The organism is Herbiconiux sp. FW305-C-125 (assembly GCF_058783455.1).
The window spans coordinates 1-108,384 of record NZ_JBYSYO010000012.1 but is presented as its reverse complement, the minus strand read 5'-3'; the positions used below and the strand labels follow the sequence as shown (position 1 = coordinate 108,384).

118 protein-coding genes, 1 tRNA gene and 1 riboswitch (1 of these 120 only partly in view) are annotated in these 108,384 nt (G+C 70.8%); of the genes, 51 read left to right on the top strand and 68 right to left on the bottom strand.

Going from position 1 to position 108,384, the window contains the following annotated elements; all coding sequences use genetic code 11:
* Positions 1-202: the 3' end of a magnesium-translocating P-type ATPase gene (gene mgtA, locus AC3WLB_RS21435; RefSeq protein WP_492509527.1), read on the top strand. It extends 2,492 nt beyond the left edge of the window; 202 of the gene's 2,694 nt are visible here — the last part of the coding sequence; its start codon lies beyond the left edge, outside the window; it ends in the stop codon at positions 200-202.
* On the opposite strand, the gene AC3WLB_RS21430 is transcribed toward mgtA, so the two are convergent.
* Both AC3WLB_RS21430 and AC3WLB_RS21425 read right to left on the bottom strand, forming a co-directional pair.
* Positions 141-566, bottom strand: a complete 426-nt coding sequence (locus tag AC3WLB_RS21430) for a pyridoxamine 5'-phosphate oxidase family protein (RefSeq protein WP_492509525.1) — start codon at positions 564-566, stop codon at positions 141-143. The genes mgtA and AC3WLB_RS21430 overlap by 62 nt on opposite strands.
* Before the next feature lie 97 nt (positions 567-663).
* A complete protein-coding gene (locus AC3WLB_RS21425) occupies positions 664-1,191 on the bottom strand; it encodes a MarR family winged helix-turn-helix transcriptional regulator (RefSeq protein ID WP_492509523.1) in 528 nt (175 codons plus the stop codon).
* A 103-nt stretch (positions 1,192-1,294) separates the two neighbouring features.
* On the opposite strand from AC3WLB_RS21425, the gene AC3WLB_RS21420 reads away from it, so the two are divergent.
* Entirely contained in the window at positions 1,295-1,618 is a 324-nt protein-coding gene (locus AC3WLB_RS21420; protein ID WP_492509521.1) for a nuclear transport factor 2 family protein, read from the top strand.
* Positions 1,619-1,628: 10 nt separating this feature from the next.
* Here AC3WLB_RS21420 and AC3WLB_RS21415 read toward each other — a convergent pair whose 3' ends face one another.
* Positions 1,629-2,267, bottom strand: a complete 639-nt coding sequence (locus AC3WLB_RS21415) for a response regulator (RefSeq protein WP_492509519.1) — start codon at positions 2,265-2,267, stop codon at positions 1,629-1,631.
* Positions 2,264-3,985, bottom strand: a complete 1,722-nt coding sequence (locus AC3WLB_RS21410) for a sensor histidine kinase (protein ID WP_492509517.1) — start codon at positions 3,983-3,985, stop codon at positions 2,264-2,266. The genes AC3WLB_RS21415 and AC3WLB_RS21410 overlap by 4 nt, the downstream gene beginning before the upstream one ends.
* Positions 3,986-4,159: 174 nt before the next feature.
* On the opposite strand from AC3WLB_RS21410, the gene AC3WLB_RS21405 reads away from it, so the two are divergent.
* From AC3WLB_RS21405 to AC3WLB_RS21395, 3 genes are read left to right on the top strand one after another with little or no spacing between them, the layout of a single operon-like run.
* Entirely contained in the window at positions 4,160-5,008 is an 849-nt protein-coding gene (locus AC3WLB_RS21405) for a universal stress protein (RefSeq protein WP_492509515.1), read from the top strand.
* On the top strand, positions 5,005-5,682 hold the full coding sequence (locus tag AC3WLB_RS21400; RefSeq protein ID WP_492509513.1) for a BON domain-containing protein: 678 nt from the start codon (positions 5,005-5,007) through the stop codon (positions 5,680-5,682). The genes AC3WLB_RS21405 and AC3WLB_RS21400 overlap by 4 nt, the downstream gene beginning before the upstream one ends.
* Before the next feature lies 1 nt (position 5,683).
* Complete coding sequence (locus AC3WLB_RS21395) at positions 5,684-6,703, top strand: universal stress protein (protein WP_492509511.1); 1,020 nt, start codon at positions 5,684-5,686, stop codon at positions 6,701-6,703.
* Positions 6,704-6,744: 41 nt separating this feature from the next.
* Here the strand turns inward: AC3WLB_RS21395 and AC3WLB_RS21390 are convergent, their stop codons facing one another.
* The 5 genes from AC3WLB_RS21390 to AC3WLB_RS21370 are packed head-to-tail and all read right to left on the bottom strand — an operon-like array spanning position 6,745 to position 10,484.
* Positions 6,745-7,587: a universal stress protein gene (locus AC3WLB_RS21390; RefSeq protein WP_492509509.1), complete on the bottom strand. Its 843-nt coding sequence runs from the start codon at positions 7,585-7,587 to the stop codon at positions 6,745-6,747.
* A gap of 4 nt (positions 7,588-7,591) precedes the next feature.
* Complete coding sequence (locus tag AC3WLB_RS21385; RefSeq protein WP_492509507.1) at positions 7,592-8,032, bottom strand: hypothetical protein; 441 nt, start codon at positions 8,030-8,032, stop codon at positions 7,592-7,594.
* A 48-nt stretch (positions 8,033-8,080) separates the two neighbouring features.
* The gene (locus AC3WLB_RS21380) at positions 8,081-9,115 is read right to left on the bottom strand and encodes an NAD(P)-dependent alcohol dehydrogenase (RefSeq protein WP_492509505.1); all 1,035 of its coding nucleotides are present in this window, start codon (positions 9,113-9,115) and stop codon (positions 8,081-8,083) included.
* A complete protein-coding gene (locus AC3WLB_RS21375) occupies positions 9,112-9,588 on the bottom strand; it encodes a universal stress protein (RefSeq protein WP_492509503.1) in 477 nt (158 codons plus the stop codon). Before AC3WLB_RS21375 ends, AC3WLB_RS21380 begins: the two co-directional genes overlap by 4 nt.
* On the bottom strand, positions 9,585-10,484 hold the full coding sequence (locus tag AC3WLB_RS21370; protein WP_492509501.1) for a universal stress protein: 900 nt from the start codon (positions 10,482-10,484) through the stop codon (positions 9,585-9,587). The genes AC3WLB_RS21375 and AC3WLB_RS21370 overlap by 4 nt, the downstream gene beginning before the upstream one ends.
* Positions 10,485-10,640: 156 nt before the next feature.
* Between AC3WLB_RS21370 and AC3WLB_RS21365 the strand changes: the two genes are divergently transcribed.
* Positions 10,641-11,126 carry a pyridoxamine 5'-phosphate oxidase family protein gene (locus AC3WLB_RS21365; protein ID WP_492509499.1) on the top strand — a complete coding sequence of 162 codons (486 nt, stop codon included), beginning with the start codon at positions 10,641-10,643 and terminating at the stop codon, positions 11,124-11,126.
* On the opposite strand, the gene AC3WLB_RS21360 is transcribed toward AC3WLB_RS21365, so the two are convergent.
* From AC3WLB_RS21360 to AC3WLB_RS21330, 7 genes are all read right to left on the bottom strand, one after another.
* Entirely contained in the window at positions 11,075-12,334 is a 1,260-nt protein-coding gene (locus AC3WLB_RS21360) for a sensor histidine kinase (protein WP_492509497.1), read from the bottom strand. The two genes, AC3WLB_RS21365 and AC3WLB_RS21360, sit on opposite strands and share 52 nt — an antisense overlap.
* Positions 12,331-12,999 (bottom strand): response regulator transcription factor, encoded by a 669-nt coding sequence (locus AC3WLB_RS21355; RefSeq protein WP_492509495.1) that lies wholly within the window; start codon positions 12,997-12,999, stop codon positions 12,331-12,333. The genes AC3WLB_RS21360 and AC3WLB_RS21355 overlap by 4 nt, the downstream gene beginning before the upstream one ends.
* A gap of 35 nt (positions 13,000-13,034) precedes the next feature.
* Positions 13,035-13,787 carry an FAD:protein FMN transferase gene (locus AC3WLB_RS21350; protein ID WP_492509493.1) on the bottom strand — a complete coding sequence of 251 codons (753 nt, stop codon included), beginning with the start codon at positions 13,785-13,787 and terminating at the stop codon, positions 13,035-13,037.
* A 2-nt stretch (positions 13,788-13,789) separates the two neighbouring features.
* Positions 13,790-14,332 (bottom strand): FMN-binding protein, encoded by a 543-nt coding sequence (locus tag AC3WLB_RS21345; protein ID WP_492509491.1) that lies wholly within the window; start codon positions 14,330-14,332, stop codon positions 13,790-13,792.
* Positions 14,329-15,753, bottom strand: a complete 1,425-nt coding sequence (locus AC3WLB_RS21340) for a ferredoxin reductase family protein (RefSeq protein ID WP_492509489.1) — start codon at positions 15,751-15,753, stop codon at positions 14,329-14,331. The genes AC3WLB_RS21345 and AC3WLB_RS21340 overlap by 4 nt, the downstream gene beginning before the upstream one ends.
* A gap of 102 nt (positions 15,754-15,855) precedes the next feature.
* On the bottom strand, positions 15,856-18,105 hold the full coding sequence (locus AC3WLB_RS21335; RefSeq protein ID WP_492509487.1) for an LLM class flavin-dependent oxidoreductase: 2,250 nt from the start codon (positions 18,103-18,105) through the stop codon (positions 15,856-15,858).
* Between the two features lie 10 nt (positions 18,106-18,115).
* On the bottom strand, positions 18,116-18,667 hold the full coding sequence (locus tag AC3WLB_RS21330) for a TetR/AcrR family transcriptional regulator (RefSeq protein ID WP_034334072.1): 552 nt from the start codon (positions 18,665-18,667) through the stop codon (positions 18,116-18,118).
* A gap of 81 nt (positions 18,668-18,748) precedes the next feature.
* A riboswitch (TPP riboswitch) is annotated at positions 18,749-18,840 on the top strand.
* On the opposite strand from AC3WLB_RS21330, the gene thiM reads away from it, so the two are divergent.
* From thiM to AC3WLB_RS21310, 4 genes are all read left to right on the top strand, one after another.
* A complete protein-coding gene (gene thiM, locus AC3WLB_RS21325; RefSeq protein WP_492509484.1) occupies positions 18,832-19,641 on the top strand; it encodes a hydroxyethylthiazole kinase in 810 nt (269 codons plus the stop codon). (Overlaps the previous riboswitch by 9 nt.)
* Complete coding sequence (thiE, locus tag AC3WLB_RS21320; RefSeq protein WP_492509482.1) at positions 19,638-20,285, top strand: thiamine phosphate synthase; 648 nt, start codon at positions 19,638-19,640, stop codon at positions 20,283-20,285. Before thiM ends, thiE begins: the two co-directional genes overlap by 4 nt.
* Positions 20,282-21,814: a bifunctional hydroxymethylpyrimidine kinase/phosphomethylpyrimidine kinase gene (locus AC3WLB_RS21315; RefSeq protein WP_492509480.1), complete on the top strand. Its 1,533-nt coding sequence runs from the start codon at positions 20,282-20,284 to the stop codon at positions 21,812-21,814. Before thiE ends, AC3WLB_RS21315 begins: the two co-directional genes overlap by 4 nt.
* 20 nt (positions 21,815-21,834) lie before the next feature.
* Positions 21,835-22,233 (top strand): hypothetical protein, encoded by a 399-nt coding sequence (locus AC3WLB_RS21310; RefSeq protein ID WP_492509478.1) that lies wholly within the window; start codon positions 21,835-21,837, stop codon positions 22,231-22,233.
* Between the two features lie 234 nt (positions 22,234-22,467).
* Here the strand turns inward: AC3WLB_RS21310 and AC3WLB_RS21305 are convergent, their stop codons facing one another.
* The 8 genes from AC3WLB_RS21305 to AC3WLB_RS21270 all read right to left on the bottom strand — a co-directional run bounded on the left by AC3WLB_RS21305 (position 22,468) and on the right by AC3WLB_RS21270 (position 31,304).
* Positions 22,468-24,642, bottom strand: a complete 2,175-nt coding sequence (locus AC3WLB_RS21305) for a N,N-dimethylformamidase beta subunit family domain-containing protein (protein ID WP_492509476.1) — start codon at positions 24,640-24,642, stop codon at positions 22,468-22,470.
* Between the two features lie 37 nt (positions 24,643-24,679).
* On the bottom strand, positions 24,680-25,699 hold the full coding sequence (locus AC3WLB_RS21300; RefSeq protein WP_492509474.1) for a substrate-binding domain-containing protein: 1,020 nt from the start codon (positions 25,697-25,699) through the stop codon (positions 24,680-24,682).
* Positions 25,700-25,782: 83 nt separating this feature from the next.
* Positions 25,783-26,826 carry an ABC transporter permease gene (locus AC3WLB_RS21295; RefSeq protein WP_492509472.1) on the bottom strand — a complete coding sequence of 348 codons (1,044 nt, stop codon included), beginning with the start codon at positions 26,824-26,826 and terminating at the stop codon, positions 25,783-25,785.
* Positions 26,823-27,665, bottom strand: coding sequence for an ATP-binding cassette domain-containing protein (locus AC3WLB_RS21290; protein WP_492509470.1), 843 nt, complete (start codon positions 27,663-27,665; stop codon positions 26,823-26,825). Before AC3WLB_RS21290 ends, AC3WLB_RS21295 begins: the two co-directional genes overlap by 4 nt.
* Before the next feature lie 38 nt (positions 27,666-27,703).
* Positions 27,704-28,471, bottom strand: a complete 768-nt coding sequence (locus AC3WLB_RS21285) for an SDR family oxidoreductase (protein WP_492509468.1) — start codon at positions 28,469-28,471, stop codon at positions 27,704-27,706.
* Positions 28,472-28,505: 34 nt separating this feature from the next.
* Complete coding sequence (locus tag AC3WLB_RS21280) at positions 28,506-29,312, bottom strand: TIM barrel protein (RefSeq protein WP_492509466.1); 807 nt, start codon at positions 29,310-29,312, stop codon at positions 28,506-28,508.
* A gap of 34 nt (positions 29,313-29,346) precedes the next feature.
* The gene (locus AC3WLB_RS21275; RefSeq protein ID WP_492509593.1) at positions 29,347-30,804 is read right to left on the bottom strand and encodes an FGGY-family carbohydrate kinase; all 1,458 of its coding nucleotides are present in this window, start codon (positions 30,802-30,804) and stop codon (positions 29,347-29,349) included.
* Positions 30,805-30,806: 2 nt separating this feature from the next.
* On the bottom strand, positions 30,807-31,304 hold the full coding sequence (locus AC3WLB_RS21270; RefSeq protein WP_492509464.1) for a secondary thiamine-phosphate synthase enzyme YjbQ: 498 nt from the start codon (positions 31,302-31,304) through the stop codon (positions 30,807-30,809).
* Positions 31,305-31,511: 207 nt separating this feature from the next.
* On the opposite strand from AC3WLB_RS21270, the gene AC3WLB_RS21265 reads away from it, so the two are divergent.
* From AC3WLB_RS21265 to AC3WLB_RS21255, 3 genes are all read left to right on the top strand, one after another.
* Positions 31,512-32,297, top strand: coding sequence for a DeoR/GlpR family DNA-binding transcription regulator (locus AC3WLB_RS21265; protein ID WP_492509462.1), 786 nt, complete (start codon positions 31,512-31,514; stop codon positions 32,295-32,297).
* Positions 32,294-33,025: a triose-phosphate isomerase gene (locus tag AC3WLB_RS21260; RefSeq protein WP_492509460.1), complete on the top strand. Its 732-nt coding sequence runs from the start codon at positions 32,294-32,296 to the stop codon at positions 33,023-33,025. Before AC3WLB_RS21265 ends, AC3WLB_RS21260 begins: the two co-directional genes overlap by 4 nt.
* Before the next feature lie 72 nt (positions 33,026-33,097).
* On the top strand, positions 33,098-35,014 hold the full coding sequence (locus AC3WLB_RS21255; protein ID WP_492509458.1) for a potassium transporter Kup: 1,917 nt from the start codon (positions 33,098-33,100) through the stop codon (positions 35,012-35,014).
* A gap of 21 nt (positions 35,015-35,035) precedes the next feature.
* On the opposite strand, the gene AC3WLB_RS21250 is transcribed toward AC3WLB_RS21255, so the two are convergent.
* Both AC3WLB_RS21250 and AC3WLB_RS21245 read right to left on the bottom strand, forming a co-directional pair.
* Complete coding sequence (locus AC3WLB_RS21250; protein WP_492509456.1) at positions 35,036-35,428, bottom strand: VOC family protein; 393 nt, start codon at positions 35,426-35,428, stop codon at positions 35,036-35,038.
* Positions 35,425-35,712 carry an ArsR/SmtB family transcription factor gene (locus AC3WLB_RS21245; protein ID WP_492509454.1) on the bottom strand — a complete coding sequence of 96 codons (288 nt, stop codon included), beginning with the start codon at positions 35,710-35,712 and terminating at the stop codon, positions 35,425-35,427. The genes AC3WLB_RS21250 and AC3WLB_RS21245 overlap by 4 nt, the downstream gene beginning before the upstream one ends.
* Before the next feature lie 98 nt (positions 35,713-35,810).
* Here AC3WLB_RS21245 and AC3WLB_RS21240 point away from each other — a divergent pair, with 98 nt between their 5' ends.
* The 3 genes from AC3WLB_RS21240 to AC3WLB_RS21230 are packed head-to-tail and all read left to right on the top strand — an operon-like array spanning position 35,811 to position 39,807.
* A complete protein-coding gene (locus AC3WLB_RS21240) occupies positions 35,811-37,730 on the top strand; it encodes an alkyl/aryl-sulfatase (RefSeq protein ID WP_492509453.1) in 1,920 nt (639 codons plus the stop codon).
* Positions 37,731-37,789: 59 nt separating this feature from the next.
* A complete protein-coding gene (locus AC3WLB_RS21235) occupies positions 37,790-38,284 on the top strand; it encodes a DUF6790 family protein (protein ID WP_492509451.1) in 495 nt (164 codons plus the stop codon).
* A 23-nt stretch (positions 38,285-38,307) separates the two neighbouring features.
* Positions 38,308-39,807, top strand: coding sequence for an SDR family NAD(P)-dependent oxidoreductase (locus AC3WLB_RS21230; RefSeq protein WP_492509449.1), 1,500 nt, complete (start codon positions 38,308-38,310; stop codon positions 39,805-39,807).
* Positions 39,808-39,819: 12 nt separating this feature from the next.
* On the opposite strand, the gene AC3WLB_RS21225 is transcribed toward AC3WLB_RS21230, so the two are convergent.
* Positions 39,820-41,844, bottom strand: a complete 2,025-nt coding sequence (locus AC3WLB_RS21225; protein WP_492509447.1) for a DUF262 domain-containing protein — start codon at positions 41,842-41,844, stop codon at positions 39,820-39,822.
* Positions 41,845-41,976: 132 nt separating this feature from the next.
* Between AC3WLB_RS21225 and AC3WLB_RS21220 the strand changes: the two genes are divergently transcribed.
* On the top strand, positions 41,977-42,750 hold the full coding sequence (locus tag AC3WLB_RS21220) for a hypothetical protein (RefSeq protein WP_022897265.1): 774 nt from the start codon (positions 41,977-41,979) through the stop codon (positions 42,748-42,750).
* Between the two features lie 69 nt (positions 42,751-42,819).
* On the opposite strand, the gene gap is transcribed toward AC3WLB_RS21220, so the two are convergent.
* From gap to AC3WLB_RS21195, 5 genes are all read right to left on the bottom strand, one after another.
* On the bottom strand, positions 42,820-43,815 hold the full coding sequence (gene gap / locus AC3WLB_RS21215; RefSeq protein ID WP_492509444.1) for a type I glyceraldehyde-3-phosphate dehydrogenase: 996 nt from the start codon (positions 43,813-43,815) through the stop codon (positions 42,820-42,822).
* A gap of 116 nt (positions 43,816-43,931) precedes the next feature.
* On the bottom strand, positions 43,932-44,888 hold the full coding sequence (locus AC3WLB_RS21210; protein WP_492509442.1) for a GlxA family transcriptional regulator: 957 nt from the start codon (positions 44,886-44,888) through the stop codon (positions 43,932-43,934).
* A 97-nt stretch (positions 44,889-44,985) separates the two neighbouring features.
* Complete coding sequence (locus AC3WLB_RS21205; protein ID WP_022897271.1) at positions 44,986-45,816, bottom strand: ABC transporter permease; 831 nt, start codon at positions 45,814-45,816, stop codon at positions 44,986-44,988.
* A gap of 14 nt (positions 45,817-45,830) precedes the next feature.
* Positions 45,831-46,889 (bottom strand): aliphatic sulfonate ABC transporter substrate-binding protein, encoded by a 1,059-nt coding sequence (locus tag AC3WLB_RS21200; protein WP_022897272.1) that lies wholly within the window; start codon positions 46,887-46,889, stop codon positions 45,831-45,833.
* 73 nt (positions 46,890-46,962) lie between these two features.
* The gene (locus AC3WLB_RS21195) at positions 46,963-47,811 is read right to left on the bottom strand and encodes an ABC transporter ATP-binding protein (protein ID WP_492509440.1); all 849 of its coding nucleotides are present in this window, start codon (positions 47,809-47,811) and stop codon (positions 46,963-46,965) included.
* 108 nt (positions 47,812-47,919) lie between these two features.
* Between AC3WLB_RS21195 and AC3WLB_RS21190 the strand changes: the two genes are divergently transcribed.
* Together AC3WLB_RS21190 and AC3WLB_RS21185 are read left to right on the top strand one after the other, a co-directional pair.
* The gene (locus AC3WLB_RS21190) at positions 47,920-48,849 is read left to right on the top strand and encodes an aldo/keto reductase (RefSeq protein WP_492509438.1); all 930 of its coding nucleotides are present in this window, start codon (positions 47,920-47,922) and stop codon (positions 48,847-48,849) included.
* Between the two features lie 62 nt (positions 48,850-48,911).
* The gene (locus tag AC3WLB_RS21185; RefSeq protein ID WP_492509436.1) at positions 48,912-49,856 is read left to right on the top strand and encodes a cytochrome b/b6 domain-containing protein; all 945 of its coding nucleotides are present in this window, start codon (positions 48,912-48,914) and stop codon (positions 49,854-49,856) included.
* On the opposite strand, the gene AC3WLB_RS21180 is transcribed toward AC3WLB_RS21185, so the two are convergent.
* Complete coding sequence (locus tag AC3WLB_RS21180) at positions 49,853-51,526, bottom strand: ABC-F family ATP-binding cassette domain-containing protein (protein ID WP_492509434.1); 1,674 nt, start codon at positions 51,524-51,526, stop codon at positions 49,853-49,855. The genes AC3WLB_RS21185 and AC3WLB_RS21180 overlap by 4 nt on opposite strands.
* Positions 51,527-51,816: 290 nt before the next feature.
* Here AC3WLB_RS21180 and AC3WLB_RS21175 point away from each other — a divergent pair, with 290 nt between their 5' ends.
* Complete coding sequence (locus AC3WLB_RS21175) at positions 51,817-54,078, top strand: ATP-binding cassette domain-containing protein (RefSeq protein WP_492509432.1); 2,262 nt, start codon at positions 51,817-51,819, stop codon at positions 54,076-54,078.
* A 194-nt stretch (positions 54,079-54,272) separates the two neighbouring features.
* On the top strand, positions 54,273-54,410 hold the full coding sequence (locus AC3WLB_RS21170) for a hypothetical protein (protein ID WP_022896732.1): 138 nt from the start codon (positions 54,273-54,275) through the stop codon (positions 54,408-54,410).
* A gap of 169 nt (positions 54,411-54,579) precedes the next feature.
* On the opposite strand, the gene AC3WLB_RS21165 is transcribed toward AC3WLB_RS21170, so the two are convergent.
* Both AC3WLB_RS21165 and AC3WLB_RS21160 read right to left on the bottom strand, forming a co-directional pair.
* Positions 54,580-54,966, bottom strand: coding sequence for a hypothetical protein (locus tag AC3WLB_RS21165; protein ID WP_022896731.1), 387 nt, complete (start codon positions 54,964-54,966; stop codon positions 54,580-54,582).
* 22 nt (positions 54,967-54,988) lie between these two features.
* Entirely contained in the window at positions 54,989-55,432 is a 444-nt protein-coding gene (locus AC3WLB_RS21160; RefSeq protein WP_492509429.1) for a hypothetical protein, read from the bottom strand.
* Between the two features lie 146 nt (positions 55,433-55,578).
* Here AC3WLB_RS21160 and AC3WLB_RS21155 point away from each other — a divergent pair, with 146 nt between their 5' ends.
* The 5 genes from AC3WLB_RS21155 (at position 55,579) to AC3WLB_RS21135 (ending at position 59,900) form a co-directional block, all read left to right on the top strand.
* Positions 55,579-56,271, top strand: coding sequence for a hypothetical protein (locus tag AC3WLB_RS21155; RefSeq protein ID WP_022896729.1), 693 nt, complete (start codon positions 55,579-55,581; stop codon positions 56,269-56,271).
* Positions 56,272-56,427: 156 nt separating this feature from the next.
* The gene (locus AC3WLB_RS21150; protein WP_492509427.1) at positions 56,428-57,141 is read left to right on the top strand and encodes a 3-oxoacid CoA-transferase subunit A; all 714 of its coding nucleotides are present in this window, start codon (positions 56,428-56,430) and stop codon (positions 57,139-57,141) included.
* Positions 57,138-57,875, top strand: coding sequence for a 3-oxoacid CoA-transferase subunit B (locus tag AC3WLB_RS21145; RefSeq protein ID WP_492509425.1), 738 nt, complete (start codon positions 57,138-57,140; stop codon positions 57,873-57,875). The genes AC3WLB_RS21150 and AC3WLB_RS21145 overlap by 4 nt, the downstream gene beginning before the upstream one ends.
* Positions 57,872-59,044, top strand: a complete 1,173-nt coding sequence (locus AC3WLB_RS21140; RefSeq protein WP_022896726.1) for a thiolase family protein — start codon at positions 57,872-57,874, stop codon at positions 59,042-59,044. The genes AC3WLB_RS21145 and AC3WLB_RS21140 overlap by 4 nt, the downstream gene beginning before the upstream one ends.
* A gap of 31 nt (positions 59,045-59,075) precedes the next feature.
* On the top strand, positions 59,076-59,900 hold the full coding sequence (locus tag AC3WLB_RS21135; RefSeq protein WP_492509422.1) for an IclR family transcriptional regulator domain-containing protein: 825 nt from the start codon (positions 59,076-59,078) through the stop codon (positions 59,898-59,900).
* 35 nt (positions 59,901-59,935) lie between these two features.
* On the opposite strand, the gene AC3WLB_RS21130 is transcribed toward AC3WLB_RS21135, so the two are convergent.
* Genes AC3WLB_RS21130 through AC3WLB_RS21120 form a run of 3 tightly spaced genes read right to left on the bottom strand, consistent with a single transcriptional unit; the run spans position 59,936 to position 63,691 of the window.
* Positions 59,936-60,937 carry a 3-hydroxyacyl-CoA dehydrogenase gene (locus AC3WLB_RS21130; RefSeq protein WP_492509420.1) on the bottom strand — a complete coding sequence of 334 codons (1,002 nt, stop codon included), beginning with the start codon at positions 60,935-60,937 and terminating at the stop codon, positions 59,936-59,938.
* Positions 60,934-62,181 carry an iron-containing alcohol dehydrogenase gene (locus AC3WLB_RS21125; protein WP_492509418.1) on the bottom strand — a complete coding sequence of 416 codons (1,248 nt, stop codon included), beginning with the start codon at positions 62,179-62,181 and terminating at the stop codon, positions 60,934-60,936. Before AC3WLB_RS21125 ends, AC3WLB_RS21130 begins: the two co-directional genes overlap by 4 nt.
* Positions 62,182-62,185: 4 nt before the next feature.
* Positions 62,186-63,691 carry an NAD-dependent succinate-semialdehyde dehydrogenase gene (locus AC3WLB_RS21120; protein ID WP_492509416.1) on the bottom strand — a complete coding sequence of 502 codons (1,506 nt, stop codon included), beginning with the start codon at positions 63,689-63,691 and terminating at the stop codon, positions 62,186-62,188.
* Between the two features lie 119 nt (positions 63,692-63,810).
* On the opposite strand from AC3WLB_RS21120, the gene AC3WLB_RS21115 reads away from it, so the two are divergent.
* The 3 genes from AC3WLB_RS21115 (at position 63,811) to AC3WLB_RS21105 (ending at position 67,575) form a co-directional block, all read left to right on the top strand.
* A complete protein-coding gene (locus AC3WLB_RS21115; RefSeq protein WP_022896431.1) occupies positions 63,811-64,524 on the top strand; it encodes a GntR family transcriptional regulator in 714 nt (237 codons plus the stop codon).
* Between the two features lie 163 nt (positions 64,525-64,687).
* Entirely contained in the window at positions 64,688-66,412 is a 1,725-nt protein-coding gene (locus AC3WLB_RS21110) for a sigma-54-dependent Fis family transcriptional regulator (protein ID WP_492509414.1), read from the top strand.
* Between the two features lie 128 nt (positions 66,413-66,540).
* Positions 66,541-67,575, top strand: a complete 1,035-nt coding sequence (locus AC3WLB_RS21105; RefSeq protein ID WP_492509412.1) for a Gfo/Idh/MocA family protein — start codon at positions 66,541-66,543, stop codon at positions 67,573-67,575.
* Positions 67,576-67,581: 6 nt separating this feature from the next.
* Here AC3WLB_RS21105 and AC3WLB_RS21100 read toward each other — a convergent pair whose 3' ends face one another.
* From AC3WLB_RS21100 to AC3WLB_RS21085, 4 genes are all read right to left on the bottom strand, one after another.
* Positions 67,582-68,646, bottom strand: coding sequence for an ABC transporter permease (locus AC3WLB_RS21100; protein WP_492509410.1), 1,065 nt, complete (start codon positions 68,644-68,646; stop codon positions 67,582-67,584).
* On the bottom strand, positions 68,643-71,258 hold the full coding sequence (locus tag AC3WLB_RS21095; protein WP_492509408.1) for an ATP-binding cassette domain-containing protein: 2,616 nt from the start codon (positions 71,256-71,258) through the stop codon (positions 68,643-68,645). Before AC3WLB_RS21095 ends, AC3WLB_RS21100 begins: the two co-directional genes overlap by 4 nt.
* Before the next feature lie 229 nt (positions 71,259-71,487).
* Positions 71,488-72,210 carry an SDR family NAD(P)-dependent oxidoreductase gene (locus AC3WLB_RS21090; RefSeq protein WP_492509406.1) on the bottom strand — a complete coding sequence of 241 codons (723 nt, stop codon included), beginning with the start codon at positions 72,208-72,210 and terminating at the stop codon, positions 71,488-71,490.
* Entirely contained in the window at positions 72,207-73,361 is a 1,155-nt protein-coding gene (locus AC3WLB_RS21085) for an ABC transporter substrate-binding protein (RefSeq protein WP_022896437.1), read from the bottom strand. The genes AC3WLB_RS21090 and AC3WLB_RS21085 overlap by 4 nt, the downstream gene beginning before the upstream one ends.
* Positions 73,362-73,546: 185 nt before the next feature.
* Between AC3WLB_RS21085 and AC3WLB_RS21080 the strand changes: the two genes are divergently transcribed.
* The 3 genes from AC3WLB_RS21080 to AC3WLB_RS21070 are packed head-to-tail and all read left to right on the top strand — an operon-like array spanning position 73,547 to position 76,885.
* Positions 73,547-74,461 carry an alpha/beta hydrolase gene (locus tag AC3WLB_RS21080; protein WP_022896438.1) on the top strand — a complete coding sequence of 305 codons (915 nt, stop codon included), beginning with the start codon at positions 73,547-73,549 and terminating at the stop codon, positions 74,459-74,461.
* Between the two features lies 1 nt (position 74,462).
* The gene (locus AC3WLB_RS21075; RefSeq protein WP_492509404.1) at positions 74,463-76,115 is read left to right on the top strand and encodes a flavin-containing monooxygenase; all 1,653 of its coding nucleotides are present in this window, start codon (positions 74,463-74,465) and stop codon (positions 76,113-76,115) included.
* Positions 76,112-76,885, top strand: coding sequence for a glucose 1-dehydrogenase (locus AC3WLB_RS21070; protein ID WP_031282351.1), 774 nt, complete (start codon positions 76,112-76,114; stop codon positions 76,883-76,885). Before AC3WLB_RS21075 ends, AC3WLB_RS21070 begins: the two co-directional genes overlap by 4 nt.
* Positions 76,886-76,904: 19 nt before the next feature.
* Here AC3WLB_RS21070 and AC3WLB_RS21065 read toward each other — a convergent pair whose 3' ends face one another.
* Positions 76,905-77,852 carry a class I SAM-dependent methyltransferase gene (locus tag AC3WLB_RS21065; RefSeq protein WP_492509402.1) on the bottom strand — a complete coding sequence of 316 codons (948 nt, stop codon included), beginning with the start codon at positions 77,850-77,852 and terminating at the stop codon, positions 76,905-76,907.
* Between the two features lie 157 nt (positions 77,853-78,009).
* On the opposite strand from AC3WLB_RS21065, the gene AC3WLB_RS21060 reads away from it, so the two are divergent.
* On the top strand, positions 78,010-79,446 hold the full coding sequence (locus tag AC3WLB_RS21060; RefSeq protein WP_492509400.1) for an SPFH domain-containing protein: 1,437 nt from the start codon (positions 78,010-78,012) through the stop codon (positions 79,444-79,446).
* Positions 79,447-79,465: 19 nt separating this feature from the next.
* Positions 79,466-80,497, top strand: a complete 1,032-nt coding sequence (gene ligD, locus AC3WLB_RS21055) for a non-homologous end-joining DNA ligase (RefSeq protein ID WP_492509399.1) — start codon at positions 79,466-79,468, stop codon at positions 80,495-80,497.
* Between the two features lie 61 nt (positions 80,498-80,558).
* Here ligD and AC3WLB_RS21050 read toward each other — a convergent pair whose 3' ends face one another.
* Positions 80,559-81,620 (bottom strand): ATP-dependent DNA ligase, encoded by a 1,062-nt coding sequence (locus tag AC3WLB_RS21050; RefSeq protein ID WP_492509398.1) that lies wholly within the window; start codon positions 81,618-81,620, stop codon positions 80,559-80,561.
* A gap of 84 nt (positions 81,621-81,704) precedes the next feature.
* Here AC3WLB_RS21050 and AC3WLB_RS21045 point away from each other — a divergent pair, with 84 nt between their 5' ends.
* On the top strand, positions 81,705-82,196 hold the full coding sequence (locus AC3WLB_RS21045) for a MarR family transcriptional regulator (RefSeq protein ID WP_022896745.1): 492 nt from the start codon (positions 81,705-81,707) through the stop codon (positions 82,194-82,196).
* Positions 82,197-82,214: 18 nt separating this feature from the next.
* Here AC3WLB_RS21045 and AC3WLB_RS21040 read toward each other — a convergent pair whose 3' ends face one another.
* The 3 genes from AC3WLB_RS21040 to AC3WLB_RS21030 are packed head-to-tail and all read right to left on the bottom strand — an operon-like array spanning position 82,215 to position 83,213.
* Positions 82,215-82,598 carry a DUF3618 domain-containing protein gene (locus AC3WLB_RS21040; protein WP_492509395.1) on the bottom strand — a complete coding sequence of 128 codons (384 nt, stop codon included), beginning with the start codon at positions 82,596-82,598 and terminating at the stop codon, positions 82,215-82,217.
* Positions 82,598-82,987 (bottom strand): phage holin family protein, encoded by a 390-nt coding sequence (locus AC3WLB_RS21035; RefSeq protein ID WP_492509393.1) that lies wholly within the window; start codon positions 82,985-82,987, stop codon positions 82,598-82,600. Before AC3WLB_RS21035 ends, AC3WLB_RS21040 begins: the two co-directional genes overlap by 1 nt.
* The gene (locus AC3WLB_RS21030; protein ID WP_031282763.1) at positions 82,980-83,213 is read right to left on the bottom strand and encodes a hypothetical protein; all 234 of its coding nucleotides are present in this window, start codon (positions 83,211-83,213) and stop codon (positions 82,980-82,982) included. Before AC3WLB_RS21030 ends, AC3WLB_RS21035 begins: the two co-directional genes overlap by 8 nt.
* Positions 83,214-83,334: 121 nt before the next feature.
* On the opposite strand from AC3WLB_RS21030, the gene AC3WLB_RS21025 reads away from it, so the two are divergent.
* Positions 83,335-83,829: a cation:proton antiporter regulatory subunit gene (locus AC3WLB_RS21025; protein ID WP_492509391.1), complete on the top strand. Its 495-nt coding sequence runs from the start codon at positions 83,335-83,337 to the stop codon at positions 83,827-83,829.
* Between the two features lie 10 nt (positions 83,830-83,839).
* Positions 83,840-85,015 (top strand): cation:proton antiporter, encoded by a 1,176-nt coding sequence (locus AC3WLB_RS21020; RefSeq protein ID WP_492509389.1) that lies wholly within the window; start codon positions 83,840-83,842, stop codon positions 85,013-85,015.
* A gap of 22 nt (positions 85,016-85,037) precedes the next feature.
* Here the strand turns inward: AC3WLB_RS21020 and AC3WLB_RS21015 are convergent, their stop codons facing one another.
* Entirely contained in the window at positions 85,038-85,745 is a 708-nt protein-coding gene (locus tag AC3WLB_RS21015) for an NAD(P)H-hydrate epimerase (RefSeq protein WP_492509387.1), read from the bottom strand.
* 351 nt (positions 85,746-86,096) lie between these two features.
* On the opposite strand from AC3WLB_RS21015, the gene AC3WLB_RS21010 reads away from it, so the two are divergent.
* Positions 86,097-86,942: an aggregation-promoting factor C-terminal-like domain-containing protein gene (locus AC3WLB_RS21010; RefSeq protein ID WP_492509385.1), complete on the top strand. Its 846-nt coding sequence runs from the start codon at positions 86,097-86,099 to the stop codon at positions 86,940-86,942.
* A 134-nt stretch (positions 86,943-87,076) separates the two neighbouring features.
* Here the strand turns inward: AC3WLB_RS21010 and AC3WLB_RS21005 are convergent, their stop codons facing one another.
* On the bottom strand, positions 87,077-87,508 hold the full coding sequence (locus tag AC3WLB_RS21005; RefSeq protein WP_492509383.1) for a hypothetical protein: 432 nt from the start codon (positions 87,506-87,508) through the stop codon (positions 87,077-87,079).
* A gap of 132 nt (positions 87,509-87,640) precedes the next feature.
* Here AC3WLB_RS21005 and AC3WLB_RS21000 point away from each other — a divergent pair, with 132 nt between their 5' ends.
* Positions 87,641-87,823, top strand: coding sequence for a DUF2188 domain-containing protein (locus AC3WLB_RS21000; RefSeq protein WP_492509381.1), 183 nt, complete (start codon positions 87,641-87,643; stop codon positions 87,821-87,823).
* A 15-nt stretch (positions 87,824-87,838) separates the two neighbouring features.
* Here the strand turns inward: AC3WLB_RS21000 and AC3WLB_RS20995 are convergent, their stop codons facing one another.
* The 7 genes from AC3WLB_RS20995 to AC3WLB_RS20965 form a co-directional block, all read right to left on the bottom strand.
* On the bottom strand, positions 87,839-87,976 hold the full coding sequence (locus AC3WLB_RS20995; RefSeq protein WP_022896736.1) for a hypothetical protein: 138 nt from the start codon (positions 87,974-87,976) through the stop codon (positions 87,839-87,841).
* Positions 87,973-88,302 (bottom strand): ubiquitination-like system serine protease family protein, encoded by a 330-nt coding sequence (locus tag AC3WLB_RS20990; RefSeq protein WP_492509379.1) that lies wholly within the window; start codon positions 88,300-88,302, stop codon positions 87,973-87,975. The genes AC3WLB_RS20995 and AC3WLB_RS20990 overlap by 4 nt, the downstream gene beginning before the upstream one ends.
* A gap of 148 nt (positions 88,303-88,450) precedes the next feature.
* Positions 88,451-89,614, bottom strand: coding sequence for an MFS transporter (locus AC3WLB_RS20985; protein ID WP_492509377.1), 1,164 nt, complete (start codon positions 89,612-89,614; stop codon positions 88,451-88,453).
* Positions 89,615-89,875: 261 nt separating this feature from the next.
* Positions 89,876-90,088, bottom strand: coding sequence for a hypothetical protein (locus tag AC3WLB_RS20980; RefSeq protein ID WP_492509375.1), 213 nt, complete (start codon positions 90,086-90,088; stop codon positions 89,876-89,878).
* 491 nt (positions 90,089-90,579) lie between these two features.
* The gene (locus tag AC3WLB_RS20975; protein WP_492509373.1) at positions 90,580-90,870 is read right to left on the bottom strand and encodes a DUF4326 domain-containing protein; all 291 of its coding nucleotides are present in this window, start codon (positions 90,868-90,870) and stop codon (positions 90,580-90,582) included.
* Entirely contained in the window at positions 90,863-91,120 is a 258-nt protein-coding gene (locus AC3WLB_RS20970) for a hypothetical protein (RefSeq protein ID WP_492509371.1), read from the bottom strand. The genes AC3WLB_RS20975 and AC3WLB_RS20970 overlap by 8 nt, the downstream gene beginning before the upstream one ends.
* Positions 91,108-91,302 (bottom strand): hypothetical protein, encoded by a 195-nt coding sequence (locus AC3WLB_RS20965; protein ID WP_492509369.1) that lies wholly within the window; start codon positions 91,300-91,302, stop codon positions 91,108-91,110. The genes AC3WLB_RS20970 and AC3WLB_RS20965 overlap by 13 nt, the downstream gene beginning before the upstream one ends.
* Positions 91,303-91,320: 18 nt before the next feature.
* Between AC3WLB_RS20965 and AC3WLB_RS20960 the strand changes: the two genes are divergently transcribed.
* A complete protein-coding gene (locus AC3WLB_RS20960) occupies positions 91,321-91,824 on the top strand; it encodes a nitroreductase family deazaflavin-dependent oxidoreductase (protein WP_492509367.1) in 504 nt (167 codons plus the stop codon).
* Positions 91,811-93,013, top strand: coding sequence for a PP2C family protein-serine/threonine phosphatase (locus AC3WLB_RS20955; RefSeq protein WP_492509365.1), 1,203 nt, complete (start codon positions 91,811-91,813; stop codon positions 93,011-93,013). Before AC3WLB_RS20960 ends, AC3WLB_RS20955 begins: the two co-directional genes overlap by 14 nt.
* On the opposite strand, the gene AC3WLB_RS20950 is transcribed toward AC3WLB_RS20955, so the two are convergent.
* Positions 92,991-93,401, bottom strand: a complete 411-nt coding sequence (locus AC3WLB_RS20950; protein ID WP_492509363.1) for an ATP-binding protein — start codon at positions 93,399-93,401, stop codon at positions 92,991-92,993. The two genes, AC3WLB_RS20955 and AC3WLB_RS20950, sit on opposite strands and share 23 nt — an antisense overlap.
* Positions 93,394-93,726 (bottom strand): STAS domain-containing protein, encoded by a 333-nt coding sequence (locus AC3WLB_RS20945; protein WP_492509361.1) that lies wholly within the window; start codon positions 93,724-93,726, stop codon positions 93,394-93,396. Before AC3WLB_RS20945 ends, AC3WLB_RS20950 begins: the two co-directional genes overlap by 8 nt.
* Before the next feature lie 68 nt (positions 93,727-93,794).
* Here AC3WLB_RS20945 and AC3WLB_RS20940 point away from each other — a divergent pair, with 68 nt between their 5' ends.
* Together AC3WLB_RS20940 and AC3WLB_RS20935 are read left to right on the top strand one after the other, a co-directional pair.
* The gene (locus tag AC3WLB_RS20940; protein ID WP_022898564.1) at positions 93,795-94,010 is read left to right on the top strand and encodes a hypothetical protein; all 216 of its coding nucleotides are present in this window, start codon (positions 93,795-93,797) and stop codon (positions 94,008-94,010) included.
* Positions 94,007-94,558, top strand: a complete 552-nt coding sequence (locus AC3WLB_RS20935; RefSeq protein ID WP_492509359.1) for a CDP-alcohol phosphatidyltransferase family protein — start codon at positions 94,007-94,009, stop codon at positions 94,556-94,558. The genes AC3WLB_RS20940 and AC3WLB_RS20935 overlap by 4 nt, the downstream gene beginning before the upstream one ends.
* Here the strand turns inward: AC3WLB_RS20935 and AC3WLB_RS20930 are convergent, their stop codons facing one another.
* From AC3WLB_RS20930 to AC3WLB_RS20910, 5 genes are all read right to left on the bottom strand, one after another.
* Complete coding sequence (locus AC3WLB_RS20930; RefSeq protein ID WP_492509357.1) at positions 94,559-94,933, bottom strand: iron chaperone; 375 nt, start codon at positions 94,931-94,933, stop codon at positions 94,559-94,561. It lies immediately after the preceding gene.
* A 70-nt stretch (positions 94,934-95,003) separates the two neighbouring features.
* On the bottom strand, positions 95,004-96,182 hold the full coding sequence (locus AC3WLB_RS20925) for a sulfate/molybdate ABC transporter ATP-binding protein (protein WP_492509355.1): 1,179 nt from the start codon (positions 96,180-96,182) through the stop codon (positions 95,004-95,006).
* Positions 96,179-97,015 (bottom strand): ABC transporter permease, encoded by an 837-nt coding sequence (locus AC3WLB_RS20920; protein ID WP_492509353.1) that lies wholly within the window; start codon positions 97,013-97,015, stop codon positions 96,179-96,181. The genes AC3WLB_RS20925 and AC3WLB_RS20920 overlap by 4 nt, the downstream gene beginning before the upstream one ends.
* 26 nt (positions 97,016-97,041) lie before the next feature.
* Positions 97,042-97,881, bottom strand: coding sequence for a molybdate ABC transporter substrate-binding protein (gene modA / locus AC3WLB_RS20915; protein WP_492509351.1), 840 nt, complete (start codon positions 97,879-97,881; stop codon positions 97,042-97,044).
* Positions 97,878-98,282, bottom strand: a complete 405-nt coding sequence (locus tag AC3WLB_RS20910) for a TOBE domain-containing protein (protein WP_492509349.1) — start codon at positions 98,280-98,282, stop codon at positions 97,878-97,880. Before AC3WLB_RS20910 ends, modA begins: the two co-directional genes overlap by 4 nt.
* Positions 98,283-98,474: 192 nt before the next feature.
* Here AC3WLB_RS20910 and AC3WLB_RS20905 point away from each other — a divergent pair, with 192 nt between their 5' ends.
* Positions 98,475-99,524, top strand: a complete 1,050-nt coding sequence (locus AC3WLB_RS20905; protein WP_022897878.1) for a LacI family DNA-binding transcriptional regulator — start codon at positions 98,475-98,477, stop codon at positions 99,522-99,524.
* On the opposite strand, the gene AC3WLB_RS20900 is transcribed toward AC3WLB_RS20905, so the two are convergent.
* Positions 99,521-100,114 (bottom strand): hypothetical protein, encoded by a 594-nt coding sequence (locus AC3WLB_RS20900; protein WP_492509347.1) that lies wholly within the window; start codon positions 100,112-100,114, stop codon positions 99,521-99,523. The two genes, AC3WLB_RS20905 and AC3WLB_RS20900, sit on opposite strands and share 4 nt — an antisense overlap.
* Between AC3WLB_RS20900 and AC3WLB_RS20895 the strand changes: the two genes are divergently transcribed.
* From AC3WLB_RS20895 to AC3WLB_RS20875, 5 genes are read left to right on the top strand one after another with little or no spacing between them, the layout of a single operon-like run.
* Positions 100,096-100,872, top strand: coding sequence for an ADP-ribosylglycohydrolase family protein (locus AC3WLB_RS20895; RefSeq protein WP_492509345.1), 777 nt, complete (start codon positions 100,096-100,098; stop codon positions 100,870-100,872). The two genes, AC3WLB_RS20900 and AC3WLB_RS20895, sit on opposite strands and share 19 nt — an antisense overlap.
* Entirely contained in the window at positions 100,869-101,966 is a 1,098-nt protein-coding gene (locus AC3WLB_RS20890) for a nucleoside hydrolase (protein ID WP_492509343.1), read from the top strand. Before AC3WLB_RS20895 ends, AC3WLB_RS20890 begins: the two co-directional genes overlap by 4 nt.
* A gap of 3 nt (positions 101,967-101,969) precedes the next feature.
* Positions 101,970-103,316 carry an ABC transporter substrate-binding protein gene (locus AC3WLB_RS20885; RefSeq protein ID WP_492509341.1) on the top strand — a complete coding sequence of 449 codons (1,347 nt, stop codon included), beginning with the start codon at positions 101,970-101,972 and terminating at the stop codon, positions 103,314-103,316.
* A gap of 3 nt (positions 103,317-103,319) precedes the next feature.
* Positions 103,320-104,252: a carbohydrate ABC transporter permease gene (locus AC3WLB_RS20880; protein WP_492509339.1), complete on the top strand. Its 933-nt coding sequence runs from the start codon at positions 103,320-103,322 to the stop codon at positions 104,250-104,252.
* 2 nt (positions 104,253-104,254) lie between these two features.
* A complete protein-coding gene (locus tag AC3WLB_RS20875) occupies positions 104,255-105,091 on the top strand; it encodes a carbohydrate ABC transporter permease (protein ID WP_492509337.1) in 837 nt (278 codons plus the stop codon).
* Positions 105,092-105,113: 22 nt separating this feature from the next.
* Here AC3WLB_RS20875 and AC3WLB_RS20870 read toward each other — a convergent pair.
* A tRNA-Cys gene (locus tag AC3WLB_RS20870) sits at positions 105,114-105,184 on the bottom strand.
* 226 nt (positions 105,185-105,410) lie between these two features.
* Here AC3WLB_RS20870 and AC3WLB_RS20865 point away from each other — a divergent pair.
* A complete protein-coding gene (locus tag AC3WLB_RS20865; RefSeq protein WP_492509335.1) occupies positions 105,411-106,133 on the top strand; it encodes a hypothetical protein in 723 nt (240 codons plus the stop codon).
* Here AC3WLB_RS20865 and AC3WLB_RS20860 read toward each other — a convergent pair.
* Complete coding sequence (locus AC3WLB_RS20860) at positions 106,064-106,840, bottom strand: hypothetical protein (protein WP_492509333.1); 777 nt, start codon at positions 106,838-106,840, stop codon at positions 106,064-106,066. The two genes, AC3WLB_RS20865 and AC3WLB_RS20860, sit on opposite strands and share 70 nt — an antisense overlap.
* A 67-nt stretch (positions 106,841-106,907) precedes the next feature.
* Positions 106,908-107,363, bottom strand: coding sequence for a hypothetical protein (locus AC3WLB_RS20855; RefSeq protein WP_492509331.1), 456 nt, complete (start codon positions 107,361-107,363; stop codon positions 106,908-106,910).
* 168 nt (positions 107,364-107,531) lie between these two features.
* Between AC3WLB_RS20855 and AC3WLB_RS20850 the strand changes: the two genes are divergently transcribed.
* Complete coding sequence (locus AC3WLB_RS20850) at positions 107,532-107,990, top strand: hypothetical protein (RefSeq protein ID WP_492509329.1); 459 nt, start codon at positions 107,532-107,534, stop codon at positions 107,988-107,990.
* A 20-nt stretch (positions 107,991-108,010) separates the two neighbouring features.
* On the opposite strand, the gene AC3WLB_RS20845 is transcribed toward AC3WLB_RS20850, so the two are convergent.
* The gene (locus AC3WLB_RS20845; RefSeq protein WP_492509591.1) at positions 108,011-108,379 is read right to left on the bottom strand and encodes a RidA family protein; all 369 of its coding nucleotides are present in this window, start codon (positions 108,377-108,379) and stop codon (positions 108,011-108,013) included.
* Positions 108,380-108,384 lie beyond the last annotated feature (5 nt).

Below are 108,384 nucleotides of genomic sequence, written 5' to 3'. Positions count from 1 at the left end.
GTACCTCGTGGTGGTCGAGATCGCGAAGAACTGGTTCTTCAGCCGGCCCGCACAGCAGCGCACGCCACACCGCGTCGTCCGGGTGCGGGGCTACCGCCATCGCCTGAGCCGGCGGGCGGCCCGGTTCATCACCCGGGGCGTCAGTACCGCTCGGGTTCGGGACCGCGACGGAAGTGCCGCCCCGACAGCGACTCCGCGGTGATGCGCACGTATTCGTACTTGAGGGTCGGGATCCAGGGCGTCAGAGGTTCCGCGTCGGCCTCATCGATCTCGCTCCGGCGTTCGAGGCGCCGCGCGACCCCTTTGAGCACCACGCTCCAGGCGTCCTCGTCGGTGTAGCCGTCGATCTCGAAAGCGACCTTCTGCGCGATCACGAGCTCGAGCAGTTTCGTGCCCGGTGCCGTGCGGATCAGGATCGAATCCGACTCGGCCAGGTAGTTGACCGGGAAGATGTCGAACTCGCCGCCCACGGCGATCGCCAGCCGGCCCAGCTCGTGGGCTCGCAGGAATTCCCAGCATTCCGCGACGCCGAGTTCCCGGACGTCGCCCTCGCCTTCCCACATCATCGTCGTCCTTTCGGTCAGGAGGGCTCCGTTGCGCGCCTTCACTGGCACTCTCGCGGAGCGCCGAGGGGAAGAGTAGGGCATTTGGTCCCGTCCGGGATCAGACCGGGGGAAGGAGTCCTCGCTCCAGCATGCGCGCGGCGGAGGTGATCGCATCGTTCACGAACCGCTCGGTGAGCGCGGTGTAGCGCCGGATGTCCTCGGGCGTCCATTCGGCGAGCACCTCGGCGATCATCCGGTCGCCGAGGGCGTAGACGCCGCGCGCTGCCTCCTCGCCCGCGGTGGTGAGGCTGATCAGGGTCGCGCGGCGGTCGGCCGGATCGGTCGTGCGCTCGACGAGCCCGTCGCTCTCGAGCCGGCGCACGATCTTGCTGACGTGCGATGCGCCGGTGGCGAGCACCTCCGCCAGGGCGGTGGGCCGCATCGGCCCCCAGGCGAGCAGGTGGCGGAGCGTGGCATGGGACTGCTGGTCGATGCTCTCCCCGCTCTTGGCGAGGATCTCGCCCTGCAGCGCGGGGGAGTCCCAGAGCAGGATCAGCGCACTCAGGTTGGCGAGCAGGTCGGACCGGTAGGGGAAGTCGCCGGCGTGCAGCGATCGCTTGCCGCCCTGCTGCCCGCTCTCATCCATCTCGCGATTCTACTGACGCCGCCCCCAAATAGTGTCCGGGAAGACACCAATTCATGTTAGTGTCCTGTAGGACAGTAAAGATCTCACGAGAAAGCAGACGACCATGAACGCGATCACCCTTCCCAAGCCCGTCGGCGACTTCGTCGATGCCATCAATGCGCACGACCTCGAGGCCGTACTCGCCACCTTCACGGCCGACGCGATCGTGGGCGACGACGGTCACACGCACACCGACCCGGCCGCGGTGCGCGCCTGGGTGACGAACGACCTGATCGCGGCGAAGGTCGTCATCACGCCCACGTCGTACGAGAACGGGCGGATGATCGCCGACTCCGACGCCGAGGTCCCCGGCGGTCCGTGGGTCTTCGCCTACGACTTCGTTCTGACCGGCGATCGCATCAGTGGATTGACGATCGCCTTGGCATGACCCACTCCCGTCAGCGCTCGCCGCGACGACGCTCGGACTGGAACACGGCCGCCTGGGTGCGCCGCACGAGACCGAGTTTGCTGAGCATCGTGGACACGTAGTTCTTCACCGTCTTCTCGGCCAACGAGAGGCGCTCGCCGATCTCGCGATTCGTGAGCCCGTCACCGATCAGCGCGAGGATCTGCCGCTCCCGGAGGCTCAGGGACTCGAATCGCGGATCGCCGTCGGGGGCCGACCGCATCTGCTTCGACGCCCGCCGGGTGAGGGCCGGGTCGAGCAGGGTGCGCCCGGCCGCCACCGAACGGACCGCGTCGATGAGGCCGGCTCCCCGGACATCCTTAAGCACATAGCCGGACGCGCCGGCCACCACGGCGGCGAACAGCGCCTCGTCGTCGTCGTAGCCCGTGAGGATCAGGCAGCGCACGTCCGGGTGCTGCGAGCGGATGTCGCGACACAGGTCGATCCCGCTGCCGTCGGGCAGCCGCACGTCGAGCACCGCGACATCCGGCGCCGTGGCGCCGATCCGGCCCGAGGCCTGACTCACGGATGCGGCCTCGCCGACGATCTCGATGTCGGCCTCGGCGTCGAGCAGGTCGCCGATGCCGCGACGCACGATCTCGTGGTCGTCGACCAGGAAGACGCGGATCACGGGTTCTCCTTCTCGTCGAGGTCGGGGAAGGGCACCGTCCAGCGAATCGACGTGCCCCCCGGTTCGGATTCGATGTCGAGGGTGCCGCCGCGTCGCGCCGCCCGTTCTGCGATGTTCCTGAGGCCGCTCCGCCGACCGGCGGCGGGGATGCCCACGCCGTCGTCCCGGACGGTGAGCGTGACGGCACCGTCGGCTGCGGTCAGATCCAGACTCGCGCGGGTCGCCGAGGCGTGCCGCACGACGTTGCTCAGACACTCGCGGGCGACCGCGGCCACATCCGCCGCCAAACCGTCGGTGACGACCAGGTCGACAGGCCCCGAGAAACTGGTGGCGGCGGGCTGCGGGAGGCCGGTGCCGGCCTCTTTCGCGAGGTCGAGCAGGGTGTGCCGGATCGAGGCCTCGGAGTGCGCCGGGCGGGAGAGGGCGAAGATCACCGTCCTGATCTGGGCGATGCTGTCGTCGATGCGGTCGACCGCGGCGGCGAGCGTCTCCGCGGTCGACCCCGGGCCGGCACGCCCGATGAGGCCCTGCAGCTCGAGACCGGTGCCGAACAACTGCTGGATGACGTGGTCGTGCAGGTCGCGGGCGATCCGTCCGCGGTCCTCGAGCAGCAGCATCCGCTGTTGGTCCTCGCGCGCCGCTGCCAACTCGAGCGCCACGCTCGCGCGGCTGACGAAATCGTCGGCGATGTCGAGGTCGAATTCGCTGAAGCGCGTGGCTCCCGGTGCTCTGGCGACGACGGCCACGATGGCCGGGGACTCGCTGTCGTCGATCGGTACCGCCATCAGCGGCCCGGCCCGCGTACCGTCCAGGAGCGCGAACGGATCGGCCTCCGCCAGGGTGGTCTCGGGCACCGAACGAGCGCTGGGGGATTCGAGGACGGCGCCGACGATCGTGGTCGCCGCCGGGAACCGGGTTCCCTGGAGGGCATCGGCGTCGACTCCGCTCACGACGACGAGTCTCAGGTGCGAACCGTCCTCGTCGCGCTCGACGATGGCCACCCGGTCGGCCTCCGCGAGCTGCACGAGCCGCCCCGCGAGTTCCTCCAGGCCCGGCCGGCGACTGGTGGAGAGGATGGCCGCCGAGGTCTCGGCCGCGGCCGCCATCCACCGCTCCCGAGCCTGCGCCTGCGCGAAGAGACGCGCGTTCTCGATGGCGAACCCGGCGGTGGCGGCGAGCGAGATGACGAGCTGCTCGTCCTCGGCCGAGAACCGGCCGCCGCGCTGACCGGTGAGGTAGAGGTTGCCGAAGACCGCGTCGCGCACCCGGATCGGCACGCCCAGAAAGCTGTCCATCGGCGGATGCCCGGCCGGGAATCCGCTCGAGCGGGGGTCGCCGGCGATGTGCTCGAGGCGGATGGGGTGCGGCTCGTCGATGAGCGCCCCGAGCAGGCCGTGACCCTCCGGGAGGTGGCCGATCCGCTCCTCGTCGGCCGCGGACATGCCCACGGTGATGAACTGTTCGAGGCCGCCGTGCGGAGCGATGACCCCGATCGCCCCGTACTCCGCGTCGACGAGTTCGACGGCCGCTTCGACGATGCGCCGCAGCACGACCGGCAGATCGAGCTGCTCGACCACCGCACGGTTGGCCTGCAGCAGTGACCGGAGCCGGCCCTGCGTCTTCATCACGTCGGCCGCGCGCGTCACGAGGTCGCCGATCGCGCGGTCGAGTTCGGCGCGCGGGGCGTCAGGGAAGGTCAGAGGGTCGTCGCCCACCATCGATGTCCTCCGTCGCGGTGCCCTGCTCGTCTCCTCCGACACCCCACGGATCAGAGCTGTTGCCACTCTACTGCGCGGGTGCGGCCAGCTCCAGGGGACCTTCGGCCCTGCCGGACGCCCCCGGGTGCGGCATCGTCGGGTGAGACAGTGTGGATTCGGCCGAGGGAGCAGAGCATGAGCGCGATCGTCGTCGGAGTGGATGGGTCGACCATCGGTCGCGCCGCGCTGACGTGGGCGCTCGATCGTGCGGCCGAGCTGCACCACGAGCTCGAGCTGGTGCACGTCGTCGCCGACGAGTGGGGCACGGTCGGGCTCAGCGCGCGACGGGAGCTGCGCGCGATGGGGGAGACGACCCTGGCCGACGCCCTCGACTTCGCCCGGGCCGCCCAACCCACCGTCCCCGTCCGGGCCGAGATCGCCGAAGGGGTGCCCATGATGGTGCTCGCGGAGCTCTCGGCAGGCGCGGAGCTGATCGCGGTGGGAACGCACAAGGCCGGCTTCGTGCGCGGACAGGTCTTCGGCTCGCAATCCCTCCAGCTCGCGGCGACCTCACGCGCGCCGGTCGCGGTGATCCCGCAGGTGCCCTACCGCAGCCGCCGCGGCGGCATCGCCGTGGGCGTCGACGACTCCGTCGCATCCGGTCTCGCCGTCGAGTTCGCCGCCCGGGAGGCGGCCCGCACCGGCGAGCGTCTCACGCTCGTCCGGTGCATCGGCATGCGCAACCACGGGGCGGCCTCCGATGCCGTCATCGAACGGGCGATGGACGCGGCCGAGTGCATCCTCGGCACCCGCCCGCACGCCCGGATGGTGCAGCGACCGCCCGCCGAGGCTCTCGTCGAAGCGACGCGCATGATGTCGCTCGTCGTCATCGGGCGGCCGACCCGCAGCGGCGGCGGAGGGCGCGGACTCGGGCACGTGGCGCATGACGTGCTGATCAACATGGCCGGCCCGGTCGTCGTGGTGCCGGAGCTCGTCCACCACGCCGAAAGGCCCACCCACCGAACCGAAAGGACGGCACGATGAAGCTGTCAGAACTGTCCGAGCACAAGACCGACGCCCAGATCCGCGATGCGGTGACCGCCGAACTGCAGTGGACCCCCGATCTGGACCACACGACCATCGCGGTCGCCGTCCGTGACGGTGTGGTCGAGCTCTCGGGCCGGGTCGCGACGATGTCCGAACGCTACATCGCCGTGAAGGTCACGCAGCGGGTGACCGGCGTCACCACGGTGGTCGACGAGATCTCGGTCGAAGGCGAACCGGATGCGACCGACCTCGACGAGCGGATCGGTCAGCAGGTCAGCGCGACCCTGGCCTGGTACGAGACCTTGCCCGGCGTCGCGATCCGGGCCGAGGTGCACGACGCCGTCGTCACGTTGACCGGCACCGTGGAGTGGGCCTATCAGCGCAAGGCCGCCCAGCGGGCGATGCAGATGCTGCCGAAGGTGCGCGGCGTCGTCAACCAGATCGTGCTCACACCCAGACGGTTCCCGCCGGACACCGCCGACCGGATCCTGGAGGCGTTCCGGCGGCAATCGAGCCTCGCCGGCACCGCCATCACCGTGCACGCCGAGGACGGCAAGGTGATCCTGGGCGGCACGGTGAGCACGCTGGTGCAGAAGCACGACGCCGAACAGACCGCCTGGAAGCACCCCGGCGTGATGGAACTGCACAACGACATCCGAGTCGAGGACTGACATGCCGGCCCTGATCGTGTACGAATCGATGTTCGGCGCCACCCATGCCGTGGCGGAGGAGATCGCCGCAGGGCTCCGCGACCGGACCCCGGCAACGGTGGCTTCGGTGAACGATCTCGACCCGGAACACCTGCCCGAGGCCGACCTGATCGTGCTCGGGGCACCGACCCACGGGCACGGATTGAGCACGCCGGTCAGCCGCGGTGACGCCGCCCTGATCGGTCTCGACAGCTTTTCGGGGCTCCGGCTCGAGCACGACGACAACGCCATCGGCATGGCCGAGTGGCTCGAACGCGCCGTGCTGCCGGCGGATGCGGTCGTCGCCGTGTTCGACACGCGCATCCGGGGCCCGCGCCTGGTGGTCGGCTCCGCCGGGCATCACGTGGTGAGGCTCCTCCGCGCCGGCGGGCGGGAACCGGTCGTCGCGTCGGAGAGCTTCTATGTCATGGACAACCACCGCCTCGAGCCCGGCGAACGGCAGCGGGCCCGGGAGTGGGGGGCGGCTCTGGCCGCGGACCGCCCGGCGCCGCTCGCCGTCGCCGACGAAGGGGTGCCCGCATCCGCGGACAGCATCGTGGTGGGTCACGACGGTTCGCCCCAGGCCGACCGGGCGCTGGCGACCGCGCTCGACCTCGCGGCGGCGCTCGGCGCACCGGTCGTGGTCGTGCGCGCCTGGTCGATCGACACGGCTCCGCCGGGGTCGTTGTTCCAGGGCGGCTACGCCGTGCCGCTGCTGGAGGTCGACCGCCGCGTCCGTGACCTGCTGATCGAGGAGACGCGGTCGATTCGCGAGCGGCAGAGCGGAGTCGCGCTGACCTACCAGGGAGTGCTCGGCCAGCCCGCGGAGGTGCTGATGGCGGTGTCACGCCGGGCGCGGATGCTCGTGGTCGGCTCCCGTGGGCGGGGCGGATTCGCCTCGCTCCTGCTCGGTTCGGTCAGCGAGCAGTGCGTGCGCCACGCGGCCTGCCCCGTGCTGGTCGTACGGCCCTCGGGGAGCGACACCGATCACGACGGCGCCTGAGACGACCCGCCCCGTCCGGGCGCGGGCCAGCCGTCGACGCCTCAGGAGCGGACCACGATGGTCGGGGCGTCGAGGTCGCGCAGCACCGCATGACTGACGGAGCCGAGGAGGAAACGGCTCACGCCGCGGCTGCCGTGATTGCCCACGACGAGCTCGGCGGCGCCGCGGGCGGCCTGGCCGAGAGCGATGGCGGGTGGTTCGCTGATGAGCGAGCCACGGATGCTCAAGCCGGAGACCCTGCTCGCGGCCGCCACCGCGTCGTCGAGCACACCCTGGTGCACGTCCTCCAGCGAGTCCTCGAACCCGAGGTCGGGCGCGTAGGCCTCCTGCCACTCGGGCGGCGGGGCCCACGCGTGCACGAGGTGCAGTTCTTCGTGCAGCTCGAGGGCTTCGGCGATCGCCACCTCCACCAGCTCGGGCGTCGCCGGGGAGCCGTCGACGCCGACCACGACCCCCGAGCGCACGCCCACGAAGACGTTGCTCGGCACCACGGCCACCGTGCCGGGTGTCTGCGCGCCGGCGAGCCGGGTGGCCACCGACCAGCCGAAGCGGCCACGCCGCTCCGATCGCGGGGTCGCACCCACGACGAGCAGGGCGTCGGGCCCTGCAGCACGGAGGAGTTCGTCGACGACGGCGCCCCGCACGACGGCGGTGTCGATCCGGGCATCCGGCCGGCGCTCGCGCATCCGGTCGGCCGCGTCCATCACCGTGACCCGCGCCGAAGTGGTGGGCGACGCCGCGCTGAGATAGTCGCTGCCCGTCTCGTGGCCCGGCACGACGGAGACGAGGTGGACCGGGGTCGTGCCGGCACGTTTCAGCGCCCAGTCGAGCGCGACGCCCGCGGATTCGGATTCGTTCCATCCGACGACGATGCTGTCGAACATCTCGTCACCTGCTTTCTGTCGAGGCGCGGCGGCCCCGTGCGGGCCGCGCGATCGCCGGGGTGATGCCCAGGAGGGCGAGGACGAGCACGAGCTCGGCGATGCCCACCGTCAGGTACGCCGTCTGCAGCCACGAGTATTCGCGGATGATCGCGAGTTCGACGAAGATCCAGACGATCATGCCGAAGCCGGCGATCGCGGCGAGCAGCAGACCGATCTGCGAACGCAGCAGGAGGCCGACGGCGCCCGCGAGCTGCGTTCCGCCGACGATGATGCCGAGCACGAGCCCCGGCACGAGGAACGAGGTGAACGGGCTGCCGTCGAGGTACTCCGGGGGGACTCCGCCGCCGCCGAAGAAGATCGCCAGGGCGGCGCCGCCGAACGACGAGACGGCGCCGAAGGCGAGAAGGCCCACCAGGATGCGGCGGGTGACCGTGTCGCTGATCATGGCATCGCTCCTACTCCTGCTCCTGCTCGTGCTCGTGCTTGTGGCGCGTCAGGGGACGACGACGGCCCTGCCCCGGATGGAGCCTTCGTGCAGCCGGCGGTAGGCCTCCGGGGCGTCGTCGAGGCTGAAGCGCTCGACATGCACCCGGAGCTGCCCGTGCGCGGCGAGTTGGAGGACCTCGATCAGCTCGGCCCTGGTGCCCCAGTACGGGGCGCGGACGCGCGCTCCGAACGGCGTGGAGAAGAAACCGGTCGGCAGCACGCCGCCGCCGATCCCGACGATCTGGATGTCGCCGTCCGTCGCCACGACCGTGCGGGCGATCTCCAGGGTCGGTGCCGCGCCGACGAAGTCGAACACCGCGTCGGCTCCCCGGCCCTCGGTGAGGGAACGGATGCGCTCGGCCGCGTCGGCGTCGGAGGCCACGGTGTGATGGGCGCCGACCTCGGCGGCGAGGGCGAGCTTCTCGGGGTCGGTGTCGAGCGCGATGACCGTCGCTGCCGACACCGCGCGGAGGATCTGCACCGCGACGTGGCCGAGCCCGCCGACACCGATCACGACGGCGGTCGAGCCCGGGCGCAGGGAACCGAGGCTGGAAGCGATGGCATGGTAGGGCGTGAGGCCGGCGTCGGTCAGGGAGACGCTCTCGACCGGGTCGAGGTCGCCGAGCGGAACGAGATGCCGCGCATCGTCGACGATCAGGTACTCGGCCATCGCGCCAGGCGCCCCCAGGCCCGGAGGAGCGATGCCGAGCGCGGCGGCATTGCGGCAGTAGTTCTCGCGACCCTGCGCGCACTCGTGACAGCGGCCGCACCCCCACGGCCCGTAGACGGCGACGGCGTCGCCCACGGCGACCCCGGAGACGCCGTCGCCGAGCTTGTCGACGACCCCGGCCCCTTCGTGGCCGAGGGTGAGCGGAAGGCCGTAGACGTACTGATCCGCCGGCAGGCTCATCAGGAAGGAGTCGGAGTGGCAGAGGCCGGCCGCGGTGACCCGCAACCGCACCTGGCCCGGCCCCGGTTCGGGCGTCTCGATCTCGACCACCTCGGGGGGTGCGCCGATCGTGCGGTACTGCAACGCCCTCATCGCTCGGCTCCCCGCTCTTCGGCGGCCTGGTCGTGCACGACGAGCACCGGGCAGTGGGAGTGTTCGGCGCACTGGGCGCTGACGGAGCCCAGCAGGAGCCCGGCGAACCCGCCGTGACCGCGGCTGCCGACCACGAGCAGGTCGGCGTTCTTGCTCTCGTCGATCAGGACGAGGGCGGCCGAACCCTCCCGGGTGCCGGCCGAGAACCAGTCCGGCCGGGAGGCGCCGAACACGGCGGTGGCGACCTGACCGGCGATCTGCTCGGCGTCCCGGTCGGGGTAGTAGATGGCCGGTAGCGGTGTGTACGAGATGGGGTAGCTCCAGACGCAGATCGCGTCGACGCGCGACCCGAACTTCTCGGCGATTCCGACGGCGCGCCGGAGCGCCTCGATCGACGCCTCCGATCCGTCGACCCCGACGACGATCCGGTCGTATCCGGCCGAGCGGCCGGCGGTGGTGTCCTTTTCGGTCATGCGCTTGTCTCCTTTTCGGTCATGCTGCGCTGAAGGTCGAGGGTGACGTCGCGGACCCGGTCGCTGACCACGGCCACGGGCACGTCGAGGTTGAGGATCAACTCATGGCTGACCGAACCGAGCATGAAGCGGTTCATCGAGCTGCGGCTCCGGCAGCCGACGACCACCAGTTCCGGCAACGGCGAGAACTCCAGCAGCGCCCGCACGGTGTGCCCGTGAACCGTGACGGCGGCGATCTCGAGGCCGGGGTGGAACTTCGCGACGACGGCCTCGACGTCGCGGACGACCAGCTCGTGCTGGCTCGCGATCTCGTCGAGGACCTCCTGGTCGTAGACGAAGGCGTCCTGCCAGATCGCCGGCTCCTGCCAGGCGTGCACCAGGTGAAGCGGAACACCGCGGAGCTCGGCCTCGGCGGCCGCGAAGAGCGCCGCGCGCAGCGAGGTCTCCGATCCGTCGACACCCGCGACGACGCCTCGACGAGTGCCCGTGCCGAGGCGCGGGACGATGGCGACCGGCCCCAACGCCGATGCCGCCAGGCGAGAGCCGAGCGACCACGCGAAGCGCTGGCGCGGGAAGTCCCGGGTCTGCGTGCCGAGCACCACCAGCGTGGTCGGGTCGGTGGCGCGGCGCAGGGCATTGAGCCGGTCGCCGATGACGATCTCCCCGGTGACGCGATGCCCCGGCAGTTCGTGGCGGACGCGCGCCGCCTCGTCGGCCACCGCGGCCGCGGCGACGTCGAACTCCTCCGGTCCCACGGTCTTGCCGGGAATGAGGCTCGCGTCGTCGGCCACGGTCAGCAGCACGAACTCGGCCGTGCTGTCGGTGTGCCGGGCGCGCTCCACCGCCCAGTCGAGTGCGGCCCGGCTCTCCGCCGAACCGTCCCATGCGACGACCATCCGCTGATCCATGATGCCTCCGCTCCGTCCGGCCGATGGTGATTCCTTACTCAGCGTCCCGCCGTCCGGGCTTCGCCCCAGGGCCGAAAGTCCCACCGGCCCGTCGCAGGACCTTCGGCCCGCTGTGCGGCCGGTCGACCGGGCATCCTCGAAGCCATGACCGAGAACCCCTACCTCATGAAGGCCCGGCCGGAGCCCGCGGCGGGCACCGCCGAGGCGCTCGATGCTGCGGAGTGCTGGGCGCTGCTCGGGACGACCGGCATCGCCCGCCTCGCCGTCGTCGACGAACGGGGCGCCGACATCTTTCCGATCAACTACCTCGTGAAGGAGCGCTCGGTGTTCTTCCGCAGCGCCCCCGGTACGAAGATCATGAGCCTCACCGAGCATCCGGGGGTCGCGCTCGAGACCGACGGAACGGCGGCACGGAAGCGCTGGAGCGTGGTCGTTCGCGGGGAGGTGCGACGCCTCGAGGACGACGCCGAGATCGAGGCGTCAGGGGTGCAGGAGCTGCCGACGATGACCGACTCCGAGAAATGGAACTACTTCGAGATCCGGCCCCGCGCCGTCACCGGCATCCGCTTCCGCGCCGCTCAGGGGGCGAGGGGGAGCGTGCAGACGACCACTCCGCCCGGAGCGGTCTGATCGATGGTCACCGTGCCACGGTGGCGGCGGATGATCTCGGCGACGATGGCGAGACCCAGACCGTAGTGGCGCACGGCGCCCGCGCCGGTGGACTCGAGGGCGCGGCCGCTGGCGAAGCGCTCGAACGCGTTCGCCGCGATCTCCGGCGCGAAGCCCGGCCCGTCGTCGGTGACGCGCACCACCGCGCGGCCCGCATCCGCTGTCACCGAGATGTCGACGGTGGAACGGGCGTGGTCGAGCGCGTTCGACGCGAGCGCGACGACCAGTCGCAGGAGAGCCGCCCGCGAGCCCGACACGGTGACCGCTGAGGGGTCGCCCGATCGGGTGAGGGCGACACCACGGGAGTCCGCGTCCGGGCCGAGGAGCCCCGCCGATTCGTCGGCCACGGCGACCAGGTCGACGTCGACCGGTTCGGCGACGCTCCGCGGATCCGCCGCGATGAGCAGGTCGTCGAGGATCTCGGTGAGGGCACGCGCGTCGGCGACGATCTCGTCGACCGAGTCGCGCACATCCGCGGGGAGGCCGGCTGCGCCGCGCCGCCGCAGCAACTGGGCCCGCGTGCTCAGCAGGGTGAGCGGGGTGCGGAGCTCGTGGCTGGCGTCGGCCACGAACCGGCGCTGCAGTGCGAGCGCGTCGGCGAGCGGGCGGATCGCCCGCCGCGCCATCAGGTACGCGGCGACGAACGCGAGCACGGCGGCCACGGCGCCGGCGACCAGGAGCGCCGCGCCGAGCCGGGTGAGTTCTTCGGTGCTCTCGTGCAGATCGAGGGCCACCTGCACGACGCGGTCGTGGTTGCGATCGCCGGTGGCGGAGGTGGTGAGGAGCAGATAGCTCCGGCCGTCGACCGTGCGCTCCGATCGCTGGTCGCCGCCGCCTGCGGCCACCGACTGCAGCGCGGCCGGGTCGAGGAGCCCGGACGGCATGCCGGGAGCGGAGACGACCTGACCGCCGGTGTGCCCGTCGACGACGGTCAGGTAGATGCCGTCCGGAGCATCCTGAGGGGAGTCGATCTGGGTGGCGGCCACGAGGGCCCGCTCGTTCGACTCGGCCACGCTGTTGTTCACGATCGCGAAGACGATCCCGCCCACCAAGAGGATGAGGAGCAGCACGAGGGCGGTGAACTGCGCGGTGAGGCGCAACGCGGCGGGGCGCAGGTCGTCTTCGGTGTGGTTGCCGCCTCCGGTGCGCCGAACCCGCCGGCCGGTCACGACAGCGCCCCCAGGCGGTACCCGATCCCGCGGATCGTCGTAACCGTCTGGCGCCCGAGCTTCTTGCGCAGGTAGTGCACGTAGGTGTCGACGACGCCGGGATCGTCGGCGTCGGGGAAGACCTCGGCGAGGAGGTCCTCCCGCTCGAACACCTGGTTCGGGCGGCGGGCGAGCCGTTCGAGCAAAGCGGCCTCCCGCTCGGAGAGCATCACGTCCTGGCCCGCCCGGGTCGAAACCGTGCGGCTCGCGACGTCGAAGGTACCGCCGGGCACGGCCACCATCGGCACCGAAGTGCGATGCCGCCGCAGCAGCGCGCGCACGCGGGCGAGCAGTTCGTCGATGTCGAAGGGTTTGCCGAGGTAGTCCTCCGCGCCGCGGTCCAGTCCCTCGACCCGGTCGGCGGGATTGCTGAGGGCCGAGAGCACGAGTGCCGGGGTGAGGACGCCCCGGCTGCGCAGTCGCGTGAGCACGTCCAGCCCCTCGAGCACCGGCAGGCCGCGGTCGAGCACGATCGCGTCGAACTGCTGCGTCAGCCCCTCGTGCAGGGCTCGCTGGCCGTCGCGCGCCAGCACCGTGTCGTAGCCCTCGGCCGTCAGCAACTGGTCGAGCAGCTGCGCGAGGCGCACGTCGTCCTCGACGAGCAGGATGCGGGCGCGATCCGACATGCTCGAAGTATAGGGAGCGCCCGGCCCGGCCGGGGTCATGCGGGGGCGAGACCTGCGGCGGTCAGGCCGGGCGTGGCGGTCAGGCCGCCGCGATCGTCGACCAGGAGGGCATCCACGTCGAAACCGTCGAGGATCTCCTGGCAGCGGTCGGGCCCGGCAGCCAGGATCGCCGTGGCGAGCACGTCGGCGGTCAGGATGTCGTCGGCACACACCGACACCTGCCGGAAGACGCCGGCACCGGATGTGCCCGCGCGCCAGACGTGCTCGCCCCGCTCGGCAGTGCCCGAGGTCGCGAGCGCGCGGCGGCGCCCGGTGAGCTCGACCGCGCCGAGCAGCTCGCCGCGGTCGTCGGGGTCGACGATGCCCACCCGCCACGGGGCCGCCAGGAACGACCCCCGAATCAGGATGTCGCCGCCGGCGTTGAGCATCCAGTCGGTCTGAGCAGCCCGGTCGAGGATGCACCCGGCCGCGTCGATCGCCTTCGCCTTGACCGTACCGGCGAGGTCGACGACCCCGTCCGGGCGGTGCGGCGTGAAGGCACCGGCGGTGCGTCGTTCCCACTCGAGCGCCTCGGCGTACGCCTCCCGCAACTCCGGAGTCGTCCTGGTCAGCGCCAGGTCGCCGCGAGCCACCCGGCTGAGTTCCGAGTCGGGGCGATAGAGGCTGAACCGCCGGTCGAACTCGCGGAAGGCCTCCTCCACGGCGGCCAGCACGGTCGCGTTCGGGAGGGCATCCGCGAAACGCAGGCTGACCGTCGTTCCCATGGTGTCGAACACGTGCACGGCCACGGTCAGAGGCCTGCCTGGTCGAGCGCGGACTGCAGCGAGCTCAGGTAGCCCTCGCTCGTGTATGTGGCGCCCGAGACGCCCTGGATCTTCGCCGACTGCGCGGCGAGCACCTGCTGGCGGAGCATCGGGGCGGCCCGGTTGCTGATCGAGACCGAGCGCGAATCGCGGTCGGTGAGGTGCAGGGCGACGACGTCGGTGATCGTGCCGTCCTGCACCGTGATCTGCACCTGCACGTCGCCGAACCGGGTCGAGGCGGATGCGCCGGTGAAGGTGCCGGAGACCCCGGTCGGGGCCGGTGCCTGCGTCGACGGCGCGGTGGTGGGGGCGGTCGTCGGGGCGGTCGTCGGCGCCGGGGTGGACCCGGAGGACGACGAGGTGGCCGGTGATGATGCCGCCGGTGTGCCTACCGAGTCCGGCGACGCGGGCGCGGTGCCGGCCGACGCATCCGTCGCCGTGCCCACCTGGCCCTGGGTGCCGAGCTGCCAGCCGACCGCGATCACGGCCGCGGAGGAGAGGATGCTCAGGGCGAGCGCGCGGGCCCTCACCAGTCGAACCTCTCCACGTGGATCTGCGCCTCGGGGAGCCCGGCGGCCCGGGCGTCGCGGATGACGAGATCGGCCCAGGACTGTGGCCCGCAGACGTACAGGTCGGAGTTCAGCAGGTCGGGGAACGCCGTGGTGATCGTGACCCCGCGAGCGAGGGCCTCCGCCGACATCCAGGTGGCGAGGCCCCGCGGGCGGGCGCCGAGCATCGTGTAGACGGCGTTGCCGCGCATGCTGCGGAGCTCGCCGATCTCGTGCCACAGGTAGGTCTGCGCGGGATCGCTGCCGCGCAGGATCACGGTGGCCTCACCGGGCCGGAGCGCGGAGTGCTCGAGCAACGACCGCACCGGCGTGATGCCGATGCCCGCGGCGATGACCGCGACCTTCGGGGCGACCCGGTGACTGTCGGTGAACACGCCGTACGGCCCCTCGATCGATACGCGGGTGCCCGGCCTGACCCGGCTGATCGCTGCGCTGCCCGACCCCAGGTCGCGCACGGTGATGCGGGCCGAGGTCGCGGTGGGCACCGCGGAGAAGGAGATCGGATGCGCGTGCCACCAGGTCGCGCCGGTCCAGAACCGCCAGATCGCGTACTGTCCGCCGTGCGTCTGGAGCCGGTCGAGGCCTTTGCCGCGCAGGTGCAGCGACACCACTCCGGGCGCCACCGCTTCGACGCCTGCGACCCGGATGTCGTGGCGGGCGCTGCGGAAAGCCGGAACGAGGAACCGGAACACCGCGATCGACCCGAACGCGAGCACGTAAAGCGCGATCCAGTAGACACGCTGCACCGATCCGGCGGCGAGCACGCCGCCGGCGCTCAGCTGATGCGGCACCGCGGTGAGCACGGCGAGGTAGCTCAGCAGGTGGATGAGGTGCCACGCCTCGTACGAGAAGCGGCGGCGCACGGCGACGACCGAGGTGACCACGACCGCCACGAGCAGGGCCAGCGCGAGGTAGGCCAGAACCATGTCGGTTCCCCGGAACAGGCTGACCGTCTCGGCCACGACGGTGACGCCGTCGGTCATCGCGTACCCGATGGTGAGGAGCACTCCGTGCGCCAGGATGAGGTACAGGGCGGGCTTGCCGAGGCGGCGGTGGAACGCCATCGCGGTGTCCTGCCCGACGACGCGGTCGATCACCGGGATGCGGGCCGCGAGCACGAGCATCACGAGGATCAGGTCCGTTCCCACCAGCCCGGTCACGATGCCGGCGGCGGTGAGGCCGGAGGCGAGATCGGTCACTTGGCCGAGCCCGCCGTACGCCAGCCACAGGCTCACCGCGGCGGCGACCGAGGTCCAGCACAGGGCGACCATGAGGTCGGCTGCACGCATCCGGCGGCGGCCACGGATGCGTCGGGCGCGGTCCAGCGGGTCGGTCGCGCGGCGGTGCTCGGCGCGGGGCGCCGTGAGGGTGCGTTCGGTCATCGTCAGCTCGATTCGGGTGAGTCGATCGGGGTCTACCCTCTCAACGATCATCCGAATTTCTTCCAGCCTTCTTAGAAGGCGGGCGCGAATGGCCGGCGGAGCCTACCCCGTGACGGCGACCTCGGCCGCGATGGCGAAGTTGTCGCGGAACAGGCTCTGCGGGTCGACCCGCGACTTGATCGCGCGGAGGCGCTCCAGCGTGGCCGGCGGGTAGGCCTCCTCGATGCGCTCGGGGCGGAGCGACGTCTCGAAGCTCAGGTAGAGCCCCCGCGAGTGCGCCGCGATGTCGGCCCAGGCCGCCGCCAGTCGGCCCTCGTTCGAACCGAAGGTCGCGATCGAGAACGCCGCCGAGCGGTGCGCGAACGCCGTCGCGTCGTCGGGCACGTCGGCCACGGCCCCGCCCAGTGCACGCAGCGAGAAGAAGTGGGTGGCGCCGCTCGCGAGCACGCGGGCCATCGCCGCAGCGAGCTCGGGGGTGATGCGGTCGACGAGGGCCGACCGGGTCACCGGCTCGCCCGCGCCGCGCTGCGGACCGTGCTCGTTGTTCGCCATCACCTGCGCGTAGCTCGTCAACTGCACCGACTGCTGCAGCAGCGGCCCGAGCTGCGCGAACGGCTGGAGCCGTTCGATGACGGTGTCGGGGTCGGCGGAGTCGATCATGGTCATCACGATGGCCGCCGGTGGCTGCCCGGGCCGGGCACCCGACATGATGAGGAAGCTCGTGACGTCACGCGGCGCCGCCTGCACGGCCGCGCCCCACCCCTCGAGGAAGGCCGCCGGGTCGCTCGCCTCGATCACGAGCTGGGCCCAGCCCACTTCGCCCACCTCGTCGACCTCGAAGTCGAACGACGTGACGACGCCCATGTTCGCGCCGGCGCCGCGCACGGCCCAGAACAGGTCGGGGTCGGTCTCGGCGTCGACGCGCACCACCGAGCCGTCGGCGAGCACCATCTCGACCGCACGCACGTGGTCGATGGTGAGACCGTGCTCGCGGGCGAGCCAGCCGATGCCGCCCGCCGTGGCGAGCCCGCCCACCCCCACGCCGCCGTAGTCGCCCGAGCTGAGCGCCCAGCCGTGCTCGCCGAGCGCCGCCGCGACATCCGCCCAGATCGCGCCCGCGCCGATGCGCACCAGCCGTCGCGCGGGGTCGAGAACCTCGATCGCGTTGAGCCGGCGGAGGTCGATCACGATGCCGCCGTCGTTCGTGCTGCGCCCCGAGATGCCGTGCCCGCCGCTGCGGATGGCGAGCGGGACATCCGGATGCTCACGCGCGAAACCCACCGCCAGCGCCACCTGCTGGGCGTCGGCGGGTTGCAGCACGAGCCCCGGCCGGCCGCCGCGCATGTACGTGTTCGCGACATCCGGGTACTCGAAGTCGCCCGGCTCGATGGCGTGCACCCCTGCGGGGACGGCGTCGTAGGCGATGCCCGCGCGGCGCTGCGCGAGCGCCGCGACCGAGCGCGCCGGCCCGGCCGCGACCGCGAGCCCGCTCTGCGCCCGCTCGCGCTCGACGAGCTCGCGCACCAGCGGGGCGACCTCGGCGCCGAAGTACTGCAGGGCCTGGGGGTCGTCGGCCATGGCGATGAAGGTCGAGACGCCGTCGGCGAGCGTGTAGCCGGCGAGCTCCTCGGCCCAGGCGCGCGCATCCTTCGGTGACGGCCCGATGTTCAGCAGCCGCCGGATGCTCCGCGGGTCGCGGCCCGCGGCCTGGGCGGCCTCGTCGATGCGCTCGTTGCCCCGGGCGTACTCGCCCGGCTCGAGCCAGGGGAGCGAGGGGAGCCAGCCGTCGGCGGCACGGCCGATGAGCGCGAGCATCCGCGGTTTGCGGGCGCCGAGCCAGATCGGGATCTCATGGGCGGGGCGGGGGCCGCGCTTCGCGCCGTGCACCGAGTGGGTCGAGCCGTCGATGAACACACCGCCGCGCTGCGCGGTGTCCCAGCGCGCCCGGATGATGGCGATCGCCTCTCCCAGAGCGGTGACGGCCTGGCCGGGGGTGAGCTTCGGGGTGCCCATCGCCTCGATCGCGTCCCAGAACGCGCCGGCGCCGAGGCCGAGGTCGAGGCGGCCGCCGGAGAGGAGGTCGAGGCTCGCGGCCGCGCCGGCGAGCACCGCCGGAGGCCGCAGCGGCAGGTTCAGCACGTTCGGCGCGATGTGCACGCGTTCGGTGGCGGCGGCGACGTAGGACATGAGGGTCCAGGTGTCGAGGAACGACGGCTGGTAGGGGTGGTCTTGGAAGGTGACCAGATCGAGGCCGGACGCCTCCGCGAGCTGGGCGAGGCGCACAGGCGTCTGCGGATCACCCGCGGTGGGGGTGATGAAGGCGCCGAAGCGCAGGTCGTGTCCGTAGTCCATGGTGATCCTTTCAGGCGCGGATGCCCGCGATGAGAACGTCGAGAAGAACCGGCCGATCGGCCGGTGAGCCGAGGCGCACGGCGTGCTCGACGCCGCATACGAGCCGCTGCAGTTGCGCGGCCGAGAGGTCGGCGCGCACGGCGCCGGTGGCCTGGGCGCGGGCGAGGACGGTGCCGAAGCCGGCGTGCACCTGCGCTCGCGCCGCGGTGCACTCGCTGTGCACCGCGGGATCGGAGCGTTCGAGGTCGACGAGCACGGCCTGGAGGCCGGAGTCGGCGAGCTGCAGCGCGAGCGCGTCGTCGAGGAACCGGCGGAGCGCGACGAGCGGATCGGGCTCGCGTGCCGCGGCATCGGCCGCGTCGCCCAGGCGGCGGAGCGATTCGACGCTCAACGCCTCGACGAGCGCGCGCACGGTGGGGAAGTGCCGGTATACCGTGCCCACGCCGACGCCGGCCTCGCGCGCAACCTCGTTCAGCCGGAGGTCGGCCGCGTCGTGCCCCTTGGCGACTTCGAGGATGCGCTCGCGGCTGCGCACCGCGTCGGCCCGGACGGAAGGAGTCATGAAGAACACTGTACCCCTAAAACGGATTACTTATCCGTTTACGGCGGAGGACTCGGCGCCAGGTCGGCTAGCCTGGAGGCAACACGTGACACGGGGTGCCCTGCGGGGCTGAGAACACACCCGTCGAACCTGATCTAGTTCGTACTAGCGAAGGGATGTCGCGCATGACGCGCACGCCGGAACAGCTGACCCAATCCACCGTCGACGCCTGGCAGGCGGTGCGCGAGCAGGCACCGCTCGTGCAGTGCCTCACCAACGCCGTGGTGAGCAACTTCACCGCCAACGCCCTCCTCGCCCTGGGGGCCGCGCCCGCGATGGTCGACATCCCGGGCGAAGCGGGCCCCTTCGCCGCCGTCGCGTCGGGCGCGCTGATCAACCTCGGCACCCCGACCGCCGAACAGCGCACGGCGATGCGCGAGTGCGCGGCCGCCGCCGGTGCGGCCGGCACGCCGTGGGTGCTCGACCCGGTCGCGATCGGCGCGCTGCCGGTGCGCACGGCGCTCGCGGCCGAGCTCGTAGCGCTTCGCCCCGCGATCGTGCGGGGCAACGCCTCGGAGATCATCGCGCTCGACGGCGCGGGCGAGGGTGGCCGCGGGGTGGATGCCGTCGACACGGTCGAGGATGCGGTCGCCGCCGCCCGCCGCATCGCCCGCCGCACCGGGGGAGTGGTCGCGGTGTCCGGCGCGGTCGACGTCGTGACCGACGGCACCGACGAGGTGCGTCTGGCGAACGGAGACCCCCTGCTCACGCGGGTGACCGGCGGCGGCTGCGCCCTCGGCGCGGTGATGGCCGCTTTCGCCGGGGTCGGCGAGGACGGGCTCACGAGCGCGATCGCGGCCGTCACCGTCTACAACATCGCCGCCGAAGTCGCCGCCGGGCGTGCCACCGGCCCCGGCAGCTTCGTGCCCCTGTTCCTCGACACGCTCGCCGGCCTCGACGCCGCGACCCTGCGCATCCGGGCGGTCGTCTCGTGAACGCCGACCTGAGCCTCTACCTCGTCACCGACACGCGGATCGCGGGCGCGGCCGGGCACGACCTCGTCGACCTCGTGCAGGCCGCGACGGCGAACGGCGTGACGGCGGTGCAGGTGCGGGAGAAGGATGCGCCGGCGCGCCGGTTCCTCGACACGGTCGCGCGGCTGGCACGCGTGATCCCGGCGGACGTGGCGCTCATCGTCAACGACCGCGTCGACGTCTTCCTCGCCGCGCGCGCTGCGGGAGAGCGGGTGGCGGGCGTGCACGTCGGGCAGTCCGATCTGCCGGCTGCGGCGGTGCGCGAGCTGATCGGCGCGGCGGCGGTGCTCGGGCTGAGCGCGTCGACGCCGGAGCAGCTGGCGGCGGCCGCCGATTCGGGCGTGGTCGACTACGTCGGCATCGGCGCGCTGCACGCCACCGCCACCAAAGCGGATGCGCCGCCCCCGCTCGGGCTGACGGAGTTCGCTCGGCTGGCCGGCCTGAGCGCGCTGCCGGCGGTCGCGATCGGTGGGGTGACTGCGCCCGACCTTGCGCCGCTGCGGCGAGCGGGTGCGGCAGGTGCGGCGGTCGTCTCAGCGATCTGTGCGGCGCCCGACCCCGGCGGTGCGGCACGGCAGCTGCGCGCGACGTGGGACGCGGCATGAGCGGGGACCAGGTGGCGGCGGCGCGGGTGCCGCGGGTGCTGAGCATCGCGGGCACCGACCCGACGGGCGGAGCGGGCATCCAGGCCGACCTGAAGAGCATCGCCGCGAACGGCGGCTACGGCATGGCGGTCGTGACCGCTCTCGTCGCACAGAACACCCACGGCGTGCGGTCGGTGCACGTGCCGCCGGTCTCCTTCCTCGCCGAACAGCTCGACGCGGTCTCCGACGACGTCACGATCGACGCGGTGAAGATCGGCATGCTCGCGGGCGCCGAGGTGATCCATACGGTCGCCGGGTGGCTCGACCGGGTGCGGCCGCCCCTCGTGGTGCTCGACCCGGTGATGGTCGCCACGAGCGGCGACCGCCTGCTCGACGCCGACGCCGAGGAGGCCCTGCGCGGACTGCTCTCCCGCGCCGACCTGGTGACCCCGAACGTGCCCGAGCTGGCCATCCTGGCGGCTGAACCCACGGCGGAGAGGTGGGACGAGGTACTCGACCAGGCGGGCCGCGTCGCCTCCCGGTACGGCGTGCGGGTGCTAGCGAAGGGCGGCCACCTGCCGGGCGCGGCGGGGGAGCGGATGCCCGACGCCCTCGTCGAGGCCGACGGCGGCAGAGTGGTGGTGACCGAGTTCCCCGGCGTCCGCATCGACACCCGCAGCACGCACGGCACCGGATGCTCGCTCTCCTCCGCGATCGCGACCCGGGTCGCCGCCACGGGCGACTGGGCCCTGGCGGCGGCCGAGTCCAAGCGGTGGCTCACCGAGAGCATCCGGCACGCCGACGAGCTCGAGGTCGGCACCGGGCACGGCCCGGTGAACCACTTCGCCGGCCTCTGGCGGCGTGGCGGCACGACCACGGCGCCGACGGCGGCGGAGGTCGAGGCCGAGTGGTGGGGTGCTGTCGCGGGCATCCGCTCGGCCATCGACGCCCTGCCGTTCGTGCGCGGGCTCGGCGACGGCACCCTCGATCGCACCACCTTCCTCGACTACCTCGGGCAGGACGCCCTCTACCTCCGCGACTACGCCCGGGTGCTCGCCGGGGCCGCCCGGCTCGCCCCGAGCTCGGCCGAGCAGGCGTTCTGGGCCGGCTGCGCGCAGGGGGCGATCGCGGGCGAGTTGCAGTTGCACGAAGCGTGGCTGACGGATGAGGCGCTCCGCGCGACCCGGGCCGACTCGGTCACCACCGCGTACCTCGACCACCTGCTCGCCACCGCGACCCGGGGCGACCACCGGGTGCTGATCGCTGCGCTGCTGCCGTGCTTCTGGCTGTACCACGACGTGGGGCAGCGGTTGCATCCACGGTCGCATCCCGCGCATCCGTACCGGTCCTGGCTCGACACCTACGCCGACCCCGCCTTCGCCGCGTCGACCCGTCAGGCGATCGACGTCGTCACCACGGCTGCGGCCGCCGCCGACGAGCCGACGCGCGCGGCGATGCGCGCCGCGTTCCTGGTGTCGGCCGAGCACGAGCGGCGCTTCTTCGGCGAGCGGGGGCTGCCCGGCCGCACGGGAAAGGTGCGGGCGGAGTGACTTCAGGGGAAGGTGGGGGGATGAAGCAGATCACCTATGCCGGCGAATCCGTGATGACCTCCGACGAGATCGGGACCGTGCTGGTGGAACTGACCGCGGCACTGGCGAAGAAGGGTCTCGCCGAAGCCGTCGTCATCCCCATCTGCGACGACTCCGGCGGCGACCCGCGCACCGCCGAGCTCGTGATCGGGCAGGGCAACGACGTGCTCGCCGTGCCCGTGGACGCCGAGGCCGACGAACCGGACTTCGCCGCCGAGGTGACCACGCTGCGCGAGCAGCTCGCCGCACTGTCGACCCGCAACCGCACGATCGCCACCGCGGAACCGGGGGAGCCGGGCGAAACGGACGAGCCGCAGTTCGACTACGACCTCGACCTCGCGAACGTCGACGGCCTCGAGAGCGGCGCGACGCCGAAGTAGCCGGGGCGGCTCCGGCCTCAGGAGCTCGCGCGCTTCTCCCATCGTTCCGCCAAGCAGAACGATGCGGTTCCGCAGCGCGGACCCTGTCCCGGGATGCGCATCCTGCGTCTGACCCGGACCGATAATGGCTGCTCAGCGGCCGCGAAGGAGCCGTGCAGGCTGAGTGAGCTGGCGCTGCGACATCCGGAGCATATTCCAGTGGCAGCTGTTCGTGGTGGGCGTGGCCGAGCCGGGTCAGGCCCGAGGCCCCGCACCGCGGCGGAGCAGTTCGCCGAGGACGTTGCCGATCACCGTCGAGACCGAGTTGTCGTAGCCGTTGTGCGACAGCGCACCCGTGAAACAGATCGAGCCGACACTGAAAACCGCGCCGCCGCCCGCTCGCTCCAGCCACGTCATGTCCGACCGCACGTCCGCGCACTCCGAGCCGCCGAGGCCGGCGCGCGACGCCAGGACATCCTCACCGGCAAGGAGGTAGAAGTCGCTGTGCGGAGTCGACGAGGCCAGCACCACGGTCTCGGGCGGGCTGCCGCGTTCGGGGTCGAAGCGGTCGATCTCGTCGCCGGAGGACCCGTTCATGATGAGCCCGAACTCGCCGATCACCTCATCCGTCACCCCCTCGAACACGAACGCGTACTCCGGGGCGAGATCGGCCGACCGGCGGTACCCCGGCGCCTTCGAGTCCCAGCCCTGCGCCGTCATGCCGATTCCGGTGAGGGCGTTCGGCCACCGGCCGCGCTGGCGCCACATCCCGCCCGGCTCCCCGGTCGTGCTGTGGAACCCCTCGCCCGGGGCACCCTCGGACGGCCGGGTGCCCACCGGGCCACGCCGGATCTCCAGCAGGTGCGGCCGCGCCGCGTCCTGACTGGTCACCCAGTAGAAGCCGTTGCCGCCTAGGTACATGAGGGAGCCGCCGGCGTCGGCGTGTGCGTCGAAGGCGTCGAGCATCCGTGCGCTCACGTACTCGGGGTGACTGCCGGTGATGACGACGTCGTACCCGGCGAGGAGGGCCGCGCCGTCCCGGTGCAGATCGTGGTCGGTCAGCACGTCGAAGCGGTACCCCTTCTCCATCAGCCAGTCGACGAGGTACAGGTCGGCGCTGAGGTGCCGGGGCGCATCCTGCAGCCAGGCCCGGTAGTCGGGGCGGAGGTTCGGGATGGGCCGCAGGTGGGTGGAGTACGAGCAGGTGCTGCCGTCGGAATGCACGTCGTACATGCTGAGCCCCCACTCCGGATGCTCGGCGAGCTCGAGATCGCGGTGACCGGGGTGGATGGGGTGGTCGCTCATCTGGTCGCCCTCGAAGTCGAGCCGGGTGACCATGCGCTCGTTCCCGTACGCGATGTAGGTGAAGGTGGGCAGGAGCACGGCGATCTGGGAGCGCGGGCCGCCCTGCGGCGGGCGCACCACGAACGGCACGTGGTCGAGGAGGTCACCCGCGCGGAGCTCCAGCGCGTAGACACCGGATTTGAGCCCGTCCGGCACGGTGAGACGCAGACTCGGCGGCCAGCCGGCGTCGTCGAGGTCGTCGTCGTGGAAGTGGATCGCGGCGTACTGGTCGGGGACCTTCGTGAAGTCCACCTCCTCGCGGCGCCAGGTCGACCCGGTGGCGGCCCGCAGAGGCGCGTTGACCACGAGCCCGTGGCGTTCCTGCCCTGACACGTCGATGCAGAGCGCGGTGCCCGGCTCCCGCTCGAACCGCCAGTCCCCGACGACCGCGCGCGATCCACCCGGTGACCGTCGGGCGATCACGGGATGCTCGATCTTGCCGTTGAAGACGCCGGCGGGCACCCACTGCGCACCGCTTCTCGCGCAGCTCGTGGCGCCGAAGACCGCCGAGACGGCGGGGGAGCCGAGCGGGATCGGGCCACCGGCGGCAGCACCGGACCAGCACTCCCGCCTCTCGCGAACCTCGGTGCACCGGGCGGCGACTCCGCCGTCGTCCGCGACCTCGAGCTCCAGCCGGTACCAGCTGCCGCGCCGCCACGGCACGGCGATCGACGCGACCTCGCCGCCACCGCCCCGCACGCTGACGGCGGCGTCGTCGTCGATCACGACCGTGAGCACGGCCGATCCGTCGGCCGCGAGGAGGGCGAGGACGCCCTGCTCGCGACCCGCGGCCGGCGCGGTCGGCTGCAGGATCACGGAGAGGTCGAGCCCGGCCGGTGAGTGGCTGCCGATGCTCGGCACGACGATGCACGATCCGAGGTGCACGTCGCGCAGGCCCCCCGGCACCGTGTGCCGCGCGACACCCGGGACCGGGAGGATGCGGCGGCCCGGCCCCTGCGGGTTGTCATCGCCGTGGCGCAGACGCACCAGACCGACCTCCACCTCGTCGGCGCTCGCGCTGATCATCAGATCCACGTCTTCGCCGGGTTCGGCGGAGAGGGTGTTCAGGTATCCGGTCAGAGTCATGCGCTTCTCCTTCGAGGTGGTGTCGGTCAGGCGAGGGTCACGCGCACTCGGTCTTGTACCAGAGCTTCTGGCCTTCGGGGCTGTCGACATCCTCGCTGGTGAGGATCTCCACCGGCGCGTCGACGGTCTTGGAGACATCCTCGCCGCGCAGCTTCTTGGCGATCTGGTCGATCGCCAGCTCGCCCATCGCGTAGGGCTGCTGGGCGACCGTCGCCTGCAGCACACCCTCCTGGAGGAGTTCGACGTTCGCCGCGCCGGCGTCCCAGCTCACCATCTTCACGTCCCCGACGACGCCGGCGTTCCGGAGTGCCACGGCGGCACCCGTCGAGTTGAGGTAGTTCGTGGTGTAGATGGCTTTGAGGTCGGGGTACTTCACCAGCGTCGAGGCCGCGTTCGCCTGGATGACGTCGGCCGAGATCTCCGGGTAGGAGATCGACACCACCTCGATGTCGGGGTAGTCCTTCAGGGCATCCTCGAAGCCGGCGATGCGGGCCTGCGTGATGGGGTTGGTGGCGAGGGAGCCGATCGCGGCGATCTGCCCCTTCCCGCCGATGAGGTCGGCCAGGTACTTGGTGATCTCCTTCGCGCCCTCGTAGTGGTTCGATGCGACGAACGAGTCGTAGAGCTCCTCGTCGTCCAGCTGCGCGTCGACATCGATGACGGTCACGCCGTCCTGTAGTGCGGTCTGCACCGGGATGCCGCCCGCTACCGGGTCGGCCGGCGTGTAGATCAGGGCGTCCGGCGCGCTGGTCAGCACGTTCTGCACGATGGTGGTCAGCTGCGCCTGGTTCTGGTTCTGCGGCGCCTGCAGCTCACCCACCTCCATGCCGAGCTTCTTGCCCGCGGCCTGAGCGCCGCAGGCGACCTGCACGTAGTAGGGGTCGCCGGACTGCGGGCCGGCGATGGCGATCGTCGCACCCGACACGGCGTCCTCGCTCCCCCCGCCCGCACCGGGCTCGGTGTCGGCGGCGGAACACGCGGCGAGCGGCGCGATCAGCAGGGTGGAGGTGGCGAGGGCGAGCAGGATGCGGCGGGGCCGGCGGAACAGGGATTGCATGAGGAACTCCAGTGGTGTGATGAGGGCGTGCTGATGGACGGGGTGGTGTGGTGACAGGGCCGGACGGCCGTGATGGTGGCGCGTCAGCCCGACGCGGACTTGGAGCGGCGGAGGCTGCGCAGGCGGCGCAGCCGGTCGAGGTAGAGGGCGCCGATCAGGACGGCGCCGGTGACGACCTGCTGCCAGAAGCTCTGCAGCCCGGCGATCACGAGGCCGCTCGCGAGCACGACCGGGATCGCGTTGCCGAGGGTGGTTCCGGCGATGGTGCCGATACCACCGAACAGGCTCGCGCCACCCAGGATCGCTGCCGTCGCCGCCGTCAGGGCGTCGAGCGAATGGCCGGAGATGTTGGTCGTGCCGTACACCGAGAGCGAGATCCAGCCGGCCAGGCCGGCCAGCACGCCCGAGAGGCCGTAGATCACGGCGAGGTGCCGGCGCACGGGGATGCCGGCTCGCACGGCCGCCTCCTTGTTGGAGCCGATCGCGTAGGTGTGGCGACCGAAGGCGGTGGAGTGGAGCGCCACCGCGGCGATGATCGCGACGAGCGCCGCGACGATGACGACCCACGGCACCCCGAGCAACCGCCCGACGCCGAACTGCGACATGGCCGCAGGCATGCCGCTGAGATCCTGCCCGCCGGTGAAGACCTGGGCGAGGCCGAGAGCGGCGCCGAACATGCCGAGCGTCACGATGATCGGATTGAGGTCGGCGTACGCCACGAGCAGGCCGTTGATCCAGCCGAGCAGCAGACCGCTCGCGATGGCGACGCCGAGCCCGAGCAGTGCAGTGCCCACGCCGTCCCCGCCGACCCGCTGCATCACGATCATGCTGACGACGCCGGAGAAGACGAGCACGGACCCGACCGAGAGGTCGAAGCCGGCCGTGATGATGACGTACGTCACGCCTACCGCGAGGATCAGCATGATCGACCCCGCGAGGAACATGTTGCGCAGGTTGGCGACGCCGAGGAACGGGGGCCCGTCGATGATTGCGAACACCACGATCAAGAGGATCAGCGCGCAGGTGACCACGAAGAGGGGATGCTGCCACGCGTGCTGGACGCGGTCGCGCCAGGTGGGCGATTCGGGCGCCGCCAGGGGCGTGCCCACGGTGTCCAGGGATGTCATCGGTCTCCTCGGTTCTGGGTGTCGTCGGCCGCCGCGGTGGGCACCGAGCCTCCGGTCATGGTCGAGACGAGCAGTTCGAGGCTCGCCTCCTGGCGCGAATAACTCGCGACCCGCTGGCCGAGGCGGAGCACCTCGACGCGGTCGGCCACGCTCAGCACGTCGGACATGTTGTGGCTGATCAGCACCACGGCGAGCCCGCGGTCGGCGACCCGTTTGACCATGTCGAGCACACCCTTCGTCTGCACCACGCCGAGGGCGGCGGTGGGTTCGTCCAGCAGCACGACCGTGCGCGCCCAACTCACCGCGCGGGCGACAGCGACGCCTTGGCGTTGGCCGCCCGACATGTCGCTGACCGAGCCCCGCCGCGGATCGGCGGTGACCCCGAGCTGGGCGAACTCGCGCTGCGCGGCGGCGACCATCGACTTGTTGTCGAGGAAGCCCAGCGCGCCGAGCAGGCCCTTCCGCCTGATCTCGCGGCCGAGGAACATGTTCGCGACCGGTCCCATGTCCGGTGCGAGGGCGAGATCCTGCCAGACCGTCTCGATCCCGGCGGCCTGTGCATCGGTGGGGCCGTGGGCGCGGAACGGCTGTCCCCCGACGAACACCTGGCCGTCGTCGGGCGCCAGAGCGCCGGAGAGCACCTTGACGAGCGTGGACTTGCCGGCGCCGTTGTCGCCGATCAGTGCGGTCACCTCGCCCGCCCGGCAGTCGAAGTCGGCTCCGCGGAGCGCCTGGACGTGACCGTAGGAGACCCGGATGCCCCGGGTGCTGAGGGCGGTGTCGTGCGGTGGCGACGCGGTCGCCGTCGGCGCGGCAGCGCCGCGGAGTTCGGAGTTCATCGGAGGTGGTTCCTTCCTGGTCGCCGGAGCGATCGGGGTCAGACGGCGGTGTACCCGCCGTCGATGGTCACCTGTTGGGCGGTCAGGTAGCTCGAGACGTCGGAGGCGAGGAACACGACCAGGCCCGCCACGTCTTCGGGCGTCGCCATCCGGCCCTGGGGGATGAGCGAGACCCATTCCGCCTCGAGCGAGGGCTCTCGTTCGATGATCTGCCGGGTCAGATCGGTCAGCACGTAGCCGGGCGCGATCGCGTTCACGCGGATGCCGGCTGCCGCCCACTCGACAGCGAGTGACTTCGCGAGGTGCGCGACCGCGGCCTTCGACGAGTTGTACGAGGCCGCCCACTGCGGCACGTTGACGATGGAGCCCGACATCGACGAAATGAGCACCGCGCTGCCGGTCTGGCCCGCTGTGAGCAGGGTGCGGCCGAAGGCCTGCGCCGAGAAGAAGGTGCCCGTGAGGTTCACGTCGATGACTTTGCGCCACTGCTCGGCCGTCACGTCGATCGAGTCGCCGTTGATCTCGATGCCGGCGGCGGTCAACAGCACGCGCGGCACGCCCAGCCGGTCGGCGACCAGGCCGAAGGCGGCGTCCGTCGCCGCCTGATCGGTCACGTCCAGACGGTGTCCGAGTGCTCGGACGCCGAAGTCCTGGGCGATCTGTGCCGCCGTCTCCTCGACGGTGTCGAGCAGATCGAACAGGGCGATGTCCGCGCCCTCTGCGGCGAGTGCACGGGCGACGGCGAGGCCGATGCCCCGGCCGCCGCCGGTGATGACGGCGATGCGTCCTGCGAGGTCGATGTTCATGGGTTGCTCCTTGGGGTGATGGATGGTTCGGTGGTCACGCGTGGATGAGATCGCGCAGTCGCGAAGCCGTCTGCGGAAGGGTGCGGGCTGGGTCGCCCTCGGTCGAGCACTCGAGGTTGACGGCGCCGGTGTAGCCGATGTCGTGCAGGGCCTGGAAGATGGCGGGCCAGTCGAGCGCGCCGCTGCCGGGGAGCAGCCGGTTGCTGTCGCCGAGGTGCACGTGGCGCACCTGGTCACCGGCGGCGCGCAGGGCGTCGGGGATGCTCCGCTCCTCGATCGACATGTGGAAGGTGTCGGGCAGCAGCCCGGCGTTCGGGTGCGCCGCCTGGGCGAGCACCGCGAGGTTGTCGGCGACGGAGTTGAGGTACCGGCTCTCGTAGCGGTTGAGCGGCTCGAGCAGCACCTCGCCGGCCGAGCCCGCGACGCGATCGAGGAGCTCGCGGTAGAAGGCGGTGAACTCCTCCTCCTGCGCGGCGGAGAGTTGCTGGTAGGGCTCGAACAGCGGCATCGGGTCCTGCGGCCCGTACTGGTACTCGATCTCGGTCACGAGTCCGAGCTCGGCGCACACGTCGGCTGTCTCCCGGTACATGTCCCGGCAGCGCCGGCGCAGCTCCGGGTTCTCGGACATGGCGTGTCCGTAGATGTCGCCGACCAGGACGAACTCGACCGGCCGCACGCCGGTGCGGCCCTCGAGCTCGGCGAGCTCGCGGTGCACGTCGGCGTTCCAGCGCTCGACCGGCTGGAAGACGGCGATGGCGTCGTAACCCCAGTCGCGCAGCAGACCGGCCTGGGCGGTCAGGGTGTCCCCGGGGATCATCGGGGTGGAGCAGCAGAGGATCATGCTTCCTTCTCTCGGGTGGATGTCGGCAGCCCGGTCATCGCGGATACAGGCGCGCGAGGGCGGAGTCGAAACGGGCGTATCGGATGTCCCGCGACGGGTCGGCGCGCGGGAGGTAGGTCTGTACGGATGGGGAGTGCAGCCCGTCGGTGTCGTCGATCGAACGGAGCACTCCCGCGCCGACCAGAGCCAGCACGGCCGCCCCGCGGCACTCGGCCTCCTGCTCGTCGGGGACGCGGAGTTCCACGCCGCAGACGTCGGCCTTCAGCTGGTTCCAGAACGCCGACGCGGTGCCTCCGCCGGCGCTGACGATGCGGTCGACGGCCTGGCCGCCCCGCCGCAGGTCGTCGATGTTGCGGCGTAGCAGATGGGCCACGCCCTCCATCACGGCGTAGCCGAGGTCGACCCGGTCATGCCGCAGGTGCAGGTCGACGAAGGCGCCGCGCGCCGCGGGGTTGAAATCGGGCGGATTGACCCCGGTCAGGTAGGGCAAGAAGACCGGTGCGTCTCGGTGGTCGCGATCGCGCAGCTCCTGCTCGAGCAGGTCGTACGGCAGGCCGCCGGCGATGCCCGTGCGGAACCAGTCCAGCGCCACTCCGCCGCTGTCGGCGCAGCTGAACAGCATGGTCTCGCCCGGTCGCAGCCCGGGGTGGAAGGAGACGCGGCTGCGCGGGTCGAACTCCCACCGGGGCGCGAGGAGGGAGAGGGCGAGCACCGTGCCGGCTGAGACCCCGACCGCGCCGTCGGCATACGCCGACAGCCCGGCCAGAGCGCAGAAGTGATCGAGGGCACCTGCGTTCACCTCGTACGAACGCGCGTCGGGGAGCCGTGCGGCGATCTCCTCCCGCACGGGGCCGATGTCCGTTCCCGCCGGGACGACTTCGGGCAGCGCCTCGGTGCGGACGCCGCAGAACGCCGTCATCTCCGCCCAGTAGCGCCGGCGTGGCACATCGTAGAGATAGGTGAAGCCGCGGGTGCTCTCCTCACCGACGAACCGGCCGGTGAGCCGGAACAGCACGTAGTCCTTGAGCATCAGCACGTGCCGCACCGCCTCGAGCACCTCCGGCCGGTGGGCGGCGAACCACCGCAGCTTCGACGCCGGCCAGGTCGCGACCGATTCGGGCTCGCCGGTGATGGCGAATGCGGCGTCGACACCGAAATGCCGGCCGATCTCCTCGGCCTCGGCCCGCGAGCGCTCGTCCATCCAGGAGATGCCGGGCACCAGCGGCCGGCCGTCGGCATCCGCGAGCACGAGCGCCTCCGCCTGACCGGTCAGCACGATCCGCGCATCCTGTGCGCCGGGCCGGGCCTGCCGGAAGCAGGCTGCGACGAGCTCGAGCACGGCGTCGACCACCTGGTCGGGATCGAACTCGACGACCACGCCGTCACGGCGGTACGACATCGCCCGGCTGGCCGAGGCCAGCGGCCGGGCGTGCTCGTCGAACAGCACTGCCTTGATGTTGGTGGTGCCCAGATCGATGGCGTAGACGAGCATGCTCACTCGCCCAGCACGGTCAGGATGACGGTGCGTTCACGCGCCCGCACCGCGTCGAGGTCGCCGAAGTACACCCGGCCGAACTCGCCGAGCACAGGTGCCCCGGCGGTGACCGGCACAGCCTCGGACCGGCCGAGGATCGAGGACACGATGTGCCCGTCGGTGTTGAGCCCCCAGGAGGGATGCTCGCCACGCAGCTCGGCGGCGTTCTTGATGTGGATCGGGCCCGGGTGCAGGTACTGCCCCTCATGCCGGGTGGGCGGCACGATCTTGGCGAACACGTTGAGCGTGTCCTGCAGCAGCAACTGGGTGCCGTAGTAGGTGACGTCCTCCGACTCCTCCTGGATCAGCACGCAGCAACTCGTGTGCGGGGTGAACACCTGGACGACGCCCTCGGCGACGCCGCACGCCGCGACGAACTCGGCGACCTCGTCGGTGATGTCGAAGAAGTCCTGCCGGGCCGGCGTGGAGAGGGTGAGGGAGTGTGTTCGGACGACCATCGTGGGTTCCTTGCTGGAGGAGTGGGACGAGCAAGCGGGCTATGGCAACTCTGTTATCGCCTTTCACCGCAATGTAATGGATTCACATTTCGGGCGCAATAGCCGGGTGAAAACTTGTGATTCTGTTACATCTGCGAAACACATTGTGATAAGTTTTCGTCGCGACCGACCGTTCGTCGGGCGCGGTGACCGGCCGGGAGGGTGTGGATGAGCGCAACTACTCCTCAGCGCAGACGCGCCGAGATCGAAGCCCTGATGGGCGACCGTGCGGAGGTCGACATCCAGAGCCTGGCGACGCACTTCGGCGTCTCCGAGATGACCATCCGGCGCGACCTCGGCGTGCTCGAAGAAGGCGGAGTCGTGAGACGCCTGGTCGGCGGGCGTGCCCTGCTGCTGGACGCCAAGAGCCGTGAGCCCGCGCTCTCCACCCGGGCCACCGCGGCGTACGACACGAAGTCGCACATCGGGCGCGCCGTCGCCGAACTCCTCTCCGACGACGAGGTGGTCTACATCGACGGCGGCAGCACCGCGCTGGCCGCAGCCCACGCGCTGCGGGGGAGTGGCCGCGCGCTGACCGTGCTCACCCGGAGCCTGCTCGTGGCCGCGGAGCTCGCCGAGGAGCCGAACATCGAGATCTTCATGCTCGGTGGCCGGCTGAAGCAGTCGGAGATGCTCACCACCAGTTCTACGATGTCCGACGACCTGCGGCACTACAACGTCGACACCTACGTCATGGGCATCAGTGGCGTGCATCCCACCCGCGGTCTCACCGACTACGACCCCGACGAGAGCGCCGGGAAGCGTCTGGCGCTCGACCGCGCCGACCGCGTCCTGCTCGTGGCCGACCACTCCAAGCTCGGCCGGGTGCTGATGTCGCGGGTGGCGGGCGTCGAGGACGTCGACGTGCTGATCACGGATGCCGACCCGTCGGATGAAGTGCTGCGCGCGATGCCCTCCTCGGTGTCGGTCGTACTCGTGGAGCCGCAGCCGTGACCGCTGTCGCTCAGCCCTCCGTCGATCGCCCGCTCCCGTCGACCCTTTCGGCACCGTTCTTCGAGATCGGCCCGAAGAACCTGCTGCGTCTGCCGGCCGTCGTCGAGCTCGCGATCACGGCCGGCGAGGCGGGCCTCCGGCACGGGGTCTCTGTCATCCTGACCGTGCCGACCGCGTTCATCGCGCCGGTGCAGCGCGCCGCGCCCCAGGTGTTCGTCTTCGCGCAGGGCGTCGACACGGAGCGGCCCGGTCCGAGTGTCGGGCGCACGATCCCCGAGTCGCTGGTCGACGCCGGCGCGCGCGGTGTGATGCTCAACCACGAGAGCAATCCGCTCGCACCCGGACAGCTGGCGCGGGCGATCGACCGGGCGCAGGAGAACGGCCTGCTCACCATGGTGTGCGCGGGCACCGATGACGAGGTGCGGTCGCTGCTGCCCCTGGACCCGACGATCGTGCTCTACGAGCCGCCCGCGTTGATCGGCGGCGCCGGTGGCGGGGACCGGCCGTGGATCGCCGCCATCGACCGCGAGGCCGCCGCCCGGGCCCCGCACGTGCTGATGATGCACGCCGGTGGCGTGGCCGAGCCGGAAGACGCGTACGGCATCATGCGCGCTGGCGCACACGGCACCGGGTCGACGTCGGGCGTCATCCGCAGTGCCTCGCCGATCGCCGCCGCCGAGCTGTTCATCGCCGCCACGCGGCGCGGCTTCGACGACGCCCGGGGATAGCTCGCCGGGACCCGGCTGAGTGTCCGCGCCCGGGTGACGGCGCCGCCGGGCGAGCGGCGTAGGGTTGCATCCGTGCGAACAGCAGTGCGCTCACGCGAGCGGATGCCGAGGGCGGTCGTGGTGACCGCGGTGGCGGCTCTCGGCGTGGTGTTCGGCGACATCGGCACCAGCCCGCTCTACGCGCTGAAGACGGTGTTCACGCTCGACGGCGGCGTGGTGCGACCCGACCAGGGCGACGTCTACGGCGTCATCTCGCTCATGTTCTGGAGCGTCACCGTCATCGTGTCGATCAAGTACCTCGGCATCCTGATGCGCGCCGACAACGACGGCGAGGGCGGGGTGATGGCGCTCGCGGCGCTGGCCCAGCGGCTCTACGCCAAACGGGCCGGCAAGGCGGGAATCCTCCTCGTGATCGGCATCGTCGGGGTGTCGCTGTTCTACGGCGACTCGATCATCACGCCGGCGATCAGCGTGCTCTCGGCCGTGGAGGGTCTCGAGGTGACCGCGCCCGGGGTGGCGCACCTGGTCATCCCGATCGCCGTGCTCATCCTGATCGGCCTGTTCGTCGTGCAGCGCTTCGGCACCGGCCGGGTGGGCGGGCTGTTCGGACCGGTGATGGTGCTCTGGTTCGTCGTGATCGGGGTGGCGGGGCTGGCGATGGTGATCCAGCACCCGGACGTGCTGCTGGGGCTGTCGCCGAGCTACGCGATCGTGTTCATCGTCTCGCACCCCGCCATCTCCTTCGTGGCGATGGGTGCCGTGGTGCTCGTGATCACCGGCGCGGAGGCCCTCTACGCCGACATGGGGCACTTCGGGCGGTCGCCGATCCGGCGCGCCTGGTTCGTGCTGGTGTTCCCGGCGCTGGTCCTCAACTACCTGGGGCAGGCGGCGTTGGTGCTCCGGCATCCGGAGGCCACCGAGAATCCGTTCTTCCTGCTGTTCCCGGACTGGAGCAGGCTCCCCGTCGTCGTGCTCGCCACCGCCGCCACCATCATCGCGAGCCAGGCCGTGATCTCCGGCGCGTTCTCACTCACCCGGCAGGCGGTGCAGCTCGGGTTGCTGCCGCCATTGACCATCCGGCAGACCTCCGAACGCGAAGGCGGGCAGATCTACCTGCCCGCCATCAACGCGCTGCTGTTCATAGGGGTGATCGGCGTCATGCTCGCCTTCGGCTCCTCCGACCGGCTCGCCACCGCCTACGGCGTCTCGGTGACCGGTGCGCTCGTCGTCGACACCGTGCTGCTGCTGCTCGTCGCGCGGCCGCTGTGGCGGTGGCATCCGTGGAAGATCGTGCTCGCCGCCGTGGTGTTCGGCGGACTGGAACTGACCTTCCTGGCCGGCAACCTCTCGAAGATCGTGAACGGCGGCTGGGTGCCGCTCGCCATCGCCGCGCTCGTGATCGTCGTGATGACGACCTGGCGCAGGGGCCGGCAGCTGGTGCTGGAGGACCGCAAGAAGAAGGAGGGGTCGCTCGCGCAGTTCGTGAAGGACATGCGGGCGCAGAAACTCCCGCGCGTGCCCGGGATCGCGATCTTCCCGCATCCGAACAAGGAGAGCACACCGCTGGCGCTGCGGGCGAACGTGAAGCACAATCATGTGCTGCACGAGCACGTCGTCATCGTGTCGGTCTCCATCGCCCGGGTACCGCACGTTCCCGTCGAGGAGGCGTTCACCTACGACGACCTCGGTTACGCCGACGACGGGATCGAGCACCTCGACATCCGTTTCGGTTTCTCCGACCGGCCCGACCTGCCCAAGGCGCTGCGGGCCGCCTGCCGGTCGGGCGCGCTGCCGCTGAAGGCGACCGACTTCAAGCACGCCTCGTACTTCATCTCCCGCGGCGCGATCCGCACGGCGCGCACGAGCGGCATGGTGCGCTGGCGGCGGATGCTCTTCATCGGCTTGGCTCGGAACGCCGCCGACCCCGCGGCCCGCTTCGCCCTGCCGCCGCTGCGCACCGTGACCATGGGCTCCGACGTCGAGATCTGATCGCGGGCGCGCGGCCGCCGGTCAAGCGGCGACGAACTGGGCCAGCTGGAGGAGGTTGCCGCAGGTGTCGTCGAGGACCGCGACGATGACCGGGCCCATCGCGGTGGGCGGGAGCGTGAACGTGACGCCGAGGGCGACCAGGCGGTCGTACTCGGCCTGCGCGTCGTCGACGCCGAGCTGGAGGAACGGGATGCCGTCGGCGGCCAGCGCCGACGTGAACGGCACGACCGCGGGGTGGGCGTTCGGTTCGAGCGAGAGCTGGGTGCCGTCGGGGCGGTCCGGATCGACGAGGGTGAGCCAGCGGTGCTCGCCGAGCGGCACATCCGCCGCCACCTCGAAGCCGAGCCGGGAGGTGTAGAACTCGAGCGCGCGCTGCTGGTCGTCGACGAAGATGCTGACGGTCTGGAGTCTCATGGGGTCGCCTTCCGGCTGGTCGGGGGCCACCGCTCGGTGATCTGAGCGAGCGGCGAGGTGTCGATGGTGTGGAGTTTGTAGCGGCCGCGGCGCTCGGTGTGCACCAATCCGGCCGACTCGAGCACGTCGAGATGCTGCGACACGGCCTGCCGCGAGGGGGTGAGACCGTGGTCCATGGCGAGCCTCGTGCAGAGCTCGAACAGGGTCTGCTCGTCACGCCGCAGCAGCACGTCGAGAAGCGCCCGCCTGGTCTCGTCGGCGAGAGCCTTGAACACGTCGGCCACCGCTCCACCTTAGGCAAGTGAATGCTTGCCTGTCAAGGTCTCTTGTGCCGGGCAGCGAGCGTCGCTACCCTCGGCTGCAACGACGGCAGGAGTCAGCCATGGACGCCACGACACCCAAACCTGCGACCGAGGCCACCCGTGCGGCGAACGCGGCGGCGGCGGAGCGGTTGCCGTGGCGCGACCGGCGGGACTTCGACGACGCCCGGCGCGGGTTCATCGCTCCGCTCGCCGACCCCATCGTGCGTGGACCCGGCGGTGCACCGGTCATCGATCTGACCGCATGGGACTTCGTCGCTGAGTCGGCCGAGGCGCCCGACACCGTGCATCCGAGCCTGTGGCGGCACGCGCAGGTCAACGGCGGCCGGGGACTGTTCGAAGTCACCGAGGGCATCTACCAGCTGCGCGGTCTCGACCTGTCGAACATGACCATCGTCGAAGGCGACGAAGGCATCATCGTGATCGATCCGCTGGTCGGCAACGAGACCGCTGCGGCCGGACTCGCGCTCTACCGGGAGCACCGCGGCGACCGGCCGGTCACGGCCCTGATCTACACCCACAGCCACGCCGACCACTACGGCGGGGCGCGGGCCGTTCTGAGCGACGACGACGTCGCATCCGGGCGCGCGGTCGTGATCGCGCCCGACGGCTTCCTCGCCGAGGCGGTGGCCGAGAACGTCTACGCGGGCACGGCGATGACCAGACGGGCGCTCTACATGTACGGGCCGCTGCTCCCGAAGGGGCCGACGGGTCAGGTCGACGCCGGCCTCTCCTCCGGGGCCGGGGCCGGGTTCTCCTCGAGCCTCATCGCGCCCACGGACCTCATCACGACCACGGGTGAGACGCGCACGGTTGACGGGGTGCGGATGGTGTTCCAGATGGCACCCGGAACGGAGGCGCCGTCGGAGTTCCTCATCCACTTCCCCGACCACCGCGCGCTCTGCGCCGCCGAAGACGCCACGCACGTCATGCACAACCTGATCACCCTCCGGGGAGCGCAGGTGCGCGACGCCGTGACCTGGTGGAAGACGCTCGACGCCACGATCCACCTGTTCGGAGCCGGCACCGACGTGGTGTTCGCCCAGCACAACTGGCCGCGCTGGGGAACGGATGCGATCGTGGAATTCCTGGCGAACCAGCGCGACCTGTACAAGTACATCCACGACCAGTCGTTGCGGCTGGCCAATCTGGGCCGCACGCCGATCGAGCTCGCGGAGGAGCTGGAGTTGCCGCCGGGCCTCGACCAGCAGTGGTACAACCGCGGCTACTACGGCTCGCTCAATCACAACTCGAAGGCGGTCTACCAGCGATATCTGGGCTGGTACGACTCGCATCCGGCGCACCTGCACCCGCTGCCGCCGACTGAGGCGGGTGCCCGGTACGTGGAGTTCATGGGCGGCGCGGATGCGGTGGTCGCGAAGGCCGCGGAGTCGTTCGAGCGCGGCGACTACCGCTGGGTGGCCGAGGTGCTGACGCACGTCGTGTTCAGCGATCCGGCCAACACGGCCGCGCGCGAGCTGCAGGCCGACGCCTTCGAGCAGCTCGGCTACCAGGCCGAGAACCCGACCTGGCGCAACGAATACCTGATGGCGGCGCTCGAGCTCCGCAACGGCGTGCGCGACCTCGGCACGCTGCAGCTGGTGACCCTCGACGTGCTGAACGCGATGACGCCGGAGATGATCTTCGACTACATGGGCATCAAGCTCGACGGCCCGCGGGCGGGGGAGCTCCGGGCGTCGATCGACTGGGTGATCGAGGACGGCGCGTCCGGCGCGGTCGGGTACGCGCTGCAGCTGCGGAACGGCTGCCTCATCTACACCGCCGGCATGACCTCCGAGCATCCCGATGTCACGGTGACCTCGGCGAAGGGTGTGCTGGCGGGCCTGGTCTTCGGATCGATCACGCTGGCCGAGGCGCTCGCCGACGGGTCGGTCGGCACCTCAGGCGACGGGGCGGCGCTCAGCACCCTGTTCGGCCTGCTCACCGACTTCCCGCTCTGGTTCGGCATCGTCGAGCCCTGAGGCCCGCCGGCCGTGCTCGGCCGGCCGGCTCTTGACGACCGCTGCGGCAGCCCGCCAGCATGAGCGCTATGTACCTCGTGATGATCCTCGGGCTCATGGTCGTGGCACCGGTCGTGTCCATCGTCAGCGAGTATGCGGCGGGCGGTGGGGCGGGCGACCTGCTGCTGCTCGCGGGCAAGTGGTTCGTGTTCTGGGCGGTGGGCGTGCGGCTGTTCACGGCGGGGCTGTCGCAGGCGTTCCGGCCCGAGTTCACGGCCGGCAACATCCTCGGGGCGAAGACGACCGACCGATCGGTGTTGCAGATCGTGCAGGAGCTCGGGTTCGCCAACCTCGGATTCGGGCTGATCGGCATCCTGTCGCTGCTCTTCCCCACCTGGATCGTGCCGGCGGCGGTGGCCGGCGGCCTGTTCCTGGGACTCGCGGGCATCCGTCACATCGCGAAGCCGGGCAAGAACACGAAGGAGTGGATCGCGACACTCACCGACCTGCTGGTCTTCGTGGTGCTGCTCGCGTTCGTGCTCTACGCCTGGACGACGGGCGCCGCAGCCGGCTGAGTTCCGGCGGCCTACAATCGTCTGTGCCCTCCGACGCCCCCGACGCTCCCGACTCCGCCGCACCGCTCGCCGCCGGCATCGACCCCGCCGACCTCGCGACCACGCTCGACGTGCTGGCTCGGATGGCCGAGCTCGACGAGACGCACCCCGATTTCGTCGCCGTGCGCCGCGCCACCGCGCTGATGTTCAAGGCGGTCAAGCGTGAGCGGCGCCGGGAGATCCGCGCGGCCGTGGCCGAGGCCGACAAGAGCGTCATCGCGGCCACCGCCACCGGTGCGCCCGACCGCATCGACGACGAGACCCGCGGCATCCCCATCTCCACCGCCACCACGGCACCCACCGCCGGCACGCTGCTGAAGGCGCGCAACTGCTACATCTGCAAGCAGCCCTACACCCAGGTCGACGCCTTCTACCACCAGCTCTGCCCGTCGTGCGCCGCCATGAGCCACGCCAAGCGCGACGCCCGCACCGACCTCACGGGCAAGCGCGCCCTGCTCACCGGCGGCCGCGCCAAGATCGGCATGTACATCGCCCTGCGCCTGCTGCGCGACGGCGCCCACACCACCATCACCACCCGCTTCCCGCGCGACGCCGTGCGCCGGTTCAGCTCCCTGCCCGACTCCGCCGACTGGCTGCATCGCCTGAAAGTGGTGGGCATCGACCTCCGCGACCCCGCCCAGGTGATCGGCCTGGCCGACGAGGTCGCCGCAGCAGGGCCCCTCGACATCCTCATCAACAACGCCACCCAGACCGTGCGGCGCTCGCCGGGCGCCTACCAGCCGCTGGTGGATGCGGAGCTCGCGCCGCTCCCCGACGGCCCGCTGCCCGAGCTGGTCACCTTCGGGCACACGAACGACGAGCATCCGCACGCCCTCGCCGAATCGGTGAGCACGCACCCCATCCTCGCGGCCGCCGCGGCCCGCGCCGAGGAGCTCACCGAGCTCGCCCTGGCGCCCGGATCGAGCTCGCTCGAACGGCTCGCTGCCGGCACCGCGATCGACGCGGGCGGCCTCGTGCCCGACCTGCACGACGTCAACTCGTGGACGCAGCACGTCGACGAGGTCGACCCGCTCGAGATGCTCGAGGTGCAGCTGGCCAACACCACGGCGCCATTCATCCTCGTGTCCCGCCTGCGCGCCTCGATGCGTGCGGCCACCGCCGCCGGCGCGCGCCGCAGCTACGTGGTGAACGTGAGCGCGATGGAGGGGGTGTTCGGGCGGGGCTACAAGGGCCCGGGGCATCCGCACACCAACATGGCGAAGGCCGCCATGAACATGCTCACCCGCACCAGTGCGCGGGAGATGTTCGAGACCGACCGCATCCTCATGACGAGCGTCGACACCGGCTGGATCACGGATGAGCGCCCCCACCCCACGAAGGTGCGCCTGGCCGAGGAGGGCTTCCACGCCCCGCTCGACCTCGTCGACGGCGCCGCCCGGGTGTACGACCCGATCGTGCGTGGCGAGGCCGGCGAAGACCTGTTCGGCGTCTTCCTCAAGGACTACGCGCCGGGCAACTGGTAGCCGCGCAGGCCGCTACATCACCGCGCCGATGTAGGAGTACTTCACGAACACGTCGGATGCGAGTCCCGCCTCCTCGAGCACGCCCTGCACCGCGCCGAGCATGTACTTCGAGTCCCAGCCCATGTAGAGGTAGTGCGTGTCGTCGAGGGCGTCCCAATGGCCGTTCCACGCCTGGGCCTCGTAGATCGGGCCGCCGCGCCGCGCACTGAACGCCACGACACTCTCCCGCGCGTCGGCCCAGAGGCGCTTGAACACGCGGTTGAAGAGGTACTTGACGTCGCAGACCTCCCAGTGCTCGCCGCGGTACTCGACGTACTCGAACTCGCGCTCCCAGCCGCGCGGCCAGCCGCGGCGGCGCACGGCGTCGAGGATGGGCGTGAGCCCGTCGTCGTCGATCGACACGACGGCCGGTCGCTGCCACACCCGCAGCACCTCGGCGGTGAGCCGCACGGTGCGCTCGGCGATCGCGGCGGTGCCCCAGGCGGGCGTCTCGGCGAGCATCCGCGTGGTCGGGATGCCGCTCTGCGCGTAGATCGTGCGCTTCTGCGGGAAACTGTCGCCGAAGACCCGCTCGGCCAGCGGCTGCTCGAGCAGGGCCAGGTTGCCGAGGGTGCCGGCGAGGGCGCGGTGGCTGTTCTGCTCGTCGTCGGTGAGGTCGACCCACATCCGCTCGCCGTCGCCGGACCAGTCGTCGCCGGGCGCGAGCGGCACCACCTGGTCGATGTCGAGGCCCTCGGGGCTGTCGACGCCGGCGATGCGGCTGAGCACGTAGAGCGCGTGCGGGAGCTCGCTGTACTTCAGCGCCACCCGCACCCGCTCGTCGGAGGGCGTGATGCGGGCGATCGCGCGCAGCAGCTCGTCGGCGCCGAGCGTGCGCGCCCGGCACAGTCGCGCCACCAGCCGGTCGTTCGTGACGCCCACCACGGCCCGCCGGAGCAGCAGCGACTGCACCCGTTCGACGAGCTCGATCAGCTGCTCCGTCGAGAGTCGCCCGTGCGAGTAGTCGTGGTACGCGCGCATGACGAGGGGGTACATCCCCCGGCCGAAGGTGGCGAGGTAGGCCAGCTGCCGCCCCACCTCGCGGTCGGGCGCCAGGGCGGGGTCGAGCAGGATGCGGTACGCCTCGGAGTACTCGCGCCATTCGGTCGCCCGCTCCCGCAGGGTGGCGAGGTCGAGCCGCGGGAACTCCTGCCGGAACGCGTCGTACACCCCGCGCTCACCGGCCACCGCCACCTCGCGGCCCGTGAGCAGCACGAGGTAGTGCCGCCAGAAGCTGCCGATCACCTCTCCCGTGTTCTGCTCGATGGGCAGCCAGAACTCGTCCTCGATCGCGCTCTGCTCGGCGTGCGAGAGCCCCATCAGCACGTAGTTGTGAATGAGCTCATGGTCGCGCAGCGGCTCGCCCGTGGAGTTGAGGCTCTCGAAGATCTGCTGGGCGTTCGCATCCGGCCCCAGCGTGATGGCCACGTGCTCGAGCCGCTGCAACCCGCGCCAGATGCGGGCCACCTCGTCGCGGCGCACCTGGCTGCGGAAGAAGGCGTAGTTGTCGTCGAAGCGCGAATCGCGCAGCCCCTCCTCGGCGGAGCGCTGGTCGAGCACGACGCTCTCGAAGATCTCGGCCCAGCCGCGGTGCGGCCGCAACTTGGTGCGGGTGGGGCCTGATGCCCGAACGAGCACCCGCTCGAGCTCGGCCGCCAGCTCGGGGTCGTCGCCCCGCACGGTGTGGTGCAGGGCCGCCACGAGCAGCATGAGGGTGGTGATGCGCTGCTGCCCGTCGATGAGCACGAGCTCGGCGTCGTCGTCGTTCGCGTCGGCCGCGGTGGAGAGGATCGAGCCGATGAAGTGCCGGTGGCGGTCGTCGCCGAAATCGGCCACCGCTCGGATGTCGGCGAGCAGCTGCTCGCAGCCGCCGATGTCCCATCGGTACTGGCGCTGGTACACCGGCACGACGATGGTGGTCGACTCGCGGGAGAGCCAGGCGATGGTGTTGACGGCCGTGGCCTCGACGTTCGTTGCGGTGCCTGGAGCTGTGACCATAGGGGACGAGTTTACGGGATGTTCGTGTCGCGGCCGGGTGGCTCACCGGGCGCGCAGGGTGTCGATGTTAGGCTGACCTAACCTGGGCCTGTTAAAACGTGCTGGCCCAACACGAAAGGGAATGGAACTCTCATGGGTTACATCAAATCCGCCGCTCTCGAAGAGACCGGCTACGTCGTGCTCGACAGCTACAACCAAGAGCTCGACCCGAAGGAATGGCAGGGCATCGAGTACGTCGACTGGAAGTCCTCCGGCGACACCCGGTTCGCCCCGCTCGCGAGCGCCAAGGGCGACATCGAGTGCAACGGCTTCTGGAACCACCAGCCGCCGCGCACCGACAAGGACGGCGTGTGGATTCCGTCGCAGGTCGAGAAGGCCCCGAACCTCACCCGCCGCGCGCAGGAGCCGGGCGCGAACGTCGGCCGCTGCCGCGTGATCGAGCTGCAGCCGAACACCTACGCCGACTGCCTCTACAACCTGCACCAGGACGACAACAACCGCCTGAACCCCGACGGCACCGGCTGGGTCGTGCGCGGCTTCTTCAACCTCACCGACGACAAGGACAGCTTCTTCGTGCTGCGCGACAACCGCACCGAGAACGACGTCGAGTACCGCATCGCGCTGCCCGCGGGCGCGCAGCTGATCGTCGACACGCAGCGCATGTGGCACGCGGCCACCCACCCCGGCCCCGACCCGCGCTACTGCCTCATCACCTCGTGGACCTCGGGCCCCGAGCTCGACGCCTACATCGAGAAGTACAACGGCCGCACCCGGGTGCCGAACGTCGAGGTGTCGCAGGAGGTGCTCGACGCCGGCCAGGCCGAGCAGGCCCGCCGCGACGCCGCCCGCGCCGCCTACTACGCGGCCAAGGGCCAGGCCGAGAAGGTCGCCATGAGCGAGGCGTAAACCCGCCGCCCTCTGAAAACGCGGATGCCCCGGTCAGCCGACCGGGGCATCCGTCGTTCAGGCGATGCGTCAGGCGGCCAGCAGCTCCAGGGAGTCGATGACCCGGTTGGAGAAGCCCCACTCGTTGTCGTACCAGGCGACCACCTTCACGTGGCGGCCGTCGACACGGGTGAGCGCCGAGTCGAAGATCGACGAGGCGGGGTTGCCGGTGATGTCGCTCGAGACGAGGGCGTCGTCGGAGTACTCCAGGATGCCAGTGAGCGCTCCCTCGGCGGCGGCGCGGTACGCCGCCAGCACCTCGTCGCGCGTGACCTCGCGGGCCACCACCGTGTTGAGCTCGACGATGGAGCCCACCGGCACCGGCACCCGGATGGAGTCGCCCGACAGCCTGCCGTCGAGCTGCGGCAGCACGAGTCCGATCGCCTTCGCGGCTCCCGTCGAGGTCGGCACGATGTTGATGCCGGCGGCGCGGGCGCGGCGCGGGTCGCGGTGCGGGCCGTCCTGCAGGTTCTGCTCCTGGGTGTAGGCGTGCACCGTGGTCATGAAGCCGTGCTCGATGCCGGCGAGCTCGTCGAGCACCGCAGCGAGTGGGGCGAGCGCGTTCGTGGTGCAGGATGCGTTCGAGACGATGGTGTGCACGGCCGGGTCGTATGCATCCGTGTTCACGCCGTAGGCCAGCGTGACGTCGGCGCCGTCGGCGGGGGCGCTCACGAGCACCTTCTTCGCGCCGGCCGCGAGGTGGGCGCGGGCGGCCTCGGCGTTCGTGAACCGGCCGGTGGATTCGAGCACGATGTCGACCGCGAGCTCGGCCCAGGGCAGCTGGGCGGGGTCGCGTTCGGCGAGCACGCGGATGCGCCGGCCGTCGACCACGAGCGTGTCGCCGTCGACCGAGACCGGGCGGCCGAGGCGAGCCGCGGTGGAGTCGAAGGCGAGCAGGCGCGCGAGGGCGGCGGGGTCGGCGAGGTCGTTCACGGCGACCACCTCGAGGGTGCTGTCGCGCTCCAGCAGGGCGCGGAGGGCGTTGCGGCCGATGCGGCCGAATCCGTTGATGGCGATGCGAGTCATGGGGGTGTTTCCTTTCCGTCCACCACCCTCTCGCCGGGCGTCGCGCCGCACCAGTGGCGCGAACGCCAGGTCTCGCAAGTATCCCGCCACCACCACGCCACCTCCTCGCGAGGCGGTCACTCGCCGTGCGCGAAGGTGCGACGGTAGTCGCTGGGGGAGGTGCCGAGGATGGTGTGGAAGTGCAGGCGGAGGTTCGCGCTCGTGCCGAGGCCCACATCCGTCGCGATCTGCTCGATGCTGTGCTCCGACCGCTCGAGCAGCTCCCGCGCCAGATCGACGCGGGCGCGCAGCACCCACTGCATCGGCGTGTAGCCGGTGTCGTCGACGAACCGGCGCGAGAAGGTGCGCGGCGACACCGCCGCCTGCCGCGCCAGCACCTCGAGCGTCAGCGGCTCGGCCAGGTGCGCGAGCGCCCACTCCCGCACCGCGGCGAAGCGCTCACCGAGCGGTTCGGGCACGCTGCGCGGCACGTACTGCGCCTGGCCGCCGCTGCGGTAAGGAGCTGCCACGAGCCGGCGCGCGGTGTGGTTCGAGGCGGCCACCCCGAGGTCGCGGCGCAGGATGTGCAGGCACAGGTCGAGGCCCGACGCGGCGCCGGCGGAGGTGAGCACGCTGCCCTCGTCGACGAAGAGCACGTTCTCGTCGACCCGCACGAGCGGGTACTGCGCCGCGAGCGCCTGCGTGTAGTGCCAGTGCGTGGTGGCACGCTTGCCGTCGAGGAGCCCGGTCGCGGCGAGCGCGAAGGCGCCGGTGGAGATGGCGGCGAGGCGAGCGCCGCGGGCGTGGGCGGCTCGCAGGGCGTCGACCACGTCGGATGCCGGTGCCTCGCGGTCGGGGTGCCGGTAGCCCGGCACGAACACCGTCTCGGCCCAGTCGAGCGCCTCGAGCCCGTCGGCGACGTGGTACGAGAGCCCGTCGCCGCCCGAGACGAGTCCGGGCGCCGCCCCGCACACCCGCACCTCGTACGGCATGCTCGCCCGGGTGCTGAACACCTGCGCCGGAATCCCCACGTCGAGCGGCTTCGCCCCGGGCAGCACCAGCACGGCCACCCGCCGCAGCGCATCCTCACTCACGCGACCCACGTTACCGCCGCAGTGCGCCACGTCGCGGGGTGGCATGAATGTGCGACCGCGCGCGCCTCGAGGGACGGTTTGCGCTACCGCTCGAGGCTCAGGCCCACTTGCGCACGGCCCAGCGCTCGAAGAGGGCGAGGATGGAGTCGGTGAGCTTGCCGAGCACGGCGAGCAGGATGATCGCGAGGAAGATGCGGTCGATGCGCCCGTTGTTCCCCGAATCCGACAGCAGGAAGCCGAGGCCCATCGAGGCGGCGATCAGCTCGGCGGCCACGAGGAACAGCCACGCCTGGGCGAGGGCGAGGCGGAGGCCCGAGGCCACCGACGGGATGACCGCCGGCAGCTGCACGGTGAAGAACAGCCGCACCCCGCGGTAGCCGAACGCCCGCCCGGCCTCGACCAGCTGGCGGTCGACGTGCCGCAGCGCCGCCGCGACGGTGGTGTAGACGGGGAAGAACGCGCCGATGGTGATGAGGATGATCTTCGACTCCTCACCGATCTTGAACCACAGGATGAGGAGGGGCACCCAGGCCAGCGACGGCACCGCGCGGATGGCCCCGAGGGTCGGGGCGAGCAGGATGTCGGCGAACCGCGACAGCCCCACCACCGCGCCGAGCGCGAGCCCCAGGGCGGCGCCGATGAGGAAGCCGATGATCACGCGCTGCGTGGAGATGGCGATGTACTGCCCCAGCAGGCCGCGCTGGGCGAGGTCGACCGCGGCCTCCCACACCATCTGCGGCGACGGCACCTGCGAGGTGGGCACCAGTCCCGTGGTGGTGACGACCTGCCACACCACGAGGATCGCGAGCGGCAGCACGGCACCGCCGACCGCGACCACCCAGCGGCGGGTGCCCGTGCGGGGCGCCCGGCTGGGGGTCACGGCGACGGCGGGAGCGTTGCCGATCGCGATTCCCGTGGAGTCGGTCATCCGGATGCGCCCGCTCAGCCGATCGCCGACGGGTCGGCGGCTTTCGCGAAGGTGTCGTTCACCAGGGTGTCGAGGGCCGTGTCGATCGCGTCCTGCGAGGCGACGTCGCCGGTCTCGACGAAGAGCGGACCGATGGTGGTGAGCACCTTCACCTGCGCGTCGCCCGGAACGTTGTCGATGTCGAGGTTGGTGCGCTCGGTGATGACCTTCGTGGCGACGGCCGGGTCGAGCCCGGCGACATCCGCCAGGATCTTCGCGGTCTCGTCGGGGTTCTCCTCGGCCCAGGCGCGGGCGTGCTCGTAGGCGTTCACGACGGTCTGGGCCACGTCGGGCTTGTTCTTGATGAAGTCCTCGGTGGCGTTCAAGAAGCCGTAGCTGTTGAAGTCGACGTTGCGGTAGAGCAGCTGTGCGCCGGACTGCTCGGCGCCGGCCATGATCGGGTCGAGGCCCGCCCAGGCGTCGACCGACCCGTTCTGCAGGGCCGCCCAGCCGTCGGCGTGCTGCAGGTTCTGCACGGTGACGTCGTCGGCGGTGAGGCCGTTGGCCTCGAGTGCCTGGATGAGGAAGAAGTAGGGGTCGGTGCCCTTGGTGGCGGCGATCTGCTTGCCCTTGAGGTCGGCCACGTCCTTGATCGGCGAGCCGGCGGGCACGACGAGGGCCGACCATTCGGGCTGCGAGTAGATGTCGATCACCTGGATGGGCGAACCGTTCGAGCGGGCGAGCAGGGCCGCCGAACCGGCGGTCGAGCCGACGTCGATGGCGCCGGCGCGCAGGGCTTCGTTCGCCTTGTTGGAGCCGGCCGACTGCACCCAGTTGACCGTGATTCCCTGGGGAGCGAGCGCATCCTCGAGCCAGCCCTGGTCTTTGATGACGAGGCTCAGCGGGTTGTAGGTGGCGAAGTCGATGTTGAGGGTGCCGCCCTCGGTGACGACCTCGGCGCCGTCGGAGGCGGCGGGCGCGGCCGCGGCAGCGCCGGAGCCCTGATTCTCGCCGGCGACGCAGCCGGAGAGGAGCAGCGCGGCCGCGGCGGCGGTCGCCGCGAGGGCGAGCGGGGCGATTCTGGTGCGGGTCATGGGTGTCCTTCGCTGTGTGCTGTGTGCTGTGTGCTGTGGGAAGTGGGAAGTGAGAACTGGGGCTGGGTGGGCGCTAGTGCGCCGAGTGCCGTTCGATGCCGAGGCCGCCGAGGAGCTGGGCGCGCAGTTCGGCGAGTTCCGCCGACCCGCGGTCGCGGGGCCGCTCGCCTGGCACGGTGATGACCTGACGGATGTCGTTGCCGGCCGTGCCCGGCGCATCCGGCGACCGGCCGAGGAGGATCACCCGGTCGGCCAGCTGCAGCGCTTCGTCGACGTCGTGCGTGACGAGCAGCACGGTGGTGGGTGCGGCGGCGTGCACCTCGAGCAGCAGGTCCTGCATCTTCAGGCGGGTGAGCGCATCCAGGGCGCCGAACGGCTCGTCGAGCAGGAGCACGCCGGGGTTGCGGGCGAGGGCACGGGCGAGCGAGGTGCGCTGGGCCATGCCGCCGGAGATCTGCCGCGGGGTGTGCTGCGAGAAGTTCGCGAGGCCCACCAGCGACACGAGTTCGGCCACGATCTCGCGGCCCTCCGCGCGCGGCACGCCGCGGGGGAGTCCGAGGGCGACGTTGTGCTCGAGGGTGCGCCAGGGCAGCAGCCGCGGCTCCTGGAAGCCGATGGCGCAGCGCGGGTCGAACTCGGAGACGGGTGCGCCGTCGATCGCGACGGAGCCCGTGCTGGGCCGGTCGAGGCCGCCGACGATGCGCAGCAGGGTCGACTTGCCGCAGCCCGAGGGGCCGAGCACGGCGACGATCTCGCCCGGCTCGATGCGCAGCGAGACATCCTGCAGCACCGGACCGGCGGCGGTCGCGCCGCGGCGTCGAGGTGCCGCGAAGGCACGGCCGAGCCCCGCGAACTCCACCCCGAAAGCGCGCTGGCCGACGTGGCCGGGATGCGCGGTCACGGGCGCCTGGGTGAGAACCACGATCCCCCTCGTCTCCGGATGTCTGCCTGCCACCGTATTGGCGGCCGACGGGGAGGTCACATCGGAGCGTTACGGAACGTAACATTGCGCCCGGGTGAGAATGGAGGGATGAACTCCTTCACGCTCCCGCAGACCGATCTCCGCGCATCCGACGTCATTCTGGGGCTGATGCGCATCTCGCCGCTCGGCGACGAGGAGATCCGCACGCTCGTCGGCGCCGCCCGCGACGTCGGCGTGAACGTGTTCGACCACGCCGACATCTACGGCGACGTGCGGCACGGCTGCGAGGTGCGCTTCGGCGAGGCGGTGCGGTTCAGCCCGGCGGAGCGGGAGCAGGTGATCATTCAGAGCAAGGTGGGCATCCGGCCCGGGTACTTCGACTTCTCGAAGGAGCACATCCTCGCCACCGTCGACGAGTCGCTCGCCGCGCTCCAGACCGGGCACCTCGACCTGCTGCTCCTGCACCGCCCCGACACGCTCGTCGAACCCGACGAGGTCGCTGCGGCGTTCGACGAGTTGCAGGCGGCGGGCAAGGTCACGAACTTCGGCGTCTCGAACCACACCCCCGGCCAGATCGAGCTGCTGAAGCGCTCGGTGCGGCAGCCGCTCGTGGTGAACCAGGTGCAGCTCAGCATCACGCACGCGCCGCTCATCGCCGCGGGTGTGGCGGCGAACATGGGCGGGCTCGACCAGTCGATCGACCGCGACAACGGCATCCTCGATCACGCGCGGTTGAACGACATCACGCTGCAGGCCTGGTCGCCGTTCCAGAAGGGCTTCTTCGACGGTGTGTTCCTCGGCGACCGCGAGCACTACGCCGAACTGAACGACGTGATCGACGAGCTGGCGGATGCGTACGGCGTCACGCCGACGGGCATCGCGGTCGCGTGGATCACCCGGCACCCGGCCCGCATGCAGGTCGTGCTCGGCACCACGAACCCGCAGCGCGTCGCCGACTCCGCCGCGGGCTCCGACGTCCGCCTCACCCGAGAGGAGTGGTACCGACTCTTCCGCGCCGCCGGCCACACGCTCCCGTAACGCGCCCGCCCGCGCGAGCGTAGCTTCGGGGCGGAACGCAACGGGCGGCTAGTCTGGTCTCGATGAGCAAGAGATCGCCCTGGTTCCGGTTCGTGTGGATCGCACCCGCGCTCGTCGTGCTCCTGTTCGCCGTGGTGCTCGTGGCCATGGCCATCCGTTCGTCGGACGCAGGGCAGCAGTTCCTCGCCGACTACCCCGGCACGACCGCGCTGCCCGACGGTGCGCCGGTCGGCATCCCGGCGTGGGTGGGGTGGCAGCACTTCCTCAACGCCTTCTTCCTGCTGTTCATCGTGCGCACCGGCTGGGTGATCCGGCAGGGCGTGCGGCCCTCGGCGTTCTGGACGCGGAAGAACGACGGCCGCCTCCGCACGAAGAACCCGCCGGTGCGGATCGGGTTGCCGCTCTGGTTCCATCTCTCGGTCGACGCGCTCTGGGTGCTGAACGGCGTGGTGTTCGTGGTGCTGCTGTTCAGCACCGGGCAGTGGCTGCGCATCGTGCCCACCAGCTGGGAGGTCGTGCCGAACGCCCTCTCGGCCGGACTGCAGTACGCGTCGCTGCGCTGGCCGGTCGAGGACGCCTGGGCGAACTACAACAGCCTGCAGCTGCTCAGCTACTTCGCCACGGTCTTCGTGGCGGCACCGCTCGCGCTCGTGACGGGCATCCGGATCGCCCCCGGGCTGGCGACCCGGCTGCGGCCGCTGGATCGCGTCTTTCCCACGAAGGTCGCGCGGGTCATCCACTTCGTGGTGATGATCTACTTCGTGGCGTTCACCGTGGTGCACGTCACCCTGGTGCTCGCCACGGGAGCGCTGGAGAACCTCGGCGTCATGTACGCCGCGAGCGACGACGCGGGCTGGGCCGGGTTCTGGATCTTCGCCGCCTCGCTCGTGGTGATGGCGGCCGGCTGGATCGCTGCCCGCCCGGCGGTGCTCGTCGCGATGGCGGGGCGCACGGGGACGGTGCGGGTGATGCCCGCGCCGCCGCCGCGCGCCACGCCCAAGGCCTAGGCCGGCCGCGCCGAGCCGTCGCGCCCGAGCGTCGTCGTCGTCGGCGTCGTGGTCGGCTGCGGCGTCGGCACGGGGACCTCGCGGAGACCGCCCGCCGCGTCGAGCTCGAGCACGCGGTCGAGCCCCAGCGCCCCGAGGAACGCGTCGTCGTGGCTCACCACGAGCAGGGCGCCGCGATACCCCTGCAGCGCCTCGACGAGTTGCTCGACGCTCTGGATGTCGAGGTTGTTCGTGGGCTCGTCGAACACCAGCAGCTGAGCGGGCGGGTCGGCCAGCAGCACCTGAGCGAGGTGCACCCGGAAGCGCTCGCCGCCCGACAACGTCCGCACCGGCCGGTTCACCGTGTCGCCGCGGAGCAGCAGCCGCGCGAGCTGGTTGCGGATCTCGCCCGCCGGCACCCGCGGTGCCGCAGCCTGCACGTTCGTCAGGGTGCTCGCATCCTCGTCCAGCCCGTCGAGGCGCTGGGTGAGCACCCCCACCCGATCGGTGAGCAGCCGTCCGCCCGCGCGGCCGGGTTCCGGCGGGGTGCCGCCCAGCAGTGCCCGCAGCAGCGTGGTCTTGCCCACACCGTTGGGGCCGACGATCGCGACGCGTTCCGGCCCCTGCAGCACGAACTCGCGGTCGCCGCCCCGGAGCTCGGCGATGCGCCGCGACCGCGACACGTCCGGATCGGGCAGCACGAGGTGGATGTGCTCCTCGTCGCGCACCCGCGCCTCGGCGGCGTCGAGCGCCGCCTGGGCCGAGCGCACGTCGTCGGCGAGCCCCGCGCGGAGCTTGCCCGCGGAGACCTGGGCATCCGACCGCCGCTGGTTCATCACGATCTTGTCGCCCGCCCGGTTGTCGTAGCTCTTCTGCGCGCCACGGGCGCGGCGCGCGAGTTTCGTCTCGGCCTCGATGCGCTGCCGCTTCTCGGTCTTCACCGCCTGCTCGGCCGAGCGCGCGGCCTGCACCGCCGCGGCCTGCTGCCCGTCGAGCTGCGCGCGCCAGGCGCTGTACGGTCCGCCGAACACGGTGAGCCGGCCGGCGTGCAGCTCCGCGGTGTCGTCCATGTGCTCGAGCAGCGCCAGGTCGTGGCTCACCACCACCAGGGTGCCCGGCCAGTCGTCGACCAGGGCGGTGAGCCGCGCGCGGGCGTCGCGGTCGAGGTTGTTGGTGGGCTCGTCGAGCAGCGTGATCGCGGTGCGACGGATGCGCAACCCGGTGATCGCGACGAGCATCGCCTCGCCGCCGGAGACGGTGGCCACCGCGCGGTCGAGGTCGCCCGCACCGAATCCCACCGCGCGGAGGGCTTCGTCGGCGCGGGCCTCGATGTCCCAGTCGTCGCCGACGGCATCGAAGTTCGCCACGCTGGCGTCACCGTTCTCGATGGCCCGGAGTGCCCGGAGGGTCGGTCCGATGCCGAGCAGGTCGGCGACGGTGGCGTCGACGTCGAGGGTCAGCGATTGCGGGAGGTAGCCGACGTCGCCCGCGAGCGTGATGGTGCCCGAGGTGGGCGGGAGGAGCCCCGCGACCAGGCGCAGGAGGGTCGATTTGCCGGCGCCGTTGGCGCCGACGAGACCGGTGCGGCCGGTGCCGAAGGTGCCGCTGAGGCTCTGCAGGGCGACGGTGCCGTCGGGCCAGCGGAGGGAAAGGTCGGTGAGGGTGATGGCGGAGGAGGTGGAAGATGGCATGACTGCTCGACGATTCTGCGGCTGACCGCGTGACTGCTGACCGGGGACAAGCGTGCGAGCCGGCGCCGGGCGGGCATCCAGGAGGGCGCCGCTGACGACGGCGCGGATGCGGAGCGGCACAGAGAGCGGGGCGCGCTGACGGACGGCGGGCATCCGCCTCGTTCCGTGGGCGCCACCGACGACTCGGTGGCTAGAGTCTGTCGACCTCGAGCATGCGACGAGACTACCAGAGCCGCTCGCGCCGGGAAGCGTTCCCGCCGGTGTCGGACGGGGTCGCTACCATCGGGTGCATGAGCCACCCCGCCGACTCCCACGACCTCATCTCGGTGCGCGGAGCGCGCGAGAACAACCTGAAGAACGTCTCGGTCGACCTGCCGAAGCGGCGCCTCACCGTGTTCACCGGGGTCTCCGGGTCGGGCAAGAGCTCGCTCGTGTTCGGCACCATCGCGGCCGAGTCGCAGCGGCTCATCAACGAGACCTACACCGCCTTCGTGCAGTCGTTCATGCCGAGTCTCGGCCGGCCCGACGTCGACGGGCTGAGCGGGCTGTCGGCCGCCATCATCGTCGATCAGGAGCGCATGGGTGCGAACGCGCGTTCCACCGTGGGCACGGCGACGGATGCGAATGCGCTGCTGCGCATCCTGTTCTCCCGGCTCGGCGAGCCGTACATCGGGCCCTCGTTCCACTTCGGGTTCAACGCCGCCGAGGGCATGTGCCCGCGCTGCGAGGGGCTGGGCGAGGTGAACGACATCGACATCGACCAGCTGGTCGACCGCACGAAGTCGCTGAACGGCGGCGCCATCACGGTGCCGGGCTACACGGCCGACGGCTGGTACGTGCGCACCTTCGCCGAGTCGCCCTTCCTCGACGGAGACAAGGTGCTCGCCGACTACAGCGACGAGGAGTGGGCCGACTTCCTCTACAAGGCCCCCGTCAAGGTGGCCGTGCAGAACATGAACCTCACCTACGAGGGGCTCGTGCCGAAGGTGCAGAGGTCGATCCTGTCGAAAGACCGCGACTCGGTGCAACCGCACATCCGCGCCTTCATCGACCGGGCGGTCACCTTCACCACCTGCCCCGAGTGCCACGGCACCCGGCTGAACGCGGCGGCGCTGTCGTCCCGCATCCAGGGCCGCAACATCGCCGATTGCACCGCCATGCAGATCAGCGATCTGGCCGAGTTCGTGCGGGGCATCACCGACGCCTCGGTCGCGCCCGTCGTGGCGACCCTCTCGCAGACCCTCGACTCCTTCGTCGAGATCGGGCTCGGCTACCTCAGCCTCGAACGCACCTCCGGGTCGCTCTCCGGCGGTGAGGCGCAGCGGGTGAAGATGGTGCGACACCTCGGCTCGAGTCTCACCGACGTCACCTACGTCTTCGACGAACCCACGGTCGGGCTGCACCCGCACGACATCCAGCGCATGAACGGGCTGCTGCTGCGCCTGCGCGACAAGGGCAACACCGTCCTCGTGGTCGAGCACAAGCCCGAGACGATCGAGATCGCCGATCACGTGGTCGACCTCGGGCCGCGCGCGGGGGTGCACGGCGGCGAGATCACGTTCTCGGGCACGGTCGACCAGTTGCGGGCATCCGACACCCTCACCGGGCGTCACCTCGGCGACCGGGCACGGCTGAAGGATGCGGTGCGCACGCCCGCGGGTGTGCTCGAGATCCGCGACGCCCGGCGCCACAACCTGCAGGGGGTGGACGTGGATGTGCCGCTCGGGGTGCTGACGGTGGTGACCGGGGTGGCGGGTTCGGGCAAGAGCTCCCTCATCCACGGGTCGATCCCGGCCGGCGCGAACGTGGTGTCGGTGGACCAGACGGCGATCCGCGGGTCGCGACGCAGCAACCCGGCGACCTACACGGGGCTGCTCGATCCCATCCGTACCGCGTTCGCGAAGGCCAACGGGGTGAAGGCCGCGCTGTTCAGCGCGAACTCCGAGGGGGCGTGCCCGAACTGCAAGGGTGCCGGAGTCATCTACACCGACCTGGCGATGATGGCCGGGGTGGCGACGGTGTGCGAGGAGTGCGGCGGCAAGCGGTTCCAGGCGTCGGTGCTGGAGTACCGCCTCGACGGCAAGAACATCGCGGAGGTGCTGGCGATGCCGGTGGCCGAGGCCGAGGAGTTCTTCGGGTCGGGGCCGGCGCACGCCATCCTGCGGCGGCTGGTCGACGTGGGGCTCGGCTACCTCAGCCTCGGGCAACCGCTCACCACGCTGTCCGGCGGGGAACGGCAGCGCTTGAAGCTGGCCATCCACATGGCCGAGAAGGGTGGGGTGTACGTGCTCGACGAGCCCACCTCGGGGCTGCACCTGGCCGACGTGGAGCAGTTGCTCGGGCTCCTCGACCGCCTGGTCGACTCGGGCAAGACGGTGATCGTGATCGAGCATCACCAGGCCGTGATGGCGCACGCCGACTGGATCATCGATCTCGGCCCGGGTGCCGGGCACGACGGCGGGCGGGTCGTGTTCGAGGGCGCGCCGGCCGAGCTGGTCGCCGCGCGCTCGACGCTGACCGGGCAGCACCTCGCGGAGTACTGCGCACTCTGAGGCTCCCGCTCGGGGCGGCGCCCCGGTGCGGGTCGCGACCACGGCACGGGTGACCGCCGGGGTGATTAGCGGGTGATCGGCAGGTTGGCGAGGCCAGGGCGGGTTAGCGTATTCCCGGGCCGATCAGCCGTTATCCCTCGGCGAGGCGTTCACCCGACGTCGCGGCGGCCCGACACGCTCCCGGAGGTCCACCCGTGCCCGATCCCGCCGACGACTCGACGGCCCGCGCCCGCAGCACCCAACCCGAGGCCGAACGCGCCATCCGCGACACCGCCGTGTGGACGGCCGCCGTCGTCGCCCGCGCCATCGACGACGCCCGCACCCCGCGCTGACCCCACCCCGGCGCGCCGCGGCGCCCGCGCCCCGCCGCGGCGCGGGCGCGTCCGCGCGCGGTCGCGTCCGGTGGGCCGCGCGCGACTCAGGTTTCGGCCGGGCGGTCGGCCGTTTTCAGGCGGATGCCTCCTGAAAACGGGCCGAAGTCCTGCGCAAGGATGCGCGGGGTCAGGCGCGGGCGATGAGGGCGCGGGCGTAGTTGGCGCGCTGCTGCAGCTCGTGGAACTGCGCCGCGAGGTTGAACTGGGCGGGCTCGCCGGTCTGGTAGGTGAACGCGCCGTTCGAGATGGTGATCTGCGCGAATCCGCTCACCCGGTCTTCTTTGGCCAGCAGGAAGAGCAGGCTGAACAGCGTGATGACGAACAGGCCGACGATGGCGACGACGATCGCCCAGGTCGGGATGACGCGGTCGACCCGCGTGTAGTTCGCCACCGAGATCTGGCAGCCGGCGAGCGGGATGCTGCCCTGCGGCGTCACCACCCAGTGCTCGGTGAGGTAGAAATCACCGAAGCGCACCAGAGGCTGCTCGAGTTGCTGAACCGAACCAGACGTCATACGTCAACCCTATCGGGGGTGGTCAAGCCGGATACGGCGGCGGGAGCCGGCGCATCAACGTCGGCCGATCCTCCCGCGCCGGCGGCGCGAGCAGCAGACTGACCAGGGCGACGGTCGTGGCCTCCGGCGCCACCGCTGGTTCCGCCCGCCGCGCCGCCCACAGCCGGCGTGCCGATTCGCTCGCGGATGCCCGCACCGAGTCGAGGATGTGCTCGACGAACTCCGGGGCACCGTGCACCCGACGGGCCGGCCGGCGATCGGCGGCGACGGCGATGCGCGCGAGCGTGTAGTCGTAGAGGAACGCGTGGCTCTCGTCCCATCGCGGCCCCGACGCCAGCCGCACCTCGCGGTGTTCGAACTGCCACTCCTCGGGCGGTGCCCCCCGCGAGAAGCGCATGATGGAGCGGGTCAGGACGTAATCCTGCACCGTTTCGGCGTCGGCGTGGCGGAGAGTCGTGTGCGGCATCTGCGACCGAGTGTACCGCGACAGCTGTCGACCAACCCTGGGTATCCCCTCCGACAGTGCCCCGGGCGGCATATCGGATCGGCTGGTAGGGTGGGCCATCTCGGCACGGCCGCTCCGTGCCGGGCGCGACGCAGGACCGCTCCCGAATGGCCTCACTCTTCCTCCGCACCAGCAACCGCTCCGCACGGGCACCTCGCCCGCGGAGCGTCGTGCTCACCCTCTGCGCGGGCGCCGCGGTGTTCGCTCTCACCGCCCTCACCGCACTCGCACCGCCTCCGCCCACCGACGAGGCCGGTTCGGCCGCGGAGGCGGCGTCGCACGCGTGGGCGGCCGACGGTGCCGACCAGACGGTGTCGGTCTCCGAGAGCGCCGTCGCTGCGGCGATCGCGCGTGACGGTTACGAAGCGGCCCCGGGCCTGGAGACCTACACCTCGGGCAGCACCAATCGCGACTGGGCCGAGCTCGTGCTCTACCTCGCCGGCTTCCCGGTGAGCGAGTCGAACGTGACGGTGATGCTGCGCTGGATGCGCCAGGAGAACGGCCCCGACGACTGGTGGCTGCGCAACAACCCGTTGAACAACGGTTGGGGGTCGGGCGGCGGCTCAGGCCTCGGCAGCTATGACAACCTCGTCACCGCCGCCCAGAACGTGGGCAACGCGTTGCACGGCAACTCCGGGTACGCGGCCATCGTCGAGGGCTTCAGCACCTCGGCGCCGACCGCGCAGATCGAGGCCGCCATCTGGGCGTCGCCGTGGGCGAGCAGTCACTACGGCAACGGCTCGCACTGGGCCTACACTCCGGTGCCCGAGTACGCGTCCCCGCCCGGCACCTGGGGTTGACCCTCCTCGCGACCCGTCACTTTTGGCCCTAGAACACGCGTTCTAGGGCCATTTTTGACGGGTCGCGAGGAGTTTACGGGAGTGCTCGGGCGTGGTAGTGTCACAATACGCACAACCGTTCGCAGAGCGAACATTGCAGACCACGAGGAGGCGGATGTGATCTCGAAGACGAGCGCGGGGCTCGCGGATGCCGTCGGCGACATCCGCGACGGCTCGACCGTGATGATCGGCGGCTTCGGCCGAGCGGGTCAGCCGGTGGAGCTGATCGATGCCCTGATCGCGCAGGGCGCCACCGATCTGACGGTCATCAACAACAACGCCGGCAACGGCGACACCGGCATCGCGGCGCTGATCGGCGCCGGACGGGTGCGCAAGGTGATCTGCTCGTTCCCGAGGCAGACCGATTCGTACATCTTCGACGCGAAATACCGCGCGGGGGAGATCGAGCTCGAACTGGTGCCGCAGGGGAATCTGGCCGAGCGCATCCGTGCCGCCGGCGCCGGAATCGGCGGCTTCTACACGCCGACCGGCGTGGGCACCCTGGTCGCCGAGGGCAAGGAGACGCGCACCATCGACGGCCGGGACTACCTCCTGGAGCTGCCGCTCCGTGCCGATGTCGCGCTGATCAGCGCGTTCAAGGCCGACCGCTGGGGCAACCTCGTCTACCGCAAGACGGCCCGCAACTTCGGCCCGCTGATGGCGGCCGCCGCGGCGACCACCATCGTGCAGGTCGACGAGGTGGTGGAGCTCGGCGACCTCGACCCCGAGACGGTGGTGACGCCCGGCATCTTCGTCGACCGGGTCGTCGCCGTGGGGGAGCGGTCGTGGCTCGCCGCCGGCGAGTTCGTGGGAGCGGAGAAGGTGGCATGACCGGCATCGACCGCGACACGCTCGCCGCCCGAATCGCCCGCGACATCCCCGAGGGTGCTGTCGTCAACCTCGGCATCGGCGCGCCGACGCTCATCGCCAACTACCTGCCCGACGACCTCGAGATCATCCTGCACACCGAGAACGGGATGCTCGGCATGGGCCCGGCGCCGGCGCCCGGCCGCATCGATCCCGACCTCATCAACGCCGGCAAGCAGCCCGTGACGGAACTGCCCGGCGCGGCGTACTTCCATCACGCCGACTCCTTCGGCATGATGCGCGGCGGCCACCTCGACGTGTGCGTGCTCGGGGCCTTCCAGGTCTCCGAGCGCGGCGACCTCGCGAACTGGCACACGGGTGCTCCGGATGCGATCCCCGCGGTGGGCGGGGCGATGGACCTCGCGATCGGCGCCAAGGACGTGTACGTGATGACCGACCTCCTGACACGCGACGGCACCTCCAAGCTCGTCGCCGAATGCAGCTACCCGCTGACCGGCGTCGGCTGCGTCAGCCGGATCTACACCGACCGCGCCGTGTTCGACGTCACGCCGGACGGCCTCGCCGTCACCGACGTGTTCGGCGACACCACGCTCGATGAGCTCCGTGAGCTCACGGGCCTCACTCTCACCGATCAGCGTCCCGAGGCGGCGACCCCCCTCGCGACCCGTCACTTTTCGCCCGAGAACGGTGCGGGAAGGGCCGAAATCGACGGGTCGCGAGGAGGGAACACGCCATGACCGGCAGTTACGTGTACGACGCCGTGCGCACCCCGTTCGGCCGCATCGGCAAGGGGCTCGCGGGCGTGCGGCCCGACGATCTCGCCGCCTCGACCCTGCGCGCGCTCCTCGACCGCGTGCCCGGGCTCACGGATGCCGCGGTCGACGACGTCATCCTCGGCGCCGCCAACCAGGCCGGGGAGGACAACCGCGACGTCGCCCGCATGGCGGTGCTGCTCGCGGGACTCCCGACATCCGTTCCCGGGGTGACCGTGAACCGGCTGTGCGGGTCGAGCGTCGAGGCCGTCATCCAGGCCAGCCGCGCCATCGAGGCGGGCGATGCCGACGTGGTGGTGGCGGGTGGCGTCGAGTCGATGAGCCGGGCGCCGTGGGTGCTCGCGAAGCCGAGCCGCCCCTACCCGGCCGGCAACGAGACGATGTACTCCACCACCCTGGGCTGGCGGTTCACGAACCCGCGGATGCCGGCGCAGTGGGCCATCCCGAACGGCGAATCGGCCGAGATCCTGGCCGAGCGCTTCGCCATCTCGCGCGAGGAGCAGGATGCCTTCGCCGCCCGCTCGCACAACCTCGCCGCCGCCGCGTGGGACGCGGGGGTGTACGCGAACGAGATCGTGCCGGTGCCGGGCGTGGAACTCGAGCGGGACGAGGGCATTCGCGCGGGGTCGAGCGTGGAGTCGCTCGCGCCGCTGAAGCCGGCGTTCCGTGCCGACGGCTCGGTGACAGCCGGGAACTCGTCGCCCCTCACCGACGGGGCATCGATGGTGCTCGTCGGCGGCGAGGGTGCGGTGCCGGGCGCCGAACCGCTCGCGCGCATCGCGGGGCGCGGGGTGGCGGGCAACGACCCCGACGTGTTCGGCATCGCGCCCGTCGAGGCCGCGAATCGCGCGCTGGCCCGGGCGGGCAAGACCTGGGCCGACGTCGACGTCGTGGAGCTCAACGAGGCCTTCGCCTCGCAGAGCCTCGCGTGCCTGAAGCTCTGGACCGAGCTCGACCCCGAGATCGTGAACATCCACGGTGGGGCGATCGCGATGGGGCATCCGCTCGGCGCATCCGGAGGCCGCATCATCGGGCATGTGGCGCACGAGCTGGCGCGGCGCGGCGGCGGGGTGGGGGTGGCGGCGATCTGCATCGGCGTCGGCCAGGGCCTCGCGGTCGTGCTCGAGCGCTGAGCGGGCGCGCAGGCGCCGGTAGCATGTGACGATGGCCGAGCCGCGTGACGCATCCGACGGCGGACACCCCGACCCGAGCGGGCAGTTCGTGCAGTCGCTGGCCCGCGGGCTCGACGTGATCAAGGCGTTCTCGGCCGAGCAGCCGGAGATGACGCTGAGCGACATCGCCCGGGTCACCGACCTCACCCGGGCGACCGCGCGGCGCTTTCTGCTGACGCTCGTCGAGCTCGGCTACGTGCGCAGCGACGGGCGGTTGTTCGCGCTCACCCCGCGGGTGCTCGAGCTCGGGTTCAGCTACCTCTCCGGCCTCACCCTGCCGGAAGTCGCCCAGCCGCACCTCGAGCGGCTCTCGCGCGACCTCGGGGAGTCGACCTCGGCATCCGTTCTCGACGGCGATCAGATCGTCTACGTGGCTCGGGTGCCGACGCGGCGCATCATGACCGTGGGAATCACGATCGGCACCCGATTCCCCGCCTACGCCACCTCGATGGGGCGCGTGCTGCTCGCGGGACTGCCCGACGCCGAGCTCGCCGCGTACCTGGCGACGCTGCACCCCACCGGGTTCACCGCGAGCACCCTCACCGACCCGGCGGCGCTCCGTGCCGAGCTCGAGGCGGTGCGCGACCGCGGCTGGACCATCGTCGACCAGGAGCTCGAGGTCGGCCTCCGCTCGGTCGCGGCGCCCGTGCGCCGGGGCGGAGCGCGCAGTGGGGGCGGTGACGTCGTGGCCGCCATCAACGTGTCGACCACCTCGGGTGCGACCCCGCTCGAGCGTCTCACCGACGAGTTCGTGCCCGCCCTCCTCGCCGCGGCCGAGGCCATCTCCCGAGATCTCGCCCTCACCGCGCGGCACTGAGCGGCGCTCGGCCCTCGGCCCAAGGAGGGCAGGGTTCAGCGCAGGGCGTCCCAGAGGGGCTTCAGGCGCATGAGCTGCTCGTCGCGCCAGCGCACGCGGGCGTCCCACTCGTCGAGGGGGAGTGCGGCACGGCGCTGGGCGACCACCTCGGCCACGAGCTCCGGGGTCCAGGGGTCGTGCTGGCCGCGTTCGGCGCCCATCCGCTCGTAGGCGGGCCCCATTTTCTGGGCGTGCGACTCGATGCCGCCGCGGGTGTTGAGGTCGACCGTCTCGAACGGTCCGATGAAGCTCCAGCGCCGGCCGAGGCCCGAGCGCACCACCTCGTCGATGTCCTCGACCGTCGCCACCCCGTCGCGCACCAGCGCGTACGCCTCGCGGAGCACCGCGCCCTGCAGGCGGTTGAACACGAACCCCTCGACCTCTTTGCGCACGTGCACCGGCCGCAGTCCGGCCCCTCGATACAGAGCGGATGCGCGTTCGAGCACCGCCGGATCGGTCGCCGCCGAGGGCACCAGCTCGATCACCGACAGCAGGTACGGCGGGTTTCCCGGATGCGCCACGATCAGCCGCCGGGCCAGGTCGCTGTGCGCGGCCGGGGCGGCGTCTGCACCGAGAGCGGCGAGGATCGTGCTCGGGGTGATGGCCGAGCTCGAGGAGGCGAGCACCGCATCCCGCGGCGCCACCGCCGCGACGGCGGCGAAGAGGTCGCGCTTCAGCTCGACCCGCTCGGGGGCGCACTCCTGCACGAGCGCGGCATCGCGCACCGCATCGGCGAGCTCGGCCTCGAAGCTCACTCGGCCGGCGACCACGGCGGGCGGCTCGGCGAGCAGCCCGAACCCGGCCAGCAGCTCGAGCCGCGACCCGAGGTCGGCGCGCGCCCGATCGAACACCTCGGGAAATGCGTCCCACACCCGCACCGGATGCCCCGCCGCCGCGAACAGCACGGCGAACGCGACCCCGATCGACCCCGCTCCGGCGACCGCGACGACCGCCCCGGGCCCGGCGGGCGGCGCCGAGGGCCCCGCCGTGGGCGTCACACCTCCCACCAGCTGCGGTCGCCCGCGTGACTGCGCTCGAGGATGGCGATCACGGCCTCCCGTGTCAGCTCCCGCGGGTTGTTCGCGGTGAGGCGGGTGGCGAGCATCGCCTGGTCGGCCACGAAGCCGAAGTCGTCCGGGGAGAGGCCGAGCGCCGCGACATCGAGCGGTGCGCCGATCGCGGCGAGCAACGCCTCGATGCGCGTGATGCCGGCGTGTGCTTGCTCGATCAACGGCGACGACGCCGAGGCGACCCCGAGCAGCCGCCCGATCTCGGCGAACTCCGCCACCCGCGTCGGCAGGTTGAACCGCATGACGTAGGGCAGCAGCGCGCTGATGCCGAAGCCGTGCGGCGTGTGGGTGAGGTTGCCCACCGAGCCCTGGATCGCGTGCGCCCCCGCGGTGCCGGCCGTGTTGATGGCCATCCCGGCGCTGTACGCGGCGAACATGGTGTCCGCCCGCGCCTCGAGGTCGGACGGATTCGCCGCCACGGCCTCGAGGGACGTGTTGAGGAGCGCGAGTCCGTTCCGCGCGAACACGTCGGTGAGCCGGTTCTTGCCGGCGTAGAGCTTCGTGTCGAGGTCGTCGGCCGACGGGTTCTTGATGCGACCGGTGAACGCCTCCACCAGGTGGGAGAGCGCATCCGCCCCCGTCGCCGCGGTGAGGCCGGGCGGGCAGGTGAGGGTGAGCTCGGGGTCGATGACGGCGGTGTGCGCCTCGAGGAACGGGCTCGCGACCCCCACCTTCATGCCGCGGTCGGTGTCGAACACCACCGAGATGCAGGTGACCTCGGCGCCGGTGCCGCCGGTGGTCGGCACGGTGATCACCGGCACGCCGGGCCCCGGCACGAGGAACTCGCCGTAGTAGTCGCGCACGTCGCCGCCGTTGGCGAGCACGACCGACACCACCTTGGCGAGGTCCATGCACGAGCCGCCGCCGATGCCGAGGATGGCGTCGATCTCGGTGTGCCCGAACCGCTCGATCACCTGCAGCACGTCTTCGCGCGGCAGGTCGGGCTCGGCCTCGGCGTAGATCGACACGTCGACACCGGTGGCCTCGATGGCCGCCACGATCTCGAGGAACTCGGGCGTGGTGGCCATGCGCGCATCCGTCGTCACGAGCAGATGCGAGGCGAGGGGGCGCACGATGTGCGGGATCTGGTGCCGCTTGCCGGGCCCGAACAGCACGGTCTTCGGTTGACGCAGGATGCCCATCTCGGGGGCGGATGCGGTGGTGCTCGTCACGGTTCTACTCCAGTCCTGCGGTCTCATCGACGGTGATGGCGAGGTATTTCGGTTCGAGGAACTCGTCGATCGCGTGGTGCCCGCCCTCGCGGCCGAGGCCCGAGGACTTGATGCCACCGAACGACGCGGCCGGATCGGCCATGATGCCACGGTTGATCGCCACCATGCCGGATTCGAGCCGCTCGCTCACCGCGATGGCGCGGGACAGGTCGCGGGTGAAGACGTAGGCGGCCAGGCCGTAGCTGGTGTCGTTGGCCACCCGGATGGCCTCGGCGGTGGAGTCGACCGTGTAGATGGTGGCGATGGGCGCGAACAGCTCCTGGTTGCAGACGTCGTTGTCGCGGTCGTTGATCTTGAACACGGTGGGCTCGAAGAAGAAGCCCTCCCGGTCGACCGGTGAACCGCCGGTGAGGAGCTCGGAGTCGATCGCCGAGAGCTGCGCCACGAGCGACGCGACCCCGTCGCGCTGCTTCGCCGAGATGATCGGCCCCACGTCGACCGCGTCGGAGAAGCCGTCGTCGACCCGCAGCGCCTTGGTGAGCTCGACGAAGCGGCGGGTGAACTCGTCGGCCACCGCGCGGTGCACGATGATGCGGTTGGCCGCCACGCAGGCCTGCCCGGCGTTGCGGAACTTGTTCACGATGGCCTGCTTCGCCGCGAGCTCGACATCGGCGTCCTCGAGCACCACGAAGGGGCCGTCGCCGCCGAGCTCCATCGACGCGTTCACGATGCCCGGCGCCGCCTGCTTCAGCAGGGTGCTGCCGACCCCGGTCGAGCCGGTGAAGCTCACCTTGCGCAGGCGCGGGTCGGCCATCACGGCGGCCGACACATCGGCGGAGCGGGTGGTGTGGATGAGGTTCACGACACCGGGCGGGAAGCCCGCGTCGTGCAGCACCTCCACGAACAGCGCGCCGGTCAGGGGCGTCTCCTTGGCCGACTTGACCACGACCGTGCAGCCTGCGCCGAGGGCGGCGCCGGCCTTGCGGGCGATCATCAGCAGCGGGAAGTTCCAGGGCGTGATGAGCAGCGACGGCCCGACCGGCTGGTGGGTCGTGATCACGCGGTAGCCGCCGTGCGACCCCTCGGCGTAGGTGCCGTGCAGGTGCGCCACCTGCTCGGCGTACCAGAGGAAGAAGTCGGCCGAGAGCTGGAACTCGCCCCGCGCCTCGGCCAGCGGCTTGCCGCTCTCGAGCGTCATCGTCTCGGCGATCGCATCCGCCCGCTCGAGCAGCAGGGCGTGCGCGCGGTGGAACAGGTTCGCGCGGTCGCGGGGCGGCACGGCGCGCCACGCCTCCTGCGCCGAGGCGGCGGCGTCGAGGGCGGCGAGGGCGTCCGCCGCACCGCCGTCGGCGACCCGCGCGATCACGCTGCCGGTGGCCGGGTCGACCACGTCGAAAGTCTCGTCGACCGGGAGCCAGTCGCCTCCGATGTAGAGCCCGACGGGAACGGTGTGATCCCGAAGGGTCACCGTGTCGGTGGATTGCGGCCGCGAGGTCGTCTGGGTGGTCATCGTCTGCGTCCTTTCACTCACATCCGTGTGAGCGTGTCACGATCATCTCGTATTACGGTACGATGCAATGACCGCGAGGATGCACCGGTGCATCGAATTGAGACAGTGGAAAGAAGCGGATGCCGTCAACGAAGATCGAACGTCACGCAGCACCCCTGCGCCAACAGGTGGTGCGGCAGCTGCGCGAGGACATCCTGGAGGGCGAGCTCGCGCCGGGCGAGCGGCTGCTCGAGAGCGCGCTCTGCGACAGTTACGGGGTCTCCCGCACCGTCATCCGGGAAGCCCTCCGGCAACTCGAGACCGAGAGCCTCATCACGATGCTGCCGAACCGCGGCCCCATCGTGACCGTGCTCACCAAGCGCGACATCGAGTCGCTCTACGAGGTGCGCCGGGTGCTCGAGGGCCTCGCGGGAGAGCTGTTCGCCCGTCGCGCCCGCCCCGAGCAGGCCGCAGCGATGCGCGAGCTGATCGTGGCGATGGAGCAGAGCTACCTGCACGGCACCGTGCAGTCGCGTGAGGAGAGCAAGGAGGAGTTCTACGACCTCCTGCTCGCCGGAGCCGCCAACCCGGTGCTGGAGAACGACCTCCGCGGAGTGCACACCCGCATCGGTCTGTTCCGCCGCTACGCCTTCGTCGACGAGCACCGCGTGGCGCTCTCGATGGAGGAGCTGCGGCAGATCGCGCGCGAGATCGCCGAGAACCGCGACCCGGCCGCCGCCCGCCTCGCCTGCGAGCACCACATCCAGCTCGCCGGTGAGCTGGCCATCCTGGAATACACGAAGCGTCTGCACGCCAGCGACGCCCTCGCCCGCGACGACGAAATCGCAATCTAGCTGTGACTTGACCTCGCACCGAGGAGCCATGAAGATGACGATACGTTCCACCCAACCGGTTCGATCACCCCACCCGGTGTGCACGCACCCGACCGGTCCGACGTTCTCGACGACGAGACACCCGGCGTCGTCCGAGTCCGCGGACAGACCCTAGGAGTTCCTCGTGCCTCTCCAATTCGACGCAGACCGCGTTCAGGGGGTCAAAGACGACTTCCTCGCCGCGGATGCCCCGACCCACACCGTCAATCCCGAGCTGCTGAAGTCGTGGCAGCGGTCCAAAGCGGCCATCGGGGTGCCGAGCAACATCCGTGACGTCCCGCTGGTCGCCGACGACCTGCTCGACGCCCACCTGCTCGACATGTTCCAGGCCCCGCTCACCCGCGTCTCCGACGACCTCGACGGCACCGGCCTCGGGCTCCTGCTCGCCGACTCGCAGGGCCGCATCCTGCAACGCTGGTCGCACGACCACAACGCCCTCGACCACCTCGACCGGCTCGGCACCGTGCGCGGCGCCGTGCTCGCCGAAGACGTGGTCGGCACGAACGGGGTCGGCACCGTCGCCGCCACCGGCAAGAGCGTGCAGATCTCCGGCGTCGAGCACTTCGCCGACTTCTACAGCAGCGCCGTGTGCACCGGCTCGCCGGTGCGGCATCCGATCACCGGCAAGCTGCTCGCCGTGGTCACCATCTCCAGCGACATCTCCGAGCGCAGCGGGTTGCTGCGGCCGCTCATCAACTCCGTCACCATGCAGCTCGAGCAGCAGGTGCTCGACGTCGAGCAACCCGCGGCCCGGCTGATGTTCAACACCTTCCTCGACACCGCGCGCGCCCAAGCGGGCCCGGTCGTGGCGTTCGGGCCGCAAGGACTCGTCATGCAGAGCCAGAAGGCGGGGCGGCTCACCGTGGCCGACCTCAACCTGATCCAGCAGCTCACCACCGCCGAGCCCCGGTCGGGGCGCTTCGCCGTCGACCTCTCCAGCGGCACCGCCGACCTCACGGTCACCGCCCTCGAGGGCGGCGCCGGCGTGATCGTGGTGCTCGACCGGGAGCGCCGCAACACCACGATGAGCATCGGACCCGCCCGGCCGCAGCTGGTGGGGCGCTCGCCGGAGTGGCTGTCGGTGGTGCACCAGGTGGCACGGCACCGCGAGTCGCGCCGGCCGCTCATCATCGCCGGGGAGCCCGGCACCGGCAAGGCCTCGCTCGCGCTCGGGCTGCCGTTCCGGCCCGGATCGGCCGTGACCCAGGGTCTCGTGACGGATGCGGCCGAGCGGCACGTGACCGGCAGCCGCAAGTGGCTGCAGAAACTGTCCGAGCGCCTCACCGCGTCGGCACCCGTCATCGTGCGTGGCGTCGAGACCCTCGACACGCACACCATCGCCGGCGTGCGGTCGCTCGTCGAGACCACCACCGGGCGCGGACCGGTGCTGCTCACCCTCTCGGCCGCCTCCCGCGAGGAGGCCGAGGAGCAGGGCGCGAAACTCGGCATGACCGTGCTCTGGGTGCCGCCGCTCCGCGACCGCATCGCCGACGTGCCGGCGCTCTGGCACGTGTTCGCCGAGCAACTCGCCCCGGGCGCGGGGCTCGAGCTGCGGGCTGACGCGCTCGAACTGCTGCGGACCTACCGGTGGCCGGGGAACCTCAAAGAACTCCGTGGGGTGCTCGAACAGCTCTCGCTCACCGGCAAGCGCGGAGCCGTGCTGCCGGGGGATCTGCCGCAGGCCATGCAGGGGACTCGGGTGTTGTCGATGATCGAGCGCGTGGAGCTCGAAGCGATTCGGAAGGCGTTGCGGGAGGCTGACGGGAATCGGTCTAAGGCGGCGGAGATTCTTGGTCTCTCGCGGGCTACGGTTTATCGGAAGATGAAGGCTTATCGGTTGACGGCCTGAGGTGCTCGGGGGCGCGGAGGCCGGCGGGTTTCGCACTCCCGCCTAGGGGTTGAGCGGAGCTCAAAGGCGGCGGGAGCACGAAACCCGCCGCCCTCCGCTTCGCGTGACGGGCAGCGTAGCCTTGGGGGATGAGTCGGGACGTTATTCGCACTGCCGTCATTGGATACGGGACGGGAGGGCGCGTGTTCCACGCGCCGCTCATCGCGGGGGATGAGTCGTACGAACTCCGGATGATCGTGACCGGGAATCCTGAGCGGGCCGACGGGGCGCGCGCTCGTTACGGGTCTGACGTGGTGGTGGCGGATGTGGATACCGTGTTCGCGGAGGCGGGGGAGCTCGATCTCGTGGTGATTGCCAGTCCCAATGAGACGCACGGGCCGCTGGCGCATCGGGCGCTGGAGGCGGGGCTGGACGTTGTGGTGGACAAGCCTTTTGCGGTGAGTGCTGCGGAGGGGCGGGAGGTGATCGCGCATGCCGAAAGGGTGGGGCGGCGGGTCTCGGTGTTTCAGAATCGGCGGTGGGATGGGGACTTTCTCACCGTGCGCGCGATGGTGGGGGCGGGGGTGCTGGGGGAGGTGCGGCAGTTCGAGTCGGCGTTCGAGTGGTGGAAGCCGGAGATCAGCAGCAAGTGGAAGGAGACGGCCGGGGCCGAGCGGGGTGGGGGCATCCTGTTCGATCTGGGGCCGCACCTCATCGACCAGGCGATCGCCCTGTTCGGGCCCGTCGCGCCCGGTGGGGTGCACGCGGAGCTCGATCGCCGGCGGGCCGGTGCCGTCACCGATGACGACAGCTTCGTGAGCCTGCGGCACGAGAACGGGGTGCGGAGCCGGCTGTGGTTCAGCGCGGTGGCCCCGGCGAACCGGCCGCGGTTCCGCGTGGTGGGGTCGCGTGCGGTCTTCGAGACCGAGGGACTCGACCCGCAGGAGGCTCAGCTGAAGGCCGGGCTGACGCCGGCCGACCCGGGGTACGGGTCCGGCGCATCCGACGGTCTTCTCCGCTCACCCGGGTCGACGAGCGCGGTGCCGCTGGAGCGCGGCGCGTACCCCGCGTTCTACCGCGAGCTCGCGGAGGCCCTCACCACGGGAGCACCCCTGCCCGTCGACCCCCGCGACTCTCTCGCGGTGCTCGACATCATCGAGCAGGCCCACGCGAGGTCGCGCTAGCTGCTGCTACTCGGGCGCCGGAGCGACACTTCGCGCGACCTCGCGCCGGGCTCTCGCGCGGCGGACGGCGACGGGGACGAGTTCGCGGAGGAGCACGACCGCGATGAGGACGACGGCTTGCGCGATGAGCTGCAGGGCGTCCTGCCAGCCGAGGGAGCGCAGCAGCTGGCCGAGCTGGGTGAGGAAGAGGGCCGCGATTCCGGTCGAGACCACGCTCGCGAGGCCGCCGGTGAGGGCGGTGCCGCCGAGCACCACCGCGGCCACGGAGGGCAGCAGGTACGAGTCGCCGAGGAAGAGGGCCGGGGTCTTCGTGTAGCCCGCGAGCAGCACGCCGCCCGCGCCGTAGCAGAGCCCGGCGAACGCGTAGGCGAACATCTGGTAGGCGTTCACACGGATGCCCAGAGCCGCCGCCGCCCGTTCGCTCACACCCACCGCGGTGAGCCGCTTGCCGACGATCGAGCGCTGCGTCACGAGCCCGGCGATCACCACGATCACCACGGCGATGAGGAGCGTGTTCGGGATGCCGATGGTGCGGTCGAGTGCGAAGCGGTTGAGGGCGTCGGGCGCCCCCGAGGGCGTTCCGTCGGCGATGAAGAACACCGTGCCGAGCAGCACCGCGTTCATGCCGAGGGTCACCACGAGCGGCATCACCCGGAAGTACGTCACCAGGATGCCGTTGACGAGCCCCACGATGCCGGGGCCGACGATGCCGGCGATGACCGCCGCCCAGAGCGGCCACCCGTAGTTCTGCGGGAGTCCGGTGGAGAGCACGGCCGCGAGGGCGATCATCCCGGGCACCGACAGGTCGAGGCCGCGCTGCTGCACCACGAGGGTCTGGCCGGCGGCGACGATGGCCAGCACGGATGCGAACGGCAGCATGCTGAGCAGGGGCGCCGTGCCGAGGCTGCCGGGGGCGATCACCGGCGACAGCGCGAACAACAGCGCGGTGGCGACCACGATGCCCACCCAGCTGCCCGAGAGGGTGCGGCGCCAGGCCGACTCCACGGTGCGGGCGGTCGGTGCCGGGGTGGCGGGCGGTGCGGGGCGGAGGTCGGTGCTGGGCGAGGTCATGATGCGCTCCCGTCGGTGGCTGCGGTGAGGGGGGTGGCGATCGGTGCCGCGCGCTTGCGCCGCCGGCTCCGCCGGAGCTGGGCGTAGAGCACGGCCGCGGCGAGGGTGATGAGGCCCGGCAGCCAGTACGACCAGGCCTGCGACAGCCCGAGGAAGGGCGACACGTTGAGCACCTGCTGCACGAGGAAGGCGGCGGCGAGGATGCCGATGAACGACCCCCGCCCGCCGAAGATCGACGCGCCGGCCAGCACCACGACGGTGACCGACGAGAGCGTGTACGAGAGCGAGGGCCGCCCGTCGCCGATGCCGATCTGCGCCATCATGATCACCGCGGCCGGCAGCACGAGGAACGAGCACAGCACGTAGCTGAAGAACTGGGTGCGCTTGACCTTGATGCCGAGGCGCCCGGCCGCATCCACGCGCGACCCGACACCGCGGAGCTCGACGCCCCAACGGGTGCGCCGCAGCGCGAACTCGAGCACGAGCAGCACCACCACGGCCACGATGGTGACGACGGGCACGATGCCGATACGGGCCTGGATCTGGTCGGCGATGGGGCCGAAGATGATGCCGCCGGGCGTCGACCGCAGGGCGAGGTAGATGCCCTGCAGGGCCATGTAGGTCGCGAGTGTCACGACCACGGGGTTGATGTTGAACCTCGTCACCAGGAACCCGTTCACCACCCCGGTGGCGATCGCCCCCGCCACCATGAGGGCGAGGCCGACGTAGAGGTTTCCGCCGTCGACGATCCAGTAGGAGGCCAGCACCACGAGGAAGCCCATCAAGGGGCCGACGGAGAGGTCGAAGCCCGAGCCCAGCACCACCACCTGCTGCGCCGCGCCCACGAACAGCAGCGGGGCGGCCATGAACAGCAGGTTGTTGATGTTGAAGGCGCCGAGGTAGGCCGGGTTCGTGGCCGCGACCACGACCCCGAGCAGCAGGAAGATCGCGCCGAGCACCGCGGCGGGGGACTGGTCGCCGCGCATCCAGCGGCGGAGCTTCACGCCGCGCGCCGACTTGTCGGCATCCGTGCGCTCGCGCACCGTGGTGGAGGTGAGAGCGGCGCGCGCGATCGCGGCCTCCGACACCTCGTCGCCGACGAGCTCCTGCACCACCGCGCCGCGCGACATGATGAGTACCCGGTCGCAGAGCCCCTCGAGCTCGACGCCGTCGGAGGAGAGGATGACCACGGCGGCACCCGAGTCGGCCGCGTCGCGGAGGATGCGGTAGATGTCGACGCGCGCCCCCGCATCCACGCCCTGGGTCGGCTCCTCCGCCAGCAGCACCGTCGGCTTCGCCAGCAGGGTGCGGGCGAGCACCACCTTCTGCTGGTTGCCGCCGGAGAGGGAGGAGATGGGGGTGCGTGGCGACGGTGTCTTGATGGCGAGCCGCTTGATCTGCTCGACCGCCGTCTGGATGACGCGGCGATCACTCACCATCCCGCCGCGCGAGACCTTCGGCAGGGTCTTCGCCGAGATGTTCTCGCCCACCGAGAGGGGGAGGAAGACGCCCTCGCCGTGGCGGTCGGCGGGAACGTAGACCACGCCGGCGGCCGAGGCGGATGCGTTCGACCCGTTCGAGACCGGCCGGCCGGCGACCGCGATGGTGCCGCTGGTCGCTTCCAGGCCCGCCAGCGCCCGGATGAGCTGCGTCTGGCCGTTGCCCTGCACGCCCGCGAGCCCCACGATCTCGCCGGCCTTGACGGCGAAGGAGATGTCGTGGAACTCGTCGCTGTGGAGGTCGCGCACGGTGAGCCGGTCATCCGTTCCCACCGAGCCGGTGGTGCTGCCCTTCTCGGGGAACACGGTCTCGAGCTTGCGCCCGATGACGCGCTCGACGATCTGCGACTCGTCGACGTCGGCGGCGTCGAAGGTGCCGCGCACCTGCCCGTCGCGGAGCACCGTGATGCGGTCGGCGATCTGCTTCACCTCGGGGATGCGGTGCGAGATGTAGACGACGGCGGTGCCCTCGGCCACGAGTTCGCGCACCTTGCGGAACAGCTTCTGCACCTCCTCGAGGGAGAGGTGCTCGGTGGGTTCGTCGAGGATGAGCACCTTCGGGTCGAGCGCGAGCGCCTTGGCGATCTCGACGATGAAGCGCTGCTCCACCGAGAGGTCGGCCACGCGCGTCTTCGCGTCGATGCCCATCGCCCAGCCGTCGAGCTGGGCCTGCGACCACGCCACGGCCCGACGGAGGCCGCCCACCCGCTTGTACCCGACGCCCACCGCCATGTTCTCGGCCACCGTGAGGTCGGGCAGAAGCGCCGGGTCCTGCCGCACGATGCCGAGCCCGAGCTCGCGTGCCTCATCGGGCGAGGCACTCGTGAGCGGGTAGCCGCCGATCGTGACGGTGCCCTCGTTCGGCGCCAGGGCACCGGATGCGACGGCCATCAGCGTCGACTTACCGGCCCCGTTCTCGCCCACGAGCGCGTGCACCTCCCCGCCCAGCACGTCCAGCGTGACATCGGTCAGCGCCCGCACCCCCGGAAACGTCTTCACGATCCCATCGAGCCGCAGCACGCTCCCCCCGAACCGCCGCTCGCCGGAGGCGTCAGCGGCCGCGCCCTGCTCGTCGGCAACGATCGCGACGTCATACAAGTCGGAGTTGGTCATCTCGGCATCTCCTTGTGAGTAGAAAAAGTCAGAAATTGGGGCGGAACGGTCTCGCAAGCCGCGGGCCGTACTCAACGACCCAGGGTGAGGGTGTGGCCGAACGGTGCGACCGAAGGCCGCGCCGTTCGACCGCGCCCTCACATGTCGCGCGGCGCCGGGCAAGGACCGGCGCCGCCCGGGCAGCTCGAGCGAAGCCCGAGCCGCCCGGCAGCTAACACAGCCGGCAGCATCACTGCGCGAGATAGCCCCCGTCGATCACGAGCTCCGAGCCCGTGACGAAGCTCGCTTCGTCGCTGGCCAGGAACACGATCCCGTTGGCGATCTCCCGCGGTTGGCCAGCCCGGCCCATCGGCGTCATCGACACGACGTACTCGTTGATCTCGGGAGCCTGCGCATCCGTCAGCGGCGTCTCGATGAAGCCAGGATGCACGGAGTTCACCCGCACGTTCTCCTTGGCGTAGGTGATCGCGGCGCTCTTGGACATGTTGCGCACCGCGCCCTTGGTGGCGTGGTAGGCGTGTGCCCCGGAGACGGCGACCGATCCCCAGATCGAGGAGATGTTGATGATCGAGCCGCCGCCCTGGGCGATCATGTGCGGGATGACCTCGCGCATGCCGAGCCAGGTGCCGGTCTGGTTCACGGCGACGACCGTGTTCCAGTCGTCCATGGTGAGGTCGTGCAGGGTCTCGTAGGCGATGATGCCGGCGTTGTTGGCCAGCACGTCGACGTGCCCGTGGGCGCCGATGGTGTCGGCGATCACCCGCTTCCAGTCCTCCTCCTTCGAGACGTCGAGCTGCTGGTACTGCACGCCGTCGGGGAAGGTGTCGTCGCTGGCGGCGCGTCCGGTCGCGATGACCGTCGCCCCCTCCTCGGCGAAGGCCTCGGCGATGGCACGGCCGATGCCGCGCCCGGCGCCGGTGACGATGGCGACCTTGCCGTCGAGCCGGTTCATTGGAACAGCTTCTTCAGCGAGTCGATGCTGAGCCCGGAGGACAGGATGGCGTCCGGCGGCAGGTCGGCCTCGCACTTGGGCTGCAGGTTCGGGTCGGTCGAGTCCTCGATGATCTCGAGGTTGTAGGTCGACGGCTCGTCGTTCGGCAGTCCGTTGGCGGCGGCGAGGCCCTTGTGCAGAGCCGCGGTCACGACCCAGTTGCGGCTGGATTCGGTGGCGATCTGGTAGGTCGGCTGCGCATCCTTGTACTGGTACCAGAGGCACGCGAACTCGTTCGAGTCGTTCGCCGACCAGACGGGGAGCGGCTTGCCGGCGGCTTCGAAGGCGCGGATGCCGCCCACCGAACCTCCGCCGTAGTCGGCCACGATGCCGTTGATGTCGCCGTACTTGGTGATGAGACCCGCCACGACCTGCTGCGTCTTGCCGGGCTCCCAGTCGGTGGCGACCGGGCCGTCCTCGTTCAGCAGGGTGATGCCGGGGTTGGCCTTCACGGCCTCCATCACGCCGTCGAACACGGCCTGGGAGTAGGAGTTGCCGGCGATGCCGCCGAGCATGACCAGGTTGCCCTTGCCGCCCATCTTGTCGATGGTCCACTCGGCGAGGTTCTTGCCGTAGGTGTTGATGTCCTCCGACACGAAGTCGACGTAGTCGGTGCCGGGTGTGCCGCCGGGAGAGCCGACGAAGGGAACGACCTTGACGCCCGCCTCGGTGGCCTTCTTGATGGTCGGCAGCAGCGCCTCACCACCGTCGACGAAGGTGACGATCACGTCGACGCCCTGGGCGACCAGGGAGTTGATGTCGGAGATGGCCTTCTGGGTGTCGCCCTGCGCATCCGTGTAGAGCACCTTCTTGATGTTGGGGCACTTCGCGGCTTCCTCTTCGAAGATCTCGCGGGTGATCTTGCGCCAGGAGTTGCCGCCGAACCCGTCGGCGAGGGCGACCGTCAGGTCTTTGTCGCCGCAGAAGTTGCTGATGTCCTGGATGTCGCCCTGCACGCCGACGGTGCCGACGGTGACTTCGGACGAGCTGCCGGCCGCGGCCGTCGACCCGGAGTCGTCTCCGGAGGAGGAGAGCGAGCCGGTGGAACACCCGGCCAGTGTGAGCAGTGCGATCGCACCGATGGCGATCGCGGGGGCTTTCTTGGTGAACATGAGATGGGTCCTCGTTTCTCTTCGCTGAGTGGCGGACGCCTGCGTACTCAGCAGTCTCGGCGCTGCCCGACGGGGGTGTCCGGCTCACCCTGAGACAGCGGTGCGTCATTTTGCGACAAGCGGTTTCGCGGCGGATTTCCGCGGTCATCCTGGATGAATTCCCCGACGATGAGGAGAGATCGCACATGTCAGCGAACACACCGACCGACCTGCTCGGCCGGATCTACGCCGAGTGGACCGTCGAGTTCGAGGCCAATCCGGAGATGTCGCTCCAGCTGATGCGCTGGGTCTTCGAAGACTGGCAGCGTGCCACGGCGGAGCCCGAGGGCGTGACCTATCAGAGCACCTCGATCGGCGGCGTCCCGGGCATCCGGGTGACCCCGCTCGAGGCCGATCCGGCGCAGGTGCTGCTCGTGCTGCACGGCGGCGGCTTCGCGCTCGGCTCCTCGGCCTCGCACCGCAAGATGGCGGGGCATCTGGCCAAGGCGTGCGGCGCGACCGCGTTCGTGGCCGACTTCCGGCTGGCGCCCGAGCATCCGTACCCCGCGCAGATCGAGGACACCGTGGCCGTCTACCGGGCGCTCGTCGCCGAGGGCATCGCCCCGCGCGACATCACGCCCGTGGGCGACAGCGCCGGTGCGAGCATCGCCATCGCGAGCGTGCTGTCGCTCCGGGATGCGGGCGAGCCGCTGCCCGGCCGCGTCGCCACCATCTCGCCCTGGCTCGACATGGAGAACAGCGGCACGACCATCGAGACCAACAACGACACCGACTTCCTGATCGCCCGGGAGGGGCTGCAGGGCAACATCGACCGCTACCTCTCCGGCGGAGCGTCGCCGACCGATCCGCTGGTGAACCCGCTCTACGCCGACTTCACCGGCTTCCCGCCGCTGTACATCGACGCCAGCGACACCGAGTCGCTGTTCCATGACGCCCAGCGGCTGGATGCGCGTGCTCGCGCCGCCGGCGTCGACGTCACCTTCCACGTCGGCCACGGCATGCAGCACGTCTACCCGTTGCAGGCCGGCAACCTGCCCGAGGCCGACCAGGCCATCGCCGATCTCGCCGCCTGGTACCAGAACAACCGAAAGGACAACTGACATGAGCACCACACCTTCTCGCGACTACGACGCCGTGGTCATCGGCGCGGGCTTCTCGGGCCTTGCATTGCTGCACCATCTTCGGGAGATCGGGCTGAAGACCCTCGTGGTCGACGGCGAGGACGGCATCGGCGGCACGTGGTGGGTGAACCGCTACCCCGGTGTGCGCACCGACAGCGAGTACAGCTACTACTCCTTCTCGTTCTCGAAGGAGGTGCGCGAGGAGTGGACCTGGTCGCAGCGCTACCCGGCCGGGCCCGAGGTGCTGGAGTACCTCAACTTCGTGGCCGACCGCCTCGACCTGCGGAAGGACATCCGGCTGAACGCCCGCGTCGACTCCGCGGTCTACGACGAAGACGCGAACCTCTGGACGGTGAACCTCGCCGACGGCTCGGCGCTCACCACCAAGTACCTGATCAGCGGGATGGGCGTGCTCTCCCAGGCGATCTACCCCGACGTGCCGGGCATCGACACCTTCCAGGGCGAGAAGTACCACACGGCGCACTGGCCGCGCGAAGACGTCGACCTCACCGGCAAGAAGGTGGGGCTGATCGGGCTCGGCGCGTCGGGCATCCAGATCGTGCCGGTGATCGCGCCGCAGGTGGACGAGTTCTTCGTGTTCCAGCGCACCCCGAACTTCATCGTCGAGACCACCAACGAGGGCGTCTCGACCGAGGAGATGCAGTACGTGCGGGAGAACTACGACGCCATCTACGAGAAGGCGGCAAACCACCCGTTCGGTGTCGCGATGGAGCCGGCCGAGTTCTCGGCCCTCGAGGTGAGCCCCGAGCGGCGGCGCGAGATCTTCGAGTCGAAGTGGAACGAGGGTGGCTTCCACTTCGCCAACGAGTGCTTCAACGACCTCGCCACGAACCACGAGGCGTCGGAGCTGGCGGCGGAGTTCATCCGCTCGAAGATCCGCGAGATCGTGAAAGACCCGGCCACCGCCGACCTGCTGTCGCCGAAGACCTACTCGTTCAACGGCAAGCGGGTGCCCACCGGCCACGGCTACTACAACACCTTCAACCTGCCGCACGTGCACCTCATCGACACGGCGTCGGAGCCGATCACCGAGATCACGGCCACGGGCGTGCGGGTCGGCGACACCGAGTACGAGCTCGACGTGCTGATCTTCGCCACCGGCTTCGACGCGATGACCGGAACGCTCACCCACATCGACATCCGCGGCCGGGGCGGCCGGACGCTGCGCGAGAAGTGGCAGGAGGACGGCTTGAAGTCGAACCTCGGCATCAACGCCAACGGATTCCCGAACTTCTTCATGTCGCTCGGGCCGCAGACGCCCTACTCCAACCTCGTCGTGCCCATCCAGCTCGGCGCGCAGTGGCTGCAGCGGGCGCTCAAATGGGCCGAGGAGAACGGCGTCGAGCGCTTCGAGGCCACCCCGGAGTCGGAGGACTGGTGGGCCGCCGAGACCGAGCGCACCGGCAAGGCGACGGTGATGTACACCGAGGGCAAGAAGGCGAAGGCCTGGTTCCTCGGTGAGAACGTGCCCGGCAAGGCCGAGGAGTTCCAGGTCTACATGGGCGGCGGGCAGGTCTACCAGGAGCACTGCCGAGCGCTCGAGGCGGCCGGCTACGCGTCGCTGCTGTGGTCGCCGGAGCGGGCGACCGCCGGCGCCGGGGCGTCGGCGTGACGGGCCGGCTCGCGGGGAAGGTCGCGCTCGTCACGGGCGCGGCCTCGGGAATGGGGCGCGCGACGGCCGAGTTGTTCGCCGCCGAAGGCGCGACGGTCGCGGTCACCGACTTCAACGCGACGCTCGGCGCCGAGGTCGTCCGGGGCATCGAGTCGGCCGGCGGAACCGCCCGGTTCTGGGCGATGGACGTCTCTCGGGAGGCGAGCGTCGCATCCGTCGTCGCCGAGGCCGTGGCGGCCTTCGGCGGGCTCGACATCCTGATCAACTGCGCCGGCGTCATCGGCGTCGACAAGCCCACCCACGAGGTCACGGAGGAGGAGTGGGATGCGCTGTTCGCGGTCGACGTGAAGGGCGTGTTCTTCGCGACCAAGCACGCGGTGCCGCACCTCATCGAGCGGGGTGGCGGCGCGATCGTGAACTACTCCTCGATCTACGGACTCATCGGCAACGACGAGTTCACGCCCTACCACGTGGCCAAGGGCGCCGTCACGATGCAGACGAAGCAGGATGCCGCATCCTACGGCCGCTACAACATCCGGGTGAACTCGGTGCACCCCTCGACGGTGCTGACGCCGCTGGTCGAGGGCATCGCCGCCGACTACCCGGGCGGGCTGCCGGCCTACGAGGAGATGATGACCGCCAACCAGTCGATCCGGCGGCTGGGCCGGCCGATCGACGTGGCCTACGGTGTGCTCTACCTCGCCTCCGACGAGGCGAGCTGGGTGACGGGCGTCAACCTCCCGCTCGACGGCGGCTACACCGCGCGTTAGCGGGTTCGGTCGCGGGCGCTCAGGCTCGGCTGCGGAGCTTCGACAGCCCGCGGCCGAGCTTGCGCGCGCCGCGCCGCACGATGTTCCGGCTGGCCCGCGGGCGCTTCCAGCCGGCCTCCTGGCGCACCAGGACGGCCATGGCCTGGTCGAACAGCTCGCCGGTCGGCACCCACTGCTCGATCGCGAACCCGGCGTCCCCCCAGACCTGCTCGACCCAGGCGCGCGGGGCGACCGCCCAGGCGTAGAAGCTCCGTGCGCGCGGCCCGTCGTCGTCGGCACCGCCCCCGGCGAACACGAACTCGCCGGCACCCGCCGCGCGGGCGCTCTTCGTCGCATCCGGCACCACCTGGGCGAGATTGACGGCGAACTCGTCGGCCTCGCCCGCGGCGACCGCCGCTTGCGCTCCCGCGACGACGGAGAGGAACTCGGCCTCGAGCACCGTGATGTAGACCCGCGAGCCCGGGTGGGTGAGCCGGGCGAACTCGACGGCCCACCGGCGGTGCGCCTCCTCGGACAGGTGGGAGAACACGCTGAACGCGGTGATCGCGTCGAACGTTCCCTCGCGGAAGACGGTCGGCGGCCAGGGCGCGTTCGTGACCGCGTTCACTCCGGGGAGGGTGCTCTGCAGAAGCACCGCCATGCTCGAGTCGACGTCGCTCGACCAGAGCTGGTCGGCGCGGAGGCGGCGGAGGAGCATGCGGCTGATGCGGCCCCAGCCCGAGCCGAAGTCGAGCACCGTCTGGCTCTCGACGTCCCCCGCCGGCCAGAGCTCGAAGGCGCGGTCGACGAAGCGTTCGGCTTCGGCGTAGGCCGCCTCGTAGTTGGCACCGACGAACTTCTCCTGGATCTGGCGCGGGGGATTCTGCGGAGCCCGCTCGACCGGATCGGCGATGTCGGGCAGGGCGTCGAGAGTCGGGGCGGCAGCGAGACGCTGCACGTAGTCACTGATGGTCTCGTCGCTCGACATATTTCTCCAACGGTTCTTCGCGCGGCCTCATCTTGTCACAGTTCTCCACCTCGGTCGGGCGAGTGGTCGGCGAGGTCCGACATACTGGTAGTCGGAATCGACCCGAACGATTTTGACCACACGACCGCTCCCGACCCGTTCGCCTGGAAGGCCGCTCATGTTCCCGTTCGACTCCCTGCTCATCGCCGGCCTCGTCGCCGTGCTCGTCGTGATCGTTCTGATCGTGCTGATCACGCTGCTGCGCGGCATCAAGGTCGCCAAGCCCGACGAGGCGATCATCGTCACCTCGCGCCAGAAGGCGGTGCGGCCGGGTTCACCGGCGCTCGAGGAGACCGAGAACGCCGGCCAGCGCGTGGTGTTCGGCTCGCGGGTGTTCGTGAAGCCCATCGTCGAGGCGCACTTCAAGCTGTCGCTGCGCAGCCGCCAGCTGAACGTGCAGGCCACCGCGCAGACGAAGGATGCCATCACCATCAAGGTGAACGCCGTCGCCGTGGTGAAGGTGGGCGGCTCGGAGTCGATGGTGCGCGCGGCCGCCCAGCGCTTCCTGAACCAGCAGGACCAGATCGAGACCTCGACCGAAGAGGTGCTGTCGGGTTCGGTGCGGTCGATCGTCGGTCAGCTGACGGTGACCGAGATCATCACGAACCGGCAGGCGCTGCAGGGCCAGGTGCTCGAGGCGGTGCGCGAGTCGCTCGACGTGCAGGGTCTGCAGATCGACACGCTGCAGATCAAGGAGATCGACGACGACAACGGGTACATCCGCGACCTCGGTCGCGCGGAGGCGGCGCGCGTGAAGCAGGTCGCCGAGGTGGCCGAGTCGGTGGCGCGTCAGACCTCGGAGGAGGCACGGATCGCCGCCGAGCAGGCCGTCGCCGAGCAGCAGCGCAAGCTCGACCTGCGGAACGCCGAGATCCAGAAGGAGACCGACAAGGCGCGCGCCGAGGCCGCGGCAGCGAAGCCGCTGGCCGAGGCGATCTCGCAGCAGGAGGTCATCTCGCAGCAGGAGATCACGGCCGGCAAGCGCGTGGGCCTCCGCAAGCAGGAGCTCGACGCCGAGATCCGTGCCGCGGCCGATGCCGACGCCTACGCCATCCAGAAGCGCGCCGAGGCCGACGCCGCCTCCCAGGTCGCGTCGGCGAACGCCGAGAAGGCGCGCCGTATCGCGGCCGCCGACGCCCTCCGGGCCGAAGGCGAGGCCGAGGCCAACTCCATCCGCGTGAAGGGTGCCGCCGAGGCGGAGGCCACGCGGGCGCAGGCGGACGCCCTCGAGCAGCGCGCCGACGACCTGCTGCGGCAGCAGGTGATCGGGCAGCTGCCGGCGATCGTGCGGGCCGCATCCGAACCCCTGTCGGCCATCTCGAACCTCACCGTCATCTCCTCCGACGGCGACGGAGCGGGTCAGGTCGGGCAGAACGTGGCCGGCCAGCTCGCGTCGTCGATGCAGATCGTGAAAGACCTGGTGGGCATCGACATCGCCGAGATCGTGACGGGCCGGGCCACGGGCGCCGCTGCGGGCGCCGCCTTCGCGCAGAGCGCCCCGGCCGGCGCAGCCGCCCCGGCCGCTCCTGCGCAGCCAGTAGCCCCCGCGGAGTAGCCCCGGTAGGTTGGGCGGCATGGCGAGCGAAGTCGAGATGCTGACCGTGCCGGGGCCGAACGGGCCGCGCGAGGTGCGGCTCTCGAGCCCGTCGCGGGTGATCTGGCCGGAGCCGGGCATCACCAAGCGCGACCTGGCGCAGTACATCATCGACGTCGGCGACGCGTTCGTGGCCGCGAACGGCGATCGTCCGCTCGCGCTGCAGCGCTTCTCGGCCGGCATCGACGGCGAGCAGTTCTTCTCGAAGAACCCGCCGAAGGGCGCACCCGACTACGTGCGCAGCGTGATGGTGGTCTACCCGAGCGCCCGCTCGCATCCGCAGCTCGTCATCGACGAACCGGCCGCCGCGGTGTGGGCGGTGCAGATGAACACGCTCGTCTTCCACCCCTGGCCCTCGCGCGCCGAGACGAGCGACTTCCCCGACCAGTTGCGCATCGACCTCGACCCGCAGCCGGGCACCGACTTCGACGACGCCGTCCCGGCCGCGATCGAGTTGCGGAAGGTGCTCGAGGAAGCCGGTCTCACCGCCTTCATCAAGACCTCCGGCAACCGTGGTCTGCACGTCTTCGCGCCGATCGAGCCCACCCACGAGTTCCTCGACGTGCGGCACGCGGTCATCGCCATCGCCCGCGAACTCGAACGGCGGATGCCCGACAAGGTCACCACGAACTGGTGGAAGGAGGAGCGCGGCGAGCGCATCTTCGTCGACTTCAACCAGGCGAACCGCGACCGCACCATGGCGGGTGCCTACAGCCCGCGCGCCCTCGCCCACGCCCCGGTCTCGTGCCCCATCACCTGGGACGAGCTGGAGACCGCCGATCCGCGCCTCTTCACCATCCTCACGGTGCCGGAGCGGCTGGCGACGGTGGGCGACCCGTGGGCGGAGTTCGGTGCTCACCCCGGCAGCGTGGAGACCGCGCTCGGCTGGTGGGCGCGCGACCTCGAGGCGGGGCTCGGCGAGCTGCCCTTCCCGCCCGACTACCCGAAGATGCCGGGGGAGCCGCCCCGGGTGCAGCCCAGCCGGGCGAAGAAGGAGCCGGCCGCGGAGTGACCCGCCGGCCGCGGTGTCAGACCGGGCAGTGTCCGACCGTGCAGCGTTCGACAGGGCAGCGTTAGACCAGGACGTCGCTGAGGTCGTAGGCGATCGGGCGTTCGAGCTGCTCGAAGGTGCACGAGCGCGGGTCGCGATCGGGGCGCCAGCGGTCGAACTGCACGGTGTGCCGGAAGCGCATTCCCTCCATCTGGTCGTACCGCACCTCGATCACCCGGGTCGGGGTGAGCCGCACGAACGAGACGTCCTTGCCCGACGAGAAGCGGCTGCGTTCCGTCTCGCCGGTGACGGGGGCTCCGGATGCGTCGTGTTCGACCAGCGGGGCCAGCTCGTCGACGAGTTCGAGGCGCCGGGCGTCGCTGAACGCCGACGCGCCGCCGACGTTGCGGAGCTCACCGTCGGCGTCGTACAACCCGAGGAGCAGCGATCCGACGCCCTGCCCGCTCTTGTGCACGCGGTAGCCGAGCACCACCACGTCGGCGGTGCGGTGGTGCTTGGCCTTCAGCATCACCCGCTTGCCCGGCGCGTAGGGCGCCTTCAGCGGCTTGGCGACGACGCCGTCGAGGCCCGCGCCCTCGAACTCCACGAGCCAGCGCCGGGCGAGCTCGACGTCATCCGTCGCCTGGGAGACATGGATGGGGTCGCCGAGGCCCGCCGCGAACTCCTCCAGCGCAGCCCGGCGTTCGGCGAAGGGCGCCTCGAGCAGCGACCGCTCGCCCTGCGCCAGCAGGTCGAAGGCCACGAACATGGCGGGCGTCTGTTCGGCGAGCAGGGTGATGCGGCTTTCGGCGGGGTGGATGCGCTGCGAGAGCAGCTCCCAGTCGAGCTTCTCGCCGCCCGGCGCACCCGAGCGCACCACGATCTCGCCGTCGAGCACGCAGGGCTCGGGCAGCAGCCGGGCGAACGCCTCGACCAGCTCGGGGAAGTAGCGGGTGAGCGGCTTCGCGCCGCGGCTGGCGATGACGACGTCGGCGCCGTCGAACGACACGATTCCACGGAAGCCGTCCCACTTCGGCTCGTAGCTCAAGCCGCCGTCGACGGCATCGGGCTCGGGCACGGCGGCGACCGCCTTGGCGAGCATGGGGGAGACGTCGGCGGCGGTGCTGATCGCGGTGGAGGCCATGATCCGATCATGCCACCCTGGTCGCTAGACGAACTGATTACTCGATTTCCGAACAGAACGCCGGATTCGGTTTATTCTTGGCTCATGGAGACCGCTGGAGCACATTCTGCCACGCAGTACTGGTACCCCGGCGACGCCGAGTCGCAGGGCCCCGTCGACGTGCTGCAGGCGATGCGGCGATACCGCACCGCCGAGACCGCCATGCGCCTGCGCACCCGCCAGGAGATGCGCATGGGCGAGAACGACATCGCCGCCGTCCGCCATGTGATCCGGGGCCGGCAGACCGGGCGGTACATCAGCCCGAAAGACCTGGCCGACCTGCTCGACATCTCCTCGGCCTCCACCACGACGCTGATCGACCGGCTCGAGAAGTCGGGCCACATCGAGCGGCAGCCGCATCCCACCGACCGGCGTGCACTCATCCTGATGCCCACAGCGAGTGCCGACGACGACGTGCGCGCTGCCCTGGCGGAATCGCATCAGCGGATGCTCGCGGTGGCCGAATCGCTGAGCCCCGAGGATCGCGGCGTGGTGATCGCGTTCCTCGATCGCATGGCCGCGGCCGTCGAAGCCTGAGCCCGGGCGCCCGGCGCGCTACCGGGTGAGCGCGCGAACGACCAGCACGATGCCGGTCGCCAGCCCCGCTGCAGCGACCGCTGCAGCCGCCACGGTCTTCGGATGCGCGCGGGCACCGCGCACCGGATCGCTCGCGATCTCGCGCACGGACGTCTTCACCCGCGCCGGCACGTCGAGGCGCCGCTCGAGCTCGCTCAGCACGTCACTCAGTTCCGCCCGCTTGGCGGCGATGTCGGCCTGCACCTCGGCGCGGGAGCGCTGCGGCGGCTGCTCGGCCGGCGCCTCGTCGGTCTCGGGCTCGGGGCGCACGGCCCGCGCCTGCACGGCTGCCTTCGCGACCTCGGCGACGGCGGCGGGAACGCTGAGTTCCTGGTTCGGATCGTTCTGCTTCTTGGCCGCCATCAGTGCTCCCCCTGCTCGCCCGACTTCTTCTTGAGCGTACGCGCCCCGATCAGCGCGAGCACGATCGCGATCACGAGGAGGCCGCCGAACACGATGAGCGCGGCGGCCCAGCCGGGTACGACGAGGGCGAGGGCGATGATCGCGGCGGCGATGAACACCGCAAGGGCGAAGAACCCGATGAACGCCGCACCCGCCACGAGACCTGCGCCGATGCCCAGCCGGGCGGTTCGCGCGGTCAGCTCCTGCTTGAGCGCGTCGAGCTCGTCGCGCAGCAGGCCCACGACGAGGCCGGGCAGGTCGGCGATCAGCCGAGTCGTCGAGCGGTCGGCGGCGTCGACGGTCTCGTCGCCGGGTGCCGGTGCTGCGGAGCCGCGGGTGGGCTCAGGCATCCCGGCCTTGACCGCGCACCTTGCCGATGACGTCGCCGGCGCGCTCGCTCACCCGGTCGACGGCCGTCTCCACGAGGTCGCCGGCGCTGTGCACGGCCGACTGGACGTGCTGGTCGTTCCACAGCTGCTGGGCCTTCTCGCGGATCTGCTCGTAGCGCCGGCGGCCGGCGCGCGCGCCGAGCACATAGCCGAGCGCGAAGGCGAGCAGCAACAGGATCTTTTTCACGAGGATCTCCGATCGGGGACGTGCGCGGACACCGCGCCGTGCATCCATCGTGCGCCCGTTCGGCCGGTTCGCCAAGGCCCACCTCTGCGACGGGGCGACGCCCTGCTGCTAGCGTGAACCCGTGGGAGTGCGCATCGAGAAGGTCGACCTGCCGGGCATCGGCGTGCGACACGACCTGCTCACCGAGACCGGGCGCCGGGTGAGCGTGGTGTCGCATCGCGACGGCGACCGCGATCTCGCGCTGTTCGACCTCGACGACCCCGACTCGTCGAGCGACTCCGTGCCGCTCACCGACGACGAGGCGGCGGCGCTCGCCGACCTCCTCGGCAGCTCGGTCACGATGAGCCGCCTCACCAGTCTCGCGGGCGACGCGGCGGGCCTGTTCACCGAACAGTTGCAACTGCCCACCGATTCGCCCTACCTCAACCGCCCGCTCGGCGACACGAAGGCGCGCACCCGCACCCGGGTGTCGATCGTGGCGCTCGTGCGCGACGCCGGTGTCATCCCGTCACCCACGCCCGCCGACATCCTGCGCCCGGGCGACACCATCATCGCCGTCGGTACGCGCGAGGGCCTCGACGCCCTCGGCCACATCATCGCCAACGGCCCGGGCTAGGCGGCCGCCCGTGCATGAGACGACGCTGATCCTGATCGAGGTCGGCGCGCTCCTGCTGGGAATGAGCCTGCTGGGGCGGCTGGCCCTGCGGATCGGCATCTCGCCCATCCCGTTCTACCTCGTCGTCGGCCTGCTGTTCGGCGAGGGCGGCCTGCTGCCGCTGGATGCGAGCGAGGACTTCTTCCAGGTCGGCTCCGAGATCGGCGTCATCCTGCTGCTGGCACTGCTCGGGCTGGAGTACACGGCACAGGAGCTGCTCACGAACCTCCGGCAGTCGCGCACGGCGGGGCTGATCGACGCGCTGTTCAACGCCGTGCCCGGCGCACTCCTCGCCCTGCTGCTCGGCTGGGGGCCGGTGGCGGCGGTCGCGCTCGCCGGCGTGACCTGGGTGTCGTCGTCGGGGGTGGTGGCGAAGATGCTCCGCGACCTCGGGCGGCTGAGCAACCGGGAGACGCCGACGGTGCTCGCCATCCTCGTCATCGAAGACCTCGCGATGGCGTTCTACCTGCCCATCCTCGCGGCGCTGGTGGTGGGGGTGTCGCTCCTCCAGGGGGCGATCGCGGTGGCCGTGGCGGTCGGGGTGGTGGCGCTCATCCTGTACGTCGCGCTGCGCCACGGGTCGGTGATCTCGCGCATCTTCGCGCCCGAGCATCCGGAACCCCTGCTGCTGGGCGTGCTGGGGCTCACCATGCTGGTGGCGGGGCTCGCCGCCGAGGTGAACGTGTCGTCGGCCGTGGGAGCCTTCCTCGTGGGCATCGCGCTCTCGGGGCGCGTCGCGCAGCGGGCGAGTCAGGTGCTGACACCGCTGCGCGACCTGTTCGCGGCGGTGTTCTTCGTGTTCTTCGGGCTCACGACGGATGCGAGCGAGCTGACCGCGATGCTGCTCCCGGCCGCTGCGCTCGCGGTGGTCACCATGGCGACGAAGGTGGCGTCGGGCTATCTCTCGGCGCGGCGGGCCGGCATCGGCGTGCCCGGCCGGTGGCGCACCGGCCTCGCCTTGACGCCGCGCGGCGAGTTCTCGATCGTGATCGCCGGCCTCGCGCTCGGCGCCGGCGTGGAGCCGCGGCTCGCCCCGCTCGCCACCGCGTACGTGCTCATCACCGTGGTGGTCGGCCCGTTCCTGGCTCGTATTCCCGACACGGCATGGTTCAAGCAGGCGGTGCGCCGGCGCGCCGTCGCCAGCTGACCCGCCCCTGGACGGTAAGCAGTCAGGGGAGGTCGAGGGCGGGGGTGAGAACCGCCAGGTCGGCCTCGATGCCGATCTCGACGAGGTGGATGCGGCCCGCGAGGCGTGCGCCCTCGCCGCGGAGGAGTCCCGCTTTCACGCCCCCGAAGGTGACCGTGACGTCGGCGGGCAGCACCACCTCGTCGGCCACGGCGCCGGTGTCGGGGTCGACCCCGCTCGGGAGGTCGACCGCCACCACGAGCGGCCGGGCGGCCCCGGGTGCGCCGGGCGCCGTTCGCCCGTCGCCGGCTGGCAGTTCGCCGAGCAGCGCGAGCACCACTTCACGGGCGCGCCCGCGCAGGGCCGGCGCTCCCGCGGTGGTGCCGGTGCCCAGGATGCCGTCCACGATCACGTCGTAGGCGCTCGCGGCGGGAGCCTCGGTCAGCATCGTCACCCCGGCGGCGCGGGCGGCCTCGCGGCCGGCGGCGTGCATCCGGGAGCCGACGGCGAGGGCGTCGACCGCCAGCCCGGCTGCGGCGAGCTCGGCACCCGCGAACAGCGCGTCGCCGCCGTTGTCGCCGGAGCCGACGAGTAACAGCACCCGCGGAATATCCCGCCCGGCGCGCTCGGCGACGAGACCCCGGATGCGCTCGGCCACGCCGTGTGCGGCGCGAAGCATGAGCGGCTCGCCGGCGTCGAGATGGGGTCGCTCGGCGTCGCGCACCTGCTGAGCGGTGTATCCGCGGACCATGGACCCATCTTCGGCGCTGAAACGTCCGGCGGGACCGGCCCGGCACCGGTATGGAGAAAGCTCTCAGAAACGCCCCACATACTTGTTGCTTCAATTGTTTGCCCCGGGATGACCCGAACATCCACGTCCCGGATGACCGCGAACACCGCCGGTCGGCGCAGCCGTGACTGCCCGCCGGTGACCCGACATCGACCGTCACCGCCATCTGCCGCGCGGAGCCCGACACCTCGTCGTGCTGCTCCGCCGTGCCCGCTGCGAGCGAGCCAGTGCGGCAGGAGTGCTTCACGAACCCGACGTGTGTGCCCACCGTGCACGCGCATCCGCACTCCAGGGCCCGATCCAATGGACACAATGCGCAACTCCACACCCAGCCCCACCACCCCTACCACCCCCACGACCCGACGTGAGCGCCGGGACAGGCGCACCTCACGCCGCGCCCCCATCGCGGGACTCACCGCGGCCGCCGCCCTGGTGGCCATCGCCTCCTTCGCGCACCCGGCCGTCGCCAACGCGCAGAACGCAGCCGGGCTGTCGGCCGGCGTCACCGCCACCGCGGCCGTCGGCGCGGCGAAGGCCGACGAGCACTCCCAGCTGATCGAGCGCACCACCGAGCGTGCCGACAGCCGTGCGGAGGCGACCATCGAGCGCGCGACCTCCGTGCTCGCCGCCGCCAAGGGCAAGGTCGACACCGCGCCCCTCATCTCCTCGGTGGCGTCGCTGGCCAACTACCAGTACCTCGACACCACGACGGTGCAGACGCTCACGAACACGGCGGTCGCCGTGACGACGGCGGCCGAGAGCCAGGTCGCCGCCGTCGACAAGGCCGCCGCGGATGCCGCTGCTGCCGCCGCCGCTCAGGCCGCCGCCGACGCCGCCGCCCAGGCGAGCACCCCCGACGGGGCTCGCGCCATCGCGGCGCAGATGGCCGCGGACCAGTACGGCTGGGGCTCGGACCAGTTCCAGTGCCTCGACTCGCTCTGGAGCAAGGAGTCGGGCTGGAACTACCAGGCCGAGAACGCCTCGAGCGGTGCGTTCGGCATTCCGCAGTCGCTGCCGGGCAGCAAGATGTCGTCCATCGCAGACGACTGGGCCACCAACGCCGTGACCCAGATCTCCTGGGGTCTGGACTACATCGCCCGCGGCTACGGCACCCCGTGCTCGGCCTGGGGGCACTCGCAGTCCGTGAACTGGTACTGATCGCGGATGCTCCGAAACGCCGGCATCGGTCCGGCCTGCGCGTCGCCACGAAATGGTGCCGCCGGCGCCCGGCGCCGGCGCCGGGCGGCAGGTAGCGGGCGAGGTGGTCCGTGATTTCGAGGTTCGTGGATTTTTCAGCGTCTGGGAGGAGCGGCGGAGCTGGGTGGGAGTGGGTGAGTCCATATGAGATCGTCGCCGCTGCGATTGGTCCAGGTGACGGTGATGTTTTTCTGGAATCCGGTCCCCATGTGGGCGGTGGCCATGAACTTGATTGCGCTGCGTGCTCCGATGTCGATGCCCTGTGGGAGGTCCCCTACGGTGGCCATGTCCGCGTCGATGGACGCGCGCACGTCGTGTGCTGCGACCGGCGCGTTGTTTGTCAGCAGGTAGGCGCCGCCTGAGATCCATTCCACGGTCCACGGTGGGCCATCGAGAAAGGCCATCGCCTCTAGAGCGCCGGTTACTCGATCTTGTGCAGCTGCCGCGGCTTCCTCGGCCTTCTGCGCTCGTTCTGCGGAACGGCGAGCATCCACCATCTGGAATCCTGCGAACACCGCGGCGGCCACGGCACCAGCCGCTGCAACGAAGGCTATCCAAAGGGCGGCAACATGTGCGTGGAGACCGGGTAGAAGTGATCGAGTTGGAAGCGGTCGTCGTTCTGGTAGTCGTCGTGTGGGGCTTCGTAGTCGATGGGGAGGGTGCACAGCCAGCAGGGCGCGTCGTCGTCGCATCACGACACGCAGGCTGAGGCTGCCGCTGCTGCGCGTCAGTACCTGAACAACTCGTCTGGTGGTGGGGAGCTCAACATCCATGGTCGGGATGGGCAGCTCCGTCAGAAGGACACGATCAACAAGCAGGACCCGTATCCGCCGAAGGACTGATGTGGCGGGGCCGGTTCATCGGGGGACGCTGGCCGGCCCTTCTTCATGCTCGGGCTCTGGGTCGGCGGGTGCCAGGCGCAGCGAGTAGAGGGCGGCGAGCACGGCCAGCTTCATCAGGGTGATCCCGATGAGGATGACGGGCAGGGGTCTCATGCGTACGGCCAGTCGGGAAGGTCGACGGTTTGGCCGGCGAGCTCGTGCGTGGAGTCGGTCAGGAACTCGATGCGACCAGCTGTGACGAAGGAATGACACTGGGGCGTCTGCCGGATGTTGGCGGGTGCGGTGAGCGCTTCGCCTTCCAGGGAGTCATCGATCAGCGTGCCGTGCGAGTACACGAGTACGGACGGCTGGATGGTGGGGTGCTCGATGTCGTCATCGCATGTCCACCCGCCTGCACGGACGTCGATGTGGTGGGCGCTGTCGCAGCCTGGGCACCAGAAGAACCGGGAGTTGCCGGCCGCGATGTTGAGCTTCGTCATGGCGTCTCCTTCGACGTGGGTGCCGTTCCGGTCGCCGTGCCGCGGGTCAGGCGGGCTGGGTGAGGTGCTGCGCCCATCCCTCCTCGAGAGGGAAGTCGCCCGGTGTCACTGTGTCATCGACTGGTCCGACCACTACGTCGAGGGGCTTTCAGCCCCTCGCTACCCCCTCTCGGTACTCCTGGCCGGTGCGATCAATGACCCAGAAAGCTAGGGCCGCGCCGCACAAGATAATGACAGCACAGACGATGAATGCGGGTGCCCACCGGCCGTCAACGACGATGACGCCCACAGCAACCACTCCGACTGCCGCACCGATCGTGTCCGCGTTCGCCTGCAGGCTCATCCCGCGGGCGACCCGGCCCCCGCTCGCCTCCGAGACAAGAGTCTTCTGCAGCGGGTAGAGAAGCGCGAGTGAGGCCGACATGATGATCCACAGTGCGGCTACAAGGATCACCGGCGGCGAGAGTGCCAGCGCAGCCACGCTCACAGCAGTCGCGATAGAAGCAGCGACGTAGCCAGGTTTACGACCCCACCGCTCAACTACAGCGTGAAGGGGGCGCGGAAGAACGGTGAGTGCGATACCGCCCGGCAGGTAGACCAGAGCGATTTGCCAGACTTCGAGGCCAGCAGCTTGCAGCTGCAGCAGAAGCGCCAACCCCACACCAGCCTCAGCGGCAGTGGCGAAGCCACCAATCGTCATCAATGGCGCGAGTCGGCGGACATGTTCACGGATTCCGCCGGCAAGCTCCGCTCGCACGACGATCGGTTCCTTGGGGGTGAGCATCAAGCGCGCGCCCGCGGCGACCGCCGCAACGGCGAGTCCAATGAAGACCGCCGAGTATCCGAAGGCCCCGAGAAGGACCATCGCTGGCCCCCAGAAGATCCATGATCCGAGAGCCTCTGCCGACATGAGCCCCGCGAACGTTCCCGAGTTGTCTGCGAGGTACTCAGCGGCGATCGCGCGTAGGGAGATCCAGAACAGCGGGCCTGCGATCCCGCCGAGGAATGCCGCAACGAACGCCATTGCGGGTGTACTCGCTCCTGCGTAGATCAAGCAACTGAGGCTGAAGACGAAGGCTCCGACCGCCGCAACCCGGGACCGCGGTCGCGTATCAGCAAGATAGCCAGCGAGAGGTCGTACGAGCACCGACACGAAAAGCTCTGCGGCCACCAGCCATCCGATCACAGGGGCTCCGAGCCCAAGCATCGCTCCCGCCCACAGCGGAACGAGAAAGTCGAGCAGTTCGACAGGCCCACTCAGCAGCGTCGCCGATGTCCTTATCGCTCGGCTGCGCACTGCGTTCGTCGACATCCGACCACTGTATCCGCGGGTGGGCAGTGCGCATCACGCGTCGACCCTGCCCACCCGCGGTGCTTGCCACTTACCCAGTAGCCGGGGTGACGAGTTCGCGCCCCCTGGCGCCAGGTTGTCAGCCCTGTGTCACCACCGGAAGAGAACGGTGGCGGGTCTGAGATGCACGAAACCCACCGAGAGGCTGGCTCTGATCAGTGGGTGCAGAAGTGCTTACCTTGTAGTGAAACTGTGCAATGCCGTAGGCGTCAAGTAGAGCACCTAATCTTTTTTCGCGAATTGGTGGAGGCGTTCGTTGAGGATGCGGACCCGGAGCATCCTGAGGAGGTCGTCATGTGCGATGTACCGGCGGCCACCGATGGTCTTGAAGGGCATGCCGTGGCGCATCCAGTAGTAGATCGATCGGCGCGAGCGGTGAACCCGGCGCGAGGCGGATCGGATGTCGTAGAGCTCGCGGTCTTCAGTCGCTGACACGTCGGTATGCCTCCCACATGTGGTTGGGGGTCTCATGGGCGGTCTGGGTTGCGGCTTTCGGCGTGCTCGCCACTGTGGGGATATTCGCCGCCGGCGAGATCATCAAGCTGCGCCGCGACTCGCAGAAGCGCCGCGACGACGCGGTCGGCGCAGTGCTAGACGCGCTAGAGCGGGTGCTCACCCACTCGACTCTCCCTCGCCTTTTCTGGAAGTGGATGCCCCTTGAAACAGTCATCGTCGCTCGGACATGCGCCTGTTCTCAGTGCTTCCTAAACGGGACTGGATACTCGTCGAGTGGTTGGGGTACCGCGCACTAGCTCTCGCCAAAGAGCGAACGATCGACGGCAAGGTGAAAATCGCGTCAGAGATGGAAGCAACTGTGATGGGTTGGATGCAGAAGCCCGCCAACGTGTTGAGCAACCTCGAACGTGCCGCGAAGGACCCGAACAACGACTTCGAGCCCACCTTCAACGTCTCCTGAGGCAGGCTCATCAGCCGTTCGCGATCTTGAGGAGCACGTCAGCGTGGCAGGGCTGGTCGAGCGGGCACCAGCATGCGAGATTCTTGCCGGCGAGCTCGTCGCGGACCTGCTCCCGAAATCCTTCGAAGGATCGGCCCGGGCGCGTGGCCATCTCGCGGAACTGCTCGACCGCGTTGGCCCGGTTGAAGGCGTTCACACCGACACGGAAGGGGTTCCCCCATTTCGATGGACGGGCCACCACGACCGTGTTGTCGGGTTTGCGCCATCCCTTGCGGCGCGATAGCTGGTTGCGCTCAGGCATCACTCCCCTCCGCTCGTTCTGCGGCGCGCTGCGCCTTGATCTCGGCCCATCGCGCACGCCTGCGTTCCGAGTCCAGGCGGTCGGCGCGAAGCCGGCCGAGCTGCTCAGCGGTGTGCTTCGCCTGGAACTGGTGGAGCGCGATCTCCATCTCGAGGCGGAGTTCGCTGTATTCGGGTTCCGCTGCGATGCTCTTCAGCATCTCGGCTAGTCCGGGGTCGTCTGTCCTCCACTCGGTGATCAGCTTCGGCACCACTTCACCTGCTCTCGGAGGATCTGACGGTCTCGCACGATCAGGGCGTCCGCTTCGTCCCTCGCCCATGCGGCCCCGTTGAGCCACCACTGCGAGCCGTCGCCGAGGGTCACCATGTTGCCTTCCCGGCGCACCAGGCCACCGTGTGCGAGTTCTTCTTTCCGGTCCTGTGTCTGGCCCATCAGCGGCACAATGGGGTGATGGCTTCCTTCGTGCGTGCGGTGCGGATCGTCGTGGCCCGCTTCTCGCGCACCCGCTTCTTCCGCCGGGTGGGCCCCACCATCATGCCGCCGCTCGAGCGCGGCATGACCTGGCTCACGCGGGGCCGCGTGCAGCTGAGCGGCTTGCTCGTGCCCTCGCTGGTGCTCCACACCGTCGGCGCGAAGTCCGGCCTCGAACGGGAGACCGCATTGATGTACGTTCCCGAACCCGGTGGGCGGATGCTCGTCACCGGCAGCAACTTCGCGGGTGCTTCGCATCCGGCCTGGAGTACGAACCTGATCGCGCATCCGGAGGCCTGGGTCAGCCGCCGCGGCCGCCGGATCGATGTGCGCGCGACGCTGATCGGCGACGACGAGCGCGAGGCAGTGTGGGCGTACATCGAGCGTCAGTGGCCGGGCTACCGGGGCTATGAGCGGGCGTCGGGGCGCACGCTCCGAATCTTCCGGCTGGTGCCTTACGCTAGCTCGCATGGGGTTGGGTGAGCAGGAGTCCGAGAACGACGACGCCTTCGAGCGGAACCGGGTGGCGGCGGTGCGGCGGCTGGAGCTGCTCGACACCCCGGCCGAGGAGCGCTTCGACCGCATCACCCGCATCGCCCGTGAACTGTTCCGGGTGCCGGTCGCCGAGATCAACCTGATCGACGACGCGCGGCAGTTCACGAAGTCGCCCCACCTGCCGGGCAAGTCGTTCGCGATCGACCGCACGGATTCGTTCTGCGAGGTCACCATCCAGCGCCCCGGGGTGCTGGTGGTGCCGGATGCGACGGCGGACGAGCGGTTCGCGCATCGCCTGCCGGTCTCCGACGAGCGGCACATCCGGTTCTACGCCGGGCGGCCGCTCAGCCTCGGCGACGACTACCGGGTGGGGACCCTCTGCCTCGTGGACACCGCCCCGCGCCAGTTCAGCGACGACGAGCGCCGGCTGCTCGACGAGATGGGCCAATGGGTGGAGCGGGAGCTGCAGGACACCGCCGACCTCGACCGCGCCGCCGAGGTGCAGCAGGGTCTGCTGCCGCAGGACCAGCCGGCCCGGCCTGACTACGACGTGGCCGGCATCTGCCTGCCCGCGAAGGGGGTGGGCGGCGACTTCTACGCCTGGCACGGCGACGGCGCCGTCATCGAGCTCACCCTGGCCGACGTGATGGGCAAAGGTGCGGCGGGGGCCATCATGGCGGCCGCGGTGCGCTCCGCGTTCCAGTCCCGCAGCGGCACCGACGTGGTGGGCGCGGTCGCGGCCGTGAACGAGCAGCTCGCCCACGACCTCGGCATCATCGGCAGCTTCGCCACCCTGTTCCATGCGGTGATCGACACCCGCACCGGGCGTATCGACTACGCGGATGCGGGGCACGGCCTCTCGGTGCTGGTGCGTCGCGACGGAACGGCGGAGCGCCTCGCGGCGACGGGCCTCCCCATCGGCATCGTCGCCGAGGGGGAGTGGACACGAGGCACGGCGACGCTCGAACCCGGCGACCAGCTCGTCACCTTCACCGACGGTGTGCTCGACCTGTTCGACGGCACGCTCGACTCGCTCGGCCGGGTCGCGGCGATCGTGCAGGGCGCCGGTTCACCGCAGGAGGCGGTGACGCGATTCGCCGAGCTCACCGAGGCCGCCCGCACCGCCGGCGCGGACGACGTGACCGTGGTGGTGGTCAGCCGGCGCGACCCCGCGTGATCGTCCAGACGTTGCGGTCGTCGACGCGTTCGTAGCGCAGCTCGTCGACGAGAGCCTGGATGAGCGGGATGCCCCGCCCCGACTCGGAGAGCGCATCCGGCATCTCCCGGCCCATCAGCACGATGCCGCCCGCGTCGGCGGTGTCGGCGAGGGTCGCGGCGAGGCCGTTCTCGTCGGCGGTGACCGAGAGCACGCAGGTCACCCCGCGGGCACCGCCGGCATGCTGGATGACGTTGGTCGCGAGTTCGATCAGGGCGGTCTCGAAGGCCATGCGCTCGAGGTCGGAGACCTCCGGATTCGCGGACCACACGGTCTCGAGAAAACCGTGCACCGCATCCACGTCGTCCGGCGGCGTGGTGAAGACGAGGCTGCTGCGCTCCTCAGTCACGGTACGCCGCCTCGACCGAGTCGTAGGGGGTGAGGATCTTGTCGACGTTGGAGAGCGTCAGCACCATGCCGACCTGCGTGGACGGAGCCACGATGCGGAGGTCGCCCGACGCCTCCCGTGCCGACTTCAGGCAGCCGATCAGGGCGCCGAGACCGGAGGAATCCATGAACGGAACGCGGCTGAGGTCGACCACGATGCGTGACTCGCCGGCGTCGATGCGCCGCTTCACCGTCTCGCGCAGTGCCGGGCCGGAGACCATGTTCAGGCGCCCGTCGCCGCGGATCACCGCGATGCCGTTGCCGAGCGATTCGGTCGTGAACTCCATCGATGAATACCCCCTGGAAGTAAGCTTGCTCCAGGCTAGCGAACGACCGGGCCGGGAGAGGGGATGCGATGTCCGATCCGGAGCGCGCCATCGCGCGTATCGTGCAGACCTATCCGAACGTCAAGGTCGTGCTGAGCGACTCGGTGTTCAACGACTCGTACTTCCACTCGGCGGGGCCGGACGGGGGCATCCTGTACGTCAACGCAGAGCTGACCGAGGTGATCGCGGCCCAGGCGGGGTGGACCGGAACCATCATCACGACCGAGGCGCTGCCCGACGCGTGAACGTGCCCAACGCCATCTCGTTCGGGCGACTCCTCATCCTCACCCCGCTGTTCGTGGTGCTGCTCGTGGTGTTCCGGAGCCCGCTGGCGGCGCTCATCACGCTCATCGTGCTCGGCATCACCGACTGGGCCGACGGCTTCATCGCCCGGCGGTTCGACCAGACCACCGACCTGGGTAAGAAGCTCGACCCGATCGCCGACCGGGTGAGCCAGTTCGTGGTGTGCGCCACGCTCGTGGTGGTGGGGCTCGTGCCGCTCTGGATGGCGATCGTCATCCTGGTCAGCGACCTGCTGCTCGGCATCACGATCCTGGTGCGGAAGCCCGGCATCGTGCCGGTGAAGTGGATCGGGCGGGTGCGCACGGTGCTCCTCATGGTGGGCTTCCCGTTGCTGCTCGTGATCGCGTCGTTCTGGCCCGACTCGGTGCCGTTGAACCTGTTCGCCCTGGTGGTGGTCGGCGCCGGATGCGTGCTGCACGCGATCGCGAACCTCAGCTACACCTACACGCTACTGCGTACCGCCGCGCCCGCCGCCGTCGGCTCGGACTAGTCAGCCCCGCGCATCCACTTCTGCGATGCGGCGTTCGACGACGAGGCGCACGGTGGCGTCGCTCAGCGGCTCGTCGTTCGGGAACTGCAGGGTGGCGCCGGAGAGAGTGCCCTCGGTGAGGGCCCCGTCGTTCGCCAGCGCGGCGGCCAGCGGTGGGCTCATGAGGTGCAGGCTGCAGTGCTTCTGCGCCGCGGACAGGCCCAGGAGGCCCTTGCCGCGGTAGGTGAAGACGGGGATCCGGTACGAGATGCGTTCGGTGGTTCCGGGGATGGCGGCGAGCAGAGCCGTTCGCACCGCGCCGAGGGCGGCTCGCTGCCCCTCGGGAACGGCGGCCAGGTACTCCTCGACGGTGTCGGCCGCGTAACCGCGTGCCATGGTGTCCTCCTCGATCGGCTGGCCCCAGGGTACTCAGCCTCGCCGGGCGCCGGAACCCCGGACGGGCGGCTCAGAGCGGGTAGGCGAGCGCGTCGGTGGCGTCGAAGGTGCAGCGGATCGGCGTGCCGGGGGCGAGGTCGAGGGCGGCGACGCGCGCCGGGGCGAGGTCGGCGGCGATGAGCTCGTTGCGCACGCGCACCACGTCGCCCCGCGGTTCGAGGTCGAGTACGGTGCCGGGCACGACGTTCGTGGGGGTGGAGTGCGGCACCCGCTGGGCTGCGGGGTCGGCGGCGGTCGAGACCTCGACGAGGGACGGGCGGATGGCGACGGCAGCCGGAGCGCCAGGGGTGAGGGGTGCATCCGTCGCCGCCAGGAGGCGCAGGCCGCCGTCGACGACGACCATGCCGAGGGCGGCAGGTGCGCCGGGTGCGCCGGGTGCGGGACTGGTGGTTGCGGCGCCGGCGGTGGCGGCCGACGCGTCGGCGGTGCCGATGAGGGCGTTCAGCCCGGCGAGACCGGCGGTGAACTGGTTCGAGGGGCGTTCGAGCACCGCGCGGGTGGGGCCGCTGTCGACGATGCGGCCGCCGTCCATGACCACGACGCGGTCGGCGAGCATGAAGGCGTCGAGGATGTCGTGGGTCACGATGACCGCGGTGCGGCCGGCCAGCACGCGGCGGAGCATGCGCCGGAGAGCCGGCGCGACCGCGACGTCGAGGGCGGCCATCGGTTCGTCGAGGAGGAGCAGGCGGGGCTCGGCGGCGAGCGCACGGGCCACCGCGATGCGCTGCGCCTGCCCGCCGGAGAGCTGCGCGGGCGTGCGGTCGGCGAACTCGGCGGCGCCCACCTCGTCGAGCCAGTGCGCGGCGATGCGGTCGGCCTCGGCCCGGCCGAGACGGCGGCCGGCGTGGGTGCCGCGCCCGCGGCTGCTGCGCGGCCCGAACGCCACGTTGTCGAGCGCGCTCAGGTGCGGGAAGAGCAGCGCCTCCTGCGCGAGCAACGACACGCCTCGCTCGTGCGGTGCGAGCCACCGCCGGGGTGCCCGGCGGCTCGGGGCGTGCAGGTCGAACAGGGTCGCGTCGCCCAGCACGGCGCGCCCGGCATCCGGCCGGATGAGGCCCGCGAGGATGCCGAGAAGGGTCGACTTGCCGGCGCCGTTCGGGCCGAGCACCGCGACGGTCTCGCCCGCCGCGATCGAGAGGGTGACGTCGAAGCCGCGTTCGTCGAGCCGGGCCTCGAACTCGAGGCTCACGAGCCCGCACCGCCCCGGCGGATGCGCAGCGGCCCCGACTCGCCCGCCTGATGCGCGATGCTCACCACGATGATCGCCACGGCCACCAGCACGAGGGAGAGGGCGACCGCCGCATCCGGATCGGTCTCGCGCTGCAGGTAGATCTCGAGCGGCAGCGTGCGGGTGACGCCCTGCAGGCTGCCGGCGAAGGTGAGGGTGGCGCCGAACTCGCCGAGGGCCCGGGCGAACGAGAGCACCGCGCCGGAGACGAGAGCCGGCAGCACGAGCGGCAGGGTGATGCGGCGCAGCACCGTGCCGGGTGCGGCGCCGAGGGTGGCGCCGACCGCCTCGTACCGCGTGCCCACCGTGCGGAGCGCCCCTTCGAGGCTCAGCACGAGGAAGGGCAGGGCGACGAAGGTCTGCGCGAGCACGACCGCGGTGGTGGAGAAGGCGATCTCGATGCCGAGCAGGTCGAAGGTCGATCCGAGCAGCCCCCGCCGCCCGAAGGTGTAGAGCAGCGCGATGCCGCCCACCACCGGCGGGAGCACGAGCGGCAGCAGCACCAGCGAGCGCAGGATCTTCTGGCCCCAGAACCGGGTGCGGGCGAGCACGATCGCCATCGGCACACCGAGCACGATGCAGAGCGCCGTGGCGGTGAGGGAGGTGCGGAGGCTCAGCCACAGCGCGGCGATCGACGACTCGGAGGTGATGAGCGGGATGAACTCGGCCCAGTTCACCCGCACAACCATGCCGGCGAGCGGCACCACCACGAACAGGGCGCCGAGCGCCGCGACCACCGCCACCCAGCGCGGCACGCCGGCGTACCGGGCGGAGGTGAGCGGGTGGTGGGTCATGACGGGTTCGCGGGCCGGCCGGCGGCCTACGGTGCCCCGAAGCCGGCGGCGGCGAGCACGCCCTGCCCCACCGTGCCGGTGACGAAGTCGACGAAGGCCTGCGCCACGTCGGCCGTCTTCGAGTCCTGCACGACCGCGATCGGATAGGTGTTCACCGCTTCGCTCGACTCCGGGAACTCGATGCCGGTCACGGCCGAGCCCGCGGCGGCGACGTCGGTCACGTAGACCAGGCCGGCATCCGCTTCGCCCGAGGTGACCTTGCCGAGCACGTCGGTGACCGACGACTCCTCGCTCACGGGGGAGAGCGTCACCCCGGTGGCCTGCTCGACGGCGGTGGTCGCCGAGCCGCACGGCACCTGCGGGGCGCAGACGACGACCTTCACGCCGGGTGCGGCGAGGTCGGCGAAGCCGGCGATGCCGGCCGGGTTCGACGGCGGCACCGCGATCTCGAGCACGTTGGTCGCGAAGTCGACCGGTGCCGAGGCGTCGATCAAGCCGGCGTCGGTGAGCTTCTTCATGTTCTTCTCGTCGGCCGAGGCGAAGACGTCGGCGGGGGCGCCCTCGGTGATCTGGGTGACGAGGTCGCTCGATCCGGCGAAGTTCAGTTCGACGCTCGTGCCGGGGTTCGCCGCCTCGAACTCGTCGGCGAGGTCGGTGAAGGTCTGCTTGAGCGAGGCGGCGGCGAAGACGGTGATCGAGCCCTCGAGCGCCGGTGCGCTGGCCATGGGTGTGGTGCTCGGCGCAGAGGTGACGGCCGGGTCTGCCGAACCCGGCGCCGCGCATCCGGCCAGCAGGGCGACGACGGATGCGGCGACCAGGGCCGAGGCGGCTCGGCCGAGCGGGTGGGTGGTTCGCGAGCGGGTCACGCCTTCCCTCCGGGGGTCTCGATGATGACGGTCGTGGCTTTCACGACGGCGATGGCAACGGAGCCGAGTTCGAGGCCGAGTTCGCGCACCGCTTCGCTCGACATGAGCGAGACGACGCGGTGCGGGCCGCATTGCAGTTCGACCTGCGCCATCACGGTGTCCAGGGTGATCTCGGTGACGAGACCCACGAAGCGGTTGCGGGCGCTGCGCCCGATCTCCGACGGGTCGGCCGGCAGCACGGCGTTCTCGCGGGCGAGTCGGGCGAGCGAGAGCCCGTCGACCGCGCTGCGCCCGGATGCGTCCTTGCTGCTCTCGAGCACGCCCGAGTCGATCCAGCGTCGCACGGTGTCGTCGCTCACGCCGAGGAAGGCCGCGGCATCCTTGATTCGTATCTGCGTCACATCAGTCATATTAGCGCCGCATCTGCGGAATCAGCGCCTGATACCCGACGACGCCGAGATGCGATGCCACTGCAGCGCTTGACGATCGATCGCCAGAGCGCTACGGTCAAATACGCAAACTAGTTTGCAGACGTTGCGAACTGATATTGCAGCTCACGCAGTCGAGCTCTCCAACGGAAAGGATGAACCGGTTTGGACAACGATGTCGACACCCGGACGGAACGCGACCGCCGTCACCAGCAGGCGCGCGCATCGTTGAACATCCAAGCCGTCGCGGACGCCGCCGGAGTCAGCAAGACCACGGTGTCGCACGTGCTCTCGGGCAACCGGCCGGTATCCGCGGCGACCCGGCGCAAGGTCGAGAGGGTGATGGACGAGCTGGGCTATCGCCCCAACTTCTTCGCCCAGGCGCTCAACTCCAAGAAGAGCCAGACGATCGCGTTGATCGCCCAAGACATCACCAACCCGTTCTACCCGGCGCTCGCGCGGGGTCTGCAGACGTCGGTCGCCCGCGCCAACCAGGTCGTGATGCTCTTCGACGCCGGCGGCGGCCAGAACCTCACCCGTGCCTTCGTCGACGAGATCATCCAGCGCCAGGTCGACGGAGTCGTCGTCGCCGTGAGCAACGTCGAGGACGAGTTGCTCGAACTGCAGCGCGCCGGCATCGCCGTGGTGGCAGTCGGGTCAGGGCTCAGCGGACTCCCCATCGACTGGGTGTCGGGCGACGACGAGCGCATCGGCTCCGACGCCACGATGCACCTCCACCTGGCAGGGCACAGCCGCATCGCCACGATCAGCGGCCCGCCTTCGGCGGAGCCCGGCACCGGCCGCCTCGCCGGCTACGTGAAAGCCATGAACGAACTCGGCCTCGGCGTCGACCCGAAGCTCTGTGCGGTGGGTGACTGGACGAAGGAGGGCGGCGCGGATGCGCTGCTGCGGCTGCTCGAACAGGCCGAGCCCCCCACCGCCGTGTTCTGCGCCAACGACCTGATGGCGATCGGCGCGCTCGGTGCCGCCCTCGAGTCGGGGCTCCGGGTGCCCGACGACCTGGCCATCATCGGCGTCGACGACATCGACGCCGCGAGCCTCGTGCGTCCCGCCCTCACCACTGTGCACGTCCCTGTTCAGGAGATCGGTCGTGCCGCAGGCGACCTGCTCCTGCACCGGATCGCCGAACCCACCGAGACCTCCCATCGCCATGTGCTCGTGCAGCACTCGCTCGTCCAGCGCCAGTCCGTCTAATCCCACCGTCGACACCGGCTTTCAGAACCAGGATCCCCATGCATGACGTCCTCGACGACCGCGATCTCGTTCCCGACGAGGCGGAGCAGCTGCTCCACAGCGGTCATCCCGCCGGCCCCTTGCTCGCCGAGGCGCGCGCTGCGGCAGCCGCCGCCGACTACCCGCGCCTCGTCGCGCTCGGGGAGCTGCTCGCCGCACTGCCCGTCCAGCGCGACTGGCCGTACGACGAGGCCGATGACGACGCCACCCTGGGCGCCCTGGCCGACGCCCTGCCCGCGCTGACGGTCGACCGCAGCGGCGGGAACGGTGGTCTCGCCGATCGCATCCACGGCGCCTGGCTCGGTCGCTGCGTCGCCAACACCATGGGCAAGCCCGTGGAAGGTCTCACCCGCGACGAGGTGGGCCGCTATCTCCGTGCGGTCGGTCAGTGGCCGCAGACCGGCTACCTCCCGCTGCTCGCCGACCTGCCGGAGGGGGTGAGCCACCTGCACGAGTCGGCGCCGTTCGCCTCGGCCGGCACCTTCGCCGACGTGCCGCGCGACGACGACCTCGACTGGACCATCCTCGGCCTGTGGATGCTCGAGGAACACGGTGCCGCGCTGACGACCGCCGACGTCGCGCGCAGCTGGCTCGATCGCCTGCCGTTCACGCAGACCTTCACCGCCGAACGCGCCGCCTACCGCAACATCGTGCGCGGCGTGCCGGTCGACCAGGCGGCGATCGTCGCAACCCGTACCGCGAGTGGATCGGTGCGCTCATCCGCGCGGACATCTTCGGGTACGTGCACCCCGGGAGGCCGGGCGAGGCGGCGCGCGCCGCCGTCGTCGACGCGCGGCTCAGTCACGTCGCCAACGGGGTGCTCGGCGAGGTCTGGGCAGCGGCTCTGGTCGCGGCTGCGCTCGCGAGCGACACCGCGAGGGCGGCTCTCGACGTGGCCGCCCGCGCCGTGCCCGCACGGTCCCGGCTGGGCGAAGCGCTCACGGCCGTGCTCGCCCTGCACGCCGACGGCGGCACGGCCGACCAGGCGCTGGCCTGGGTCGACGAACGGCTGGGCCACTACAACTGGGTGCACACCGTCAACAACGCAGCCCTCATCTCGATCGGCCTCCTCTGGGGTGAGGACTTCACGACCTCGGTGGCCCTCACCATCTCCGGCGGTCGTGACACCGACTCCTCGGCCGCCACCGTCGGGAGCGTCTACGGGGCTCTGCACGGCGTCAGGTCGATACCCGCCGATCTCGCCGGCGCCACCCATGTGCGGGTGCGCAGTGCGGTGCGCGACTTCGACCGGGTGGAGATCGCGGAGCTGGCCCGGCGCACCCTGGCGGTCGAGGAGGCACTGCGATGAGCGCCGGCGACGCCGTCGAGGCCACCGATCTGCCTTCCGGCACCGCCGCCCGGCCGCTGCCGGTGGTCATCGACACCGATCCTGGGCTCGGCGAGCCCGGCAGCGACATCGACGACGGTCTGGCCATCGCTCTGGCCCTCCGCTCGCCCGAACTGGATGTGCTGGGGCTCACCATCGTCAACGGCAACGTCGACGCTCTCACCGGCACGCACGTCGCCCGCACCCTGGTCGAGCGGCTGGGTGCGCCGGAGCTGCCTGTGCTGCTCGGCGCAACCGAGCCGCTGGTGCGCGACATGGCGCCGGTGCGAGCGCTCTTCGACGCCGTCTTCGAGGGGGACCAGCCGGCGACCGCACCCGTGGCGGCTCTTCGGGGCCCGACCCGGACCGAGCACGCCGCCGACTACCTCGTGCGCCTCGCCGCCGAGCGCCCTGGCGAACTCGTGGTGATCGCGATCGGCCCCATGACGAACCTCGCCCTCGCCGTGCAGCGCGACCCCGCCTTCGCCGCGAACGTGCGCGAACTCGTGCTGATGGCGGGCAGCGCCACCGGCTACGCCCAGAACATCACCGTCGTCGGCGACTTCAACGCCTACGTCGACCCCGAAGCCCTCGACGTCGTCCTGCGGAGCGGGGCCCGCATCCGGATGGTCGGCCTCGACCAGACCTCGAAGGTCATGCTGACCCGGGACGACGCCGCCGCGCTGCGTCGCACCGACGACGCCTTCAGCCGCTGGGCCGCCGACTGCACCGACGCCTGGATCGACTTCCTCGGCCGCGCGTTCCCCAACCGCGTCGAGCACCGCACCGCGTGCTTCCTCCACGACCCGCTCGTGGTGGCCGCGGTGACGCATCCGCAGCTCCTGCACTGGCAGACCGCCGCCGTGCAGGCCGAGACCGAGAGCGAGCTCGCCCGCGGGCTCGTTGTCGCCAACCGCGGGCTCGCCCTCGAGCCCGCTGGTCCGCCGAACGCGACAGTCGCCGTCGAAACCGGTGTCGACGACTTCCGTCGCCTCTTCCTCGAGCGCATCAGCGCCGGCGGTGCGGCCGAACCCGACCGCGAATCCGACCCACACAGCACCTCACCGAAGGAGTAGACCATGGCCGTTCACAACGGAGTGACTCGCTGGCTCACCGCCGGGGCGATCATCGGGGCGGCGACGCTCGCCCTGACCGCCTGCAGCGGCGGCAGCGGATCGAGCGGCGGTATCGACGGTGTCGCGCCCGCGACGCTCACCGAGCCCACCGACCCGATCACCATCACCTACGCCGGCGCCGCTTACGACGCCGACCAGATCAAGCCCGTCATCGACGCCTTCGAGAAGGCGCACCCCACCATCACCGTCAACTACGAAGCGGTGCCGTTCGACGACTTCAACAGCGTGCTCGCCGCGCGGCTCACGAACTCGAGCGACGCCATCGACGTGTTCGACGTCGACATGCCGCGCACCGACGCCTATGTGGCGCGCGGCTGGCTGGCCGATCTCACGAAGACCTTCCCCGATCTGGCCGATGCCGTCGACCCCGGAAGCCTCGAGGCGGCCACCGTCGACGACAAGCTCGTCGCGATGCCCTACCAGACCTCGACGAACATCCTCTACTACAACAAGGAGCTGCTGGCCGCGGCCGGGGTCCCGGCCCCGTCGGCCGATCCGGATGCGCGACTCAGCTGGGAGGAGGTGACCGCCGACGCCCAGAAGGCCACAGCGGCGGGCGCCCAGTACGGTCTGATCTTCGATCAGATCGACCGCTACTACCAGCTCGAGCCGCTCGCCATCAGCGCCGGCGGGGGTCCCGGTGCGACCGGGGCAGGCAACCTCGAGCCCGACATCACGAACGAGGGCTGGACGAAGGCCTTCGACTGGTACGGCAGCCTCTTCGCCGACGGCCTCTCGCCGCGGGGCGTGGCGGTAGCCGACACCCCGAACATGTTCGCGGCGGGCCAGAGCGCGTTCTACGTGGGTGGCCCCTGGTGGGGCACGCAGTTCACCGCCGAGCAGTACCTCGACTTCGGGGTGGCTCCGTTCCCGGCCTTCGAGGGCGGTGAGGCGGCCACCCCGACCGGCGGCTGGTCGCTCGGCCTCAACCCGAAAGCCACGGCCGACAAAGCGAATGCGGCGGCGATCTTCATGCAGTTCATGGGCATCGACGACGGCGGCTACGCGCAATACCTGTCGGCGCTGGCCGTGCCGCCGTCGAACCTCGAGGGCAGCCAGAAGTTCTACGACTCCGACACCTTCAAGGATCCGCGGTTCGCCGGAGTGGTCGACCTGATGAAGTACGAACTGGCCAACACCGCCACCTTGCGCTTGCAGACCGTGGGCTACGTGGAGTTCGAGGACATCATGACGAAGACCTTCGACGACATCATCAACGGGACGGATGCGAGCACCGCGCTCGAGTCGGCCACCGGTCAGCTCTCGGATGCCTGGGAGAAGTTCCAGTAGCCCATGACCGCTCCAAGCCTCCTCACCCAGGCTGCGGGTTCCCGGCGGAAGGGGGCGCGCATCACCCGACGCAACGTCGTGGCTGCCGCCCTCTTCCTCGCCCCGACCGTGGTGCTCATCGTGGTGCTCCGCATCGTGCCCACCGTCTCCGCCGTCGCCGACTCCACCCGGTCGGGACTGCCCGGCAGCCTCGCCGCCCCCGAGTTCGTCGGCGTCGACGTGTTCACGAAGATGTTCTCGAGTGCCTCGTTCTGGAACTCGGTGACCCAGACTCTCGTCTTCAACGTCATCGTCAATCCGCTGCAGATCCTGCTCGCACTGGCGCTGGCCGTGCTGCTCACCCGCAACATCCCCGGCCGGGGGCTCTGGCGCACGCTCATCTTCCTGCCGGCCGCGGTTCCCCTGGCGGGGTCGACGATCGTCTGGGGCATCGCCCTCCGTCCCGACGGCCCGGTCAACGGCTTCCTGGAGCTGTTCGGTCTCCCGGCGCAGCCCTGGTTCACGAGCCCCGACCAGGTGATCATGTCGCTCATCATCCTGGCCAGCTGGATCGGCATCGGCTATTGGATGATGTTCCTCATCGCCGGCCTCAACGACATCCCGCCGGTCTACTACGAGGCCGCCCGCATCGACGGCGCCGGCGCGGTGCGCACCTTCTTCTCGGTCACCCTGCCGATGCTGCGGCGGCCGCTGCTCTTCGTCCTCGTGGCCGACACGGTCGCCAACTTCGTGCTCTTCGCGCCGGTGCAGATCCTGACCGGTGGTGGGCCGGAAGGACGGTCGAACTTCTTGATGTACGACATCTTCCATCGCAGCTACGAGCTCAGCGACCCTTATCAGGCCTCGGCCGAACTGGTCGTGCTGCTGGCGATCATGATCGCGATCGTGGCGGTGCAGTTCAAACTGCTCGGCTCCGACGACACCGGGGAGGAGTGAGCATGCGCCGCAATCCGCTCGGCCGTGTGGTGCTCACCGTGACGGCAGTCGCCATCTCGCTCGCTTTCCTCGTGCCGGTGCTGTGGCTTCTCGCGAGCACGTTCCGCACCGCCACCGAGACCTTCGCCAGCAGCTCGCCGCTCAGCTGGGACGTGCTCTGGCCGAAGGACTTCACCCTGGTGAACCTGGAGTCGGCGGTCGACAGCGGCTTTCTCACCGCGCTCGGGAACAGTCTCCTGGTGGCGGCCGTCACGGTCGTGGTCGGGCTCGGCATCAGCGCAGCCGCCGCCTTCGCGCTGGCCGTCATTCCGTTCAGGGGCCGATCGGTCGTGTTCACCATCGTGGTGCTGAGCTTCCTGGTGCCGTTCGAGGCGATCGCCATCCCGCTCTCCCGGAGCTTCAGCGAGTGGGGGCTGACCAACACGCTGATCGCCCTCATCCTCCCCGGGCTCGGCAACGGGCTCGCCGTGTTCACGCTGCGGCAGTTCTTCCTCGGCATCCCGCATTCCCTGTCAGAGGCGGCTCACCTCGACGGCGCGAACTGGTTCCGCATCTTCTGGTCCATCTACCTGCCGCTCACCCGGCCGGCGCTGATCGGGGCCGGGCTCATCCTGTTCCTGTTCCAGTGGCAGGCCTATCTCTGGCCCATCCTCGTCACGTCGAATGCGTCGCTCGATCTCGCCCCGGTCGCGATCGCGAAGTCCTTCGGGGCGTTCTCGACCGATTACGGCCGCGTCTTCGCCGAGACGGCGATCCTCGCCGTCATCCCGGCGGTGGTGCTCCTTGCGCTGCAGCGCTACTTCGTCACGTCCGTGGCGTCGACGGGCAGCAAGGAATGAGCAAGGAACGAGCGAGGAATAGAGGCACCTACGGGATTCGAACCCGTGTAGACGGTTTTGCAGACCGCTGCGTAGCCACTCCGCCAAGGCGCCGGGGTGTTCGCTCGACACTAGCCGAGGTTCGGCAGGGCGCCGTCATTGTTACGTCGCGTTGTTCCCGTTCGCCCGGCGTGTTGCCGGTGGACGCGGCGGTCGCGGCGCGGTAAGACTGGGAGAACGAACGGATGCGCGCCGACCCGGTGCGCATCCGCTCCGTCTCCGCCCCGGGCGGAGGCGACCCGAACCGGCAGCGTCGCCGGGGCAAGAAGCGAGGAAGTACATGCGCGGAACAACGGAGTTCCCCGATTCAGGTGCGACTGCGCGCACCACACCGGCCGGTACGGCGGCCGAGATCGCGGCGGCGGATGCCCGGGCGGGCTGGTTCGTGCTGCACGCGGCCGTGGCGTCGGCGGTGGCCGCCGCCCTGTCCTATCAGCTGACGGTGCTCGTCGTGACCGGCGGCGCGATCGACGCGTGGCCGTCGGTGACCTTCGCGGCGTTGGTGGTCGGGCTGACCGCGGGCGGGTGGACGGCGCTCGTCGCGTTGCCGACCTGGCCGTTGCTGAACGCGCAGGCGGCGCGGCGCGAGCGCTGGCACGCCGCGCATCCGGTGGTGCCCGGCGACGCGAGGCACGTGGAGGCGGCGGGCGGCCCCGGCGCGGCGCCGCGCGCACGGGCGCTGCGGTGGCGGGGGTTCTCGGTGCTGCACATCGTGGCGATCGGCACGGCGGTGCCGTGGATCGTGCTGTCGCTGCTGCTCGGGTCGTGGCAGGCGACCACCATCACGATCGTGGTCGCGGTGGTGGCGGGCGCCGCCGGCGGGTTCGCCGGGGCGAGACGCGTCTGGCGCCCCAACCGTCGCGCTGCGCTGTCCGGGCAGGGCGCGCCACGCCTGGGCCCGGCGCTCGAGCACCTCCCGGCCGAAGCGACCCTTCAGTCGCGTGGCTCGTCGCCCGCGGGCGCGGCCGGCCGCATGAAGGGTGTGAGGTCGTCGGACCGGTAGCCGCGGAAACGGAGGCCCTGGGGCCCGTCGGCGGGGCGCAGCAGCTCGTCGAGCTCGGCGTCGGGATCATCCGCCCGGCCGCTCTCCTCCTGCTCCGGCGTTCGGGAGGCTCCGCCGAGACGGACGCCGCCCTGGCGGTTGATCGTGCCGGCGACGATGGCGAGCACCGCGATCAAGAGGGCGGCGATCAGCACGCTCGGGGCGAGGAAGCCCACGATCTGCACGAAGGTGAACAGCGGGGAGTACGAGCATCCGTTCTCGTCGCAGGTCGTTCCGAAAGCGCCCTGGGCAACCGGCAGCGAGACGACGACGGACGCGGCCAAGCAGATGCCGGCCGCCACGATGGCGAAGATCCAGAGTGCCCGGACGGGGAGCAGCATGCGCGGAGCGCTCTCGGTGGTCATCGTCGCCTCCCAGGGCTGGTCGATCTCGTCGTGGTCCGGGGTGGCTGATGGCAGGCCGCCAGGCCTGATCGCGCCGGTCAGCAGGCTGAAGCCGAGCGCGAACACTCCGGCGGCGGCCAGGGGCGGCCCGAGGTAGCGGCCCACGCCGCCCAGCACGAACAACACATCGTTGTCGGTGCGGCAGTCGCCCACGCTGGTACAGGTCATCTGGTGCGGCAGGAAGATGACACCGAGCACGGCGGCGACGCCCAGCACGATGCACACCACACCGGCGACCCGGAGCAATCGCGTCGCTCTGCCCATCGACTCCACGCCGCTCCCTCCACCGCTCGGTCGGCCGACGTCATCCGCCGGCACGGTTTCGTCGAGGTTAGCGGGTTCGCTCTGGGACTCCCACTCCCATCGGGTTCACGATCACGAGGTCGGCCTCCGGCCAGCGCGCGGCGAAGAAGTCGGCCGCCCACTGCACGCGCTCAGGGTCGCCCGCGTCGTCGATGAGAGCGATGACGTCGACCGCCCCGAAGTTCTCTTCGATCTGCCAGAGCGCGTCGGTCAGCGACAGGATGCCCGGCTCCCGGATCTCGGCCGACAGCACCGCATCGCCCCACTCGTTGACGAGCATCGCGAACGGGCTCACGTCCGGCGCGAGCAACGCGACCTGCCGTCCGTTGCGGAGCAGGGGCCCGGCGACATCCCGCGCGGCTTCACCGCGGGCGCTCACCACGCACCACACCTGTCCGCTGTTGCGGCCGGCCTCGACGACCCCTTCGACGACCTCCTCGCCGATCGAACCTGCCGCGTCGCGTCCCCGAATCGTCCGCACCATCTCGACCCTCCGTACCCGGCGTCCTGCCGTCCCCTCCATGCTCGCGCGCCGGCCGCTGCGGCGAATCGTCCTCAGGGTGGAGATTCCGGGTGCGCCAGTCGTCCTTCCGCGGTACTCAGGTGCCGCGCGCGTGTTCCGGCTAGGCTGGCCGCTCGGATCGGGGGAGCGATGACCATAGGCGAGAACCAGCCCGGGCATGATGCACACGACCTCCCGGCGGTGGGCGCCGCGGCGGTCGCCGCCGGCGTCACCGCGATCGTCGTCTCCCAGATCGAGCTCGTCATCGGAGCCGACGGCGACTCTTCGCTCTGGGGCTTCGCGATCGTCGGCAGCCTCCTGTTCGGCGCGCTGTTCGGCGGCGGTGCAGCCCTGCTGACCGTCATCGCCTGGGCCATCCGCACCACTCGGGGAGCGCGCCTCAGCCGCCGTGCCGGCCTCGCGCTCAGCTGCGCGCTGCTCACCGCGGGCCTCCTCGGGGTGACGACCCTGTTCGCCGCCTGGTCGAGTCATCCCGGATTCCTGCTGCCGACCGCAGCCGCTTCATCGCTCTCCGGCATCCTCGCAATCCTCTGGGCGAGCGCTCGGTCCTCGCACTCCGCACGCTCAACCGCGTCGCAGCCGCGCTGAAGCCCGCGGGTGAGCGCGGGTCAGGCGGGCGGGACGGCGGCGACCGCCTCGATCTCGACCAGGACGCCGGGGCGCGACTCCGGGACGGCGATCACCGTGACCGCCGTGCGGTGACGCCAGACGGCGGCGCTCGCCGCGTAGGCCTCGTTGGGGTCGACACCGGTGGTGAGGTAGATCGTGAGCTTCGCCACGTGTTCGGGCCCGGTGCCCGCCTCGGCGAGCACGGCGAGCACGTTGCGGAGCGCCTGCTCCGTCTGAGCGCCGAGGCCCTCGAGCAAGGTGCCCGAGCTGTCGATCCCGTTCTGCCCGCCGACGTAGAGTGTCGGCCCGGCCGGGAGGATCATGCCCTGCGTGAACGCGGGGCTGCGCGGAATGGACGGGGGATCGATCGACG

Excerpts from the sequence above, each read along its gene's own strand:
- AC3WLB_RS21430 (WP_492509525.1), bottom strand. The coding sequence starts at position 566 with ATGATGTGGGAAGGCGAGGGCGACGTCCGGGAACTCGGCGTCGCGGAA.
- AC3WLB_RS21425 (WP_492509523.1), bottom strand. The coding sequence starts at position 1,191 with ATGGATGAGAGCGGGCAGCAGGGCGGCAAGCGATCGCTGCACGCCGGC.
- AC3WLB_RS21420 (WP_492509521.1), top strand. The coding sequence starts at position 1,295 with ATGAACGCGATCACCCTTCCCAAGCCCGTCGGCGACTTCGTCGATGCC.
- AC3WLB_RS21410 (WP_492509517.1), bottom strand. The coding sequence starts at position 3,985 with ATGGTGGGCGACGACCCTCTGACCTTCCCTGACGCCCCGCGCGCCGAA.
- AC3WLB_RS21405 (WP_492509515.1), top strand. The coding sequence starts at position 4,160 with ATGAGCGCGATCGTCGTCGGAGTGGATGGGTCGACCATCGGTCGCGCC.
- AC3WLB_RS21400 (WP_492509513.1), top strand. The coding sequence starts at position 5,005 with ATGAAGCTGTCAGAACTGTCCGAGCACAAGACCGACGCCCAGATCCGC.
- AC3WLB_RS21395 (WP_492509511.1), top strand. The coding sequence starts at position 5,684 with ATGCCGGCCCTGATCGTGTACGAATCGATGTTCGGCGCCACCCATGCC.
- AC3WLB_RS21390 (WP_492509509.1), bottom strand. The coding sequence starts at position 7,587 with ATGTTCGACAGCATCGTCGTCGGATGGAACGAATCCGAATCCGCGGGC.
- AC3WLB_RS21385 (WP_492509507.1), bottom strand. The coding sequence starts at position 8,032 with ATGATCAGCGACACGGTCACCCGCCGCATCCTGGTGGGCCTTCTCGCC.
- AC3WLB_RS21380 (WP_492509505.1), bottom strand. The coding sequence starts at position 9,115 with ATGAGGGCGTTGCAGTACCGCACGATCGGCGCACCCCCCGAGGTGGTC.
- AC3WLB_RS21375 (WP_492509503.1), bottom strand. The coding sequence starts at position 9,588 with ATGACCGAAAAGGACACCACCGCCGGCCGCTCGGCCGGATACGACCGG.
- AC3WLB_RS21370 (WP_492509501.1), bottom strand. The coding sequence starts at position 10,484 with ATGGTCGTCGCATGGGACGGTTCGGCGGAGAGCCGGGCCGCACTCGAC.
- AC3WLB_RS21365 (WP_492509499.1), top strand. The coding sequence starts at position 10,641 with ATGACCGAGAACCCCTACCTCATGAAGGCCCGGCCGGAGCCCGCGGCG.
- AC3WLB_RS21355 (WP_492509495.1), bottom strand. The coding sequence starts at position 12,999 with ATGTCGGATCGCGCCCGCATCCTGCTCGTCGAGGACGACGTGCGCCTC.
- AC3WLB_RS21340 (WP_492509489.1), bottom strand. The coding sequence starts at position 15,753 with ATGACCGAACGCACCCTCACGGCGCCCCGCGCCGAGCACCGCCGCGCG.
- AC3WLB_RS21335 (WP_492509487.1), bottom strand. The coding sequence starts at position 18,105 with ATGGACTACGGACACGACCTGCGCTTCGGCGCCTTCATCACCCCCACC.
- AC3WLB_RS21330 (WP_034334072.1), bottom strand. The coding sequence starts at position 18,667 with ATGACTCCTTCCGTCCGGGCCGACGCGGTGCGCAGCCGCGAGCGCATC.
- thiM (WP_492509484.1), top strand. The coding sequence starts at position 18,832 with ATGACGCGCACGCCGGAACAGCTGACCCAATCCACCGTCGACGCCTGG.
- AC3WLB_RS21315 (WP_492509480.1), top strand. The coding sequence starts at position 20,282 with ATGAGCGGGGACCAGGTGGCGGCGGCGCGGGTGCCGCGGGTGCTGAGC.
- AC3WLB_RS21310 (WP_492509478.1), top strand. The coding sequence starts at position 21,835 with ATGAAGCAGATCACCTATGCCGGCGAATCCGTGATGACCTCCGACGAG.
- AC3WLB_RS21305 (WP_492509476.1), bottom strand. The coding sequence starts at position 24,642 with ATGACTCTGACCGGATACCTGAACACCCTCTCCGCCGAACCCGGCGAA.
- AC3WLB_RS21300 (WP_492509474.1), bottom strand. The coding sequence starts at position 25,699 with ATGCAATCCCTGTTCCGCCGGCCCCGCCGCATCCTGCTCGCCCTCGCC.
- AC3WLB_RS21295 (WP_492509472.1), bottom strand. The coding sequence starts at position 26,826 with ATGACATCCCTGGACACCGTGGGCACGCCCCTGGCGGCGCCCGAATCG.
- AC3WLB_RS21290 (WP_492509470.1), bottom strand. The coding sequence starts at position 27,665 with ATGAACTCCGAACTCCGCGGCGCTGCCGCGCCGACGGCGACCGCGTCG.
- AC3WLB_RS21285 (WP_492509468.1), bottom strand. The coding sequence starts at position 28,471 with ATGAACATCGACCTCGCAGGACGCATCGCCGTCATCACCGGCGGCGGC.
- AC3WLB_RS21280 (WP_492509466.1), bottom strand. The coding sequence starts at position 29,312 with ATGATCCTCTGCTGCTCCACCCCGATGATCCCCGGGGACACCCTGACC.
- AC3WLB_RS21275 (WP_492509593.1), bottom strand. The coding sequence starts at position 30,804 with ATGCTCGTCTACGCCATCGATCTGGGCACCACCAACATCAAGGCAGTG.
- AC3WLB_RS21270 (WP_492509464.1), bottom strand. The coding sequence starts at position 31,304 with ATGGTCGTCCGAACACACTCCCTCACCCTCTCCACGCCGGCCCGGCAG.
- AC3WLB_RS21265 (WP_492509462.1), top strand. The coding sequence starts at position 31,512 with ATGAGCGCAACTACTCCTCAGCGCAGACGCGCCGAGATCGAAGCCCTG.
- AC3WLB_RS21250 (WP_492509456.1), bottom strand. The coding sequence starts at position 35,428 with ATGAGACTCCAGACCGTCAGCATCTTCGTCGACGACCAGCAGCGCGCG.
- AC3WLB_RS21240 (WP_492509453.1), top strand. The coding sequence starts at position 35,811 with ATGGACGCCACGACACCCAAACCTGCGACCGAGGCCACCCGTGCGGCG.
- AC3WLB_RS21235 (WP_492509451.1), top strand. The coding sequence starts at position 37,790 with ATGAGCGCTATGTACCTCGTGATGATCCTCGGGCTCATGGTCGTGGCA.
- AC3WLB_RS21225 (WP_492509447.1), bottom strand. The coding sequence starts at position 41,844 with ATGGTCACAGCTCCAGGCACCGCAACGAACGTCGAGGCCACGGCCGTC.
- AC3WLB_RS21220 (WP_022897265.1), top strand. The coding sequence starts at position 41,977 with ATGGGTTACATCAAATCCGCCGCTCTCGAAGAGACCGGCTACGTCGTG.
- gap (WP_492509444.1), bottom strand. The coding sequence starts at position 43,815 with ATGACTCGCATCGCCATCAACGGATTCGGCCGCATCGGCCGCAACGCC.
- AC3WLB_RS21205 (WP_022897271.1), bottom strand. The coding sequence starts at position 45,816 with ATGACCGACTCCACGGGAATCGCGATCGGCAACGCTCCCGCCGTCGCC.
- AC3WLB_RS21200 (WP_022897272.1), bottom strand. The coding sequence starts at position 46,889 with ATGACCCGCACCAGAATCGCCCCGCTCGCCCTCGCGGCGACCGCCGCC.
- AC3WLB_RS21190 (WP_492509438.1), top strand. The coding sequence starts at position 47,920 with ATGAACTCCTTCACGCTCCCGCAGACCGATCTCCGCGCATCCGACGTC.
- AC3WLB_RS21185 (WP_492509436.1), top strand. The coding sequence starts at position 48,912 with ATGAGCAAGAGATCGCCCTGGTTCCGGTTCGTGTGGATCGCACCCGCG.
- AC3WLB_RS21180 (WP_492509434.1), bottom strand. The coding sequence starts at position 51,526 with ATGCCATCTTCCACCTCCTCCGCCATCACCCTCACCGACCTTTCCCTC.
- AC3WLB_RS21175 (WP_492509432.1), top strand. The coding sequence starts at position 51,817 with ATGAGCCACCCCGCCGACTCCCACGACCTCATCTCGGTGCGCGGAGCG.
- AC3WLB_RS21165 (WP_022896731.1), bottom strand. The coding sequence starts at position 54,966 with ATGACGTCTGGTTCGGTTCAGCAACTCGAGCAGCCTCTGGTGCGCTTC.
- AC3WLB_RS21160 (WP_492509429.1), bottom strand. The coding sequence starts at position 55,432 with ATGCCGCACACGACTCTCCGCCACGCCGACGCCGAAACGGTGCAGGAT.
- AC3WLB_RS21155 (WP_022896729.1), top strand. The coding sequence starts at position 55,579 with ATGGCCTCACTCTTCCTCCGCACCAGCAACCGCTCCGCACGGGCACCT.
- AC3WLB_RS21145 (WP_492509425.1), top strand. The coding sequence starts at position 57,138 with ATGACCGGCATCGACCGCGACACGCTCGCCGCCCGAATCGCCCGCGAC.
- AC3WLB_RS21140 (WP_022896726.1), top strand. The coding sequence starts at position 57,872 with ATGACCGGCAGTTACGTGTACGACGCCGTGCGCACCCCGTTCGGCCGC.
- AC3WLB_RS21135 (WP_492509422.1), top strand. The coding sequence starts at position 59,076 with ATGGCCGAGCCGCGTGACGCATCCGACGGCGGACACCCCGACCCGAGC.
- AC3WLB_RS21120 (WP_492509416.1), bottom strand. The coding sequence starts at position 63,691 with ATGACCACCCAGACGACCTCGCGGCCGCAATCCACCGACACGGTGACC.
- AC3WLB_RS21115 (WP_022896431.1), top strand. The coding sequence starts at position 63,811 with ATGCCGTCAACGAAGATCGAACGTCACGCAGCACCCCTGCGCCAACAG.
- AC3WLB_RS21105 (WP_492509412.1), top strand. The coding sequence starts at position 66,541 with ATGAGTCGGGACGTTATTCGCACTGCCGTCATTGGATACGGGACGGGA.
- AC3WLB_RS21100 (WP_492509410.1), bottom strand. The coding sequence starts at position 68,646 with ATGACCTCGCCCAGCACCGACCTCCGCCCCGCACCGCCCGCCACCCCG.
- AC3WLB_RS21095 (WP_492509408.1), bottom strand. The coding sequence starts at position 71,258 with ATGACCAACTCCGACTTGTATGACGTCGCGATCGTTGCCGACGAGCAG.
- AC3WLB_RS21090 (WP_492509406.1), bottom strand. The coding sequence starts at position 72,210 with ATGAACCGGCTCGACGGCAAGGTCGCCATCGTCACCGGCGCCGGGCGC.
- AC3WLB_RS21085 (WP_022896437.1), bottom strand. The coding sequence starts at position 73,361 with ATGTTCACCAAGAAAGCCCCCGCGATCGCCATCGGTGCGATCGCACTG.
- AC3WLB_RS21080 (WP_022896438.1), top strand. The coding sequence starts at position 73,547 with ATGTCAGCGAACACACCGACCGACCTGCTCGGCCGGATCTACGCCGAG.
- AC3WLB_RS21075 (WP_492509404.1), top strand. The coding sequence starts at position 74,463 with ATGAGCACCACACCTTCTCGCGACTACGACGCCGTGGTCATCGGCGCG.
- AC3WLB_RS21065 (WP_492509402.1), bottom strand. The coding sequence starts at position 77,852 with ATGTCGAGCGACGAGACCATCAGTGACTACGTGCAGCGTCTCGCTGCC.
- AC3WLB_RS21060 (WP_492509400.1), top strand. The coding sequence starts at position 78,010 with ATGTTCCCGTTCGACTCCCTGCTCATCGCCGGCCTCGTCGCCGTGCTC.
- ligD (WP_492509399.1), top strand. The coding sequence starts at position 79,466 with ATGGCGAGCGAAGTCGAGATGCTGACCGTGCCGGGGCCGAACGGGCCG.
- AC3WLB_RS21050 (WP_492509398.1), bottom strand. The coding sequence starts at position 81,620 with ATGGCCTCCACCGCGATCAGCACCGCCGCCGACGTCTCCCCCATGCTC.
- AC3WLB_RS21045 (WP_022896745.1), top strand. The coding sequence starts at position 81,705 with ATGGAGACCGCTGGAGCACATTCTGCCACGCAGTACTGGTACCCCGGC.
- AC3WLB_RS21040 (WP_492509395.1), bottom strand. The coding sequence starts at position 82,598 with ATGGCGGCCAAGAAGCAGAACGATCCGAACCAGGAACTCAGCGTTCCC.
- AC3WLB_RS21035 (WP_492509393.1), bottom strand. The coding sequence starts at position 82,987 with ATGCCTGAGCCCACCCGCGGCTCCGCAGCACCGGCACCCGGCGACGAG.
- AC3WLB_RS21015 (WP_492509387.1), bottom strand. The coding sequence starts at position 85,745 with ATGGTCCGCGGATACACCGCTCAGCAGGTGCGCGACGCCGAGCGACCC.
- AC3WLB_RS21010 (WP_492509385.1), top strand. The coding sequence starts at position 86,097 with ATGCGCAACTCCACACCCAGCCCCACCACCCCTACCACCCCCACGACC.
- AC3WLB_RS20995 (WP_022896736.1), bottom strand. The coding sequence starts at position 87,976 with ATGAGACCCCTGCCCGTCATCCTCATCGGGATCACCCTGATGAAGCTG.
- AC3WLB_RS20990 (WP_492509379.1), bottom strand. The coding sequence starts at position 88,302 with ATGACGAAGCTCAACATCGCGGCCGGCAACTCCCGGTTCTTCTGGTGC.
- AC3WLB_RS20985 (WP_492509377.1), bottom strand. The coding sequence starts at position 89,614 with ATGTCGACGAACGCAGTGCGCAGCCGAGCGATAAGGACATCGGCGACG.
- AC3WLB_RS20975 (WP_492509373.1), bottom strand. The coding sequence starts at position 90,870 with ATGCCTGAGCGCAACCAGCTATCGCGCCGCAAGGGATGGCGCAAACCC.
- AC3WLB_RS20965 (WP_492509369.1), bottom strand. The coding sequence starts at position 91,302 with ATGGGCCAGACACAGGACCGGAAAGAAGAACTCGCACACGGTGGCCTG.
- AC3WLB_RS20960 (WP_492509367.1), top strand. The coding sequence starts at position 91,321 with ATGGCTTCCTTCGTGCGTGCGGTGCGGATCGTCGTGGCCCGCTTCTCG.
- AC3WLB_RS20955 (WP_492509365.1), top strand. The coding sequence starts at position 91,811 with ATGGGGTTGGGTGAGCAGGAGTCCGAGAACGACGACGCCTTCGAGCGG.
- AC3WLB_RS20945 (WP_492509361.1), bottom strand. The coding sequence starts at position 93,726 with ATGGAGTTCACGACCGAATCGCTCGGCAACGGCATCGCGGTGATCCGC.
- AC3WLB_RS20940 (WP_022898564.1), top strand. The coding sequence starts at position 93,795 with ATGTCCGATCCGGAGCGCGCCATCGCGCGTATCGTGCAGACCTATCCG.
- AC3WLB_RS20930 (WP_492509357.1), bottom strand. The coding sequence starts at position 94,933 with ATGGCACGCGGTTACGCGGCCGACACCGTCGAGGAGTACCTGGCCGCC.
- AC3WLB_RS20920 (WP_492509353.1), bottom strand. The coding sequence starts at position 97,015 with ATGACCCACCACCCGCTCACCTCCGCCCGGTACGCCGGCGTGCCGCGC.
- AC3WLB_RS20890 (WP_492509343.1), top strand. The coding sequence starts at position 100,869 with ATGAGCGCCGGCGACGCCGTCGAGGCCACCGATCTGCCTTCCGGCACC.
- AC3WLB_RS20885 (WP_492509341.1), top strand. The coding sequence starts at position 101,970 with ATGGCCGTTCACAACGGAGTGACTCGCTGGCTCACCGCCGGGGCGATC.
- AC3WLB_RS20880 (WP_492509339.1), top strand. The coding sequence starts at position 103,320 with ATGACCGCTCCAAGCCTCCTCACCCAGGCTGCGGGTTCCCGGCGGAAG.
- AC3WLB_RS20875 (WP_492509337.1), top strand. The coding sequence starts at position 104,255 with ATGCGCCGCAATCCGCTCGGCCGTGTGGTGCTCACCGTGACGGCAGTC.
- AC3WLB_RS20865 (WP_492509335.1), top strand. The coding sequence starts at position 105,411 with ATGCGCGGAACAACGGAGTTCCCCGATTCAGGTGCGACTGCGCGCACC.
- AC3WLB_RS20860 (WP_492509333.1), bottom strand. The coding sequence starts at position 106,840 with ATGGGCAGAGCGACGCGATTGCTCCGGGTCGCCGGTGTGGTGTGCATC.
- AC3WLB_RS20855 (WP_492509331.1), bottom strand. The coding sequence starts at position 107,363 with ATGGTGCGGACGATTCGGGGACGCGACGCGGCAGGTTCGATCGGCGAG.
- AC3WLB_RS20850 (WP_492509329.1), top strand. The coding sequence starts at position 107,532 with ATGACCATAGGCGAGAACCAGCCCGGGCATGATGCACACGACCTCCCG.